Consider the following 115,054-nt stretch of genomic DNA (forward strand, 5'->3'; position numbering starts at 1 on the left):
TACAAAGACACCAAGAAAGAGCGGAACAGGGAACTGTGGAATCGCACCAAGCATATTAGGTGGAAGTTGATGGGGATTGAAGTAGACGAGACAACAGGCGAGATTATTTCGAAGTATCCGCCATTGAAAGACTTAACAGCCATATAAGGAGGAAACAAACAATGAGAGGTCACATTCGCAAAGACGGAAATAAGTACTGTTTCGTAATCGACATCGGACGAGATCCTGAAACGGGAAACCGTAGGCAAGAGTGGTTTTATGGATTTGATTGCAAGAAGGATGCCCAGAAAGAAATGATTTCGATCATTCACCAGATCAATCAAGGAACTTATTCCAACCCTCAAAGAACGACTCTCATCGATTACTTGCAAGTCTGGTTACGGGACTATGCAAAAGTAAACACAGCACCTCTTACCTATGAAGGATACGAGTACATCGTGACGAGCCACATTCTCCCTACTCCTTTAGCTGAGATTCCTCTAAATGATCTAAAGCCACTGGATATACAAGGCTACTACTCTCGAAAGCTGGAGAATGGAAAAAAAGATGGTTCAGGCGGATTATCTGCTAAGTCTGTGTATAGCCATCATCGCTTACTGCATGAAGCACTTGAGCATGCGGTGAGATGGCAAATGATCGATTCCAATCCGATGAAGTCAGTTATTCCACCTAGACCCAAACGAAAACATTTCGATGTACTCACCAGAGAACAAATCCACTTTTTACTCCAAGAAGCGAAAAAGAGCAAGTTTTACTATCCAATCTACTTCGCCATCCATACGGGAATGCGTAGAGGTGAGATACTCGGGCTCAAGTGGCAAGATGTCGACTTAACAAACCAAGTTGTCAGCGTACGCCGATCCGTTCAACGGGTGAACGGGCAAGGGATCATTTTTAAGGATACCACCAAGAATGATGGAAGTCGTAGAACGGTAGCCATATCTAGCTCCGTCATCGAAACCTTACGAACGATTGAAGCGAAACAGAGCCGCCATAAGCAATCTTACGGAATTCACTATCAAGATTATGGGTTGGTTTTCGCCAATGACAATGGATCTCCCTTCGATCCTGACGGGCTTTCTAGGGGGTTTCGACGGCTTGTAAAGAATCTAGAAATCCCCCATATTCGCTTTCATGACCTCCGTCACAGCCACGCTACACTCTTGATCCAGCAAGGAGAACATCCGAAAGTGATTTCAGAGCGTTTAGGACATTCCACTATCACGGTAACAATGGACACTTACTCCCATGTCATGCCACATATGCAGAAAGAAGCCGTACGAAAATGGGATGATTTTCTTTATGGTGGACAGGATGAACCGTATCGCACATCATGATACACCTATGGACACTTTGAAAAATGACAAGCCAAATGAACATAAATGACTTTTTAAAAAATCGCTGAAACCCTTGTGTACCAAGGAGTTCGGCGATTTATTTTTTCCCTAACAAAACCCTAACCAAATTTTCGGCTTTACACCGAAAAAAGACAAAAAAAGAGCCCCTACTAGATAGGAGTCCTTTTTCTAAAACCCTTGATATTACTACGTTTTTTTGGTGCCGAGGGTCGGGCTCGAACCGACACGGTAGTCACCTACCGCAGGATTTTAAGTCCTGTGCGTCTGCCTATTCCGCCACCCCGGCAAGGCAGTATGAAACTCATTTTTAAAAATGGAGCGGAAGACGGGACTCGAACCCGCGACCCTCGCCTTGGCAAGGCGATGCTCTACCACTGAGCCACTTCCGCAAATGGTGGCTCGGGACGGAATCGAACCGCCGACACGAGGATTTTCAGTCCTCTGCTCTACCGACTGAGCTACCGAGCCAAACTTTCTTTCAGTAGGTAAATATAACGTTCGCTACCGACAAGAAAGAGTATAACATGGTATTCTTGCTGAATGCAACATGTTTTTTATTATATTTCTACAGCTCACCTTTCCTTCGATTATGGCCATCAACAAAGTAAGCATTTGTATAATGCTCAATTCGTTCCATAATCCGCTTCGCCTTCATCACATCTTGTACATTTTTTTCACCTAAGCGAAGATGAGCCTCTAACTCCTCTAAGTCTAAGTTAGAAGTATAGATAGTAGGCAAGCCCTCCGCGGCTCGATAATGAAGCAAGGCCCCTAAAATTTCGTCACGTTTCCACACGGTTAAGTACTCTGCCCCGATATCATCTAAAATAAGGACTTGTACTTCTTTAAATGCTTGCAGTTTCTGTTGAAGAGAATGATCTTGAATTGCATCTTGAACTTCTCTTATCAGGTCTGGAACATAAACTAGATAGGAATGAATATTATGCTCCACTAATTTATTTGCAATCGCTCCTGCAATTCGACTTTTGCCTACTCCAAGTGGACCGTGTAAATATAAGCCCTTTGTCGGAATTCCTTCTGAAAAGGACATACAAAAATCCATCGTAGCAGCGATCACTTCACTTCGTTCATCAAACTCCATCGTTTCAAAACTTGAATGCAAAATCTCTTTCGGAATATGAAGAGATCGAATTAGCTTTTGCTTTTCTTTCATTGATTCAAAGGCAGCTAATTTTTGACACTTCTTCATCCGAAACTCAATATATCCACCATATTGATTTAGATATGGATAATGCCCAGAGATCATATTAGGGCACCTTTCTAGACCAGAACATCGACTGCAGTTTTCCCACTCCGACACCATCTGATTCATCTGAGGAAGCGAACGGAGATACTGCTCTGATGGAATATCAGGATGTCGCTCCACAAAACTGCGGACCGCTCGATGTTGCTTCAACAGGTTTACTTGCTTTTCCATCTGCTGTGGTGTAATTCCTGTCCGACGTAACATCGGCCCTACAACTTCTGAAATGGGGTTCACGGCATCTGCTCCTTTTCTCGTCCTCGATCCGCTAATTTTTCATTCATTAGACGAAGTTTGGCTTGTAATCGTATCTTATTTTTCTCTAGTTCTTCTTCACTTAGTGTAGTTGCAGCTTCATTATTTTTTTCCCGCTCCAACTGCTGTGCCACTGCTTTGGGTAGAATCGATTTAGAACGCTTTGATTTCGTCGATCGAGCTGTCGTTCCTACATTGTCCTGCGACTCCCACTGCTCACTCTTGGCTATTTCGATTGCTTGCTCCATTGTTTTTACTTGTGCCCGTACCCAATGTGCCGCAATCTTATCAATCAGACTCCAAGTTAATTTCCGATTGTATTTAATCATCACATAGTCAATCAATACATTTACAACTTGAGGCGACAAATCATACTTTTGTACTAACTTCTCCACAATCTTTAAATCACTATCTGAGACAGGCCCTCCCCCTTGATAACGATGTAACAACTCTACGGGAGATACGGTGGCCAGCAAATGAAAATGTCTCTCTTCGGGTGAAGCATTGGATGCGATCATTTCTTGGCTTTCTCGAACAAGTTGTGTCTGCTTGAAAGATATATCTTCCTGTGACTGTTTTTGATGGTATTGAACCTGTGGCAACCCACCAAAACGAAGTTGATACTCTCCACGGACATAATTCCGGAGACGCTCTAAATTGATTTCCCCTCGTTGCGTAATATACGGATCTTGCAAAACAGCTACCAAATCCCATGTTTCTAATTGATATAAGAAGCAAATCTCTTTTAATTGAGCGATACACTCTGGCGTCCATGTACTTGAGTGAATAATCGACTGCAAGCGTACTTTAATAGAGGTAAAATCATCATCGGACCACATCGGAATCTGACCCTGTTGTAAATCTTCTCGAATCGGATGCTCAGGGGCCGGAAATTCCTGATCAATCTCTCCCATCTGTTGTAGGTCATGAGGAGAAAAGCTACCATATACCTCTTTAAATGGCTTTGTCACATTACGCTTTACTTGTTTCCGCCAGTTATCAGATGGAACAGGTCCTAGTAATCTCTTTCGTAATTCTGGATATATCTCTTTTCCTACCGATTGATACAGAGCTAGATTGAAAACTTCGCTTTGAAAAAATTGGACCGGAGAAAGGGGAGAAATCATTTCATATTCATAGATTAAACCGTCCTGAAGGTTCCCCAGTTCATACGTATTTAGTAATCCTACACCTTCTAGCCGATGACGAGCCTCTAAAAAAGAGTCATAGGGTGTTCCTATCATCTTCATTAGCATGGCATGTGTATGAACTTCCGTCATCCCTGCACGTTCAGTAGGCAATTGATAGGACAGAGTTAAATAGAGACTATAGGCTGTTGCCCCGATCAATGGTTGATACAGTTGAGTTAGCACAATCAAGTCAGTGGGTGCCAACGGACGATGAGAACGACAATACCATCCTAATTCTTTCCAAAGAAACGCCATCTTCTGGTCTTCCTCCACACTTTCCATACTGATTTGTCCATTTTAACATAGGTTCCAATTTTAGAGAAAAGCTCATTTTTATCCAATTAACCCTCATCTTCTTCTGGAGCCTTTTCGGTATGCTCTTGACGAGAACGTTGTAATAAGTCCAATTCTGTGACAAAAACGTGAATATCTTTAAACTGGCGATAGACAGAAGCAAAACGGACGTAAGCCACCTCATCAATGGCCATCAAGCGATCCATTACATACTCCCCAATCTCATTACTGAGAACTTCTGAAGTATTTTGATCACGTAACAGCTTTTCAATCTCGTGGACTAGCTTCTCTAAGCTTTCAACCGAAACGGGGCGCTTTTCACAAGCTCGAATCAAACCACGTAGTAGTTTTTCGTGATTAAACTCTTCTCTACTTCCATCTTTTTTCACCACAATTAACGGTTTTTCCTCTATCATCTCAAAGGTTGTAAATCGCTGTTCGCACTCTTCACATTCTCTGCGCCTACGAATCGCCCTTCCTTCATGAGCAGGTCGTGAATCTAACACACGAGATCCATAATGATTACACTCTGGACATCTCATCCATACGTCCTCCTTCACCATCCAAACAACTTTTCGCTCTAGTGATTTCAAATCTATTTTATTTCATCACACTTGGTATAAACAATGAAAAATCGGAAGTGCCTAAAAACCCGAGCCTACTAGAGCTCGGGTTTTACCCTGTCTGACTACATTATATACTAAGCCGATTGCACTTTTACCTGATCATTCACTTGACTAGTAGAAGAATTCACTAGTTTCACCAAATCGACAATACGACAAGAATAGCCCCATTCATTATCATACCATGCTAGTACTTTTACTTGGCGAGCCCCTATCACCATTGTAGATAATCCATCTACTATAGAAGAGTTTTCGTTACCAATAAAATCTGATGATACCAGTGGCAACTCCGTATAAGCTAAAATCCCTTTCATCGTACCTTCAGCGGCTTGCTTCAAAGCGTGATTTACTTGATCTTTGGTTACATCTATTTTTAGATCCACAACCAAATCGACGATGGATACATTAGGGGTTGGAACACGTAAAGAAAAACCGTTTAACTTTCCTTGTAACTCTGGAATAACGAGTCCTAATGCCTTCGCGGCTCCCGTTTTAGTTGGGATGATCGATTGGCCACATGCGCGAGCCCGACGCAAATCTTTATGTGGATTATCTAAATTTAACTGATCATTTGTATAGCTGTGGATCGTGGTCATAAGACCATGCTCAATCCCAAACGTGTCATGCAATACTTTCGCGACAGGGGCTAAACAGTTTGTCGTGCATGAAGCATTTGAAATCACATGATGGTTTTCAGGTTGATAGATATCTTCATTTACCCCTAGCACAATGGTAGCGTCTTCATTTTTCGCCGGAGCCGTAATCACTACCTTTTTAGCACCAGCTTGTAAATGTAGCCCCGCTCCTTCTCGGTCGACAAACTTCCCTGTTGCTTCTACGACCACATCGATTTGATAATCTGCCCAAGGTAACTCAGCTGGATTTCGGTTAGCAGTTAACCGAACAAATTGTTTATTTACATAAATACCGCCATCTGTAGGGATTACTTCCTCGTCAAAAAAACCATGAATTGTGTCATACTTAATCAAATGTGCTAATGTTTCGGCTGGATAACTAGCATTAATTGCTACTATTTCTATTGTTGGGTCAACTATTGCTTTTCTAAAAAACATTCTACCAATACGGCCAAATCCATTTATCGCGACACGAATGCTCATTATGGATGAATCCCCTTCCGGCTATATAATACACACAATTCCCCTTTAATATTATAATCAGTATAACACATTTTGCAATAAAAAAAGACAAAAAAACCGGTTCTATTTCTATACAGAAAAGAGACCCGATCACCTATAAGCGACCAAGTCTCTTCATCAAGAATCCTTATTCCTCTAATCTTCTACTAGGGATCCATATACTGATTTATACTTTCCATAGTAACCCATTACTTTTTGAACATATTTCCTTGTCTCTGAGTACTCTATGCGATTGGCATTTTGCACTGTGCCATCCCATTTCTTATCCTTCAACCAGCTCTTTACCTTATTCGGCCCTGCATTATAGGCTGCTACAGCCACCGCTTCATTTCCATTAAACTCTTTAATCAAGTAAGCCAGATACCATGTACCTAGCTGGATATTAACCTTAGGGTCACCGATTTGATCACGCACTGCAGGGGAAAAGGGTGCATTTTTTATCACAGTATCGACAGTACCCGGCGTAATTTGCATTAAACCTTGTGCATTAGCGTGTGAAACCCTCGACGGATCAAACTTCGTTTCGACACGTATCACTGCCATCACGAGAAAGGGGCTTATCTTGTACTGTTTGGCGCTATTCAGGATATCTTCTTCGTATTTTAGTGGGTACATCCAGCGGTTAGAGACAGGAATCGCGATAAACATAATGAGCACGATGAGGATAATCCCAGTCAAGATCATTCTTTTAGGAGGCATCGCTCGAAGCGCTGGATCTATCCATTTTTTAAAGCTAGATAATTCCATAGCTGATCTACCTGTCTTTCTGTATGAAGTACGGGTTGACTGTTATCAATCACAAAATCGGCCATCTTCTTTTTCTCTTCAATCGAAAGTTGTGCGCCAAGCCTAGCTTTTGCTTCCCTTTCACTTAGCTGATCTCGCTCCATTAAACGCATAATTTGCAGTGATTCTGGTATATACACAACAATAACCTTTTCCACTAACTGCGTCAAACCGCTCTCAAATAAGAGAGGAACATCCCAAATAATAACCGCTTCCACATTCTCTCTCTGAAATTCAGCTGTCTGTCTTTTCATCTCCGTTCGAATAAGGGGATGTAAAATAGTATTTAATCGCTGGCGAGCGTTAGGATTATGAAAGATGATATCCGCTAACGCTTTCCGATTTAATCGTCCCTGTGAATCGAGCACTCCTTCGCCAAATGCTGCTACCACCTGCTGCAATCCTTCTGTCTCGGGTTCCACGACTAGCCTAGCAATCTGGTCGGCATCGATAATTTTCGCTCCACGTTCTTGGAACATCTTCGAAACCGTGCTTTTACCAGTCGCAATTCCTCCTGTTAAACCAATAATCAAAACAAACACTCCTCTACCAAATCCGAACCAATCCTAGAATAATTAAGAGTATGCTTGGAAGATACAAAACTACATTACGAAATCGATTGTATTGAAAATGGAATCCAATCCACATTCCCAAGCGTAAAAACACTCCACACATCAGGGTAATTAAGCCAAGGACGGCAAACGGAGAATAACCCAATAAAGCAACTCCCAAACCCGCCCCAAGCGAATCGAGTGAAAGCGCAATTCCAAGTAAGATGGCTTCTGTCGCATTAATACTGCCTGAATGATCTATATCAGCAGTGGTCGGCTTCTTGAGAATTTGAATCACCAGACCCCACTTAGGTAGTTCCCAAATCCAGATCTTTGGATCAATAGCTTGCGTAACCGGATCCGCCTCTTCTTGTCCATTATCCTGCTCATTTCGAGTTAGATAATGAAAAAACGTCCAGCATCCCAATAATATAAGGATGGAGGCTCCGATCCATTTTTCCATTTGAGGCGAGAGCCATACACTCATTTGGTCCCCGACTAACATCGTCAGAAAAATACTAAGTCCTGAACATCCTGCAATAATGAGAATCGAGCTAATAGGGATGCGAATTCGTCGTAATCCATATGTAACACCAGCACTAAAGCTATCTAAACTGACCGCAAAAGCTACTCCAATCATCGTCCATATATGCCACATAGTAAAAATCCTCCATATCACTAGGGTGCTATCCTAGCATATGAAGGAGCCCAGGCGTGGGTGCCAATCCGTCACTTTTGGCACTGAGGGCAGATATGTGTCCCTCGTCCGCCTACCACCAAACGTTCAATCGGACTGCCACAGGTATAGCATGGTTCATTCTTCCGTCCGTATACTTGAATCTGTAATTGAAACATTCCCATCTCACCTTGTCCATTTACATAAGAACGAACCGAAGACCCGCCTGCCTCCACTGCCTTGGAAAGTGTTTCAGATATGCTATGGTAGAGCAAATGAATTTCCTCATGTGTTAACTCATTCGCACTACGTTCGGGATGGATTTTTGCGCTATGTAACGCTTCATCCACGTAGATATTCCCTAAGCCAACTAATACCTCTTGATTCAGTAGAAGAGGTTTGATCTTCGTTTTTCTCCTCCGAATCACTGATTCAAACCAATCAAGTCGATATTGATCTGGATCTAACGGCTCTGGGCCTAACTTTTTTAACGGCAGATGACCTTCCTCTTCGCCTTTCGGAAACAAATGCATCGTACCAAATTGTCGTACATCCTTATAACGAAGTTCGGTACCATCTGTAAAGTGGAAAATAACATGGGTATGCTTCTCTAAATCAACACCTTGATCCGCAACTCGATATTTTCCTTCCATCCTCAGATGGGATACAATCACCCATGGATCACAAAAGATCTTTAAAAACTTGCCTCTTCGCCCAATCCCTGTAATCGTAGAGCCTTGTAGCTCTCTACTAAAAATATCAATATCATCTGGGCGCTGAATGATCCGCGGAAGGTGAACCGATACGTCTTGGATCGTTTTTCCCACTACTAATTGTTCTAGCGTTTTGCGGACGGTTTCCACCTCTGGTAATTCTGGCATCTTCTGTCTCTCCCCTAGTTGTGATTCGAACTATTTAGCTTCATACCAACTTTGGCCGATGTTTAGATCAACCTCCAATGGAACCGATAGCTCGATCGCTTGTTCCATCGTCTCGCGCACCAAATCTCCCATGCTTCCTAGCTCCTCCGTCGGAACCTCGAAAATCAGCTCATCATGAACTTGAAGCAGCATTCTACTCTTCATTTTCTTTTCGACCATTAAGCGATCGATGTCAACCATCGCCTTTTTAATGATATCCGCTGCCGTTCCTTGAATAGGTGTATTCATTGCAGTTCGTTCTGCAAAGCTACGACGCGCGAAATCAGTTGCATATAACTCTGGAAGATAACGGCGACGTTGAAGCAAAGTTGTAACATAGCCATCTTGTTTCGCTTGAGCTACAATCTTATCCATATATGTTTTAACGCCTGGATACGTCTCAAAATAGCGCTCAATAAATTGTTTAGCCTCTTTCTGAGGAATATTTAGGTTCTGGGACAAGCCAAACGGACTAATGCCATAAACGATACCAAAGTTAACCGCCTTAGCTTGGCGACGCATGAGAGAGGTAACCTCCCCTTCCTCCACTTGGAAAACATCCATCGCTGTCTGGGTGTGAATATCCTTAGAGTCGCGAAATGCCTTTTGTAAGCTAGGATCTCCTGAGATATGCGCTAACACACGGAGCTCTACTTGCGAATAGTCCGCAGCTAAGATCATCCAATTCTCTTCGGACGGCACGAAAATCTGACGGATTTTCCTGCCCTCTTCCAGCCGAATCGGGATATTTTGCAGATTAGGTTCCACGCTGGATAGCCTTCCTGTAGCGGCAATCGTTTGGTTAAAGTGAGTATGAATTTTTCCATCTGCGCTGATTTCTTTTTTCAGACCCTCTACATAAGTACTCAAAAGCTTTCCTACTTGTCTGTAATGAAGAATTTTGTCCACAATCTCATGCTGTGGGGCTAATTTTTCTAATACATCTGCACTAGTTGAGTAACCAGTCTTCGTCTTTTTCAATACCGGTAGGCCTAATTTATCAAATAAAATCTCACCCAATTGCTTAGGTGAATTAATATTAAAATCGGTACCTGCCGTATCATAAATCTCCACTGTGAGACGTTCAAGGGTCTCTCGGAGAACAGAACCTAACTGTTCTAATCGCTCCCCATCTACTTTTACCCCTCTTTTTTCCATTTTCCCTAGTACACGGGATAGCGGCATTTCCAAATGATAGAGTAGATTCGCTAAATCCGTTCTCTCAATCTCTGGTTTTAATTGTGATTGCAGATCGTAGAGTACATATGCTTTTTGGGCAATATGTTGCGCAAGGGTTTCCTCTGTAGGAAGTTTTCGTTTCGCACCTTTCCCATACACTTCTTCATCAGAGGCTAAGCCAAATTTACTATGCTGCGCAGCTACATCACTTAAGTTCAAACTAGCCTCAGAAGGATTTAGCAGATAGGCGGCCAATAAAATATCGATTTCGATCCCCTCTAACGAAATTCCCAGCTTTGAGAGAGCAATCTCTGATCTTTTCCCATCAAATACAATCTTCTGAGAGTTGCTTGATCCAAGCCAATCACGCAGTTTTTTCCACTTCGTAACGACATTAGCTGGGATATACAGATTAGTAGTCCCATCGGATAAAGATAAACCAATTAACTCCGAACGATGTGGATTCTCTTCACTCGACTCGATATGGAGTGCCAAGGAATCTGATTGTAATAAATCATTCCAATCTCCTGTAGAATCCTCTGATACGATTTGATACTCTATCAATGTTTGATCAGGTCCAGACGCTTGTCCTAACGATTCGCCAAACCCTTTTTGAATACGATCTACCAATGTCTTAAATTCTAGCTTTTTAAATGTCTCGACTACCTCTTCAGTATGAATCGATGTATGCTCTAAATCATCGATGTTAAAGTCCAAAGGCACCTCACAACAAATAGTGGCAAGTCGTTTACTCAGTAAAGCTTGCTCCTGAAATTCGGTCACTTTTTCTTGTAGCTTTTTGCCAGGTAGATCATTAACATGGGCAATAATCTCTTCTACTGAGCCATGTTGGTGTAATAGCTTCAAGCCTGTTTTTTCTCCTACTCCAGGGATACCCGGAATATTGTCAGATGGATCTCCCATTAATCCCTTAAGATCAATAATTTGGGAAGGAGTTAATCCGTAACGCTCTTGAATGCTTTCTGGAGTATATCGATCTGCTTCTGTTACACCTTTACGAGTCATTAACACACTAACCCGATCTGTTACTAATTGGAACAAGTCTTTATCCCCGCTCACGATGAGAGTTTCCATCTCCTCGGCATCCGCCATTTTGGACAGCGTCCCAATAATATCATCTGCTTCATATCCTGGGATGCCATAATATCGGATTTGACACGCATCCAATACCTCTTTAATCAGCGGGAATTGTCCCGTTAGTTCACCAGGGGTTTTATCCCGCTTTCCTTTATATTCTTGATAAAACTCATGGCGGAATGTGTCTTTTCCTTCATCAAATGCAACAAGCATATGGGTTGGCTTTTCTTCTTCTAGTACTTTTAAAAGCATCATGGCAAATCCATAGGCGGCATTGGTATAAAGTCCGGATGAATTTGTTAACAACGGCAAAGCATAAAAGGCACGAAAGGCAATGCTATTTCCATCAATGAGAACTATTTTTTTCTTAGACAATGGGTTCACATCCGTATCTAGATTCTATTATCGAAAAAACATATTGATTATGTGTATCACGCAGACTCCCCGGGGCTGATACATTGCCCCTCTTCCATTTCCAGTTACTAGTTGACTACGAACGTGTTTTTTTTAGCTTTTCTTCAAAATTGTTCTTGTTAAGCCTAGTTATGAGACTCTATCATTGTATCACGCGAACCACATTTTCTTCCAGTTAGATGGTAGTATAAAAGCCGTACTGTGAATTAGCACGGCTAGTAGAATAGCATTTTTAACGAATACAATCGGGAGTTGAGACACATTCGAGTAATCATTCCAACTGTGTTGACAAAACCTTCCTAGCTTTCTGCATATACTCTCGCAGGCTTATTTCCTAGGAAATAGAAGCACCTATTCCTTAGAGAACCGAATCGTAAAGGTAGTCCCCTCCCCCACTTTACTCGTTACATCGATCTCCCCTTCATACTCCTCAACCAAATGCTTCACAATAGCAAGCCCCAGTCCCGTTCCACCCGATTCACGTGATCGCGCTTTGTCTACACGATAAAAGCGCTCAAAAATCCGTCCTAAATCCTCTTCTGGAATCCCCATGCCTGTATCGGATACTACCAGAATCCAATTTCTCTCCTCTTGATCCACTTGCACCCGTATTTCACCGCCAGCAGGCGTATAAGTGATGGCGTTACTCACTAAATTTAAGACAATTTGTTTTAACCGATCTGGGTCCATCCTAATTTGGAAGTCTTCTTTTATTTCTACTTGTAAGGTTTGTTCTTTACTACGAGCTTGTTCACCTAATGTTTTCGTAACGTTTCGTAAGAAACTAGCAATGGAAAGCTGTTCAAAGTTCATTGTCATCTGCTTGGATTCAATTGTTGATAAATCCAATAAGTTTCCTACTAAACGTTGTAAGCGAATACTCTCTTCCAAAATAATCTTTAGGAATTCTCGACAAGTATCTGGATCTTGCATGGCTCCATCTAACAGGGTTTCTGAAAAACCTCTTATGGAAGTAATCGGCGTACGCAATTCATGGGAAACGTTGGCTACAAAATCCTTTCTCATTTGCTCCAGACGTCTGATAGCCGTCAAGTCATGGAAAACAGCCACGACTCCAATCCCGTTTGACTCAACCCACATCGGAGCCAAGTTTGCCTCTAAAATACGCTCAACTGGGTGATGGAGATGAATCTCTTCCCGAATTCGAGTCCCCGTCTGAGCACATCGTGAAATTAATGAACTGAGGTCAAAAGTAGTCTCGATTTCGTCATATGGTACCCCTACAATTTCACTTGGTTTCGCACCAAATTGTTGTTCAAATGATTTATTCGCAATACTTACACGACCTCTAGCATTCACCATTAATAAACCACTTTCCATCGATTCAATTACACTCGTTAACCTGCGCTCACTCTTCCGTATCGTCTCCATTTGAAACTGCAAAGAATGAGCCATCCGATTAATTGCCCGCCCCAAGCGCCCAATTTCATCTTTTCCATCTTCTTTTACCCTTCGATGGAATCGTTTCTGGGCTATATCAACGGCTACCTGTGTCATCTCTTCTAACGGTCGTGTCACACTACTGGCAACCCGGGAACTCGCAAAAGCGGCCAATGCGTAAGCGATGACAAGTCCGCCTGCAAGGGATAGCCATACTTGTGAAAGAGATTGGTTCACCTCATCTAAGGGGGACGAAATCCGAACGACTCCGATCTTTTTTCCGTCTTGAACCACCGGTACCGCAGCGATTAATTCATCCGACTTAGGGATTGTGATCACCTCTAAGCCATTCGATTGAGATCGAATCTGCTCCCACTCTTCACTTAACTCAGAGCTCGATTTACTGTTCATCGAGTCACCAAGTACTTTTCCTTGTACATTATATAAAGTCACATGTGCCTCTAATGTATCCCCAAATGCCTTGATTTCTTGCTGTAGGGAGGCTAAATCACTCTCACCGCCACTCCATTCGATCATTTCAGCAATCATCTTACTTTCTTTCGTGAGCCGACTGCTAAGTGAGTCAATATAAGATGAATGTAATAATAGTGCTAAGAAAAATCCCGTTCCTAGTACTGAGCATCCAATCAAAAACAGAAAAAGTGAGGTAATTCTAGCTCGAAACGTCTTCATAATGGGCTATAACTTCTTTCCCTCAAATTTGTACCCGATCCCACGAACCGTCTTAATATAGTAAGGGTTACGGGAATCGACTTCGATCTTATCGCGTAGATGACTCACATGCACATCAACAATTCGTGAATCCCCTACATAATCATAATTCCAAACCGCATTAAGCAGCTGATCACGAGATAGCACCTTTCCGCGATGGTTCGCCATATAAGCTAGCAATTCAAACTCCTTCGGGGTCAACTCTAATTCCTTTCCAGCTCGAGTCACCTCATAACCATCTGGATTTATCAGGAGTTCACCTATTTTAATCAATGAAGTTTCCGTCTCCTCTTGTTGGCTCTCCTTTAATGCTTCCATTCGACGAAGAATAGCTTTCACCCTCGCAGTTAGTTCCCGTGGGCTAAACGGCTTGGTCATATAATCATCAGCACCTAGCTCTAACCCAAGCACTTTATCAAACTCATCCGCTTTTGCCGTAAGCATGAGAATCGGCACATGAATTTTCTCTTGGCGTAGCCGTCGACATACTTCCAATCCATCAATCTGCGGAAGCATGAGGTCCAATAATAATAAATCAGGAAGCTGATTCTTCAATTTCTCAATCGCCATCAAACCATCCGAAGCACTGTCCACAAGAAAGCCCTCTTTTTCTAAATTAAATTGCACTAATTTCACAATCGAAGACTCATCATCCACCACTAGAATTCGTTTTGACATGACCGTCACCCCACGTATCTCGATGTTACTTCTATCATCTCTGATTTCACTTCCTATTTCCAATGATTCAATCCGTTTTTTACAAATCCTTTACAAGAAGTCCGGTTTAGAAAAATAACAACAGCAAGAAGATCTCTCTACCCTCCTTGCCGTTGTTTGCTTATGGATATCCATCCATTTTCTGCTCTTTATCGTGTGATGTTAAATGGATGTATTTTTTTAATTATGAACTACCTCTCCATCAACTCGTCTGCTTTTTCCTGTGGAATATAGCAAATATCAATCGACTTGCCTGTTAACAATGCCGTAGACCACCTCACTAAGTCATGCTTGCGATAAAGAGGGTTATAAATCAGTTTCTTATACTGGAACGACTTATACGGAACCATTTCTGTAACGCGATTCATCCCTCTCCTCCGATGAATGAGCGCTTTCTGTAATAGTATATAACCTCCATCTCGATATCGAATCCATGAATAACATAATGCTCCCATACTGAGTAAAGTGCCTAGGATAGCAAACCATTGCCAACTTGGCAACCAAAAGTAACAAATTCCTCCTACAACTGCAAAGCTACTAAGAACCTTAATCCAGCTCGTCTTCTTATAGGGAATGGAAGAAAAACGTTCCAGGTTCATTTCTGCTGGGTATGAAAACTCAGGAAGGAACTCTTCTAAAAATTCCTCTACCTTCTCTTTGCGAACAAATGGAAATATGACTGCCTTTTCCTTATTTTCATCATCTTTAGCCGCACACTCAACCATAATACTGACCCAACCCAGCCATTGTCTGAGAGGGGTTTCAATGATTCGTACTGCTTGAATTTTACTTATTTGAATGGAAGTCTGGTAGGTTTCTATAAAACCGCGCTCTATCAAAATACTAGACAACAATCGTGTTACTTGGAATCGATGAAATTTCAAGTATGTATAGATTGCTGATGTTGCCCAAGTAAGCAAGATCACAATCATTGCACCCACGATCACCACAGCCTGACTTAACCAGTCAATTCCGGAAAAGGTAGATTCAATTCGTTCAACAAAGCCATTTAATGCTGAAAACTTTTTCAAATTATCTAGTTCATCTCTTATATTCCATAAAAATACGATTACAGCTACCGTCATCGCTCCGCTAAAAGAACTGAGCGCAAGAAGCTTCAACTCAAATGGTTCGATTTTTTTTACTCGTTCCACTGAAGGAGAATAGATCGGCACTCTCCGCTGGTTATCCATTACACTTGTTTCTATAGAGGCTTTATCATCTAATAGTTTTCTTTTTAATTCTTTTGCCACTTCTTTTCTCAAACCGACTAATACAACCTCAGTCTCTTCTCCACTTGGTGTCTCAATCTTGCAAGTAGCTAGCCCAAATATTTTTTCTGTAACCGATTGAGTGATGTCGACTGTTTGAATTCTAGAATGTGAGATGATCGCTCTTGTTTTCGTAAATACCCCTGTATAGTATTTAAACTCAGTATCTGAAAGTTCATATAACGTAAAATTCCATCTTAGACACTCAGCTACTAAAGTAAATAGGGCGAGTGCTAGTAACAACCCTACCCCCCATATACTTCTATAGGCAAAGACAAACAAACCAATTAACGGGACAATGAGCTCAAAATCGAGTGGCAAAGAACGAAAAAGAATACTTTTTTTACTCAGTTTCTGCATCGAATTCATCCTCATCCACTTTAATCCACTGACGAACTTGTTCACATAGTTGTTCTGCTTCTCCAAGCATAATGTAACCTATTTCAAATGTCCCACTTCCAGCTGTATGTACACGAAGCTCCGCCAAACCATATCTCCTCATAAGCGGACCTGTTTTAATATCCACATGTTGGATTCTAGTCATAGGAACATAAACTAATTTTTGAAAAAAAACACCCTTTTGAATCACAACATCACGTTCATTCACATCATAAAGAAAGTATTTCCATTGGAGACGGTTATACCAAAAAAACTCTGCAAGCCAGCCGATTACTGATATACCTATGATCGCTCCTGAGATCCATATCGGCCATTCCCAATATGGAAATACGAAGATCCCTGCAATCCCCAACATCACTCCAATCACATTTCCAAACACAGCTGTAATCTGCCTAACTTGTAACGACTCCTTGGGAAGAGTTCTCGTCGGTCTAATCACATATCCACCACTTTCTACTTCAAAATTCATTAGAATGTTAACATCTTTCAAAAGAATACCCGTGCGATTTGCATGGTAAACACAGAAAACACACCCTCCAATACATAAAGGGTGTGTCTTTACATTTCATAACTAAGCGTTTAATACTTGCATGACTTTGCGAACGGAATCAGCTGACTTATCGAGCTCTTTCTTCTCTTCGTCTGTTAATTCTAGTTCAATAACTCGCTCAATTCCGCTACCACCTAGGACAGTTGGAACACCCAGATATAGATCGTTATAACCATATTCGCCCTCTAGATAAGCGATGGAAGGCAGGATACGCTTCTTATCTTTTAAAATCGCTTCTGCCATTTGAGTGAGGGCGGCTGCAGGTGCATAGTAAGCGCTACCGTTACCAAGTAGGTTTACGATCTCCCCGCCACCTTTTCGAGTACGTTCTACAATCGCATCCAGGCGGTCTTGTGGAATCAGTTTTTCGAGTGGAATTCCACCTGCATAGGAATAGCGCACGAGTGGCACCATGTCATCGCCATGACCACCTAAAACGAAGCCCGTTACATCTTCTACTGATACATTTAATTCTGCAGCTACGAAGCTACGGAAACGTGCTGTATCTAACACACCCGATTGGCCGATTACTCGTTCTTTCGGGAAGCCAGATGTACGGAATACTTCGTAGCTCATCGCATCCACTGGATTCGTCAGTACAAGAATGATGCAGTTTGGAGAAAATTTTACGATTTGTTCTGTAACCGAGCGCATCACTTTGGCATTGGTATTTACAAGATCGTCGCGGCTCATACCAGGCTTACGAGCAATCCCTGCAGTAATAATCACCAGATCAGAATCTTTGGTATCCTCGTAGCTACTTGTTCCTGTGATCTTTGCATCGAACCCTTGAACTGGGCTTGCCTCAAGCATATCAAGTGCTTTTCCCTTTGTTGGGTTTTCTGCTTGTGGGATGTCAACTAGTACTACATCACCCAATTCTTTTTGTGCCACCATGAGAGCGGTTGTAGCACCTGTAAAGCCGCCACCAATCACAGAAATTTTCTTACGACGAATCATGATGATTTCTCCTCTCGATTTATCTATTTTTTATGCCATGTTTTTAATAACATGATCAGCAAACTCAGAACATTTTACCTCGGTTGCACCATCCATCATACGTGCAAAGTCATAGGTAACCGTTCTATTCAAGATGGACACTTCGATTCCTTTATACACCAGATCTGCAGCTTCTTGCCACCCAATGTATTCAAGCATGAGAACACCAGATAAGATGACCGATCCTGGATTCACCTTATCAAGACCTGCATACTTCGGAGCTGTACCATGAGTTGCCTCAAAAATAGCATGTCCTGTTTCATAGTTGATGTTAGCGCCCGGTGCGATTCCAATCCCACCCACCTGTGCAGCCAACGCATCTGAAACATAGTCACCGTTTAGGTTTAGAGTGGCGATCACATCATACTCTTTCGGACGAGTTAGAATTTGTTGCAAGAAGGCATCCGCAATCACATCTTTTACGATAATCTTGCCTGCTTCTGCTGCCTGCGCTTGTGCTTCGTTTGCCGCCTCTGAGCCTAACTCTTCTTTGATGCGATCATACTGTGCCCAAGTAAACACTTTATCGCCAAACTCTCGCTCTGCCACTTCATAGCCGTAAGACTTAAATAAGCCTTCTGTAAACTTCATAATATTTCCTTTATGTACGAGCGTCACAGACTTACGATTATGCTGAATCGCATATTCAATAGCAGATTTCACAAGGCGAGCAGTACCCTCTTTGGATACAGGTTTAATTCCGATACCAGAGGTTTCTGGAAAACGAACTTTCTTCACTCCTAGTTCGTCTTGCAAGAAAGCAATAACCTTTTTCGCTTGATCTGATTCAGCTTCCCATTCAATGCCAGCATAGATGTCTTCTGAGTTTTCACGGAAGATCACCATATCCACATTTTCAGGGTGCTTCACAGGAGAAGGAACTCCCTCGAAATAACGAACTGGACGGAGGCAGACATAGAGGTCCAATTCTTGACGTAGGGCCACGTTTAATGATCGGATTCCGCCACCTACGGGAGTGGTTAAAGGCCCTTTGATCCCGACTAGATATTCTCTAACGCTATCGAGTGTCTCTTCTGGAAGCCATGTACCTACTGCACTATGTGCCTTCTCTCCAGCAAGCACTTCCATCCACGCGATACGCTTGTCACCTTTGTACGCTTTTTCAACAGCCGCATCTAATACTCGTTTCGCTGCTGCCCAAATATCAGGACCAATTCCGTCCCCTTCAATAAACGGGATCACAGGTACATTGGGAACCTGTAGTTTTCCGTTTTGAATCGTAATCTTTTCCCCAGCAACTGGTGGGACATATTGTGTCATGATGCTACACCCCTTCATTTGTTCGCTGAATATATAAAAAGAAAACCAACGGGACAGCAGCCGCCAGCCACGGCCCCTAATTGGTATTATCGTTGTTCAATTGGTACATATTTTTGATTTACAAGGCCTGTATAATCTGCACGTGGGCGAATCAAGCGATTGTTACTGTATTGTTCTAGAGCATGTGCCGTCCAGCCCGTAACGCGGCTGATCGCAAAGATAGGTGTGAAGATATCGCTTTGGATACCGAGGTAGTTGTATACACTTGCTGAGTAGAAGTCTACATTTGGTAAAATGCCCTTTTGCGCTACAACGATTTCATCCAATTTAATAGACATCTCATACCATTTGGTTTCTCCCATTTGCTCGCCTAGCTGGCGGGACATCTCTCTTAAATGCTTTGCTCGTGGGTCTCCATCCTTATATACACGATGTCCGAAGCCCATGATTTTTTCTTTGTTATCAAATTTTGTTTGTAGATAGGTTTCCACACGATCCAAACTTTCAATCTCTTTTAGCATCTCCATCACTTGCTCGTTTGCCCCCCCGTGAAGAGGTCCTTTAAGTGCACCGATTGCGCTGGTGATGTCTGAGTAAATATCTGTTAAGGTAGCCGCTGTCACACGTGCCGCAAATGTGGAAGCATTTAATTCATGATCAGCATGAAGCACTAGAGCTTTATCAAATGCTTTGGCTGCAACATCGGATGGCACTTCTCCATTTAACATATAGAGGAAATTTGCTGCAAAGCTTAAACCAGGCTTAGGAGCTACTGGTTCATTTCCAGCACGAAGGCGAGCAAATGCTGCTACAATGACAGGTAGTTGAGCGGTTAATCGAACGGATTTACGATAGTTTGCATAATGACTATTGTCTTCTGTCTCTTTATCGTATAAGGATAAGGCAGAAACTGCCGTACGTAGGAAATTCATTGGATGTCCATCTAGAGGCCATGACTTGTACTGTTTAAGTAGCTCTTCTGGCAAAGTAGCATATGCTTCCAATTCTTGCTTCAATTGCTCTAATTCAGACTTCGAAGGTAAACGACCATTCCACAGAAGGTACGCAACCTCCTCAAAAGTAGCATGCTCTGCTAAATCATCAATGTCATATCCACGGTAAGTAAGCACTCCATCCACAATGGAACTGATTTCAGAAGTAAGTGCTACAACACCTTCTAATCCTTTTGCAACCATGATATATCGCTCCTTTATTCAGTCTAACACGCATATAGGCACCGATGCATTCTATATTCACAAGTGAAGGCGATGTCCATTCGATTATTGAAAATAGCAAAATATAGGAAGGCCAATCATTACTTTATATAATTGTTGCCTTATACATAAAGAGGAAAGCCTACCTACAGATGCGAAATATTTTATTAATCTAAAAAACTCGGTGTATGGTGCCTCTATGTGCATGACGATTCATTTACGATATTAGTGTAACATAAACACCCTCATTTCGCACCTTGTGAGAAAGCTGTCAATGTACTCATTTGAAATGGTATAATCTACCCTATAGATCTCTTCATTCTAGGAGGTGGGACTTCTGACACTACGACCATGGATGCAGGTGGGACTACGTAGCCTCGTTGTTCTACTCATTTTAATCGGAGTATATTTAACACTTACCTATTCTCTACCTTTGGTATATCCCTTTCTCATTGCCTGGTTGATTGCCATCTTCTTAGAACCTTCGATAAGGTGGCTGGAACGTAGAATTCGTCTCCCTCGCTGGGCTGGGGTTCTGATTATGCTCATATTCTTGCTCTCGATTGTGATTTCTACCATTATCTTCTTGGTTGCCGAACTGGTTCAAGAGCTTGCTAAGCTATCCGATTTCCTACCTAAAATACTAAATCAGTTTGGACAGCAATTACTCGATCCCTTTTCGAGAGATGGGTCAAGTATGAACAAGATTGTGGAAACCATTCAAACCTATCTGGCTAAAAATCCGACCCATCAAAAAGGAATCGAAGACAGTATACGGGAGAATTTAGGCGTGGTTACAGTGAAGATCACCCAAACGATCACCGACATCTTATCTGGAATCGGCACATTTCTAAGCAACCTTCCCTTCCTGCTAACCGTACTCGTCTTTGTTACCTTGGCTACTTTTTTTATCAGCTTGGATCTACATAAGATAAAGAATCGCTCAACCAAGTTTATACCTGTGAAAGTCCGAAGTGCAGGTGGCCTTGTATTTGAAGACATTCGAAAAGCTTTATTTGGATTTGTCCGCGCTCAAGTAACGTTAATCACCATCTCGGGACTTATCATGCTTATAGGACTGTTAATTCTAGGGGTAAAGTATCCCTTTACCTTAGCTGTCGTCATCACGATTGTAGACCTGCTTCCGTATTTAGGAGTAGGCGCTGTGGTGATACCTTGGATTATTTATCTGTTTCTGATTGGCGATGTGGAAATTGCCATTGGACTCTGCGTAGTTTACGCGATTATCGTGATTACGCGTCAGATATTAGAGCCTAAGCTAGTAGCGAGTAATGTAGGACTGGATCCGTTGTTAACTTTAATTGCTTTGTTTGTAGGACTACAATTATTTGGCTTTACTGGGCTTATTATTGGTCCAGTGGTAACAGTGATTATGTTGGCACTCTATCGGGCCAGGGTGTTTCAGGATGTGTACCATTATATCGTGGCACCTTTAAACCGAACCCATAAACAATCCGCTCCATAGTAGGTTGTAAATGATGGACGAATAAGGCTCTCCTGTAATAGGGAGCCTATTTGCTATTTACATTCAGATTATTTATGGAAGTAGATTCTCCTATATTTTTCTCCAATAACACAAACCATTTACATGTTGTGAATATATACTAATATACATGCTTCAATAAAAATGATGATGAAACAAGATCACTTCTGTCAGGAAAAGAGAGAGCGGCAGGAGGAAAATAGCGATGCAGATCCTTGGCATTTACTTCACGATTTTATTTGCGGTCGTTTTTATCGTTGCGGATATATTGCGAGAACTTTCTTCACGATGGGTTAATAGTGGGGAAACAGAGGCTCAAGATCCACTTACTGGTGATCAGATCCAAAAAGATTCTTCATGGTATGAAAAAATGTATATCACGCTTATTACATCGTTGACAATCCTTTTTGTCCTATTCCTTTTTTCTCTTCCCTTTCTGCTTTTCTTTCAAATTCTGTCTTGGATTCAATATTCAGGACTCCATTTCGTCAACTTTGAGATAATGATTATGGCTTCTTTCTCAATCGCTATCGGAATCATATGTTCCAGTATTCTATTATTCCTCCCCTTTCGTGTTATCCTACAAGCATTCCTTTACAACCTTCATATTTGGCTCCTATTTCCCATCACCATCACCATCGACTGGCTCATTATCCATTCGATTCTCGCGGTTAGTCCGGGTGTAGAGATTACCTCAGGAAAAGTATCTTTTTTATTGGCTTTATATGCAAATCTACTAAATTACCTCTTTAATCGAGCTGATCCCGACGAAAGCCCATAAAATCCGCTGACGAACCACATACGGAATCAAATGTACCGGGGCAATGTATCCGATCAGTAGGCTCACTAACCTCGCCGTGATCAGATACATTTGCTCCTCGTTCCGTCCTGTTTACCTTCGCTTTGGCCCCCACACTACCATTCTCTTTGCGATACGAGTCTTAAACGTGTATTTTACCAATAGACGCATCATCCCTCGTGTATAGGGAATCATCATTAAAATTCCAATTATATCGGACAAAAAACCTGGAATAATTAACAAAATCCCACCTACAAGGATGAGCAACCCATCAATTACTTCATCACCTGGAACTTCCTGATTAGATAGTCGTAGTCGAATCACCCGCAGGATCTGGAGTCCTTGTCTACGAGCATAATGCCAACCTAGAAAAGCAGACGCGAGAATCAGCAAGACCGTAGGAATAGGACCAATCCAGTTACCCACGAAGGCAATTCCCCATATTTCTAATATCCCCAATAAAATAAAGGGAAGGAAGAGTCGTTTTATCATTCGATCACGTCCTTTTTTGAGTAGCTGAAGCGGCTAGCTTAGCAAATAGATCAGGAAACTTTTCTTTCATGTTTACGCGTTTCATCTCTTTATTTACCCAGACATGAACACTATGTCCCGTCGTAAGCAATACTTGGTCTCTTTTTCGTTTGATTTCATATTCAAATATGAGCCGACTTCCGGAAGCTTCTGTACAAGTAGTATATACGATCACTTCATCATCATATCGCGCAGGTGCACGATAATTTGCTTTCACTTCAATAAGCGGGAGCATAACCCCAAGCTTCTCAAGTTCCCGATAACTATACCCTAAGTCATGGGTATAATCAGTACGTCCAATCTCAAACCAAACCAGATAATTCGAATGATACACAACCCCCATCTGATCCGTCTCTTGATAACGTACCCGAATCGAGGACTGTGATACATAGTTAGATGCATTCATTTTAGCGAATACCTCCCGTTGCTTGTCTTCATAGCTTGCATCGTTTGTTGCTATTATAACTCTAAAAAACCTCTTGCCAACCTCACTCAAATGTGAAAAGATAATGCCGACACATATTTATTCGGCCGGACTCACATAATGAGTATAAGCGAAAAGAAAAAAATCCTGCTTCGTGTACAGAAAAAATAGATAAACAGAAGGAAAGGAGTTAAGACACCATGTTTCGTAAACGCAAATTAAAAAGAAAGCTTCGTTGGTGGGTCTTCCCACGCCTTGGTCTTTTCTAAGAAAAAAACATTTAGAGCACTGGTAACAAGTCCAGTGCTCTTATTTTATGTTTTTGGAATGATATCTGCTTGTCCGGAGTAAATCGAACCACGTGAAGGGTCAACGGTAATAATCGTCTCACTCTTTAATTGATTCACTGCATTCTCCACACCCACTACCACAGGGATTCCCAAACTAACCCCTACAACTGCGGCATGAGAGGTAAGTCCACCTTCTTCCGTAATGACGGCAGCTGCACGTTCAAAAGATGGGATCATCTCTTTCTCCGTACCACGAGTGACGATAATCGCTCCATCTACCATTTTGCGATTGATTTCATCCGCTGTGTTCCCCACCACGACTGGCCCAGAAACCACTTTCTTACCAATTCCTTGTCCTTGGAGGAGAACACCACCTGCTACATAGATCTTCATCAGGTTGGTTGTTCCTGATTTCCCTACTGGTACACCGGCTGTAATGATAACCAAGTTGCCTTCTTTGATAAAGCCTGAGGCAAGAGAAGATTGTACGGCAGATTGGAACATTTCATCGGTATTTCCACAGATATTGCCACATACCGGATAAACACCGTGAATGAGCTGTAATTTTCTTTGTACATCTTTATGAGGGGTTACCGCAATAATCGGCACACTTGGACGATACTTGGAAATCATACGTGCAGTGTAGCCACGTTCAGTTGCTGTGATAATTGCAGAGCAATCCAATGAGTGCGAAGTGTAAACGACTGCTTGCCCGATTGAATCGGTGATGCTGAGGTCGGTGTCTCGTTGCATCTTCTTCAATAACTCTTTATACGGGAGTGTCGATTCTGCTTTTTTCGCAATCGTAGCCATGGTGCGTACTGCTTCTACTGGATAACGACCTGCCGCTGTTTCGCCAGATAACATGATCGCGTCTGTTCCATCAAAGATCGCATTTGCTACATCGCTTGCCTCTGCCCGCGTAGGACGTGGGTTGCGTTGCATCGAATCTAACATCTGGGTAGCAGTAATAACGGGTTTTCCGAGTAGATTACATTTACGGATCAGTTCTTTTTGTGCAATCGGCACTTCTTCCGTCGGGATCTCTACCCCAAGATCTCCGCGAGCTACCATCAAGCCATCAGATACCTTTAAAATTCCATCAATGTTATCTAATCCTTCTTGGTTCTCAATCTTAGAGATGATTTGAATATCGGATTGATGCTTCTCTAAGATTTTCCGTATGTCCAAGACATCTTCTGGCTTTCGGATGAATGATGCTGCGATAAAGTCGACACCCTGCTCTATGCCGAATTGAATGTCTGCCGCATCTTTCTCTGTGATACCCGGAAGATTGATTTTGATTCCTGGGATATTAACCCCTTTTTTGTTCTTTAGAATACCACCATTCGTAACACTACAGATGATATCAGTACCCGTTACTTCTTTTACCTCAAGGCCAATCAAACCATCATCAATCAGAATTGTCGTACCTGGTTTTACATCGTTTGGTAACTGATCATACGTAACAGCCACTTTTTTCTCGTCACCTAAGATATCTTCTGTAGTTAAGACAAACGTTTCTTCCGCCTTCAATTCCACTTCTGGAGCCAACAGATCCTTTGTGCGAATCTCCGGACCCTTGGTATCAAGTAAGATGGCAACGGTTTGTCCTTCTTCCGCAGCAGCTTGACGGATATTCCGAATCCTACCTCCGTGCTCCTCGTGGGAACCGTGGGAAAAGTTTAAACGGGCCACATTCATCCCTTGCTTAATTAACTGACGAAGCATCGAGACCTCTTCACTTGCTGGGCCGATCGTACATACTATTTTTGTTTTGCGCATAGGTAAGTTTCTTCCTTCCCTGTCGTCATTATATCGATAAAATACTTGCCAAATGATGATTCGATAAATCAAGATGATGATTCTGACTGCTTGCCTCATCAAAATCAATTCCGAGCACTTCATTATTTCGAATCGCAACCATCATATCTTTCTGCCCGCTTAATAAAAGATCAACCGCTTTTGCTCCCATACGGCTAGCTAACACGCGATCGAAAGCGGTCGGAGTACCCCCACGCTGTACATGACCTAATACCGTAATACGTGTTTCAAAACCAGTCGCTTTTTGGACTTGGCGGCCGATATCAACAGCACTGCCCACACCTTCTGCGACGATGATGATACTGTGCTTTTTCCCACGATCTGCACCGTGCTTCAGACGAGCAATGATTTCATCTAAGCTTGAGTCTACTTCCGGAATCAAGATGGATTCTGCACCGCCGGCTAGCCCAGCTAACAGAGCAATATCACCTGCATCCCGCCCCATCACTTCCACTATATATGTCCGTTCGTGCGAAGTAGCAGTATCACGAATACGGTCGATTGCATCGATCACTGTATTAACCGCTGTATCAAATCCAATCGTATAATCAGTACCATTTATATCATTGTCAATTGTACCTGGAACACCAATGGTTGGAAAACCGAGTTCAGTTAGCTTCTTAGCCCCTTGGAACGTTCCATCTCCACCGATCGTAATAAGTCCATCAATCTCATGTTTACGTAATTGCTCTACAGCCTTTTGTCGTCCCTCTTCTGTACGAAATTCATCACAACGAGCACTATATAAAATGGTTCCGCCTCGTTGAATCACATCCCCTACCGAACCAACCGAGAGCTCCTTAAAATCACCTTGAATGAGTCCGGTGTAGCCTCGATATACACCAAACACATGTAGGCCATGATAGATCCCATTCCGTACAACTGCACGAATAGCAGCGTTCATCCCGGGAGCATCTCCGCCACTTGTTAAAACCGCAATCCGTTTCATTCTTTTTCACTCCTCATTGAAAGCATTTCCCATCCCACAGGGACAAATTACGTCCATATATCATAAAAAGAGAAACCGTTACCGGCTCCCCTCAAATACAGCAGCAGATGAAAACTGCCCTATTTTCGAGAACTTTTGGTAACGGTCTTCCACTAATTCCGACTGGCTAAGTGGTAAGAGTTCATTTAAGTGCTTACATAATGTATGTTGGATCGTTTCAGCCATTAACTGAGAATTACGATGTGCCCCGCCTTTCGGCTCTAAAATAATCTCATCGACAATTCCGAGTTCCTGGAGATCTTGTGCTGTAATTTTAAGTGCCTCTGCTGCTTCTTGCGCTTTGCTAGCATCTCGCCACAATATAGCCGCAGCCCCTTCTGGAGAAATAACCGAGTAATAAGCATGCTCTAGCATCAGGAGGCGATTACCTACGCCGATTCCGAGTGCCCCACCGCTACCGCCTTCACCCGTGACCACACAGATGATGGGAACTTCAAAACCTGCCATCTCCCGCAAGTTTCGAGCAATGGCCTCACTCTGCCCGCGTTCCTCTGCTTCAATACCTGGATGGGCACCTTGAGTATCAATAAACGTAATGATAGGACGACCGAATTTATTCGCTTGTTGCATAAGACGCAGTGCTTTTCGGTATCCTTCTGGATGGGGTAGGCCAAAGTTTCGGGCAATCTTATCCTTAGTATCTCTGCCCCGCTCTTGCGCGATCACGGTTACAGGAATCCCATTTAGCTTCCCGATTCCTCCTACGATCGCGGAATCATCACCGTGGTGGCGATCCCCGTGCAGCTCGATAAAATCTTGGAAAATCTCTTGGATATAATGCACACTCGTTGGGCGTGATGCATGACGAGCAATTTGTACTTTCTGCCAAGTGGTCAGATTTCCGTAGATCTTTGTTTCGAGATGTCTTGCTTTCGATTCAAGTGTATCAATCTCTGAGCTAAAATCAATGTCTTTTTCTTTTGTAAATGCTTTCAATTCATCAATTTTTTGCCTGAGCTCTAAAATCGGCTTCTCAAATGGTAGATAATTACCCATCATAGTCACCCCCTAGTAGTATGAAGTTCAAGGATTTTCACAAGCGTATCACGTAATTCAAGCCTTGGGACGACTAAATCCAGTTGTCCATGCTTTAATAAAAACTCCGATGTCTGAAAATCATCTGGAAGTTTTTGGCGTACAGTCTGTTCGATCACACGTCGCCCAGCAAACCCGATTAAGGCTCCTGGCTCCGCAATGTTAATATCCCCTAAAGAAGAAAAGCTGGCCGATACCCCACCCGTAGTTGGATTTGTTAAGACGGAGACAAACAGAACCTGATTCTGATTCATCTTTTGAAGAGCCGCACTCGTTTTCGCCATCTGCATAAGCGAAAGTGCTCCCTCCTGCATTCGAGCTCCTCCAGAAGCAGAGAAGAGGATAAAGGGAAATTTCTTTTGAACGGCGCGCTCTGCTGCACGAGCGATCTTCTCCCCTACCACAGAACCCATGCTTCCCATCCGAAACCGAGGGTCCATTACACCGAGAATGACAGGATAGCCATCCATCGTTCCTTCACCTGTGATAATCGCTTCTTTCAGATCGGTTTTGTCCATATCCTGCTTAATTTTCTTCTGATAATCTGGGAATTGTAGTGGATCAACTGAAATCAAATCAGAATCATACTCAAAAAATCGTCCATCATCTACTAAAGATTGAATTCGCTCTGGTGCCGTCATCGTAAAGTGATAGCCACATACTTTACACACCTTTTCGTTTTTCTCTACTTCTTTTGAAAGAAGAATCGTTCCGCAAGTAGGGCACTTCTGCATGATCCCTTCTGGGACCTGATTTTTAGTAGCCTCTGTAGGAATAGTAGCGTATTTTTTTTGTTTGCGAAATAGATCCTTAAGCAAGTGGGATCACCTCATTCGATAAATTCATCTATACTGGATTGCTCTGTGGTTCAACCGCTTGAAACATGGATGGACTGAAATGTTCTTTCATCAATGATAGAGACTGGGCCATATCACGATCACGAATCGCCGTAAGTAACCTCTTATGCTCGTCCCACAATGTTTGCGCACCCGTTACCTTTGATAAAGATAAAACAGCAGGCTGAGTATGTAAAAACTGCATGATCTCCTGCCAGATACGAATTAATAAATGATTTCGGGATAAATAAACAAGGCGCTTATGAAAAATGGAATCAAGTTGTACAACCTGCTCGAGCTTCTCTACTTGCAAAAGTTGATCGTTCACCTCACGTAATTCGGCTAAATCCTCTTCTTTCATGCGATCGCATAATAGCCAAACAGCCCCCATCTCTAACAGAACGCGCGTCTCTAATAAATTCTCCAGTACCTGATGTCCCTGCAAAATATATTTGGCTAATAACTCTACAATCTGATTCGACTGAGATGACTCCAAGAACGTTCCTTCACCACGTCTAGTCGAAATAATCCCTAATAGCTCAAGAGAACGCAATGCTTCTCGAACCGTAGAACGCCCAACTTGTAGTCGCTCAGACAACTCTCGTTCAGAAGGAAGGCGATCACCTGTAGATAGACCATCCGCTTTGATTAATTGATGGATACTATTTAAGATGCTATGGAATTTATTCGAGCTTACATCCTTCATCCTATATGCTCTCCTAACAAACAAAGATGTCTTGATCACTATTGTAGCCTATTTTCGCTCGGTAAGCTGTAGTGTTCGTTCGTAAATTACATCCGGACTTAGTTCTACCCGTGCCACACCTGTTTCAATCGCAGCTCTGGCAACCTCAGCCGCCACTTTAGCTGAAACTCTCGGGTCGAGTGCATCTGGAATCACTTTTTCTGCCGATCGCTCTTCTGGAGAGACAAGATCCGATATCGCATATGCCGCGGCTATTTTCATCGCTTCATTAATCCGTTTTGCTCGTACATCAAGCGCACCTCGAAAAATACCTGGGAACGCTAATACATTATTAACCTGATTTGGATAATCAGAACGTCCTGTCCCCACTACTCTCGCACCAGCTTGATAGGCTTCTTCTGGCATGATTTCAGGTGTTGGGTTCGCCATCGCAAAGATAATCGGATCGCGATTCATCGAGCGCACCATCCCCTGTGTCACCATTTTGGCTACAGAAATACCGATAAAGACATCCGCACCTTTCATCGCAGCAGCTAGATCCCCAGTCAATCCAGAGCGGTTCGTTACCTTAGCAATCTCTTCCTTCATCGAATTCATCCCATGAGGACGCCCTTCATAAATAATTCCCTTACTATCACACATAATGACATCTTGTACACCCAAGCTAATCAATAATTTAATAATCGCGATCCCAGCAGCTCCTGCACCACTTGTCACCACTCGAATCTCGGAAAGTTTCTTATTTACCACTTTACAAGCATTAATTAATCCCGCCAATGTAACAATGGCTGTCCCATGTTGGTCGTCATGAAACACAGGAATCTCCACTTCTTCTTGCAAACGTTCTTCAATTTGGAAGCAATTCGGTGCTGCGATATCCTCTAGATTTACACCACCAAAAGTGGGAGCCAGCATCTTTACTGTTTTTACAATTTCTTCTACATCTGTTGTATCGAGACAAAGCGGAAAAGCATCCACCCCTGCAAACGATTTAAAAAGGAGTGCCTTTCCCTCCATAACGGGCAACGCCGCTTCCGGGCCAATGTTTCCTAAGCCAAGTACAGCCGTCCCATCTGATACAACTGCTACTAAGTTGCCTTTCATCGTGTAGTCGTATACCTTATCTGGATCTACATGTATCTCACGACAAGGCTCAGCTACCCCTGGAGAATAAGCCAGGCTTAAATCATAGGAAGTTTCAACCGGAACTTTAGACTGTACCTCTAACTTCCCTTGATGTTTTCGATGCATCTTGAGTGACGCTTCTTTTAAACTGGACAAACCTGATCTCTCCTCTATCTCTACGCTTATCTATCTCTCTTACCAGTGGTCTGACCACCAATAAGAGACATTATACCAAAATTGCGTTATGGGGTAAAAGAGAACATACCATTTATTCCTCTAATTATATACACTGATCCGAACGGAGCCGGGTCCCAGTAATGTTTCCACTTCCTGTTGAAAACGAAGAGTTGTATTTACTCCATACTGCTCTACAGGGAGAGAATGACCCTTTTTCGTCCGTTCATACACTAATTGGACAGGTGTTTTCCCAACGTTTTCTTTTAAGATCAACTTTAATGCATACAAAATTTCGGATGTCTCTTTGTGAGTGCGGATAAAAATTTGTACTTGCTGATCCGCACTAGAACCAGCCAATTGTTTCGATTCGTCTAATCGGATGATTTGATTCGCAATACACTTTCCACTTTCATCATTACCTTGATATACACCTTTAATGAGTAGCGGTTGCTCTTCTCGGAGAAAAGACCGCACCCGCTTGTACGTGTTCGGGAAAACAACCACTTCCACCGTGCCTGATTGGTCTTCTAACTCAACAAAAGCCATCGGATCCCCTTTTTTCGTGAGAATCGATTTGATATGAGTCACAATCCCTGCCAATACAATCGACGCTCCGTCCGTTACCTCCTCCAATTGATGAATTCGATGCGTCATTTTCCCTTCATATCGCGACTGATACTCATCTAAAGGATGCCCCGAAAGGAACAAACCTAAATATTCTTTCTCTAACTGAATCCTCTCTCTAGATGAATATGGAGCAATCTCTTCTTCATAATTGCGGGTTAATGGTTCTTCAGAAAAGAGTTCTTCATCATCTTCAAATAGATCGATTTGATCTTCTAAGCCCCACTTTTGAGCCATGGATATCTTCCCTAATACCTCTTCTAACATCTCTTTTTGGCTCGCTCGATGTCCAGGCAACGATTCGGTAGCTCCGCATAAAATCAAAGACTCCAATACACGTCTATTGCAAATCCGTAAATCAATCCGACGACAAAAATCGCGAAGATCTACAAAAGGCCCTTTCTCCCTTGCCTCTAGAATCACATCAATCGCCTGTGTTCCGATGTTTTTAATCGCGGCTAGCCCAAAGCGAATCTGATTTCCTTCAATCGTAAAATGATGACGGCTATGTAGAATATCAGGTGGAAGGATCGAAACACCCATCCGTTTCGCTTCCTCCATGTATTCGGCTACTTTCCCCTGATTCCCCATCATCGTTGATAACTGGGCCGCTAAATATGCTTGCGGGTAATTCGCTTTCAAGTACGCCGTTTGGTAAGCTAAGACAGCATATGCCACCGCATGGCTTCGATTAAATCCATAATCAGCAAAACGAACGATAAGATCGTAAATCTGATGGCCTACCTCTTCTTCAAAGCCATTTTCGACACACCCTTGGGTAAATGCCTTCCTCTGTTCATCCAGCAGATCTTTCTTCTTCTTCGATACCGCACGACGCAAAATATCCGCTTGCCCCAAAGAAAAGCCAGCCATCGTCGCCGCTATCTGCATAATTTGCTCTTGGTATACCATAATCCCATAAGTGGGACGCAATATTTCTCGCAATGCCGGGTGAGGATACGAAACCGGTTCTATTCCATGCTTAGCCCGAATATACCGTGGGATTTGCTCCATCGGTCCCGGTCTATACAGAGCAAGAACCGCTACAATATCCTCGAAGTGACTCGGTCTTAGCTCACGAAGAACCTTGCGAATCCCACTGGACTCTAATTGAAAGACACCTGTCGTTTCGCCTTTTGCCAATAGTCGATAGGTAGCCTCATCTCGATAATCACAATCCTCAAAAGATACCTGCACCCCTTGATCACGCTGGATCATCTCAATTGCTTTTTCAATGACACTTAGATTGCGCAGTCCAAGAAAATCCATCTTAAGTAGCCCAATCTGCTCCAACGCCTCCATCGCATACTGTGTTAGCGATACTCCATCTGCCCCCTCTTGCAGAGGAACCCAATCCGTCAACGGCGTTTTCGACATAACCACCCCGGCCGCATGTGTAGAAGTATGCCTTGGAATCCCTTCGATTCGTCTCGCGTAATCTACTAACTGTGCCATTTGCGAATTTGATTGATAGATCTCTTCTAATTTAGGCTCTAGCTGAAAAGCACGTTTTAACGTCATACCTGGGTTTCCGGGAATCAACTTCGCCATTCGATCTACTTCTTGGTACGGGAAGTTTAAAACCCTACCCAAATCACGAATCGCCGCACGGGGAGCCATCGTCCCGAAGGTGATAATCTGCGCTACTCGATCGTTTCCATACTTCTCCGTCACATACTGGATCACTTCTTCTCGCCGTTCATAGCAAATATCAATATCAATATCCGGCATACTGATCCGTTCCGGATTTAAGAAGCGTTCGAAAAGTAATTGGTACTTAATCGGGTCTACATCCGTAATCTCAAGTACATACGAAACCAAACTACCTGCCGCAGATCCCCGACCCGGGCCAATCGCAATTTGATTTCGATGGGCAAAGGAAATCAAATCCCATACCACTAAGAAATAATCAGCAAAGCCCATCTGATCTATCACATCAAGCTCATAATGAAGTCGCTGCTTGATCTCATCTGTCAGCTCTCCATATCTTTTCTGTGCGCCTTTTTCACAAATGGCCCGTAAATACTCACTACTACTCACCCCTTGTGGAAGAGGAAACTCAGGAAGCAACCGCTCCCCAAATGGAATCTCCACATCACATCGCTCAGCGATCTTCACCGTATTCGCGATCGCCTCTGGTACATGGCTAAATTGCTGAACCATCTCTTCCGCACTCTTAAAATAAAACTGATCGTTCGCAAATCGTAATCGATTCTCATCCCCCACTTTTTTACCAGTCCCGATACAAAGCAAACAGTCGTGTACTTGATCATCATCCTGATGAACATAATGTACATCATTGGTCGCAATCAGCCCTAGATCGTACTCTTTCGCCCATGAAATCAGCCTCTGATTCACCTTCTGTTGCTCCCAAATTTGATGATCCTGTAATTCTAAGAAAAAATGCTCTCGCCCAAAGATATCCACATATTCTTCTAACAAGCGTTTCGCCTTCTCATCATCATCTTGCAAAATGGCTTGTGGGATTTCCCCACCTAAACAAGAACTAGTCCCGATTAGTCCTTGCCGATACTTGCGAAGTAACGATCGGTCAATTCTGGGTTTATAATGAAATCCACGAAGATGCGCTTCCGTCGTAAGCCGAATAAGGTTATGATAGCCTTCCGTTGACTCTGCCAACAGAAGTTGATGGCAGATTTTCTGCTCTTTTAACATCGGTTTCTCTAGAATATTCTCGCTCATATACATCTCACAACCAATAATCGGCTTAATCCCCGCTTCTAAACAGGCCCGGTAAAAAGGGATCACTCCATACATCGCCCCATGATCTGTAATCGCTAGCGCCTTCATCCCATTTGCCTTGGCTGCCTGTATGAGTTGTTCGATCTTGCCTGCTCCGTCCAACAAACTATACTCACTATGTACATGCAGATGCACAAATTCATCTTTCATCCTTCACCCCTCCGTTCGCCTTCTTTTATGATTTATTATACCATTCAATCGAAACAGGAGAACAAATCTTCCCTTCACTCTATCTAGTTGTGTCAATTTTCCTTCCATAGTCGAAAAATCAACAAAAATAAGGTATGATTGTGAGTATAACGAAAAAAAGGGGGAGCATCCATGATTATTAGTCGCAGGGCATTAGCTAGGGCTAAACTGGAAAAGTTAAAACAAGGTTTCTCCGTATATACCGAAATCGAAGAAATTGCACAGTCTATTGAAAAGAAGCTGGATACCGTTGATTTTCCAGTCCACATTGATCGTACAGACCTTGGATGTTGGTTCATCCCCGACACAAACACATCAGATCATAAGGTTGAATAATACAAGTGAAAAACACACCCGATCCTCTGAGATCGAGGGTGTTTTTCGTACTTTTTTGTAGGGGGCTTCTCTCTTGGGTGTACTGATTTTCACACTAGGTATGATCTCATTTTGCGCGGTTGTCGTTTTCTCTTTCGCCTACAGACGTAGCCAAGGAAACACACGCATGAAGAATCAAGGATTTATGAACATCTCCATGGGAGCTTTATTCCTCAGTCTAGCTGGCTTAGAATACGCTACCCTTACCTTTACATCTCCATTAGGATATATCCTGCTCGCTCTCATCGCACTTATTGGGATTGTTTGTTTCTATTACGGATACAAACGGGTCCAGCTTAGCCGGCAGAAATCATAGATGAAAGAATGTACATCACCTATGGATGATGAAAAACATCGTGAAGACGGCTCCCAAAAAACATGGAAAGAGTCGTCTTTATTCACAAAAAAAGCCCCTTTATGACTATTCTTGACTGAACAGTCCGTAAAATGGTAAGGTAACGTGAAAAAGGAGGCGATACCTATGGCCCGAAACAAGGAATTCGATACAACGCTTGTGTTACGTAAAGCTACAGAGATATTCGGTCATTACGGATATGAAGGCACGTCTATGAAAAACTTACTTAGCGGACTAGGCATAGCCCGCCAAAGTCTCTACGACACCTACGGTACCAAAAGAGAACTGTTCATTTTAGCGATGAAACATTATTTGAATGAGAAATCATTAGCCTCTGCCGAATATCTTGAACGACCCGGTTCGGGAAAAGCGGCCATTGCTGATATTTTTTATCAAATTGCGACCGTTTTAAAAGATGAACTGCGCCGTAATGAATGTTTTATTATATGTAGTGCTATCGATCAAATTCCTCACAATCCCGAAATCGCCGCATATTTCGAAAAAGACAAATCTCGATTAGAACAAGCCTTTTATGATGCGTTATTACGAGCTAAAAAACAAGGCGAATTAAGTGATCGGCAGGAGGACTTGCTTGCCCTCTCCAGATACCTATACCATGCCCGCTATTCCCTTACTCAGGCGGCCAAGATCACTTCGGACCCGAAAGTATTAGATAACATCGTAGCCGTCATCTTATCGACTTTAGACTAATCATGGAGTATTTCGACTGCTCCATGATCATCCATTCACTGACTGATTACTCGTTACCTTACATCTTGGAAAGTGAACCCCTAACCCAAAAAATTTTTATCTTTTTTATTGACCAAATGATCTAGAAAGAGTATGATGATGTTGTGAGAGGTATTCGATGTAAGAATTTGAACCAAATACTTATCTAACAACATCAAGGAGGTGTTAGATTTCAAATCAATTGATATTCTGGACTGATTGTTCTATAAAGGGTTATTGCTTATTTTTTAATCATTCTAGACTGTTAGGTCTATAAAATGAAAAAGCATTCTCATCAAACTATAAAACTATATCCTCAGGAGGAATAACCATGACTATCCAAATGACAAGAGAACAAATTCGCGAAAGAGCAGAAGGCGTATTTAAAAACCACCTGAAATACTTATCCTCTGGCGAGATTGCCGCATGGACCGATCTTTTCCATCAAGAGGGAGTGTTAGACTTCCCTTATGGGATTGGAAACTTCCCTAAGAAGGTAGAAGGAAAAAAAGCTCTTTACGATTATATGATCAACTTTCCAAAACATTTCAGTGTCAAGTTTTACGACCTGAAGTTTTATCCTACTGAAGACCCAGAACTCGTAATCGCCGAATTCAAATCTACCGGGAAACATCTCGAAACTGGGAATCCATATGAACAAACTTATATCAGTGTCGTTCAAACAAAGGATGGCTTCATCCAAGTGTATCGTGATTTCTGGAACCCAATGGTAGCAATCGAATCGATCGGTGGGAAGTTAGAGGATTTTGTAGGATAACGATTTAAATAAAAAGTTCGTTTACCATTTTAGGACCCCACTATTCTGATCACCAGCAGTTTTCTGAAAGAACGGTTTCTTCCATGAAGGAAGAAACCGTTCAAACTGGAGTAAATAAAATCACTTAACTAATCCGTGCTATTCTTAAGGAAGCAGAAGGAGTATTAGAAGATGGTACTATTATCCTAAATTCTCCTGCAGGGCCGACGCCATTTGCATTTATTAATTCCACAACAGCATTACTAGTCACTTGAATAATTGCTCCACCAACTAGCACCGATCCAGGAGGTGCTGTGGCGATGTCTGCTCCTCCTCTACTTGCATTGACCTCCGCACCGTTTACCCTCAATCCCATGACAGCTTCATCTGCACCAGTAGGAGTCGCTAGTACAGTAGTATTAAATTCTACCGAATAAGCTCCTGCATTCTGTAGAACTATCGTGCCGCTAGCCCCGTTATACGTTGCATCTTGTGCTACTATGGGCGGGGCATTGAAGAGAACAGGACCTTTACCCAGTATCAGTTGGTCTGTAGTTCTTGTCAAGAATATAAAACCTGCTCCAAATGGTCCGGTAGGCCCTGTAACTCCTGTAACTCCAGCTACACCAGTAGCCCCGGTGGCTCCAATTGCTCCATCTGTGCCTGTAGGTCCTGTTGGGCCCGTGGCTCCGTCCGCCCCTGCGCCCGTAGGCCCTTGGGGTCCTGTGTTTCCATCGGCTCCGTCTGCTCCTTGTGGTCCTGTATCCCCTTGGGGTCCTGTTGTTCCATCGGCTCCGTCTGCTCCTTGCGGTCCTGTATCCCCTTGGGGTCCTGTTGTTCCATCTGCCCCGTTTGCTCCTTGCGGCCCTGTATCCCCTTGGGGTCCCGTGGCTCCATCGGCTCCGTCTGCTCCTTGCGGCCCTGTATTCCCTTGGGGTCCCGTGGCCCCATCTGCTCCGTCTGCTCCTTGCGGTCCTGTATTCCCTTGGGGTCCCGTGGCTCCATCGGCTCCGTCTGCTCCTTGCGGTCCTGTATCCCCTTGCGGTCCTGTTGTTCCATCGGCTCCGTCTGCTCCTTGCGGCCCTGTATTCCCTTGGGGTCCCGTGGCTCCGTCTGCTCCGGTTGGACCGTTTGCTCCTGTCGCAACTTCTAATCTCACATTAGCGGAGCCAGGGGTTACATTAATCTCCAGTGTATCGGATAGAAAGTTTAGCGTATCTCCGAAAGTGAGTGGAACCGTTCCATTTGCTCCAGAGTTCCCTTGAACCAAAAATAAGAAATCACCTGTAACAAAAGCTCCCGTCGGGCCTTGAGGTCCTGTAAGTCCTTGAGGTCCCGTGCCTCCTGTGGCTCCAATCGCCCCCGCTGGTCCTGATGGTCCCTGAGGCCCCGTAGCCCCCGCTGGCCCTGGAGGACCTCCTGATGCCCCTGTAGATCCCGCTGGTCCTTGGGGGCCTGTTGGTCCCCTCGTAACGTCTGTTCCTAATACATTTTCCAATTTCTCATTTAGAATCCATTCTTTTTTCCCTATTACATTAATAGTATCACGAACACTTGCATTGATCGTAAGTAAGTCCGTAATCGTGGGTTGAAAAGAGGTTGATACTCCGGGGAGAGTACCTAGAACATATTGAAGCTTTTCGCCTTCCGCATTAATAATATGGCTAAGGCCTAACTCTTCTAATGCAATAGATGATAGCAATAGATTTACTGCATCCTCCCGAGTAATCGATATATTCGGTGAGATGTTAGGGATATTCGCTTGGGACATTGATTATCTCTCCTCGTATATTTATTTTAAAGTCCTCTTAAAACACAATTTCCAGTTAAAAACGCTCCTTGAAAACAAAATATTTTAGTGTCTCCAAAGGGGTGGACTTTTCAGGATGTCCCTAGATAATGATCTTAGGATCATTTAGGGAAATTCTCATCTCTCCTGTAGCTTTGACTACTTACTAAGTCTGTTTCCCTAGTTCTTGCTTGTGCTTCTAACCCGCAGGCTGTTCCCTTTTGGTAACCCATGCTGGATATAGCAGTTCCAGGCAGCCCATGGACCGGAGTGAGTTCTCATAGGCGAGGGTGATTGATCAGCAAGTACACTAGGGATGTCCTGAAGAGTCCACTTTCCCTGATCCCATATGAAAGGAGGATTCCCTTTGAAACTCTATGTCGGAATCGATGTAAGCTCAAAAGATATGAAAGCCTGCTTGATGAATCAAGATGGAGCGTCGCTCCATCAACTTTCAGTAGATAATAACTTCCACGGAGCATCCTACCTTCGAGATCAGATTGTCACTGTGTATGACAACGGAGATTTCCAATCCATTCAAATTGGTTTGGAGGCCACTTCCTTCTACAGCTGGCATCCCGCCATGTTCTTTCACGAAGATCAAGCTCTACAAGCTAGGAGCACAAAGGTCTTTACGATTAATCCGAAACTCATTCGTAAGTTCAAAGAGGCTTACGTAGACTTGGATAAGAACGATCAGGTAGATGCCTGGTTAATCGCAGATCGGTTACGCTTTGGCAGATTACCAGTAACGGTAGTATTACAAGAACAATACGTTGCCTTGCAACGGTTGACCCGTATGAGATATCATCTGGTGAAAACTCTGGTTCGTGAGAAGCAAATCTTTCTCCAACATCTGTCTTACAAATGCAGTTCATTTACTACAGAAGTAGAAACTTCCTCAGTATATGGCGTCGCCATATTGGACTTGCTACTGGAGAAACTCACCCTCGAAGAAATCAGCTCTATGGAGCTAGAAATGCTAGCTAATTTCCTCAGGGAGAAAAGCAAAAACCGTTATCCTGACCCAGAATGTGTAGCAAAGTCGATTCAAAGAGCAGCACGCTCTTCTTACCGTCTTGCGAAGTGTGTAGAGGACTCTATCGATCTCTTACTACATACTTCGATTGAATCGATTCGTAGTATTAAAACTCAGATTAAGCAATTGGATAAAGCAATCAAAAAGCTATTGGATGTGATACCCAACACACTTCAAACGATCCCGGGGATTGGTCCTGTATTTTGCGCTGGAATCCTTGCTGAAATTGGCGATATCAGTCGCTTTGAAAATCAAGCTTCGCTTGCTAAATATGCAGGGCTTTCATGGAAAAAGCATCAATCTGGTTCCTTCCAAGCGGAGGAAACGAACTTGATACGCACAGGGAATCGTTATTTGCGTTATTACCTTGTTGAGGCTGCTAACTCGGTACAGCGTAATGAATCTGAATACCGTGCGTACTACCAGAAAAAATACCAAGAAGTCCCGAAACATAAACACAAAAGAGCACTCGTCCTAACGGCAAGAAAATTAGTGCGTTTGGTTGATGCGCTGCTACGCAACAACCAGATTTACATGCCAGGAAGGATGGTGAATAGATGAGAGTCTAAACTCATCTAAATCCTTCTTATTAATTCCAGTAAATGGAAATTAAATTACTGGATCTCTTTAGTGATGTCTTCTTTAGAGAAAATAGGTTTAGTAATTTCCAATTCTCTAGTTTTACTGGCTTGACATATTACCGCAGGACTTATTCCTCCTAAAAAAATCTTGATTAGTCAGATTTATTGAAAAAAATAAAAAATCATGAACCTCAACATATTTAGGAGTCCATGTAATCGCATACGAATCATTTCTCCTAGAGTAATTTATGATGGTGAAAAAGGAAATAAACCTATTACTCCATAAAAAGAGGATACATATGTAGAAATCCCTCATATGCATCCTCTCCCTAATTTAGATATTCCTATGTAGAATCATTACAACAGGTGCAAATATATATTCGCGATAGAACAAACCACTATTGGCGGTTCATCTAACTAGATTGTCCCTCATCCACTACTTCTCAATCATCTGAGCCGTAATCAGCGCCTTCCCCACCACCTGATGGTCCGTCAACACCTCTACATCTAACTTCGCCTGATTCCTACCTAACTCTAAAATCTTCGGCACAATCTCAATCATCGTTTCCAATTGAACCGGCTTTAACGTATATAAAGTAAAGTTTTGGATCACTAAATCCTCTCGATGATATTTTCGAAGCAGACGTAGACAAGTTTCGGTCATCAGGGTCGTTAAAACACCTGTGCTTAAGATACCGAGCGAATCGGTCATCTGGGGACTAATCTTACCACGTAAGACGGGTGTCCCTTCTTTCGTGACTTCTTGGAATCCCCGTGTCGATAGCTCATGAACCGTTTCACCTATTTGAGGCTGTTTTTGCATGGTTTGTAGGGATTCGATCACATCTTGTCTACTGACGATTCCGAGTAGCCGTTTCTGTTCATCGACCACCGGTAACAGTTCAATCCCTTCCCAAACCATCTCATGAGCAGCGGCGGCTAATGAGGTATGCGGATGGACATAGACTGGATTACGCGTCATAGCCTTTTCGATTCGATCGGAGGCAGAGAGACCGATTACATCTTTAGCTGTAACCATTCCGACAATTCTACCTGTTTCCTCTACCACCGGGAATTTACTATGTGAGGTTTCTCTCACCAGTTGATGAAATGTATCCACCGAATCTATCGGCCCTAATGTAATAGGCTCTTCGTGAGTCGCTAGGAGATCCTCTACTAGTAAAATCTCTTTTTTAATTAATCGGTCATAGATTGCACGATTAATCAAGCTCGCTACGGTAAACGTATCATAACTACTTGAGATGACTGGCAATTGGTAAAAATCCGCCATCTGCTTTACTTCCTCTGTCGCATCAAACCCCCCCGTAATCAGTACAGCCGCACCGTATTCCAACGAAACTTGGTGAACACGATCACGGTTTCCTACAATTAATAGATTCCCTGGACCTACATAGCGAAGAAGTGCTTCTAGTTTCATCGCTCCAATCACAAATTTCGTTAACGTCTTATGAAGCCCCTCTTTCCCGCCAAGAACCGCTCCATCTACGATATTTACCACTTCAGCAAATGTAATCTTCTCAATCTCGGAACGTTGCTTTTTCTCGATCCTCACCGTTCCTACACGCTCAATCGTATTCACAATTCCTCTCGTTTCAGCATCTTTAATCGCCCGATAGGCAGTCCCATCACTTACTCCGAGATTCTTTGCGATTTGGCGCACCGAAATCTTATGGCCAATCTCCAATTGCTCTATGTACGCTATAATTTGTTCATGTTTGGTAGTCAACCCAAACCCTTCTTTCTCCGCATCTATTATCTTTATTATACACGACAAAAACGGAGATTCCTAAATTTGTATGCGCAAAGAAAAAAACGCCAACCGAATCGATTAGCGTCTATCATGTGTAAAGAAGGTTCCTTATATCTACTTACAACGTAATATTTACAAGATGGGTCCCTGTTTTTTTATAAAACATTGGTGTGAAATGAGTAGGAATTCGATCTTTAGGAAATGGGTTGAAATAATGACCGGCTGTGGCTGCATCCAGACCAGAATGAAATAAATCACAAAATGTGGCTTCGTGTTTGCTCAAAATCCACAACTCTTGAGCTATATAAGGATGCGTTGGACATACAGAAGGAATATCAGTCGTTAATTCTTTTATATAATGGCTATGAACCCACCAAAAATTCCCTGCAAAGGCCACTGCTCTTGGTGTGTATTGAAGACTACAGACATCTACTTTTTCCAGACATTCTAGGGCCAAGGGATGATGATCGATTAAGAGAGTTTCTAACAGATTTCGCCAATCCGCCACATTTGATTCTGTTACTTGACCGTGGTGTCTTACACCCTTTGTATGAATATATAAAACTCGTACGTCCTGTTTATTTACAGTACTATATTCGTGCAACCACAGTAGAGTCGATTTCTCGTATTCATCCGAGTCCGGTTTAATGACATATTGAAGGGTATCGTCATATTGGTCTATTCCTAACCATGTTAGTTCCGCTTCAATTCGGCTAGTATCATGAATCTGATTCGTAACGATGTTTAAGAAAATAGCATCAAGCTTTTGATATAGACCGGAAGAGTTTAGCCGTTTAAGCTGACTGTCCACTATTTGTGCCCAATTATTCACGGTCCATGCGTGTATAAAGCAAACAGTAGAATGTTTAGGAAAGTCTACTAATCTATTAGATAGCCTTATAGACAATCCTATCACCCTCTTTTATTTTATTCCCCTGCTCTCTATATCTATGTTTGCTAGTTTCATAATGTTCTAGATTTGAAATAAAAAGGCACCATTCATTCTGTTACGTGATCTCATTACTCTATTTTTCATATTTTCTATCTTTTATAGACAGCCGTTGTAACGGGCATGCATTAAAATGAATTAATATAAAGAGTATTCATTGTTCTCTACCACCATTCTATTCGAAAGGAAGTTGAGATAATTGAATATTCCAATCGAGATTCAACATATCCCAACCGCTTGGAGAGGACACGAATCCTTTGCTATATGGCTAGTACAACGACTACAAGCTAAGATTACGGTAGATTTAGGCGTTGATTCCGGATTTTCTACATTCTCGTTCGCAACCCCCCACATAGGGACTGTTTATGGTATTGATCACTTTCAAGGAGATGGGCATGCAGGTTATCGAAACACCTATGATTTCGTAATGGGCACCAAAGATATTTTGAAGAAAAAATATGGCCTAGATAATATCCAATTCATACAAGGAGATTTCACAGAGGTCTCGAAAACATGGACCCAACCAATCGATATACTTCACATAGATGGCTTTCATTCATATGATAGTACTAAAGTAGACTTCCTAAATTGGTTGCCTCACCTACAAGAAAACGGGGTCTTGTTGATGCACGATGTAACTTCTTTCCCATCCGTTAAGCAAGTCTATGATGAATCCAACTTGTATCGTTGCTACTTTTCGCATTCGGCTGGATTAGGAATCTTATCTAGGAATAAAGCAATCATTGAAGAAATTGCAAGTTTATATCATTTGACATTTGAAAGTGCTTAAACCATATAAACAAAAAGTAACTTGACCTTTTCATATAAAAAACTGTAGGCCGTGTCTTTTCCAAGACGAGTCTACAGTTTTTTATAGATATGTATATATAAACAGAAGCCATTGCTAGATTAGCGTCCATCATAAAAAGATCTTTGCATTCTCTTCTGCTCATGATAATATTCCTGTTCTTTATTCATCCATTCTAACCTTTTTCTGTATTCCTTTTCGATCTCCATTTTCTTACGAAAACCCTTCCATTCCTGCTTATATGCCATCAGAACTAACAAAGCCAAAGCACCCCACATCCCCAAGAAACATAACTGTTTCAGTTCAGACGCCTGTTTGGACATATTGGCTATAAAGACTATGCACATCGTCAAAGTAACCGATATTTTGATTCCAACCCAACGCATCGTCATATAAACCCCTCCTCTGCTTCTTCTTTATACTATATGTCCAAGCTTCTAGATCATGACATAACAAAGAGAGATGGATTTAGCCCATCTCGTAGCTAACACTTTTTCAACTAGAACATATTTATCCATCAGATAACACCCGTTAGTAAGATAGATGTCCAGTAGTATACCTGTATGGTGCACTCCTAGCCTTTTTCTCAACAACCAAAGTAGAATCGTAATAAGTAAGGGAGCCGACAGAAGTAGTTAAATAATCTACATTTGATGGCTTCTGATGCCATCCATTTAAGGAATCGATTATATTTTTAGAATACTCTATAAAACTATTACTGTTACGTAAACCGCCACCCGCTTCACTCCAGTAACTTGTATGAAGATCTTCTACAAGATACACACCGTTCTCTGCAAGGATAGGAAACAATTCCTCAAACGTTACCTTCTGTTGGTGCACATAATGACCACCGTCATCGATTATAATATCGAATTGAGGAAGTCCAGGAATGGTTCGTTTCCAAAATTCCCTATCACCTTGATCACCAATAATGATTTTGATTTGCTCTTCTTCAATACATTTACATTTAGGATTAATATCTAATCCATATATGGTTGCTTGTGGGCCGAAATAATCTTTCCACATTTGAAGTGAACCACCATGAAACACACCAATCTCTAAAACATTTACCTTCTGATTAACAAAGCGCCCAAAATGGTTCTCATATATATCGAAATAATGAACCCACTTATCAATTAAACGTTTGTCATTTGAATCAAAGTACTCTCTTAATCGCCCCATATTGTCCCCTCCAATAGCGATAATATCGATCTTCATTAGTCTATGAAAATAAAATAAAAAGATTCGCCAAGATTTCTTCGTTCCAATACATCTTGCCTTTGAACAAAATGATGATCGCAGCGATGTTAGGAGCACAAAAAACAGTTAAACCCTGCTCTAGAAGAAAGGTTCTAACTGTTTTGATCTTACAAATTCATCGATTCTTGAGGCTCTAAGACAACTCCTGATAAGCCTTTTTCCTGTAAGTCTCTCACAAACTTTTTCCCATCCTGCTTGATCGGCGGAAACGTATTATAATGAATCGGAATATATTGATCCGCCCTGATCCACTCAGCTGCAAGCAGAGCTTCTTCTGGACCCATGGTAAAATTCCCCCCGATTGGGAGGAGAGCGAGATCTATTTTTTGTCCTATCCCAATCAGTTTCATATCCGAGAATAAGGAAGTATCTCCAGCATGATAGATGGTCCGATCACCTAACGTAAGTAGAATACCACCCGGCTGGCCCATATAGATCATTTGATTTGTCTCTGGATCTACAAAACTACTCCCGTGGATGGCATTTGTATACATAACTCTTCCAAACGGAAAATCATATGCCCCCCCAATCCCCATTCCATGAGTCTGGGCAACGCCTTTTCCCTCTAGATAGAGAGCTAGTTCATAGGGGGCAATTACCAAAGCATTATATTTCTGTGCTAATGCGATTGTATCTCCTACATGGTCATTATGGCCGTGTGTGAGTAAAATCACGTCCGCTTTTTGATCCTCAGCCTGCACCGTAGCGGCCGGATTCCCAGTAAGAAACGGATCAATCCAAAAGTGGAGTCCTTGGTGGACGATTTCAACCGCCGCATGTCCGTGAAATGTGATTTTCAATGCTCTCACTCCCCCTTGTGGACTACCCTAAGAAAAATTCATGATCTCTTGGACTGGCTCCGCCATAATCTTCTGGATATCACTCAGCAAGATGCTAAACCGTTCTTCCTCTTTTAAATATTGCATAAGAACAGGAATTTCTTGGATAGCTGTAGTGGTTTTCTCTGCCCTCTCTTTCAATTCGTCCGTTACCTCCATTCCTTGCATACGAACCCTCTGCAAGTCGATATGTAATCGGTGATAGCCCTCCAACATCTCTTTATAGCTTTCATTCGCCTCAATTTCGCCTTTTAGCTTTTTCATCTCTAGAAATACCTCTGATTCCTTTAGCGAACGAACCAGTTCATGTGCCAAATCGTATGGATTGCTCATCTTCATCTTCCTTTCATTTTCAAAAAACTTCCATAGTTATTTTATCACCTGAAAGCTGTAGATAGAAGTATTATAAATGATCTCTTTAAGAAAAAGCACCTACTCATGGGGTTAGTCAAGCCCTTTTTCCGCACCCTCTTATACTTGCCCACATAGATTGCAGTAGTGATTTTTCTGGCGGAAGGGGATTGTCATGAGGCAAGCAAAAATCCAAATCCAAGTTCTACATGAACGCCACTTTCCCGCTCATATAAACATGGTACTGAGTCAGACGCTTGCCGAAAAATTAGGAATCCAAGGTTCACCCTTTCGGATTTCATTCGGCTCAGCATCAGAAACGGGATACGCATCGATTCGGCAAAGCAACAACCCTGTCCTACGAATCAGCTCCAGACTTGCGACACATTTACGAATTGAAAATGAAACCACCATTTCCGCCTATTTTGATAACATAACACGACGATTAAAGATTGGCCCTCTCCTTGGTATCTTAATTAACTCCCATCCAAAGGAAGGGACAGATTCCCCGTTTGGAGAGATTACCAAATTTCTCGACGAATGTGTGCAAGCAGGCGACAACCATGGGTTACGAATTGCAGTCATTTCTCCTGATTTAATCCATCTAGAGAGTCGGAGTATCGAGGGCTATGTGAAAGACCAGAGCAAATGGAAACGCGTTTCACTTCCCTTACCCGATGTAATCTATAATCGAATCACCTCAAGGCGTATCGAAAGAACAGCATCCGTACAAAAAATGGTGGAACATCTAAAAAACTCTTGTTCTATTCCCTTTTTCAACGATCGGTTTCTAAATAAGATGCAAGTCCATCAACTACTGATTCAAGATGAAAGTGCCGCCGAAATGCTCCCTGAAACCTATTATCTAAACACAGAAACACTAAAGAGTATGACGAAAAAATATCCCATCCTTTATCTAAAACCAACTAACGGAAGTCTGGGTGATGGAATTATTCGCGTCACTCGAAAAGACGATAAGTGGATTGCTCAATCGTCTGTACAAAATGGTACAACTACCAGTCATACAGCACAAACATTTACCGAACTAAACCATATCCTAAGAAATAAGGTTAAAAAGCGCGCCTATCTCATCCAACAAGGCCTGCAACTGGTACGCTTTCAAAATCGCGCGCTTGACTTCCGTATCCTCGTACAAAAAAATAAAACCGGCGAATGGGCTGTTACCTCATCCATAGCCAGAGTAGCGGGTGATCAGCAAATCGTCTCCAACGTAGCGAAAGGTGGGACTCTACGCCGGGTAAAGGATATTTTATCTGAATTAGGAGATTTACGTAACAAATTAACAAGTGCAGATATTCGAAGTGTCGCAAAATCAATTGCTACATCATTTGAAAATCAAGTAGACGGACACTTTGCCGAACTAGGAATTGATCTTGCATTAGATCAAACTGGACGTCTTTGGTTAATCGAGATAAACTCTAAGCCCTCGAAAACCGATGACACAGTTCACAATCCAACATTATCTGCTCGGCCTTCTGTGGTCCGCCTTATGGAATACACTATTCACCTTACTAGCGAACACAAACGTAACAGACACTCACATCCTCCACACCAAGGCTATTTACAATCTATATCAAAAAGGAGGAAACCGAGATGAGAGATGCTATTCTACGCAAATCAATTGCTAACCATCATGTACTAGGCATATTAATATGTGGAGGAAAAAATGAGAGAAAGCGCCCATTTGGCGAATGTGGATATTTTCGTCTCCTAGCTGAAGCTGGGAAGCCATTGGGAATTAATATCTTCGTATTTAATCCGAAGAAGATGAATTGGCAGCGGCGAGTTGCCACAGGTTATATCCCGGCCGCAGAAAGAGATTCTTGGGAATTAGTAACCAAACCCATACCGAATCTAATCTATGATCGCTGTTTTTACAACTCAAGCAACCACTATCTTAGCTATCGACCTTTTCTCTCTCTCCTAAATCAAGATCCATCTATCAAAATTTTAGGACGTCCGCTTAGCGGCAAAATCCAAACCTATTCCATCCTTCGAGCTCATAAGGAAATCACACCCTACCTTCCTGAAACAGTACCTTATCAATCTACAGCCCAAGTATTTGATTTCATAGATCGCTATACCCATATCGTGATCAAACCAAATGGCGGAAGTCATGGAGTCGGGGTTGTGGCGATCTTCCAACTCTTAAAAAGAAAGGGATTTTATATAAAAGGTCGTGATCGAAAGAATCATGCCTTCCAGACGATCCTGGAAACCAAAACGCAATTGCGAAACTGGATTCAACAACACATCGGCACAACCCGTTTTGTCATTCAACCATATCTCAGCCTTTCCACTCCAGACGGTCAGCCATTCGACTTACGCATCCTCATCCAGAAGAATAAAGAGCAGGAATGGGAAACCACTGGTATGGCCATACGAGCCGGAAAGCCAAATAGCATCACTTCCAATCTACATGGCGGTGGTAATGCTCATCGACTTTTACCTTTTATTAAACAGCATTTCACACCCGAACAAGTCGAGAAAATCAACGAGGATATCAAAAAACTAGCATCGATGGTCCCAGGCTTTATTGAAGAAAATCATGGTACTCTCCTTGAGCTTGGCCTTGATGTTGGAATCGATCGTAATGGGAGAGTATGGATTCTAGAGATCAATTCCAAACCTGGACGCATGATATTTCTGCGCACAGGTGAACATGAAACACGAAAACGTTCTATTCAGTTACCTATGCAGTATGCGCAATCTCTTTTAATGAACTAGTAGGAGGGTTTTTATGAATCCGATCATTTGCCAAGTATCAATTACCTCTCATTTACAATCACCTCTCATCGCCCTTTCTCGTAGCTTAATGGAACAATTTCGAATCTCGAAAGGTCAAACCATAAAAGTAGGGTTTGGGAAGAAAAGTGTTGAAACACGAGTCATTCCCAATAAATCTCCAGATGGTAAAATCAATGTTTCCCGCTCTCTTGCCCAAAGCCTCTCTCTACCTTTTAGCGGGAAACTTCTAGTCACATTTCAAGATCGTCGTCTCCGAATTGGTCCCGTAATCGGGATTCTCACCACTGGATTTACCGGTAATGATAGTAAACCTTTTGGAACACGATCTAGACTCTTTAGCTACTTTACTTCAGCTGGCTCTGCCTTATATCCCTGTATGTATGTATTTACTCCTAACATGATTGATTGGCAACGAAAAGTGATACAGGGATGGCATTACCAAAATAGTAGCTGGAGCAAGAAGACATTTCCTTTCCCAGATGTCATACATGAACGGTCTCCAAATCGAAAAGCAGAGACCTTGTATTCCATAGGGTCAACTGTGAATCGGCTACGAAAGGCGGCTCAAATCCCCATTTTTAACCAAGGTTTCTTCAACAAATGGACCATTCACCAACATCTGAGTTCTCATCCTAAAGCTAATCCATACATTCCCGAAACAGTCTTAGCTCCCTCATTATCCACTCTACAACGGATGATGGACCAATACTCTATGGTATATCTAAAACCCGCTAGAGGGAGTTTAGGCTTAGGAATCTTTAAGGTGACACGCCATCCACAAAAAGGGTATAACTGCCGGTTTAATCAAGGAAAAAAAAGCTTCGTCCACCGTTTCCCTTCCCTCTCCAAATTAATTACTCATTTCTTCGGAAGAGGCGGAGGACGCTTTCAAGGATATCTCGCTCAGCAAGGGATCCATTTGATTAAAGTAAAAGATAATCCAGTCGATTTTAGAGTCCATTTGCATAAAGACTACACAGGGAAGTGGAAAGTGGTGGCCGTAGGGTCAAAAGCGGCAGGTAGCGGTAGTGTTACCACTCATATGCGCACAGGTGGCTCTGTTATCCCTACTGAAGATCTCTTCCGTGTCACCTTTGGTGATGACTCACAACGAATCAAAAATCAATTAGAAAAAGCTTCGATCACGATTGCCGAATCACTCGAAAAACAACTTCAAGAGCCCCTTGGAGAATTAGGATTGGATATGGGAATTGATCAGAATCGGAAAATATGGATGTTTGAATCGAATTCTAAACCAGGTAGACACATTTTCCTCCATCCAAGCCTCAAAGATGCTGGTCGAAAATCAGCACGGTGTATTACAGAGTATAGTCTGAAGCTAGCGGAATTTATTTAAGGAGTGGATTCATAGATGGATCATTTACCTACTGGCTGGCTTTCCCTCGCCAACGGAAAGCCTCATACATTTTTCCCTCACCCATCATTTCATAACTCCCTGCAAGAGCGAAAAACGCTGCCGATCTCATTGGATGGAGAATCAGAAGTAGATCTTCCGATCAACCTTAATCCACCTCATAACTTACATCAGGTTGTTCCGACTCGATTACGTAAAAAAGAAGACGGAAAAATAGTAACAGGACCGTTTATTGCAATCCTCAGTTCCGATAATCGATATCCATTCTCTGGGAATCACTATAACTTCCGCGATATTATTAAAATGGGAAAAAAAATGGGGGTCACTGTCTATGTAACCACCCCCAAATACCTCTCACAATCAGGAGATGTTGTAAAAGGGTATCTACTCGATAGTAAATCAAAGCGAATCAAGTGGATCCCGTCTCTACTCCCACGACCAAATGTGATCTACAACCGCATTCCAAGCCGAAAAGCAGAAAAACAAATGAGTGTTCAAGCTGTTTTACAGAAGATTAAACATTCATCCACTCCTATTTTTAATCCTCACTACTTCGATAAATGGACTCTACACAAACAGCTCTCCTCAGATGAAAACTGTGCCAAATTCCTTCCCATTACGATGCGAATGGATCAAGAATCTGTCTTACAAACACTCCTAACCTCTCACCATTCCATCATGCTAAAACCCATTGAAGGCAAAGCTGGCATCGGAATGATGAAAATTACAAATAAACCAGCTGGATATGAATGTATCATCCAAACTCTACGAGAGAAAAAACGTTACAATCTAGCTACTATATCGGACGTATGGCGTATGATTTCTCCATATACACAGCGTCGTGCTTACATCGCCCAACAGTATATCCCTCTGGCTCAATATGGAAATTGTCCATTTGATGTTCGGATGCTATTCCAAAAAAACATGACTGGAGAATGGGGACTTACGGGAATTGGAGTTCGGGTAGCAGGAGCGAAAGCGATCACTACACATGTTCCGATGGGCGGCCGAATTGAAAGTGCCGTAAAAGTGTTCACATCCATATTTGGCGATCAAGAAGCAAAAAAACTTCGTGATAAACTAGAAAGAATCGGTATCACGATTGCCAAAACCATTGAAAAGAAACAAGGATATCCATTAGGTGAGATGTCAATGGATATCGGACTCGAAAAAAGTGGTCGTCCGTGGTTTTTCGAAGCGAATGCGAAACCTATGAAGTTTGATGAGCCCAATATTCGCGAGAAATCTCTGCGTAGATTGATTCAATATAGTCTCTATCTAAGTGAGAAAGCAAAAAAGAATCAGGAGATAAAAGTATGAGAATAAGAACGCTTTCATCCGAAGAAGTAGAGCGCGCTAAAGGTCCTCTCATCACTTTTTTAAAAAAATATAGCGATGGCCGGATCACGGCAAAGGGAATTAGGTGGTTTCGGCAATTATCACTTAACGAAGTAGAAGATGGGAACTGGGTGACAGTTACATGGAAAGAAAACAAGATAGTAGGCACGATGATTATCGGAGATTATGGACGAAAAGAAGCGATGGTTGTCGTACATCCAGAGTTCCGAAAACATGGAGTTGCAGAAACCATGCTCAACCAAGCATTACAACAATTGGGCAAGGTTTATACGAGAGTAGCATGTGACAATATTCCGAGTTTAAAACTTTGCTTTTCATGTGGATTAAAAGCATTTCATCTCGTTAAAGGTCCTACAGGAAAGCCCACTTTATGGCTAGGCGGGGGAAACTTTGTAAAAGAAGAAATCGTACAATCAGAACCAGTCGGTTAAACAAAAAGAAAACCATTTATCCTAAATCCAATCGGATCAGTCGGATAAATGGTTTTACTATGCCAACCTTTTTATAACATTAACTCACTATTACTTAATCATTCTCTTCGCAAATAGGTATGTGCTCATCCAGTTGCTTAGTTTGTCATAACGCACTCCACCTGGACCATAAGTATGAAGAATCTTACCATCTCCAGCATACATTGCTACGTGTGCAATTTGACCATTTGAAGACTTTGTCTTAAAGAAGATCAAGTCGCCTTTACGAAGTTGGTCTTTGGATACAGAAGTTCCTTGGGTAGCTTGTTGACGAGAACTACGCAGAAGCTTAATCCCATTTTGACCAAAGATGTATTGTTGGAACGAAGAGCAGTCAAAGGTTCTAGTTTGACCAGATTTTGCTCCAAATTGATAAGGTGTCCCTAAGTACTTATTACCTGTTGCAATAATTTTATCTGCAAGTTGAGATCCTTGTGAAGATTCGTTATTTGTAGAACCTGTATTACCGCCATTTGATGGCTTATTTGTATCCGTTGATGGTTTCGTTTCGTTCGTTGTAGGGTTACTCTTAAGTACACGTTTTGCACCGATATATGAGGCTGCCAACCATTTGGTGCTTAGACTATCATAACGAACTCCGCCCTGACCGTATGTGTGAAGAATTTTATTGTTACCTGCATAAATTCCAACGTGACCTACTCTACCCTTTCCAGACTTACTCGATGAGAAGAATAGAAGATCTCCTACTTGCAAGTTTGACTTCGAAACAGGCGTTCCGACTGATGCGTATTGACTTGCAGAAGTTCTTGGAAGCTTAATCCCGTATTGTCCAAACACGTACTGTGTAAACGTTGAACAATCAAATACTTTCGTCTGGCCAGATGGTGCTCCATATTTGTAAGGAGTCCCCAGGTATTTTTCCCCGGTAGCAATAATCTTGTCAGCGAGAGTCACTGTAGATTGTCCACTCGTTACGGATGTACCTTTTTTGGCATCCGAGCTTGTACTCGCGAGAGCACTCGTTGTGTGGGTTGGGAACAGTGTAGCTAAACCTAAAGCAGAAACAGCAGTAGCAGTAACGGCAACTTTCTTGAAAGCTTTTACGTTAAGCATCAAATCCTCCTCAGGATATAAAATTTTATTCTTCGGTAAGGTTGTCCCCTCCGAAGTGATACCATCGTAACATAAATCAAATCTTGATTAAGATGTAAAATTTACCACAATAAGTAAAATGACTTAATATGTACACAAAAAAACTTCTTTCTCACAAAAATAAACCTCTTTTTTTAGTTCTTTTTGATACATTTGTGACGAATCTGGGCACAAGTGAATATACCTAGAAACATAAGTGTTTTTATGGATGGAAAGGAGCCTTGCCTAATGAAAAATCGTAAGCGTAAATCGGGTTCTGTCAAGCGTACTCTATTCCCAAATATTGCCTTTGACGGAAACGAGCCTATCATTGAACCCCACTACCCACCACCATCAGAAGAGCAAAGATTAGTTACCCTAGATTTATCGAATAAAAAATCTTCTAATTGGCGGCCGCTAAAAGAAAAAAAACATACAAATAATGAACCTTCCTCCGAAGAAAAACCAGACCTAAGTGACTATGACCTTTCACAAGAACTCTCTCTCCCTACTGGTCAATCTAAATCAGAAGATTTACCTAAACCAATTCATACCTGCAAATCAGAAGAATTACCTAAACCAATTCATACCCGCAAGCCTAAGATCATTCCATCTCCTCCAGGAACCACCAGATTATCTATAAAAGATCAAATTCAAATCCATAGCTCTAAAGAACCTTACTTATACACAAACGATCTAACCGATGGGATTATCACAACAGAAAAAATCGCCAACCAAGCTGTAAACGCATCCAAAATCAGAAGAGGTGCCATCCACAGAGAACATCTCATCAATGAGTTAATCGATGAATTTAAAATTGCCTCTGAGGCTATTACATCGTCTAAAATTGCTCCTAAATCCATTCGCCAAGAGCATTTAGCAGAAGAAATGATCACAGGAGACCATATTAAAAAAGAAACCATTACCACCAAACATGTGCAACCACGTTCCATTCAGTCAAACTTATTAGCAGATCGCTCTATTGACTCGTCCAAAATTCAAGAGTATGCCATTCTCGCACAACATATCGCACCTGGACATATTGAGGGAGAGCATATTTCGGAGCAAGCCATCTCGTCAGAACAAATTAAAAATGGCTCTATCTCAACCGTTCATCTAACCAATCAAGCGGTCAATCATGCCAAGCTTGCCCATTCCTCCGTATCCGCTGAAAAGATCCAATCCAATGCCGTCCACAATTCCCATATCCAAGAAGGTGCCATCACGGGAAATAAAATATCGGATCATTCCATATCTACAAATCACTTAACCCATCAACTCATCCATGAACAACATCTACACAATCAAGCGGTCACAGCAGAAAAAATCGCGGATCTATCCATTCAACCAGAACATCTCGTGGATCACAGCATTCAAACACGCCATCTCTCCTATCAAGCTATCCACACTCCACATATTGCAAATCAGGCCATTACCCATGATTTGATCGCTCCAGAATCGATTGATGAAGGCATGATTCAAGACAAATGTATTCAACATTACCATCTCTCTCCGAACATCATCCACGAAGAGCACCTTACATCGGAGATTATTGGAAAAAATCATATCCAGCCACAATCCATCATGGAACAACACATCCGCAATCAATCCATCTCTGGAGCCAAATTAATTGACCTTTCCATTACAGCCTCAAAATTATCTCCTGAGTCCATATCCACTTCTAAGCTAATCAATTTATCCGTCACAACAGAAAAAATTGCCGATAAGGCGATTAATGGGGAGAAAATCGTTGACAAATCAATTCGCGGAGAACATATCATTCCTTCCTCCATTCAATCCTCACATATTCATGAATCAGCGGTTAACGCAAAATCAATCGCACATAAAGCTATTCAAGCAGAACATATCGATCACGCGGCCATCCGTGAAGATCATATCGCTCCTCACACCATTGGCATCAAACATATGCAAGAAAACTCGATTACAGAAAAGATCATCGCCCCTAAGTCCATTGGCACAGATCACATACAAGAGAAAACCATCTCCGAAGAACTCATTGCTCCCGATTCGATCCACACGTATCATATTCAAGATGAAGCCATCACAGATAAACTAATCGCTCCCGACTCTGTTGGCACAAGTCATATGAAAAAAGAGGCTATTACGGAAGAGCTAATCGCTCCTAAAACCGTGGGCACAAGTCACATACAAAAAGGAGCCATTACGGAAGAGCTCATTGCTCCTAATTCTATCTACACCCATCACATTCAGATGGAATCCATCTCCGAAGAACTGATCGCTCCAGAATCGATTCGCACAAATCATATGAAAGACGAAGCTATCACAGAAAAGCTGATCGCTCCTGATTCCATCAGCACTCGTCATATTCAAGAAGAGGCTATTACAGATAAGCTAATCGCTCCTTATGCCATTCACACAGAACACATGCAAGAAGAGACCATCACAGATAAACTGATTGCTCCTGACTCCATCGACACTAAACATATGAAAAAAGAGTCCATTACCGAAGAGCTGATTGCTCCTGATTCCATCGGCACCTATCATATTCAACACGGAGCGATTACCGAAAGCCATATCGCCCAACACTCCATCCAATCTTCGCATCTAGCTGAAGAATCGATCACAGAGGATTCCCTTTCTAATAGAAGCATCTCATCTAGACACGTCCAACCAGACTCCATTCAATCCTCACATATCACAAACTACTCGATTATAACCGAAAAAATCGCACCTCATGCCATTCAATCCTTACATCTCAAAGACTTCTCCATCAATGAAAATCACGTTCAACCCGGAGCCATTCAATATAGCCATCTCTCTCCACAATTAAAAGAACAAATCGAGCCTTCTGTTTTCTCAGGAATCTGTCCGTTCACACTAGATAAAAACCAAAAGAGCATCCAAATTCACATTCCATTTTCGGTAGCAGATGATTACATTGTGGTAGCCATGACTGATCAGCCATCTTGTTTTGCAAGTTTGGATCAAAAAAGTTCACACACATTCACACTCAGGGTGCAACACGTAGGAACCAAATCGTCCACATCTATCTCCGGTTATATTTCATGGATCGCTACTGTTCCCACCCACGCATCTACTCATGATGCTACTGAGGATTTATTAAGAGAAGTAGTGGAAATATCCTCCACATCCCATATCCAAGAAAATAAACCTAAATCAGGGAAAAATTCTACCAACACAAAAAAATCTCCTAAATCTCAAAAAGTAGATCCCTCTGATAAAGTTACTACAGAAAAGATTGCCCCTTCTAATAAAAAAGATATCTCGCAGGAAGCAGACCCCTCTGATGAAATCATGACAGCAGAAATCACTTCTTCTAATAAAGGAGATACCTCGCAGGAAACAGACTCCTCTGATGAAATCATGACAGCAGAAATCACTTCTTCTAATAAAGGAGATACCTCGCAGGAAGCAGGCTCCTCTGATGAAATCATGACAGCAGAAATCACTTCTTCTAATAAAAAAGATCGTTCAACCAAGTCGAAGTGGGATTAGATCTACCATTTTAAAGACCAAAGCAGTTTCGTAATGATCGAAACTACTTCGGTCTTTTTCTCATCAAAGAGACAGGGCCATGTAGAGTATATCCTGCATGGCCCTGTCTTTTTATCACACATATCGCCGAATCACTTTTTTCCCATTAAAACTAAAAATCACATTCCGCTTCTCTACAATCGTCTCCATATGAACCGCCTTACCCCAAATCGCATAGACATGAGGTAATGTTTTTTCTAGATACTTTACATCTAATTCTACTCCCTCAAATCGATGAGCGAGTAATAACTCCCCACTACTCTGATAATCCCCATCTTTCACTAAAATAACAGGACTCCCTCCATTAATCCGGCTTGCAACTAGCTGTTCACGCACGTTTTCCCACGCAGTATCCGTAACAATCCATTCGTTCCCTTTCTTCTCGTATACATATAAGTCCAAGTCCTCCACTAATTTCTTCGTTAGATAGTTCCGGATAAAAGAAAGATCTGAATCAAATTCTCTCACTTCAAAGATTTTCTTACGTCCACTCCCTGGAACTCTTCTATATAAATCTTGCTCTTCTCTCGTCGGATAATCCCATCTCTGTTCAATATCCTCAAACATCTTCAGTCCCAAATAGTACGGATTCAGCGAAGTCGAAGAAGGCTGAATCACGGAGGCATTTAGCTTCGCAAATTCGATCGTCTCTGCCTCATTCAGATCTAACTCTCTCATAATCCGGATATGCCAGTAGGAAGCCCATCCTTCGTTCATCACTTTGGTTTCAATCTGTGGCCAGAAGTACAGCATCTCTTCCCGCATGATGGTTAAGATATCCTGCTGCCACTCCGTCAGGCCCGGACTATGACTCATAAGGAATAATAGAAGATCTTTTTGTGGATGCTCAGGAAATGTCTTTTTCAATGGTTCATTGGTGGAAGGTTTTGCTGGTAACTTAGGAGAGTCTAAATTCCATAAATCATCATAAGGAGTCGTCTTACTAGTAGGTGGATTTGCTTTAGAAGGGGATGGCTTTCGTTCCGATTTCCATAACGCGGGGTCAATATGCTCTTGAATCGCTAAGACATGATCGATAAAAGTCTCCACTTCCTCTTTGCCATACCGCAACTCATACTCACGAATTCGATCGGAGCTAGCAGACATCCGCTCCATCATATCTCTCGATGTATTACCAAAGCGAGCGTTATTCTTGAAAAAGTCACTATGCGCGAGGACATGCGCTACAATCAGTTTATTTTGAAGCAAGCTGTTTCCTTTTAATAAGAAGGCATAGCATGGATTTGTATTAATCACCAATTCATAGATCTTACTTAGATTAAAGTCATACTGCATCTTCATCTTGTGATACATCTTGCCGAAGCTCCAGTGAGAAAAACGGGTCGGCATCCCATACGCCCCAAATGTATATAGAATGTCAGCCGGACAAATCTCATATCTCATCGGAAAGAAATCAAGTCCAAATCCTTCTGCGATTTCCGTTATCTCCGCAATTGCCTTTTCAAGAGCTTTTTTTTCATGAGTCATCAGCAATCGATCCCTTTCCATGTAGGTTTTATACCGCTCATATCAGGTCCATCGATCCTATCAACACACATCACTATCTTTCTAAATATTATAACAAAAATAGAACAGTCTTGACATACAGTGCTAATCTCTTTCTTACCAAAAAGTTAACATTGACATCGAAATAGACGAGGAGTATAATTTCCGTGTCGTATAGACAATTTTATATTTTGTCTCTATTAGGTGAGGCTCCTATACGGAGAGACGCTACTGCCCAGCAATGTCGAGAGACGCCAATGGGTCAACAGGAAAGATCGGAGAGAAGGTCTTTCTTAATGTAGCTGGTCATGAAGACCTATGCCGTATAGTGCCAAAGCTCAAATGAGGGGGACAACTAGGGATTCGTTCTATTTGCTATTGCTATTTTCACAGCATTTTTAGGACCCATCTCTCTTAAAAACCCTCATCAAATGGATTGAGAGTTTTTTTTATTCTATGCCTTTTGTGAGGAGGGGAACTATATGGACTACAACTTCATACAAAATCGAATTCAAACCGTACTTGACACTAGCCCGAATTCAACTGAGTTATTAGAGATAATCCAACCACTACAGCCATACGATATCTCGCAAGTTATCAGTCATCTAGAGGGGCCAGAGCAACTGAAACTGATTCCAAGCCTACCTATACCGATGGCCGCAGAATCAATCGAATACCTAGAACCCGAGGTGCAGTACAACATTCTTCAGCATCTCGACAACTCCATTTCTTCCTTATTATTGAAACAAATGTCTAGTGATGCAGTCGTAGATACATTGCTTGCAATCCATCCGTACCAAGCGGAACGCCTCTTACGCCTGTTATCAGAAGAATACCGTCTACAAATTAATAAACTGATGTCTTACCCAGAATATACAGCCGGAAGTCTCATGACCGTTGACTATATCTCCGCTAGGGCATACTGGAGCTGTGATCGCACCCTAGAGCATATTCGAAAGGTAGGACATGAAGCGGAAATCGTTTCTTATATCTATGTGACCAATGTTCGGGGTGAATTAGTAGGAGTCGCCTCCTTAAAAGAAATCATTTTAGCTAGCCGAGACACTACCATCGGAGCCATCGCAACAGCTGAGCTCATTTCTGCACCCGCTGAGATGGAGCAAGAAGAAGTAGCGAAAATCTTATCCCGCTATGATTTATATGCACTACCCGTCGTGGATACCCAAAAACGTCTCGTTGGCATTATCACACACGATGATGTAGTAGATGTATTAGAAGAAGAAGCGACAGAAGACTTCCAAAAACTCGGAGGTAGTCAGCCACTAGAAGAGCCTTATTTCAAAGCAACTGTCTGGAATCTCTATAGCAAACGGATTATATGGCTACTCATTTTATTTGCAGGAGGAGCCTACACATCAACTGTGATCGAATCCTACCAATCCGCTCTAAATCAAGTCGTAGCTCTCTCCTTCTTTATCCCGCTCCTCACAGGGACAGGTGGGAACACAGGCTCACAGATCGTCACGACTCTCGTCCGAGCGCTCGGAGTAGGAGAAGTCCACTTTTCAGATGTGTTTCGCGTGATTCGGAAAGAGTTAATCACAGGATCCCTCATAGGAGTCTCTCTTGGAATCATCGCATTAGCCCGATCATGGATGATGGGCGTAGATATCAATGTGACCTATGTCGTTGCAGTCTCTGCCTTATGTATCGTACTTTGGTCATCACTGGTATCCTCATTTTTACCACTCATGCTTCATCGTCTCAAAATCGATCCCGCCGTCGTATCAGGTCCACTCATCACGACACTAGTAGATGGAACAGGACTTATCATCTACTTCACAATGGCTCAGATCATTTTGCATATCTAACTCCCACTAATTATTTTTAAAAACGCATAGGAGTGATCTTATGGACAGTTCCAGTCCTAGGTTGCGATCTAAAATGGATACCAGAAAACAAATGGAGAACTAACTAGTTGAGAATCATCTCATTCTAAACTGGTGGTTCTCCATTTGTATTTATAAAAAGCGATATTTATTAATTATAATTTTTTAAATTAATTTATTTTTTCACCTAATAAAAATTGGTGGTGAATTCCCAACCTTTTGCGTGTATGATATAGCTATAGTTACAACATTAAAGAGGAGGCTTACCTTTTGAAACGTAATTTTCTTACTATTCTCACTGTGTTTGGACTTGTTACCACCACTGCTGTCGGCTGTAATACCGACGCTGGAGGTAATAACACCATCAAAATCGCAACACAAAGCCCGCTTTCCGGAAGTAGCTCCACCTTAGGGGAAGCGATTAAATTGGGAGCTCAGCTAGCACTGGAAGAAAACCAGGAAAAGTTCAAGAAACTGGGCTTTACTCTGCAGCTTGTTCCTTTTGATGATCAAGGAGATCCAAAAGTAGGTGTATCCAACGCACAAAAGTTAGCAGCTGACCAAAATATCCTCGGGATTGTAGGACACTTAAACTCAGGCGTGGCCATCCCTGCCTCATCCACTTATGAAAACAATTCCATTGCGATGGTTTCACCAGCTAACACAGCTGTTGAATTAACTGAACAAGGGAAAAAGTCAGTAAACAGAATCGTGGCACGTGATGATTTCCAAGGGCCTGCCGCTTTTGGATTTGCAACAGACAATCTCAAAGCAAAAAATATTTTCATTATTCAAGATAAATCAGCCTATGGACAAGGCCTTGCTGAAAACTTCAAAAAAGTAGCCGAGCAGAAACAGGCAAAAATCGTCGCTTATGAAGGAATTACATTAGGCGAGCAGGACTTTAGCGGTGTTTTGAACCAAGTAGTAGCTAAAAAACCAGATCTCATCTACTTCGGTGGACTTTATGGAGAAGGCGGATTACTTGTTAAACAAGCCCGTGAAAAAGGGCTTAATATCCCCGTCATGGGTGGGGACGGTTTCGATAGTTCTGATATGGTCAAAATTGCTGGCAAAGGGGTAAAAAATACCTTTTACACCTCGGTAGCAGCTGACATCTCCAATACCCCAGAGGGACAAAATTTCGTAAAAAAATACCAAGCAAAATTTGGTGACAAGAAATCGGTTCAATCTTTCTCCTACTATGGATATGACAGTATGGGCGTGATCCTCAAGGGCCTCGAAGACTGCATCACGAAAAATGGAAACAAAAAACCAACTCGTGAGCAGGTTAGAGATGCGATCCGCGCAGTCCAAGACTATCAAGGAATCGCAACCAAAGTAGGCTTTGATGCGAAAGGCGATAACAAATACGCAAAAGTATTCGTCTTCCAATTTGAAGACAAATATCCAGGAAAACAGGTTGGAGCTATAGAGAAACAGTAGTCCTTTTTTCGATGAGGTGAAGGATCACACCTTCATCTCTTTTTTACAAAAAAACTTATAAAACTATACGTTCTAGAAAGGAATTGACCCTTATGCAAGAGATCCTCTCCACACTACCTCAGGTACTCTTGGACGGTCTGACCCTCGGTGCCATTTATGCAGTTGTTGCTCTTGGATATACCATGGTATATGGAATCTTGGAACTCATCAACTTTGCACACGGTGAGATTTTTATGGCGGGAGCCTTCATCGGAACTGCCCTCTTATTTGGCTTTGTAGACATTGGTCTTGCTCTGAACTGGGTAACCTTAATACTTGTTCTCATTTTTGCTTCTTTCTTAACCGGTGTAATCGGTGTCGGGATTGAACGCGTCGCTTATCGACCCCTTCGAACAGCTCCCAAACTCATTCCTTTGATCTCAGCTGTCGGAATCTCCTTTATCCTTCAAGATATCGTCCGATTCATCGCAGAGTACAAAACAGGGAACTACATTGTGACAGGACAAACCATCTTTGAAAACAAAATTGCGATCCCTGCATTTTCGGTAGGTGGATATGAAGTTCATGCATCCGCTGTCAAATCAAACACCTTGATTGTAATCGGAATTGCAGTTCTCATCATGATTGTACTTGATATCTTCGTAAACCGTACCAAGTGGGGAATCGCCATGCGTGCCGTCGCTCAAGATCGCGCTACAGCAGCCCTAATGGGAATCAATGTAAATAAAGTGATCTCACTCACCTTTTTTATTGGCTCGGCGATCGGTGGAGCAACAGGCGTTCTCTATGCTCAGCAGTATGCTACCATTAACCCTTTTATCGGCTTCATCCTAGGATTAAAAGCGTTTACCGCTGCTGTTTTAGGAGGAATTGGGAATATCCGTGGAGCCATGTTTGGTGGACTTTTAATTGGATTATTAGAAGTGTTTGCGGCCGCTAACTTAGGAATTCTGACTGGTGGAGCCCTAGGCGCTGAGTATAAGGACGTATTTGCATTTATCATTCTCATACTAGTCCTCATTTTTAAACCTGCAGGCCTCTTTGGTCAAGCAGTAAAAGAGAAAGTGTAGGTGAAAATCATGAAAAAATTAACTTCTCTCTTCTTAAACAGCCGTACTTTTCAGTCGGTTCTCATTCTTCTCATTGTCATGTGTACCAGTACCAGTCTCTATCTGATGGATAAATCAGTCACATCCTTTTTACTCTTACTTTTCTCTTTCTTACTTTTGTACTACACCACCTTTTCCAACTGGATTAAATGGGGCGCTGGTGCCCTAATCGCCTTTGCCGTTATCCCCGTTGCCGCTTCTGGAGGGCCTTCCCAGCAAGTTTATATGGAAGTCGCCGTCATGGCTGGAATCTATATTGCTATGGCACTGGGGTTAAATATCGTAGTTGGCTTTGCGGGTTTACTCGATTTAGGATTTGTTGCCTTTTTCGCACTCGGTGCTTATGTGTACGGAATTTTCGCCTCACCACAAGCACAAGCACTCTTTTCAGGCTCCACCATCTTTCCATTAGGAGGCGAATCGTTCTGGCTTTTTATTATCGTAGGAGCACTGGTGGCGGCGTTATTTGGAATTATCTTAGGTGTTCCCGTTTTGCGGGTAAAAGGAGATTATCTGGCCATTGTTACCTTAGGGTTTGGTGAGATCATCCGCATTGTATTTAATAACTTGGATAAGCCCGTCAATATTACCAACGGAGCACTCGGAATTTCCGGTATCCCCCAACCCAAACTATTTGGCTTCACGTTTACACAAGCCTCTCACATCTACTTCTTGGTTTTGATTGTCTTAGGATTCGTCATCTACGCCGTTCGACGTTTTGAAGACTCTAAGTTAGGACGATCGTGGAAAGCCATACGCGAAGACGAGATTGCTTCCCAAGCGATGGGTATTCCCCTCGTAAAAACCAAGTTATGGGCCTTTGCTCTCGGTGCTTCTTTTTCCGGCATGATGGGTGTTCTCTTTGCCGCAAAAAATCAATTCGTCGATCCTACCAGTTTCACCCTATTAGAGTCTATCACTATCTTAGTGATGGTCATCTTAGGCGGAATGGGAAGCGTACCTGGCGTCATCTTAGGTGCCGCGATCATCTCCATTCTCAATCTGCAAATTTTAACTGAGATCACCCTATTTCTCACCCAAAACCTGCACGTACCTGAGGTATTCTCTCCAGCTAAGATGCAACGTCTATTATTCGGGCTCGTCCTCGTCGGGATCGCCATCTTCCGACCCCAAGGTCTCATCCCTGCCAAAAACAAAACATACAAAATCGCCGATCTCAAAGCAAAGCTCACACAGAAAAAAGGGAAATCCAAGGAAACTACTACTTCCATCTAAATACTTGGAGGAATCAATCATGTCGATGTTAACAGCCACTAGTATTACCAAACGCTTCGGCGGTCTCACTGCTGTCAAAGATGTATCCATCAACTTTGAAAAAGGATCGATCACGGCCGTCATTGGACCCAACGGAGCAGGTAAAACGACATTTTTTAATATGATCACAGGAATCTATTCCCCAGACGACGGAGAGATCCATCTCGATCAAAAATCGATCACGGGCCTCAAGCCTAACCTCATTGCTGAAAAAGGGATTGCACGCACATTTCAAAACATCCGTTTATTTAAAGAGATGAGTGTCCTCGAAAACGTAATGGTCGGCATGCATATCCACCTAAAAGCCCGCTTCCTTGGTACACTATTTTCAACCCCTAAAGTTCGTGCCGAGGAAGAACAAGCCCGCTATGAAGCATATTCTCTTCTCGAATACGTCGGACTAGCCGATTGGGTAAACTATCAAGCAAAAAATCTACCCTACGGAGCACAACGCAAATTAGAAATTGCTCGAGCATTAGCTACCCATCCCAAAGTCCTGCTTCTTGATGAACCTGCCGCTGGAATGAACCCAAAGGAAACCAATGAATTAACAGATCTCATTTTACAAATCAGAGATGATAAACAAATCACGATCATCCTCATCGAACATGATATGAAACTCGTAATGAGAATCTCGGAGCACATCTATGTGCTAGATCACGGTCAACTCATCGCACAAGGTTTACCCGAAGAGATCCGAAACAACCCTAACGTAATCGAAGCTTACCTTGGGAAAAGTGCACTTTCAGTATAGAAAAAACAGAAAGGAGACCCTTATGAGTCTACTTCAACTACAATCCATTCGTTCCTTTTATGGACAAATAGAGGCATTACACGATATATCCCTCCATGTACTACAAGGAGAAATTGTCACCCTGATTGGCTCTAATGGTGCTGGTAAATCAACTACCCTTAAAGCAATCTGTGGACAAGTCAAAACAACCGGAACTATTTTATTTGAAGGAAATGAAATCCAAAGCCTACCACCCCACAACATCGCCGAACTAGGAATCGCTCATGTTCCCGAAGGACGACGAATCTTTCCCGGGCTCACGGTAAAGGAAAACTTAGAGATGGGAGCCTTCCAAGTAAAAGATAAAAAGAAAATAACAGAGCGGATGGAACGAGTTTTCCAATACTTCCCGAAGATAAAAGAACGGCTCGCTCAAAAAGGCGGAACGATGAGTGGGGGCGAACAACAAATGCTTGCTATCGGACGAGGACTCATGATGAACCCTAAAATCCTCCTACTCGATGAACCCTCCATGGGCCTTGCTCCTGTCGTCGTCGAACAAATTTTTGAGATCATCCAAAAACTAAATCAAACTGGGATGACCATCCTCCTAGTCGAACAAAATGCCTACCAAGCCCTACAAATCGCCGATCGCGGCTACGTCATTCAAACAGGCTCCATCGCCCTACAAGACCATGCTGATGCGCTACTCGGAAATGAACAAATCCGAGAGGCATACCTCGCTTAAAAACACTCAACGTAAAAACTAGACTCTACATAGGGTCTAGTTTTTACGTTGAGTGTTACATCCTTCTTCATATACTGAGATAGTCTTACTTTGGTTTGATTTGAATCATATACTCGGATTGCTTTGGATCAGGAGTAATTTTAAGGATACGAGTGTGCTCATCCCAATCTATACTAGAATGTTTACTCGTATCGTTCTCAACAAGCTCCCAGCCTCGGGGATAATCCTCAAGTGGTATAAAAACATCTGTTGATCCTGTGACCCGTTCTTTTTTCTTCCATTTAACGCTTAAGACCCGTTTTGTCATATCGTAGTGCCAGTTGATCGGTTCCCCGGCGATCGCACGAGGATATGGTCTAGACAGGTGAGAAGCCAGTTCATTTAGGTTCCCATCCTCATCATAAGGCCCCCAACTACCGGGATCGCTTGACCAGTAAGCCCAGCTTCCACCCAGTTGATCAATCATGGCCAAGACATCATCCACATAATCCATCGCACCTGGGCTTGTGATATTTAAACCAAACTCTCCCACCACGAAAGGAGTACGGAACTTAGCTATTTCGTCCTGACGAGAGTTTTTCCAATTATTCACGGCAAATCGTACTAACTCCTTCGTAACCCCACTATATCCTCCCCCTATTTCTAGTGAAAGCGGGTACAGATGTGGGGCATAAACCAACCTTGATTCTCCTCCTCTAGGATCTTGAAGAGACGGTAGCGTTGTAGTCAGACCTTGGTTGGGACCAAATGCTTGCGGTTCAAAGAAGATCCACCGCTTCTTATCTATCTGACGAATCCCATTGATTACTCTTTCGTACATCGGCTTTAACTCAAGAGGCTCAAAAAAGGGCCATATCACTCTTCCGCCATAAGGTTCGTTCATGAGATCATATCCAATGACAGCAGGATGATCTTTAAAACGATTTGCTACATGCTTCCATGCTTTTACATAATGATCTTCTAATTCTGGATGTTTGTTCGTAACATTCCAAAAATGATCAAAAGCACGAATCACACCTGGCTGTAGATAAGTTAAAGCCCAAGGCGTTTGATATTCCACAGGTAATCCATCTGTATAAGTAGCCCAGGCAGGAGCTCCGTTCCCAGAGGTGGCTGGTCCATACAAATCCTGGTGCATATCTAATAATACAAACATACCTTGATCTTGATACCATTTCACTCGCTCGGCAACACGATCTAGGTATTGTTCATTATATACACCCGGTTTCGGCTCAATATGGCTCCAAAAAATTAAGAAACGAACAAAGTTAAAACCTAGCACTTTCGCTTCTCGTTCTACATCCTTTTGCTTCACCCAAGGCATGCCATCGACTGCATCTTTTGAACTACTAGCTGTATTTAAACCATGAAGGATTAAGGCTCTCCCTTGCTCATCTGTGATATAACGCATTTGATTCGATTGTGCTAGGACAGGATCAACTTGGATAAAAAACACCGCTACTACCAACACCCAAATACTTAGGTAAACAGAAATCCTTTTTAACCTCAGTCTACCCTTTTTTGACTTCATCTTTTAAACACCACTCTTTCTTCCATTATCTAATTTTTCAACATATTACAACATCTATCATTCTATTTATAGATATCTTTCTTATTCTCCTCCCACCCACGTACATTTCGATCATTATTTGGTGTTTCTTTTAGGTATAACGGAATCTAGTAGTTAAAAAACAATAGTTTTTATTTACTTTCATTATGTAAGTGACTTATGATTAAAGTTGTAACACTATATTCTATTTTATTAGGAGGTTGACCTTTTGGAAGGGGTCATAAGTAACTCACTGTATTTGTTATTCGCTTTATTCCTCGTTTTCCTCAACGGATTCTTCGTTGCTGCTGAATTTGCTATTGTGAAAGTTCGAAGCACTCGAATTGCTCAAGTAGGCCATCGACGAGGTAGACTTGCACAAAAGGTGCTTGCTAACCTAGATGCATATTTATCCGCAACACAACTAGGCATTACCCTCGCTTCACTTGGGCTTGGTTGGGTAGCCGAGCCAGCCATTGCTAGGCTTCTGAAGCCCATACTCGTACTTTTCCAAACACCCGAATGGCTCATTCACACGATCTCTGTGGCGATCGGTTTCCTAATCGTGACCTTCTTACACATTGTAGTAGGTGAGATGGCACCGAAGACATTAGCGATTCGTCAAGCTGAAAAAGTTACCCTATGGATCGCTCCGCCGCTACACTTGTTTTACTCTATCTTTCGGCCGTTTATTTTTGTCCTCAACGGTTCCGCCAACTGGCTCTTACGCGCATGCGGTATCGAGATGAATGATCATCACTCTGCCCACACGGAAGAAGAGATTCGCTTGGTTCTTCAGCAGAGCCATAAAAGCGGTTATATCGATAAAACAGAGATGCAACTTTTTGATAATGTATTTGATTTTACCGAGCGGATTGCTCGTGAAGTGATGATCTCCCGAACCCAGATGACTTGTATCTACTCGGAAGATGATTTCGCTACAAATTTAGATATTATTGTCAACTCGACACATACTCGATTTCCGATCTGTGCACAAGACAAAGACCAGATTATCGGGGTTATCCATATACGAGATGTATTTGAAGCACTAGCTAAAGGGAAACAACCCACGTTAAAAGATTTATCTAGGCCCGTCTCATTTGTCCCAGAGACAATGGAAATTAAAGATGTTATGTTTACCTTACAAAAAAACCGCGTTGGGATGGCCATCGTTGTCGATGAATTTGGGGGTACATCAGGGATTATCACATTAGAGGACATCATGGAAGAGATTTTTGGCGAGATTCAAGATGAATTTGACCAAGAGTTACCCCTATTCCGTAGTACGGGTTCGCATACATCCATTGATGCGCGCTTGCTATTAGAGGATGTAAATAGGCATTTTAAACTAACATTAGTAGACGAAGATAATGATACAATCGGCGGATGGCTTTTCTCTCAACTACAAGCCATTCCGAACACAGGAGATTCGTATGATGCCTTCGGATATACATTTGAAGTAGAAGCGATTGAAAATCGTAGAATCTCGCGTATTGTGGTAAAAAAGTCACCTGCTAGCACATAATCGTTAATTTGAATCATGCATAGAAGCCCTTCAGCTACTCTCTGGGGGGCTTTTTATATGAATAAGGACTGAATATACCCAGCCCTTATTTTCCGCTCAGCATAGCCGCTCCTAGGATCGCACCTCTCTCCAGTAATAGAGCCGGAACAATTTCAAACGTACCTTTATAAACAAGCATTGTTTCTTTCTCTACTTGTTGGCGTAGCAAGTTAAAAAATCGTGCACCTGCTTTCGAGACACCCCCACCGACTACAATGCGCTCCGGATTGAAGATATGGATGTAGTTCGCAAAGCCAATTCCTAAATAGCGAATTACTTTTTCTATAATCTCATCTGCGGTGGAATCCCCCGATTCCCAAGCTTGAAATACATCTTCAGAGCGTACCTCTCGATTTTGCTCATTGGCATACTGGAAGAAAAGAGCTTGCGGATTCGCCTCTTTAGCCCAGCGAGCGATAGCTGTTCCCGAAGCGACGGCCTCTAGGCAACCTGTTCGCCCGCATCCACATGCAAAGCCTTCAGGATCAACAACCATATGACCCAGCTCACCAGCAAAGCCCTGCTTGCCCTGGATCGTCTGTCCATTTAGAACGATCCCACCACCTATGCCCGTACTGATGGTAACGAAGATGAGTGAGTCAGCACCCTTACCTGATCCAAAATGATACTCTCCCCAAGTAGCCGCATTGGCATCGTTGTCGGCTTGGACTGAAACTCCAAACTCTTTCGCCAATCTTTCGGCAAGCGGAAATCCATCCAGACTCGGAATATTAGACAAGGTTAAGATCGTTCCAGTGTGGGGATCTGTTAGTCCAGGGACAGCTACCCCAATCCCATGAATAGGCTCCCCACCACCTGCACGCATAATCACTTGCTTAATCCGCCCATACACACTTTCAGCCCCTTCTCGGGAACGGGTTTCCATACGAGTCTCATTTGTAATATGTCCACTCTCATCAACACACGCCGCAGCTATCTTAGTCCCACCTAAATCCACACCAATATAGCGTTTCATCCATCATCACCCAAATTCTATATATTGATAAGAAAAAACCAGCATCCACAAATGTAAGTGCTGGTTTCCTCTATGTACTCCAAATTAAGCGTTAACTTCGTCTTTTAACTGCTTACCTGGTTTAAATGCTGGTACTTTTGTAGCTGGAATTTCGATTTCTTCTCCAGTTTGCGGATTGCGGCCTTTACGAGCTGCACGATCGCGCACTTCAAAGTTACCAAAGCCAATCAGTTGAACCTTCTCACCCGTCGCTAGAGCTTCTGTAATCGCATTCAATGTAGCATCTACAGCAAGACCTGCATCTTTTTTCGTCAGCTGAGCAACTTCAGCAACTTTATTGATCAATTCGGTTTTGTTCAAACTTAACCCTCCTAACAATCAAGGACAGCCTTAACTTATAAGGCATTTCTCCTATCATACCTATATTAGCTAGATTTGTTCAGCCATTCAAGATTTATTTTTAAATAAATATAGGAGAAAGACGCCAAGCATTACAAATATCGCTAATGCAACAAACGTTAACTTCAGTAACTTCCCGATCACGAGGAAGAAGAAGATCGCCAGTCCGACTACATACCATCTACGTTTTCCCATATGATCCTCCACCATAAAAAAGTGATTTCAACCGGTTTAGCGTGTCCTTTCTGTTAACAAGGATGAAAAAAACTTGTAACACGATGGTTTTTTCGGAATAATAGATATGTACCTTCCCCTTTAACGATGCTAATTTTATTATAAGATAGATGATAAGCCATCCGATTTCAGAAAAAGGTGATGCCGATGGAAGGAAGGCTACTAGCTGGGCGATATCAAATACATCATATCCTCGGCACTGGTGGGATGGCAACTGTATACAAAGCCTATGACAAGGTTCAAGATCGCCCTGTTGCGATCAAGATTATGAATCAACGTCTTATTTATGATCACGAGTATGTCAGACGCTTTGTATGGGAAGCACAAGCCACTGGCCGATTGTCCCATCCAAACATTGTAAATTTGTATGATGCCGGGCAAGAAGGTCCTCTCTACTACATGGTGATGGAATATGTAGAAGGACAAGCACTACGGCAACTAATCCAGTCCAAGAAACGATTAAGCGCAAAAGAAGCTATGCAAATCGCGATTCAAATTTGTAGCGGCCTTCAACATGCACACAACCATGGCATCATTCACCGCGATATCAAGCCACATAATATCATGTGCTCACCCGGAGGACGATATAAAGTGGCTGACTTTGGAATTGCGCGCCTACTACGCAACACGAATAATCTCACCAAGACCGGAACGATCATGGGCTCTATCCACTATTTCTCTCCTGAACAGGCACGAGGTCATGTAATCGGATTCCCTTCTGATCTATATTCACTTGGTATTGTTATGTATGAGATGGTCACAGGTAAGGTCCCGTTCCACGCTGAGGAGGATATTGCAATTGTGTTAAAGCATATCCAAACCCCCGTACCAGACCCCCGCAAGATCAATCCAGACATTCCAGCTGAGTTTACTCAAGTGCTGCGCAAATCGATGGAAAAAGATCCTAAAAAGCGTTTTCAAACAGCTGAAGAAATGAAGAAAGCACTTCAATCAGCTCTGCACGCTACATCCAAAGAGAAAAAACCGACTAGCAGAAGATCAGAGAGCCTTACCAAGACAAGGTCAAACTCAAAAGCCTTCTCAACCTCAAATGTAGATCGATCTCGCTCCCATGCTCAGGCTCAGCAGAGAACGAAATTAGAACTGAGAAGAAAACGAACAGATGAAGCGACTAAGAAAAAATGGATCTATCTCATCAGTGCCATTGCTATCATGATCCTATTTGGGATCCTATTGCATTCATGCCTAAATAGTAATAGCCAAGAAAGCAACCAATCAATCGAACAAACAAAAACAAACTCCGTTCACTAGAGTTTGTTTTTGTTTCTGTACGATGTCCTAAGCCAACAAAAAACAGAAACGAAGTTTTCTCGTTTCTGTAGGTAGTCCATCTTTTTTCTTTGTTCTACTGTTTCTTAGCACTCAATGAGAATACTATTTTTAAAACTAAGCCAATGGCTGCACAGATAAAAAACCAATTAGAATACGGTTGTAATCCTGTAATTACGTATTTAGATAGTAAATACGACACAAACGAAAGTACTAAAATAACCTCCGCTACACGGGTCATTTTTTTCATTTTAACCACTCCTCTTCCCATTCATTGATTTCATTTCAACATTCCATCGGTACACTCTTAGATAAGCCCATAAAAGGGCAATCCCCATAAGTAGGAACTTCACATAAATGAGGTTGAACCAAATTAACCAAGGAATCTCAATCGATAAACAAGTCAATATACAAAAGAAGCTCGTTTTCATTTTTTGCCCTATCTTCAACTTGCCCTTAGGTACCTTTACCGTTAACGTGGCGATATATAGACAAGTTAAGAGTAAAATCGGATCCAGTAACTGACTCGGGTTTAACATCCCTGAGAGAATTTCTACTGCAAAAAATAGTAACCCCAACAGGAAGACGAAAAAACCGTGTATGATACTTAAACCTAAGCGATCTAATCGATTTGAGATGGGATAATCATATAAGTTGTTCTTCTCTTCCAACTGATAATCCACACGTAGATTATTAAATGAAAAATATACAATCATAAAAGAAGGATACAACAAATCAAAATGATCCTTCGAACCAGACTTACCTAAAAATAGGTAAGAAACAGATTTAACAAAAAATAAAATGATTCCAATACCTAGCATCTTACTAAGATACTCTTCACTTCGTAAGAGACGAAGCAAGTGAATTTTCAAAGCAGGACCTAGCAGGCTTTTACGTGGGAATAGCGAGGAACATAACTCTACTACTCTTGCTGGAACTTTTAGCCTAGAACTACTTGTATGAGCGCTGTCTACAAGGCATCGTTTTACCATATAAGGATAAAACACCAACATGAGTACACTCAGAAAAACAAGGATCATGTCTACAAATAACATGACACTATCCATCGATAAACTCACATGAAATCGATTCCATACATTATAAATGATAATAAGAAAGGCAAAAAAGATCGATTTAAAAATGAGTGGGGAGAGATTTGTGTCCTTTCGAAACATATTATAAATGCTAAGAGAGGACCATACGAAATTCATTAATTGAATCCGTACAAGTAGCATCACGACCTGCATGAAGTCTGCATCAAAATAAAGTAAGACGGAAGCCGCAAGAAGGGAGTCGATAATGATAAAGACGAAGGAATTGCTATTACACGAGACATAATACCAAAAAAAGCGATGTACCGAAACCGGCATCGACTTGGCAAAGCTAATGGTTGTAGATGTACTCTCATAAACATGCGTTGTTACAAAGTAATAGGACAACTGTAAAAAAAACAAACTAAAAAAATAGATGATAATAGCACTTTTCGTTCCAAAAAAATGAACCAAACAAGTTAATCCGATCGCTACAATAAAACAGAAGATGATTTGTTCAATCCATACCTGAGCTTTACTTCTTTCTTCTGTTTCATTCGCCTTATCCCATATCGCTCTATAAATTGATAAAGTTACCATTTCCTACGCCCAATCCCCTCATGCTGTTATGCTCATAGCAGGAATTATTTCTCCATTCTCCAAAGAGAATATCTCATCTACAAAATCAGCGTGGTGCATAATATGAGTGGTGAACAAGGTAGTAAGACCTAAATCTTTTCGTTCTTGAAAGGATTTTTGAACGTATTTTACTGTATCCGCATCAAGTCCTTCAAAAATCTCATCACATACCAATACGGTTGGTTGATATAACAAGCAACCGATTAGTTGAATCTTCTTCTTCGTTCCAAACGATAATTCTTTAATTAGATGATTCAGCTCATGCGTTACTAGTAATTGCTCAGCAAGCTCTGTTATCCTTGCTTGCGGGACACTCAACTGATAGACATCGATAATAAAACGAAAATATTCATTTGGTGTTAAAATGTCCATAAATTCATGTCGATCTGATGAGATAAACCCTGTGTTCTTACGTAAAAAAACGCGATCCTTAATACTCTTACCTAAAATCATAACTTCTCCTTGCTCTACACTTTGATAACCCAATAGACAACTAAGAAAAACAGTTTTCCCTATACCATTGCTTCCTTTTATTACTGCAGTCGTTCCTTTTTTCAAGGTAAAGTTGATATCCTTTAATACCTTTTTTTCACCAAATGACTTGGACAATCCATGTACATCAACCGCAAGTTCAACATTTGACATACTGACAATTCACCTCTAGAGTGTTTAGGGATAAAGATAAAGGGTATTTATTTTTTTATAGTATCATAAAAAGGGAGCTCAGTTTCTACACTAAGTCGAGGGGTGTAAAATTGAGTTTTCTTTCTTTATTAGAGTAGTCCTGCTCTTTGTAGTGCATCATAAATGAGCCCTAGAGTACTTGTATGCTCGACTAGCCACCAAACAAATGACCAGAATCCTTTATCCCAAGCAGCTTTTGCTGATTTATAAACGCTTCCAGCGCCTTTCTTAATTGCGTCCCAAGCTTTAGGACCATGTTTTTTAATTGCATTTGCAATCGCCTTTGCTTTTGATAACCAACCCATTATATATCTGCCTCCATATGTTCATATCCCTCTATCTTTATCCCATATATAAATTATAGATTACATAGTATACGGACTCAATTTCGTCTTTCCGAAGAAACTGATAATTATATATTAATGTATTTTGTTTTTACCTTTTAGCTTGCCATTCCACTCCTAAATGCGCCAGCCACTATACCAACTTTGGTAGAAACCCCCATCTTTTTTGCAATACCCTGAATACGATACTCAACCATTCGCTGTGAGCAATGTAACTCTACTGCTATCTCCTTGTTAGGCATTTCCTGTATGATCATATGGATAATCTTACACTCTACCTCGCTAAAATCCATCGACTTAACATCAGATAACATTTGTTCACCTCGTAATAAACTTTTCTAAATCATGTAATAATATTAAAAAATATAAAAATACCTGTCAACAGCTATTATGAATCATTGTTCAAATATAGACAAGTCCCTTCCAAACAAATTATTCAGAAGGGACTTGTCTTTAATTAGATGAAGTTTCTTTCTTCTTTTTCCCTTGATACCAAAATAATGGAAGTCCCACTAAAGTAAGTAGAATCGACATTAAGCTATCCATCGGCTTTTCCCACAGTGTGCTAAGCACGACAAACAAAGAACCCAGTATCGACACTAACGGAATCACCGGATACCAAGGTACACGATATTCGCCAGGTTTCATTTCACTTCCCTTGCGTAAACGGAATACCGCCATCAAGGCAAAAATATAAAAAACAAAAATCGAGAACGTGGCTATATCACTTAAGCGATTTGAATCTAGGACACACATAAAAATAATCCCAATCCCAGTAATGAGAAAAATAGAGTTCACTGGAGTCCCAAAGCGCTTAGAAACATATGCAAATACAGAAGAAAACGGTAATTGTCTACGAATCGCCATCGCATAAGGTACACGTGGCATACTTAAAATTTTACCATTTAAGCTACCAAAGATAGATACCAAAATCCCAATACTTAATAACTTCCCACCAAAATCTCCAAACAAGATTGTGGATGCTGTTCCAGCGGCATTTTCCCCGAGAGCTACCACTTGGCCAGCAGGTAGTACATGTAGAATCGCGATGTTAATTAACATATAAGCCGCCATAATGAGTAAGAGTCCTGCTGTAATAGCCTTAGGTAATACTTTAGAAGGATTCTTCACTTCTCCTGCTACAGAACCAACTAAAATCCAACCGTCATATGCAAACAGTGTAGCAAGTACAGCAGAAGAGAAGCTAAATTCTTGACTTGATTTAAATAAAACGCCTAAAACTTGAGAGTCTCCATACCATAATCCAAAAACTGTAATCAAGAAAACGGGGACCAACTTGCCAAAAGTAGTAAGAGTTTGGATCCATCCACCGAAGCGAGCACCTAATAAGTTCATCCCTGTTAGAAATAGCACAGTTATAATTCCGATTACTGTCTGCCAACCCTCAGGCCATGAGAAGAAGTGAGCTAACAGAGAGCCAAAGTACAACCCTAAGGCTCCAATAAGTGCTGGTGCATAAATAACCGTTTGCATCCATCCACTTAGGAATCCTAGAGTCGACCCATATACTTCTTCAATATACGTATATAGTCCACCCGTTTTCGGGATTTTCACGGCCAATTCAGCAATTGTAAGACCTGATGCAATGGTAATAATTCCACCAAATAGCCATGCTAACAATGCAATCGTTGAATCTCCTGTATATCCTAAAACCACACCTGGTTTTAGAAATACACCAGAACCAATTACGCAGCCTACTACAATCGAAAAAGCATGAACGAATCCTAAATCCCTCCGCAACCCATTCTGTTGCTGCATCTCGTTCTCATCCCCTTCTATTTTTGGTATTTTATCGTACTAAAGCAATTAGGAATAAATGTACCAGCGATAGAAGATTTAGTCAATAGTTGTTAAATAGTAGGATTATTTATACAAATAAAAACAACCACTAAGTGATTGTTTTTATTTGTATAAATAATTAAAGGACTTTTACAACAAAAGGTACGGTAAATACCTTTCCATCGCGTTGGAACTGTCCCCATATTTTATAGATACCTGATTTTGGAAACTTCGTGTGGAATTTCGCCTCTGGCCCTGTACTTTTTTCATCCATCGGATGGACATGTAAGTATTCTTCTGTATCCTCACTTAGGATAACCACATGCCCCACAGCTCCTAGATAAGGTTGTAGATCTGTAATTCCTTGTTTATTTGTCGCATCTTTGATTTGAAAAGTAAGCATGGTTTGCTGATTCACTTGAGGTTCTGGAGAGATCTGCAAACTTATCTCTTTTCCGTCTACTACTTTTACCAGTTTCGGATCTGGCTGTATAGCTTCTTTGTTCACATCGCCTTGGGCCGTAAACGTATAGGTTTGAGTCGTCTGTGCTCCATCCTTCGGAATATAATCGGCAATGAGTTTATACTTACCCGCTTTAGGAACCTGCGTCTGAATGGTAAACTCACCACTTCCCTTATACTCTGGATGGACGTGATCAAAGTAAGATAAATCTTCACTCACGATAATTAAATGCAGCAATTTTTCATGATTCACCTTAAATTCAGGTACGGCCTTCCCAGAATGTTCCTTGACTTTTATATTAATTTCTCCGGATGATTTTGGTTTATGAATTGTCGTAGACCATTCAACATGCGTCTGCGATTCAGCTTTCTTTTCTTCTGTTTTATGATCCGCATGAGGGTCAGCAGGCTTAGAAGATGAGTTATTTGTTGTATTTCCACAAGCTACTAAAGCTACAGCTAAAACTAAGCAACTTATTCGTATGAGCCACTTTTTCATCATGATTGCTCCTTCTTGAATGAAATTCGTTGTAGGCGTAATGCATTTAACACAACTGAAACCGAACTAAAAGCCATCGCAGCCCCTGCTAACCACGGAGCTAACAAACCTAGAGCCGCAACAGGAATCCCCAGCGTGTTATAGGCAAGTGCCCAAAACAAGTTTTGTTTGATATTTAACATCGTTTTTCGGCTCATCATCACCGCATCGGCAACACCACCCAAATCACCCCGAATTAAGGTAATATCAGCCGCTTCCATCGCAACATCCGTACCCGTCCCAATAGCCATACCTACTTCTGCTGTTACCAGTGCAGGAGCATCGTTAATCCCATCCCCCACCATCGCGACTTTACGGCCATCTTCTTGGAGCCCCTTAACTACATCAGCTTTACCTTCTGGGAGCACTTCCGCCATCACGCGATCCACTCCAACTTGATCCGCGATCGCCTGTGCCGTACGCTTATTATCACCTGTTACCATAATCACTTCTAAATGAAGCCCTTTTAAACGTCGAATCGCTTCGAGAGAAGTAGGCTTAACCGTATCTGCTACTGCAATTAACCCTGCATACTTGCTTTCAATGGCAACGATCATCACCGTTTTGCCCAAGCTTTCCAAATCAGACATCGTCGTCTCTTCTGCTTCTTGAAACGAAATATGATGTTGATTCATCCATCTTCTGGTTCCAACAAGGACTTCCTTCCCTTGGACAAACGCACGAATCCCATACCCTGGTATCGTTTCAAATTCCTCTGGTCTCCCTAATGTGTAGCCCTTCTTCTCCACACCTTCTACAATCGCTTCTGCCAAAGGATGCTCCGAATTCCTCTCAGCAGTACCAACTAGCAGTAGAAACGAGGCTTCATCCCATTCATGTGTATAGAGGACATCCGTGAGAACTGGTTTTCCATTTGTAATCGTGCCCGTTTTATCCAACACAACTGTATCAATGGATTGAGTAGACTCTAGATATTCCCCACCTTTAAACAAAACCCCCATCTCTGCTGCTCGGCCCGAACCAGCCATGATGGAAGTGGGAGTAGCTAATCCTAATGCACATGGACAAGCAATAACTAGAACAGCGATTGCTTTTTCCAAAGCACCTGCAAATTGATATGGCTCTACCAGAACATACCAAGTCAAGAATGTGATGATAGCAATTCCCACTACAATGGGGACAAACACACCCGATATTCGATCTGCTATCCGTTGAATCGGTGCTTTCGACCCTTGTGCCTCTTCGACAACTTTAATAATTTGGGCTAAAGCTGTACCCTTCCCAACCTTGGTCGCTTGTATGATCAGTAAACCATTTTTATTTAAGGTGGCTCCAATCACTGTGTCGCCCACTCTTTTATCTATCGGAATACTTTCACCCGTTAACATCGATTCGTCCACTGCTGAAGTTCCTTCTATCACTTCTCCATCAACCGGAATTTTCTCACCAGGCTTTACAATAACTTGATCTCCAACCACCACTTGCTCCGTAGAAATGAGTATTTCCTGCCCATCTCGAATCACACGGGCCGATTTCGCTCGCAGTCCCATCAGTTTCTGAATCGCTTCGGAAGACCGCCCCTTCGCTCTCGCTTCCAGCCATTTCCCTAAGATGATTAGCGTGATTAATACAGAGCTAGTCTCGTAATACAATTCTACATAATGCCCTATTTGGGAAGAGCCTGTAAAAGTCAGATATACACTATAAAAATAGGCGGCGGAAGTCCCTAGAGAAACAAGAACATCCATATTGGCACTTTTATGCCTTAGTGCTTTTACAGCACCGATGTAGAAATTCCATCCTAGGATAAATTGGACCGGTGTAGCGAATGCAAACTGAAACCACGGATTCATAAAAATATCAGGTATCCATATCCACGAAGTAAAGGAAAAATGACTCACCATCGCCCAAAAGAGTGGAAAAGATAATATAGCAGCCCAAATAAATCGACTTCTCTGCTTATCAGTCTCTTGTGGTCGATCTCCCTTTTTCTCGTTTATCCTCGCTTGAAAGCCGATTTGTTCTATCTTTTTCATAATGTCATTTAGAGACAGAACGCTTGGAGAATACTCGACTTTGGCTGTTTCTAAGGCAAAGTTAACCGTTACACCCTCCACGCCCTCCAATCGATTTAATACCTTCTCGATTCGATTGGCACATGCGGCACATGTCATCCCCGTCACTTGAAAAGAGATTGTTTCCTTAGACACCCTCACACCCCCATTCCTATCTATCTTCTATCCAAACAGATATACTCCCTCTTGAAGTCCAGCCTAAACCACATCAAATCCTTGATTTTCGATTACCCCTTTAATTTGCGCGAGAGTTACTTTCCCTTCATGAAACTCCACTGTGACCGATTTCCCCGCCAAATCAACGCTCGACTTTACCTCGATCTTCTCCAATGCCTCTTCAATCGTCTTCACACAATGATTGCAAGACATACCCTCTACTTGTAAAATTTGAATCATATCAATTATCCCCTTTTTTCTTTAGATACTATCGATATACCCTAACAGGGTATATTATGATCTTATTATACCCCAATAGGGTATGTAAAGTGAAAAATTTCACATAAGAAGGCCCCACAATGAATAGTGGGAGTCTTTTTTGCCTAGTTCAAATTATTAACGAATCAAATTCTAGGAAGCTTTTTCACCCATTCCTTATCATAAACACTATCCAGATATCTCTCTCCACGATCTGGTAGTACCGTAACCACTCTAGACTGACTAGGCAAATGAGGTACTAGCTTTTGAAGTGCCGCCACAATCGAACCAGATGATCCCCCAGCAAAAATCCGCTCTCTCTCTAGCAGTCGATAACAACCCTCGACAGACTCGCGATCATTTACATGAATCACTTGATCAATCTCATCAGGTGTAAATAACTCAGGGACACGGCTGGCACCAATTCCCGGAAGCTCTCTCGGGAGAGAAGGTGTACCGAAGATCACAGATCCAACCGCATCAACCGCAATCACTTTCACATCAGGAAAAGCTTCTCTTACTCTGCGAGAAATTCCTAGTATACTCCCTGTTGTACTCACCGCACATACTAAATAATCAATGGAGCCATCGATTTGTTTTACAATCTCACTCCCTGTACCGTAATAATGAGCCAGCCAGTTTAGTGGATTTGCATACTGGTTTACCCACGAAGAATTAGGGATTTCTTCTAATAGCTCCCCAACCCTGCGTATCCGCGTCTGTAAGTAACCACCGTGCTCGTCAGGTTCTTGAACCATGTCGATCTGAGCACCCAAACAACCTAGCATGTGCAAGTTTGTTTTTGTAATTTTAGGATCCACCACACACGTAAATGACAACCCATAAAACTGGGCTACCAGTGCAAGACCAATCCCTAAATTCCCTGACGTACTTTCAATAAGATGTGTATCCGGTTGAAAAGTACCATCACGAAGTCCTTGCTCAATGATGTATCTTGCTGGACGATCCTTCATACTTCCTCCTGGATTTAACATCTCCAACTTTGCATATAAAGAAATATCGGTCTCTTGAAACAAAGAACCTAATCTCACAAGCGGAGTATGACCAATCCCATCGATATAAGAACCTATAATAGGAGGTACCCAATCATCTCCTGATAAGGATTTCATATTATTCACCTCAACAACGCCCTCCTATTATCAAGAGTTTTTTATATGTTAAAAGATCATCAAAATATGTATATGCAAAAAAATAAAACATAGTTGCATGAATACAACTATGCTTTATCCGATTCCCAACCTTACTATGCCCCACGCTTCAACGTCTTGAAAGTACTTGTACCCGCGATTCGTTGATCCGCAACGAAAACTTCCCTTTGTCGACTTTGTTTCACTAATAATGTAAGTACCATTAAACCTTCCACTACTAGAACCGCACCTACTATATCTAAAACCACATGTTGTCTAATGAATACAGTTGAAGCAATAATCAAAACTGCCATCACTGCTGTCCAGGATTTCATCAAGCGAGATACGTTCGTTGTTTTCAAAACAGCTCTCATTACCACATAAGTAGTCAGAACATGGATGCTTGGGAAACAATTATAAGGTGCATCACTTTGGTAAATCCACTGCACCATTTGACTTAAGAAGTCATTTCCCTCTATACCAGGACGCGGTACATGCGTTTGATAAATGATATAAATACTATAGCAAATTAATAGTCCTAGATTATATTGCAATAACGTTTCGTAGTAAACCTTGCGATTTTTAAACATTAAGTAAATCAACGTAATAAATACAAAGGCATACCAAAACATATAGGGTATAACAAATATTTTTAGTAAGGGGGTCTGTTGATCGAAACTCGTTACTAGGCTATATACTTTTTCCTGCGGACGATTTAGATATTGATAGAAAAGTCCTAGCAATGGGATCGACAAAATGGAAGCAAGCGCTATTAGATTAGACTTTGTAAATAGTGTTTTCATCATAAATTTGTCCCCCCCTCATTGTTGATAAGCAAATAAACTTCGGTTTCTACCACTCTATAGTAAAGGGAATCTCTACTAAAAACCATAGGATAACCTTACGCTTAACTTACTATTTTGTAAGATACCGTAAGGAACATCCTACTTTCATAAAGTTAATATACTACTATCATACATCAACCACAAATCTAGTATTGTATACCCACAAATCGACAACAAAAAAACATCCATTCCTCAAAAAGAGAAATGAATGTTTTTTTTGTAAAAAATAGCGGTTTTACACTTCTCCGTCGCCGCCAAAGAAATCATCAAATCCGCCTGCCACATCATCTGCACCATCAAGGACCTCATCCATAACCTCAGCTGCGAGCATACCCGCCGCAAAACCCCCGATAGCCCCCATCGCCGTTTTACCCATTCCACCAGAGGAATGACTACGATGATGTCCATGGCTATAACGATGATTACGATGTCCGTGTTGTCCGTGTTGAAAATATCCCGAATATCCTTGAGAGTACATACTTGGATCATTCACGATCTCAGTAATCACTTGATTCAGATATTGGACTAGCTCTGAAGTTTGATTTAGCATTTCATTCGTAAGCCAGATTTCGCGCTTAATTTCCCTTTCTCCAAAGAAAGAGTATAAATCAACTTCTAGCAATAACCGAACTCCGCCTTCTTCAATCGCGGCTTTAAATTCTACTTCTTGCACTTTATCTCGGAAATAGTTCGTAGGTGCGAACTCAAACTCTTGCATATATCCGTCAAACGAACGTGAATCATACTTTTCATGGAAGCCCAGTTGTTGGAAAGCATGGATGACTTGTTGAAGACGGGCGGGAGGATCAATGTGAACAAAGTCACGATCTGAAGAATCCACTCCATCTGCGATGTCTAAACGGGTCTTAAAGAAATAGGCAACCGAAGTACCTGATACAAGTAGATTATTTGGCATCGTGTACGAAAATGGAAAAGTACGTCTCTCTGCAGGTTGAATATGAAATGTATGATGAAAAGGAAACGTTTGGATCACTTGTTTATACTCATGCCCATCTTTTCGAATACTTACCACGAAATCAATATCAATGCGATTAATCTTCTGCTCTACCTCTCCACCTTGGATCATCAGGCTCCCACTAACGGACTCCCCCAGTGTAAAGGATTGTTTATCCAACACTAAGTCCACCTTCGCAGAACCATGACCAAATTTAGCAAGCAAATTTTTAAACATATCATTACCTCCGTTTATACCAGTACCTTTATTCTATCAGAAAAGTGAAACCCAGTTATGTACGGATTTTGTTAAAATTGAGTGCAATTTCACAGTCTATTTCCCTTTTGCACAAACTTTTAACAATAAACCACTTTTATTGTACATACCACAGTGGTGATTCTTTAAAACATAGTAAAACATCCTCAATTCGTTTATTTTCTATGACCTTGCTACTCCTTTCGTTTGAAACTAGATTCTGAATAGACAACAAGCCCCACACCTCTCTATTAATCGAGAAATGGGGGCTTGTTTTAAAGCTTATATTCTTTCTAAGAACTCTATCCTATTACCAAACGGATCATGGACATAGAAACGATTCGCACCTTCTAACGGCTCATCGTCTATCACGACAATATCATTTTGAATGAGTTGTTCACGCAATCCTTCTAAGTTTTTAACCTGAAAGGCAGGGTGTGCTTTTTTAGCTGGAGAAAAGTCTTTTTGAATCCCGATATGTAGTTGCTGTGCCCCTACACTGAACCAAACTCCTCCGCGCTTCTTCAGATTATCTGGTTTAGGGATTTCATTCATCCCGAGGATATCACTGAAAAAAGTACGTGCTGTCTCTTCACTATCTGCTGGTGCTGCTAACTGGATATGATCCAGCCCTTCTAATTGAAACGCCACATAATCACCTTCTCGTTCATATTCATTACCTTATCATCTACTAGATAATGGTTTTTGCAACAAGAAATCCTATTCCTAAGCCAAATGCAAAATAGATGATTGCTTTGACGTAAGCCTTTATTCTCATCATTGACTCGTAACCTCTAGGAAGCGGTCTTCCAATGATTTTGCTTTACTTTGAATGCCGTATAAACGAACCCCATTATGAAGGAGAAAACTACTTACCTCTGAAATTTCCTCTCTATCAATAGCGAGGACTAATTCATTATCTTTTATGACCACCTGGCTATTCGGGAATTGCTCTCTCACATGGCGCTCTGCGAGATCAAGAGGCTCTACTTGGAACGTAACTTGCGTCTCTTGATTATCTCCATGTATAAACTCATTCATATCTTCTACTTTTACCAGCTTACCTTGTTCCACAATCCCGATTCGGTCGCACATTAGTTCCATTTCACTTAGCAAATGGCTCGAAACAATCACAGCGATATCCTCTTCACTAGCTAATTTCCGGAGATAATCACGTAATTCGCGAATACCTGCTGGATCAAGTCCATTAGTAGGCTCATCTAAAATAAGGACAGATGGACGATGAAGAAGTGCCTGCGCCAATCCCAGACGTTGCCTCATACCAAGAGAGTACGTCTTTACCTTATTATGAATCGCATTCTCCAAACCAACTAATTTCACGATTTCTTCGATACGGCTATCTGTAGCATTCACCATACGAGCATACTGCTTTAAATTTTGATATCCCGACAAAAACTTATACATATCTGGATTTTCTACAATAGCCCCTACCTTAGCAACAGCCTTCTCGAAGTTCTTCTGAATGCTGTTACCATCAATGATTACATCTCCAGCTGAAACAGAGGTGAGACCTACCATCATTCGAATGGTTGTTGTCTTTCCGGCTCCATTTGGTCCTAGAAAACCAAAGACTTCGCCTGGGTAGATATCAAATGTTAACCCTTTAATGATTTCCTTACCTCTTATTACCTTTTTTAAGTCTTTTATCTGTACAATTGCTTTTTTCATATGATTCATTCCCCTTTCTCTCTAAATGGCGACATCCCTTTTCTTGAAAGTAATCATAGCAATGGTCAAGAAGAGGAGGAAATAGACACTTAGTACGATCGAAGAGAAGGAAGTTGTCATTCCCTTAATAAGCGCGTCTCCTGAAGACAAGTACTCCATATGGATAAATGGCGTAAATGTAACCCACTTATACTTCAGCAGGAATAGGGTTGCAATATTACCCCCAAAATAAGCAGCCATTGAGAGACCGATTGCTAATCCATTATTGCGGAAAACCGTTGAAATCATAAAAGTAAAGGTAATGACGAAAAAGGGTAGAATAAGCGATAACAAAAAACTTTTACTCCAAGTATAAAGGAAGGTTTCCTTCACTAGATGGTCCCCTTGCATCACAGCATGCGATGCAGTAATTCCCTCGAACCCAAGCAATATTCCGCCTGCAATTAAGAATAAAAGAATACCTAATAGTAATAAGCTAGCTGTAGAAAAGAGCGCAGAAACGTATTTTGAAAGTAATATTTTAAACCGATGAATGGGTCTAATTAACAATAATTTAATGGTTCCTGTTGAGAATTCACTTGCTACACTATTAGCAGCAATGATGATCCCAAAGAACGCACCAAAGAAAACAATCACCCCTTGTCCATTATCTAAATATGTATGGATTGTATATGTTTTGATATGATTGGCCAAAAGGTATTCACTCTTTGCCATTTCCTTTTGTGCCATTTCCTTTTCATACTCGTCTGCATCTTTATCGTTTAGTATTGCCTTATTCTTCTCGATGCCCTTCTGTAAATCCGCCTGCCCGTCTGCGGGCTGTTTATACCCCCCAAAAAATGTGGTGAGAAGTACAGCCACTACTAAGAATCCCATCATAATCCATGTAGATAAGCGATAAGACGTTTTAATATTTTCGTTGTGAATCAACTTAAAAAACATAACTCACTTCCTCCTAATCTAAAAATTTATAGTTATTTATAAATACAACCTTAACACATATACCCCTCCATTCTCCGCATTCAAACTCGATTTCCTCTGTTTTCCGAAAAATCACTCGCAATGAATAGGAATCCTGTAAATTTTGCCTCTGCATCCCTAAAAAAGGGAATAAAGCAACATAAAAAACTTTACTCTGTGTATATGCACATAGGTAAAGTCTTTCATTTCATTCTTTTTTAGGTTGGCCTACAAATAGAAGACGATGACCGCCACGACAAAACGATATATGGCAAACGGAGTTAAACTAATTCTCTCCATTAAATTTAAGAAGAATTTGATTGCAAAAAGAGCTACTAAGAATGCCGTGACAAAACCCGTCACAAAAAGGGGTAAATCACTAAACTGTAAAATCCCCCAGCTCTTATACAATTCAAGGCCACTAGCACCAAACATCATCGGAACAGCAACAATAAAAGAAAACTCTGCTGCAGTTTTATGATTTGCACCCATCAAAAGTCCACCCGAAATAGTGGCGCCGGAACGGGAAAAGCCAGGCCATAAAGCAAAACATTGAAATACACCAATCATAAAAGCTTGTTTATATGTAATCTCATCTAAGCTGGTAGTTACGACAGGGCGATTCCACTTTTCCGCGATGATCATTAAAATACCGCCCAAAATAAGGGGATAAACCACGGTTTCAGGATTGAATAATTCTTTAATAGAGTCTCGTAGCAATAGCCCTACCAGAACAGCCGGAATCATCGCGACAATTACGTGTAGAATCGTAAGATGACCTTGTCCCTTGTTATCATCCTTTGATTTTTGAGAAATATGAATTCCAATAAGGCTTAATAAGCGTTTCCAAAAAACAACCACCACAGCCAAGATAGAGCCCAACTGGATAACCACTTCAAAAGTAGACGCCTTAACCCCCCTGAATCCTAATAACAACTCTCCAACCAAAATCATGTGACCTGTAGACGAAACAGGGATAAACTCTGTCATCCCCTCTACAAAGCCCAAAACAACTCCAACAAAAACGTCCCACCACATCATAGATCTCTCCGTCTTTTTACATTTTGTCATTCTAACATGATTCTACTTACAGTATTAGCCATAAAGCTGTTTCATAATATGGGCTTTCTCGTATATAAACATCTGATCAATTATTTATGACACGGGTATTTATATCATTTCACTTCTTCTATCATAATTCCTTTACAAACAAAACACGATCTTGCCCTCGACCATCATAATTCTTTTGAACAGACACGCCTTCTACGGTAGCGTTTCCCTCTACTATCGAAAAGCCCATTCTTTGATGAAAAGCAATCGATCCTTGATTGATAGGAGATGTTACACAGCGGATGGTACGACAATTCCTCTCTCGAGTGACCATAAATATTTCAACCATCATACGCGAAAAAGCTACCTTTTTTAAGAGATAGCTTCAAACGGAAGATAGATTCACATACCACCCATCTATATCATTTCTTATGTAATATCCTTCATCATCTTCAACATTACTTGATAAACCTCTGATTCAAGTTCAAGTAACAAATGATTCGCACCGTCAACCTCAATATATTCTGCCCCCGGAACCTGTTTCTGTATTTCTTTACTGTAGTAGTTCGGAAACATCAAATCGTATTGACCGTGTATCAAATACATCGGTTTATTTTTGAGAGTGGAGAGATAGCCTGTAACTTGAATATGTAGCAAAGCATTGATCAAGACTACTAACTGTTCCTTCGTAAAAAAGTCGAGGCGTTCCTGTATAGAGTCTTCTCTAAATTGCGACCAACTCTCTGATTTAGGCCCAAGCAATAGGCTACTATTTAGATCCCAAAATCGCCTTATCTCCCCCTGCTCCACCAATTGAAGAAAGTTAGTCCAAAGGGCTCTAAGGGGGTCTCCAATATAGAAGAACGGGGATATGAGGATCAGACCATCTACATTCGTAGGGTTTTGTATGGCATACTGGGCCACGATCCCAGCTCCCTGGCTATGACCGACGAGAATGATCTTTTTAAAACACTCACTTTCTTTTAAATAGCTGACCAGTTCATCTAATTGCTGGACATACTCTTGAAATGAAGCATTCCCCCATAAATGCGCATTATTTCCATGTCCTACACAATCATATGTTACAACATTAGCATGATCTTTGATCGAAATGATCATATCACTCCAGCATACTGCTGATTCAGAGAAGCCGTGAACCAATACAAAGCAACATCTCTGATTTTCGTGGCGGTGAATATTTGCAACTGAATATTGACTTGAAAATAACACTATACCACCCCTAATCTTAAGAGAAGGACTCGAAATTCCCATCATGAATCGTTACTGAATAATCCAGACCACCCTTAAACGAAAAGTTCATTTTCATATCCACTCTTTACATAAACCACATCATTTTTAATCTCAAGTTTATCCTCCAAGAATAAATGTACCGCCCTTGCCAATGCTAATTTTTCCACATCGATAATAGCTTCTCTCAAATCTGACTCTGTATAATACGGTTTTACCTCAACGGCGGCTTGCGTAATAATAGGGCCTTGGTCCACTTCATTATTGATAAAATGAACTGTAGCCCCTGTAATTCTGACTCCCTTCTGAATAGCCTTTAGCTGTGCCTTATCTCCTACGAAAGCTGGGAGTAGTGACGGATGCGTGTTAATGGTTTTATGGCCGTATCGCTCCACAAATTCAGTACTGAAAATCCGGCGGTATCCCCCAAGTACAATCAAGTCAATTTGATATCGATCGATCAACGATGCGATTTCATGTTCGTGATCCCTTCTGCTCGTATACTGTTTATGATCAATGCAGGTAAAATAGCAACCTTCTGATATAGGGAGTTGAGAAAAATCAACTTTAGGGTTGTTCGTAATAACTAAAACAAGTTCACTCGATAACTCATTTAAGCCGTCCTGCACCGCTCCCAATAACGACCCACGTCCAGAGAATAAAAATGCCACTCTTTTTTTCATATGATCTCTACCTTCCCCATTTTTTGTTTTGTAAAAAATGATCCCTCACTAGATTAAAATCACAGTGAAGAAAACTCTCATTTAAAATAACAAATTCCCCGTTCACCATTACATGAATCGGACTATGGCTTAGAATCATATCTAAAAACAGTAAGCTCGGATCCTGTGATTCGACTACCACATCAGCTCGCTTAAAAAAACATAAATCAGCGAACATTCCTTCTTTCACACTCCCTACATGATCTAGCCCTAATGCCGATGCTCCTGTTTTCGTTAACGAATCAACCAAGTCTGTAACATCCACTTTTTCCTCTAAGTTTGATTCACCATGAAAATAAAGTGAGAAGGCAGCATCAAATGCTAATTTATGAAACGGGTTTACCATCGCAGCATCTGTACCTAATCCAATTTTGTGATGGATTAAAGCCTGAAACGGGAATCTTCCAGCCCCTGTAAAACTATTACTGACTGGACAGTGTATAAAGTTCAATTTTTTATCAGATAGAACACAAATATCTTCATCTGACAATGTGGAAGCATGAACCAATAGAGTAGATGAGTCTAGTAAATGAAGCTTGTCGAGTACCTGAATTCCAGTCTCCCCGTAATGAGAGACACATTGCTGGACTTGGCTTCTGCCTTCACAAATATGCATGACAAACTTTTTATTTTCTTGACGAGCTATTTCATGAAGCTTTTTCATCAGTTCTGGAGTTGCCGAAAGCTCAGATGCGGTAGCTGGATGAACTTTTATCAAATCCGATTCATACTTATGTACACAATCAAAATAGCGTTTGATGACAGCCTCAAGTGTGGAGGAGCTTGGCTTCGATTCTTTCCCCAACCATTGATCATTTTGTGAAAAATGGATCGCGGCTCGGGCACCCGCTTTTATAGCTTGCTCCGCATCTATCTCAGCTCGGCTCGTGAAGATGCCTAGGGTGGTTATACCTTGACGTAGCGAATGTAATATCGAGTATAAAGAAGATAATCCTTGCAGTTCCTCTGTTTCGAGATGATTATTTCGATGAACCGTATCCAAAACCTCACTTATGCTACTAAAAGCTTTTATTCCTCCATATAACTCTTTACTTGGATGCAAATGTCCATTAATTAATCCCGGTAAAACGATAAGACTTTCCGCATCGATTACATTGCTACTACTCTGGGAATTTGGCTGGCATATTTTTTCAATTTTATTCCCATAAATCACAATGTCAGCAAGGCGAAAATCGTGTTGATCTGTGTAATAGGTTGCATTTTTTAACGTTACCCGATCCGTTCCTCTATTTGGTTCCATACTAATTCCCATTGGAGCACCTCTTCCACTATATGTTCTTGTTGAATATGGAGGGTCTTCATCCCTATATTCTTAGCCGGCATGATGTCATTTGTGAGCGAGTCTCCAATAAACAAAATATCCTTTGGCTCTACCGCAAGTTCATCCACTAAACTATGAAAAAAATGTAGATGAGGTTTACAGAATGGGTAACAACTTCCGAACTGAAAATAAGAAAAGTATTGATCGATTTTATGATATTTCAGCTTTCCCATCTGAATTTGCTCCATCCCATTGCTACACACAGCAAGTGAAAAGGTCTTACTTAATTTACTTAGTAATGGTCTGGCTCCCTCGTATGGTACACAATTTTTAATGTACGCTGACTGGTAAACACTGGACACCTCCTCTAGCTTTTTCTCCATTCCATAAAAATCACAAAGCAACTTAAATCGATTTGTTAAAGTAGCTTCTACATCATGTATCCCCTTCTCAAAATTCTCCCAGGAAACTTTATTAAACTTAGCAAAAGCCTCATGGAACCCTTCAAAAGAAAGGCCTAGATCATAAAAATAAGCCTTAAACACTTCTCTTAGGCTATCCTGCTCGCCCCGGGTATGATTACATAATGTTTCGTCTAAATCAAAAACAATCACCTTCATATTTTCACACTCTCATTTCTAGTTGCGATAGTGGGTAGGACTAAACCAATAATAACGAAAGATGCTGCTACTATTTTTACATTTGAAATCGGTTCGTTATATACGAAGACCGAAAATAACATGGTAAAAATAGGGATAGAGTTAGAAAACAATGACGGAATAATAATATTAGTTTTCTTAACACCAAAGTTATAAGCCATATCAGCTACTAGATTGGCAAATAAAATGGCAAACAGCAGATAGAGTAAAGAGGTATGATCCAGATTCTGATACGCAGTCAAATCACCCCAAATGAATGCCGGAATAAAAAGCAATCCACTGCCAAATATAAAGCACCATGTAGAATAGTGGATTGGATTAATCGAATTCATAATGCTTTTTCCAAGTGAAATGTAGATAACAAATGAAATGACAGCTACAAATAAAATGAGACTACCGTATAAATGATCCACATCAAACTGGACCGAACCAAATTCACCATTGGTAACTAATAAAATAACTCCCGTAATAGATAATAAAGTTCCAAATAAATTTATCGCTTGCAACCGATTCTTTAACCAAATCACATCTAAAATATTACTTACCAAAGGAACGAGTGCGATAATCAAAGCCGCATCAACGGAAGAAGTTTTCTTCATCCCTAAATTCACAAGTAGATTGAATAAAAAAATCCCAAAAAAGCTAGCAAAAAAAATCTTGATTAAGATTTTTTTATCGTAGCTAAATAATCCCCTCCAAAAAATAAGAACCGAAACCATCGCTGCCCCAAAAATAGCATAAAAAGCTAATACAAAGGGACTTAGTACAACTAATAGAAGTTTTGTCACAATAAAGTTATAGCCCCACAGAATGACGGCTAATAATAACGTCATAACAGGAATAATCGATATCTTTTTCATACCATTCTCCTTAAGTAGAAAGGACATTTAGTAGAATATACAAATTAACATATAAGTTTAACTATATAATATAATTATGAAAAGAACAAGCCGAAAAACCGTCCTACACTCCTGAATTATTTATAAGAGCATCTGATATTATTGGAAAAATGGCCTTCTCAAAAAATGATTTGAGAAGGCCATTTTTCACAACTAAATCGTACTATCCCATATTACACGGTCTTCAAACCACATTGCTAACTCATAGATACGGTTCTGAACCTGTACCTCCGACTCTCCCTTAATAAGCACTTTAGCTATATAGTCACCACTACTTGAAATTTCATTAAATGTCTGGCCACAATGTGCGGTGACCTTATATTGAGTTACCCATTCTGGCAGAGAATCTGCAGGCATCTCTTTTAGAACTCCTTTTTTAGCTGGTACTAAAAGATAACCTCCCAGCGTCTCAAGTTTTGGAACATTTGACAATGGGGCAGCAACCTGTTCCACTAATCCACATTGTGCCTGTACAGAAAGCTTAACTAAATCAATTCCAAAGCCTTGTATTATTTTCTCACGAATGAATCCCCCTCCTGTACGACTAGCAATTTCACACAGGACTAATTCATCATGTGGGGTATGGAACACTTCGGCATGAAATGAAGTGTTTTTAGGGGTAGGAAGTGCTTTTAATAAGTTTTGAGTAAACTCTACGAGTCGGGGTAGCAATGGATTTTCTGATTCTAGAAGATAACCTCCATTAAATAACTCATCTTGAAAGGCAAGACATCCATTTATATACTTAGATGGCCAACAAAGTACCATTTCACCGTTTATGACTAAACCATCTACCGTATACATGTCCCCTTCAATGAATTTCTCCACCTCAAGATGAACAGCTAATCCCTTGCTCAAGAAAGTCATTAAATCATCTCGATCTTTTATAATGACTGTATGACACGAACCTACCCCATCTATTGGTTTCACAATAACGGGATATCCATGTTTTTGGATAAATTTATACAAATCCAACGGGGACTCTAATGGTGAGAATTCTGGGACATTTAAACCCTTTTCTCTTGCAAGCTTCTTCATAACCGTTTTATCCCTGAAAGCGATCGCACTTTCCAAAGATTGACCCTCTATGCCTAACTGTTCTCTTAATCTAGCTGCTCGTATAAGGTCATATTCAGATGTTACAATAATGGCATGAAACTTATGAGTCTCATACAACTCTAAAGCACGTATCTCCATTTCACCATTGGTTCGATAGTTTTCAAAACCTTCAACTAAATGGTAATTCACTGCTCCTCGGGCCTTTTCCGAAGTAGTCAGTAGCAACAAATCTTCATTCAAATCTTTTAACCAATCGTCATACGGATACCCCGTTTTATTCATAATGAGAATACTCATATTCCACTGCCCCTCCTATCTATAATTCCTATTCCAAACCCATTAGGTAATGTAATCAAACCATTGTTTACTCTAATTCCTGTAAAGCGATCTGATCGGAGATTCAAATGGCCATCAAGATCAATGTAATCTGCAAGCCCAGCTAAATGCGCAATCGCAGTAATCCCTAAGGAGCTTTCTGTTTTACACCCCAACATTACCTTCATCCCAACATTTCGAGCTAACTGGATTATTTCCTTTGCTCGTCGAAGCCCACCACACTTCAGAAGTTTGATGTTAACTACGCCTACACTCCCACTCAAACTTAGTAGGTCTTGAATACAATGAAAATCTTCATCCGCAACGATAGGAATAGGAGAATGATCTTGAACCCATTTCAACTGTTCATGTGATCCTGCAGGAATCGGTTGCTCTAAAAGCTCTACACCATATTGATGAAGTTTCTTGGCCGCCACAATGGCATCTTCACAATTCCAAGTTCCATTCCCATCAATCCAAATACGTCCTTGGTATACTTCTCTTAGCCTTCCGATCAACTCTAGATCACTTGTCAAAGTCATTTTCAATTTTAAAATAGGCCATTGTGAAAGCATCTTGGCCTGCTTCAATAAATCGTTTTGATCCATGACACCTAGGGAAATGCTCGTGGGTGGAATGGATAGTCCTTCAAGTCCCCATAGCCGATGAATGGGAAGACTAGTCATTTGCCCTAGGATATCATGAAGTGCCATGTCGATTGCTGCTATCACAGTTGGCTGATTCGGTATCATCGCCTCGAGATCGTTTAATAGCTTTTCGATTTCAAAAGGGGTATGCTCCTTCACTATGTCTGAGCACAGATTGAATGCATTTACAACAGTCTCAGCTGTCATGCCGTATTCTTTGGCGAATACAGCAGTGCCATACCCTCTCCATTCTTTCCATTTCAGTCTGATTATTATCTGATGAGCAGATGTAAACGTTCCTTTATTACTTTGAAAAGGCTGCTTTAACTTTAAAATTAAATCTTCATATTCGATTTCCATTGTGTGTACTCCTTACATCTTTCTCTCATCAAATTACCTGCTAAATGTTCTCTATTTACTCCCAGAGTGTGCTCGAAAGGAAGGGCGCTCTAGGCCCAGATGATCTCGTAGTGTTTGGCCTTCATACTCTGTTCGAAATAACCCACGTCGTTGGAGCTCGGGAACCACAAGCTCAACGAAATCTGTTAGCCCGTCTGGTAATTGTGGTGGCATAATATTAAATCCATCAGCAGCTTCACTCACAAACCACTCTTCTAGTTGATCTGCAATTTCTTGGGGAGTACCTAAGATCATTCTGTGTCCACGCGGACCTGCAATAGAACGATAAAGCTCACGAATCGTTAACCCTTGGGTTTTCGCTTCCTCATACAACAGCTTCTGACGACTCGTACTTCCTTGTGTCTCTGGAAGTTCTGGCAAGGGGCCGTCCACTGGATATTTTGAAATATCGATATTTCCCAGTTGGGTGGAAAGTAAGCCAAGACCTACGACTGGATCAATTAAATTTTGCAATGTTTCATATTTTTGTTCTGCTTCATCTCTAGTCCTTCCTACCACTGGAAAAATACCAGGCATCACCTTCACTTGATCAGGAGATCGACCATATTTGGCGACTTGCTCCTTTATACCTCGATAAAACGCTTTTGCCTGTTCCAAATTCTTATGTGCTGTAAAGATAACTTCTGCCCATTGAGCAGCAAAATCTTGTCCATCTGCGGAAGAGCCTGCCTGTACAATAACTGGATAACCTTGAGGGGGACGAGCTACATTTAGGGGGCCTCGTACTGAAAAAAATTCCTTCTTGTGATTCAATATATGAAGTTTTTCAGGATCAAAGAAACGACCCGATTCCTTATCAAACAAAAAGGCATCGTCTTCCCAACTATCCCACAATCCAGTTGCTACCTCCATGAACTCCCTAGCTCTAAGATATCTTGTCCCGTGGTCGGGTTGCTTGTCCAGATTAAAATTTTGGGCTTCCACGTCGGTTGTTGAAGTAACGACATTCCAACCAGAACGACCGTTACTCAAAAAATCTAAAGAAGCAAATTTTCTGGCAATGTGAAAAGGTTCGTTATAAGTAGTGGAACATGTTGCAGTTAACCCAATACGTTCCGTTACCACTGACAGTGCCGATAGTAATGTTAAGGGCTCAAAATGAACCATCCGTCCCCAGCGACTAAGTTCATCCGAGTCTTTATAATGTGTACGCACTCCCACACCATCCGATAAAAAAATCATATCGAATTTACCGCGTTCTGCTGTCTTAACTATCGAACTATAATAATGAAAATCAAGTACACCTGCTGGATATGCATTCGGGTGTCTCCAAGCAGAAATATGGTGTCCTGGAGCAGGTAAAAAAGCACCCAGTTTTATCATTGAACGACTCATATTTAGCACCTCATTCTTTTTTTGTGATGACATAGCTTCCGAATTAATGATGATTCACTTCACTTTGAACCTTTTTCGGTGACCTTTTAGACTGCTTTTCTTTCACTATGAGTACACTCAGAACCACTGCTGTAGCTAGATAAAAAAGGAAAAAGCTAAAACCGACCCTTTCTAAGCTTAACTTATCTAAGAAAAAGCCAAAAACAAATGGACCTAATCCAAATCCTATATTAAATGTTGCATTTAGGATCCCAAATGCTAGCCCCCTCTTTGTTGCAGGAGTAAACTGATTCACTTTTGATTTTAAATTAGCTACATGGGTTAATTCTCCGATTGTAAATACAACGATGAGAAGTACGCATATATAGATATTGGGAATCCTCTCAAGGGTTCCGAGTAACAAATGGAATAAAGAAAACAAGGTAGCCGTAAATAACATTTGACTGATAAAACTCCATCTGCTTACTATTTTTAATGCTTGGAGTTGTAATATGACAATCAGGAATGAATTCAACGCAAACAACAAACCAATAACGAATGGAGATAGTTCTACGAAATCATGAAGAATGGCTCCTAATAAATCATTAAATACACCGTATGTAGAAACTAAAATAACATTGAGCAAGAAAATGCTAATCAATATATATTTATGACTAGACTTACCTTGATAGGACTGTTCCGCTTCAACTGGTTCTTCTACCTTTATTTCGGATCTACTTTGATTTTTTAATAAAGGATGGAACATCGTTATAATAGAAAAACAAAGCAATAATAAACCAGTAGAGATATAAATAAAGCTAGAACCTACTGCTAGGATAACCCCCCCTAGAAGCGCTCCTATACCAACAGAAATATTTTGATTGATATAAAACATCGCAAATGGGATAGTAGGATCTTTTTTATCCACTGTATCTCCAATTAAGGCAGAAAAAACAGAACGGAAAAATGAATGTGCAAATCCTAATACAATATAGACTGTTGTGAATTCTAAGACACTACTTACAAAAGGGAGGAATAGATAGGAAGCACTTGTTACAAACAAGCCCATCAATATAAGTGGTCTACGTCCGTATCGATCTGATAGAGCGCCACCGATCACTCCACCAAATGTACGCGCAATGAAATAAATGAAAACACTTCCAGCTATAGTAGTATAACTAGCACTTAAACGCATCATCATGTCCGTAACCAAAAAGGGAATAATAATTCCCCGAGATAGACCAAAGATAAAATCAAGAAGTAAAATGAGTCGATGAATGGCTTTCAATTTTATAAACTGTTTAATTACCATAAAGCACTCCTCTCACTCTTTTATTCATATAGCTGATTGATGATTGTTTCATTTAATATTTTCTCCGACATTTCCATGTCCTGCGATGATGAAGAGTTGATACTATAAACAATGTATAGATGTCTTGTTAAAGAATCCCTCACTGGTAAGGCTTTTTGATTAGGCGGGACCAATATACCTAATTCATATACAGTTAAACCTAGACCTTTATCAATAAGAACACCTTCTCTGTTTCGTACCAACCCTTGAGAGTCTGGATTTGCGGGCCAATGAACGGGTAGGTCATGATGACTCATTTTACTTTTTAAAATGGTATCTTCTTCTAAAACATAATATTTTTGGAAAACTTGCTTACTGGAATGACTGGGTAAGTACTCTTTAACTTGTTCCTTTAACACAATCGAAAGAAGCAAATCGTACGGATTCACTTCACCTGCGTATAGATACAAATCCATAATGCGATCACCTGGATTGCGTACACACCACTCCATCACTTTCGGTGTGCCACTTTCATCGATCTTAAACTCAAGATGAACAATGGCACTCTGAATTTTTGACATTGTAATGACGAAATGATTCATTTCATTAATTTGTTGAATCGTTTCCTCCGATAATTCATGGTAGTGAACTTGATGGCCGATTTCTACCGGGAATTCAATACCTTCCGATTTTAAAGTTTGCTTCTTAGTAATAGAAGAATACAGGACTCTCCCATCTCTAACCCAACTCTCAATCGAATACTCTTGCCCCACAATTCTTTCTTCAAGTAGATATAATTGCTCTTTAGACTTCTGCACTTTCAATAAATCAAGCACCGATTTCTTTTGACTCTCATCAGACCATATCATTACGTCCATAGAACCGTACTTATTAATAGGTTTTATAACTCCGCTATCTGGCAAAATAGTGGTCATTAGTTCCTCTAACGTCACTTTTTGTGAGCGGACCTTCCACGGAGTGTTTTGGATAAGCTGTCTCTGCTTTTCTTTATTTCGAGAAATAACAGCTGCCTCAAGCCCTCCATTAGGCAATCCTAGATATCCCGCTAAGATGGCTGTTTCTACTACCAATCTTTCATCTATAGGAATGATCCCTACTATTTGATCATGCTCTAAAATATTATTCACAACCAAAAAAAACGATTCCATCGAATATTCTTCCATGCAGATGATTTCATCCACGAGATTAATAAAATGATGAGGATTGCACCGCTTATATCTGTATAATTGATCCAGCTTATTTTTTCTGCTATCTACAATAATGGCTTTTAGACCTCTTTTTCGAATACATCTTACATATTCTTCTGTAATCTCAGAAAAACCCCCGAGGATTAGCACCGCTTTTTCCATTCAAAACACCCCATTATTTCTCATTAGGATAAATAAGGGTTTCTTATTGTACTCGCTCATTTGGTTGCTAGACAATACGAAACCCTATTTGTACAGGTAAATCATTTCAAATTCTTATACGAGTGTTCGAATCGGTGAACCATTTACAAATGCAATTATGTCTTCCACAGCTTCCTTGTAATAAGTGTGGTAATTTCTCTGTGTCACATATCCTAAATGTGGCGTGGCGAGTAGATTAGGTAGGGTCCGTAACGGATCGAACTCCGGTAAAGGCTCGATTTCAAATACATCCACGCCTGCTCCTGCAATTTGTTTATTTTCAAGAGCTTTCATGAGAGCCACTTGGTCCACGATGGCTGCACGTGATGTATTAATTAAAAAAGATGATGGTCGCATTAGCTGTAACTCTTCTTCACCGATTAAGCCCCTCGTTCGATCGCTAAGTACTAGATGGATGGAAACAAAATCACTGTTTTTAAGTAGTTCTTCCTTTGAAGCAGCCAGTGCTACACCTGTATTTTCTGTTTGTTCACGTGTCAAGTTCTGGCTCCAGGCAACCACATTCATCCCAAATGCTTTACCGATTCGTGCCATCCTACCTCCAATTTTCCCCAAACCAAGCAAGCCAAGTGTTTTTCCGTATAAATCTGTACCCACGGTTTGTTGCCATGGACCATTTTGTTTCAATGCATTATTTTCTACAACAATATTTCGAGCTAAACCTAAAATTAAAGCCCAAGCAAGCTCTGTGGGAGGCTCAGAACTACTTGCTGTACCGCAGACGGTAACGCCATTGGAAGCGGCAGCCTGTAGATCTATGGATGCATTTCGCATTCCAGATGTAATCAACAGCTTCAACTTCTCCAAGCGCTTAAATAGTCTCGCAGGAAAAGGGGTACGTTCACGCATAATGACTACAATCTCATAATCTTGAATGGTATTTACAAGTTCATCTTCATTCGCAATGTAATGGTGAATCGAAGTGACTTCTACTTTATCTGCTATAGCAGACCAATCCGTTATCTTCAAAGCTACGTTCTGATAATCATCCAATATGACACATTTCCATTTCATTCTCTACACCCCGTTACCATTTTTTAGTTTTCAACCCATGAGTGATCCAACAATCATACACGACTGTTGAAAGGATAACTCTCTAAATCCTTCCGGCTCCACCGAGCGGCTAAAGTCATGTGATTTTTGATTATTCAAGATTCCACACTTAGGGATAAAGCGATCGAGAAAATATTGGGAGAGGTTGGATTTCTGCTCCCCTAGCCATTGCAATGTTATGCGCTCCACCTCTACTGCCATCTGACCTGGACATTCTGCGAGATGATCTGTTCCCTTCCTAACTCTGAGGAATAACTCAGTTAAAAGCTCATTGTCTCTAGGATGCTGATCAGTCGGACATAAAGAAAACACGACTGCAGGGATCACTACAAATAAAATCGGATCCACTTCTGGGTATCTATCTATAATAAGATTACAAATCCTCCTGTAACTCCTAACCTTGGACTTCGTAGCAATATATCCGCTCCGTTTGGGTGGATAACCTGCCATGTCTCTAGCTCCCCAGTGAAAGTGTGGGTTAAATGGTTGAGTCATTGTAGAACGAATGACATTTCTATCTGGATAATGCGAACTTACTACAGCAGAGAAAATACGCATGGCCACATTCGAAACGAGTGGCATATGTGTAGGCATTTGATCGATTTGTTGAAAGAACTGATCTGGTTGATCCACGGCTCGAAATGGTATCATGGCTGCTTCAACTAGTTCACTCGCACTTGAATAAAAAACCTCTCCCATCCGGAAACTTCTATCTTCACAAATCAGGTCAGATCTATACATTCTTCCATCCAGAGTCACTTGATGACTGATTAAATCTTGGAAAATGGCTCTCGAATTCTCACGTTGTGAAGCATCTTCTATCAAATCACATAGAATCCTTTTTATTAAAGACTCCTGCTCATACACAATAGAAGGTTCAAAACGAAATTCAAATTTTTGATACTGAAGCCGATTTTTATGAACTTGTATTAATGGAATGAACTCTCCTCTATATTCAGTTTTTACAAAAGGAGTAAAGTACGAATGTTCACGCCCTCTTCTAACAAACCCCGATCCATCCCATGTAAACAAGGGCAGCTCCATTCTACTATCCTGTTCAACGATCGAACCAGGCACATACACAATATCACCATTTTGCATGTCTTGTGTTTCTGTTTGAGTAAAACAGTAAAGTAGCGGGTATCCGTATCCTTTAGAACAAATCGCATTATTAAAATCCATCATTCCCGCTCTGCCTTGCATAATTTGCTCCCAATTCCCAATATGTCCAGTTCGTGGTGGTAACAACTCAGGCGAGGATTGGATAAGAGAAAGAAGCTTTCCGATCTTAACATCTGTAGTTCCCATGTGGATCCAATTAAAGGAACACTCCCTCTTTTCGAATGCATCTAGTGCGGAATCTTTCTTCCATCTTAATTTATCAAGTACACCGAGTTCAGTAAGAAGCTCGATTGGACTTTTCATTACTTCTGTTCCCATGCTAAATCCTCCTGTTGCTTCCTTCACTAGAAAAGTGACTCATTGAAAGTTGCATATTCTTTATCACAAGGGGTAGAATTCCTCCGCTTTGGTAATATTTCAGCTCATCATCCGACTCGATACAAGCCCGCACCATAAACTGAACCAGATCACCATTCTCCTTCTGGGCCTTCACACTTAATTTCATTCCTACTTGAAGCTGTTCAATTCCACTAATTTCATAGATTTCACTTCCATCTAATCCAAGAAAGCCCGAATTTTCACCTAGTTGAAATGCCAAAGGAAGTATGCCCATGCAAATCAGATTGGAACGGTGGATTCGCTCAAAACTCTCCGAAATCACTGCTTTGACTCCCAAGAGTTTAGGACCTTTGGCTGCCCAATCCCGTGACGAACCCGTTCCATACTCTTTACCTGAAATAATCACCAGAGGAATATCCTCTGCTGTGTATCTCATAGCAGCATCATAGATAGTCATCATCTGGTTGGATGGATAATGCATTGTGAACCCTCCCTCAACTCCCGGCAGCATCTTATTTTTCAAACGAATATTGGCTAGTGTGGCTCTCATTAAAACCTCATGATTACCGCGTCGAGAACCATAGGTATTGAATGCTTCCCGTTCTACTCCATTCTCTTTAAGATAGAGGCCAGCAGGGTTATTGGAATCGACCACTCCACCTGGAGAGATATGATCGGTCGTAATACTATCCCCTAACAAAGCAAGCACGCGTCCTCCGATAATCGACTTCGGTGCAGTCACCTTATCAAAATAAGGTGGTTTTTTTATATAGGTGGAATTTTCCTCCCAATGATACAATTCGCTCTTAACCATAGGAATTGCCTGCCAACGTTCATCGGCCTTTTGGTCATAGCGTTTGATATACATGTCTTTAGAAATAAACGTTCTCATCATGAAAGCAATCTCTTCATCAGAAGGCCAAATATCATGTAGGTAAACGGGAGTATCTTTGTCATAACCGATCGGTTCATGTTCCAGATCGATACAAACTGTGCCAGCAATGGCGTATGCGATAACCAAGGGTGGTGATGCTAGATAATTAGCCTGAACAGATGGATGAATACGCCCTTCAAAATTACGGTTCCCACTAAGTACAGAACTTGTAACGATACCCTGCTCCTTCACCGCAAGCGCAATTCGCGGATCGATTGGACCACTGCTACCTGAGCAAGTCATACAACCATATCCTGTTACATGAAATCCTAGCGCCTCCAAAGGTATCATCAAACCAGAAGATGCTAGATAATCTGAAACCACCTGCGATCCAGGAGATAAGCTGGTTTTCACGTATGCAGGCACACACAAATTACGCTCCACAGCATTTCGTGCCAACAAACCTGCAGCGATCATAACAGCGGGATTGGAAGTATTGGTACACGAAGTAATAGCTGCAAGTAATATGGATCCGTGGGTAAGGGTGATCGTCTGATCATCAAGCTGTACTCTTACTTCAGGTCCGTTTCTTCCGTTCTGTGAAAACTCCTGGGAACCTAAGGTAGTTTCGAGAGATGCCTTGAAAGACGTTTTTAAATCCTTCAATACAATACGATCTTGTGGGCGTACTGGACCAGCAACACTTGGTTCTACCTCATCCAACCTAAACTCAATCCGTTTATTGAACATAGGCATCTGATCATTTTCAGTCCAATACAATCCCTGAAGTTTATAATAGTTCTCCACTAATTTTACTTGTGCTTCCGAACGCCCTGTCATGCGCAGATAACACAGTGCCTCGTCATCTACAGGAAAATAGGCACAGGTAGCTCCATACTCTGGCGCCATATTTGCAATGGTGGCCCGTTCCGCTAAACTAAGAAATCTCATTCCTTCACCAGTAAATTCAACAAACTGATCCACTACTCCCTCACGGCGCAACTTGTCCGTAATCGTCAGCACTAAGTCCGTCGTAGTAACCCCGGGTCTAAGTCTCCCCTTCAATTCCACACCCACCACAGAAGGGCTTACAAGCATGAGTGGATGGCCCAACATAACTGCTTCTGCTTCAAGCCCTCCAACACCCCAACCTAACACGCCGAGCCCATTAATCATGGTTGTATGGCTATCTGTTCCACAAACACTGTCTGGAAATATAACTTGGGCACCGCCCCACTCTTTCACTTGAATTACACTTGCCAAATATTCCAAATTTATCTGGTGACAGATCCCCATTCCAGGCGGGAACACCCGAAGGTTTTGGAATGTTTGTTCTCCCCAACGCAACAGTTTATACCGCTCTTGATTTCGCTGAAATTCAAGTTTCGTATTTCGTTCAAAAGCATCCGATGAATTCGAATAGTCTACTATTATGGAATGATCAACCACTACATCCGTTTGGATAACAGGATTAACTTGTGTGGGATCTCCACCAAGTTCCTTGACTGATTCTCGCATAGCAGCTAAATCCACTAATACAGGAACACCCGTGAAATCCTGCATAAGTACACGACTTGGTAAATAGGGAATGACAGTCTTTTCCTTCCCGTTAACTAGAGCGTGAATCTTCGAATCTACTGTATCCATATCAACATGCCCCATACTCACTGAGCGCAAAAGAGATTCAAGCAATAACCTAATTGAATAAGGAATACGCGATAAATTCAGATCTAATCGTTCCGCTAATTTCGTTAATGACCAAACTGTATAGACCTGCTGTTCAAACTCAAGAGGAATACAAACCCCTAAGGGATCTTTTAAAGAGTTTATCATTTAGTACTCCCCTTTCATCTCCTCAGACTCAAGACGTTTCATAAGAGCTTTTCTATCCATTTTCCCATTCGAATTCAAAGGCATCTCTTCAAGCACATGAACAGTATGGGGGACCATATAAGTGGGCAACTCTTTTCGAACTCCTATAAGTATCGTATTAGAATCTAGATTGGCACCCACAACAAAAGCAGTAATTCCTTTAATAGTACCAGTTTCAATCGGCCATCCCACTGCTACTGCAGACACCACATTGGGTTGTCGCAAGAGCGTTGCTTCTACTTCACTTAACTCCACTCGATAACCTTGTACCTTCACTTGATGATCCAAGCGACCTAAATAAGTCAGATCTCCACTCGGTAGATAGCGAACCCGGTCCCCAGTTCGATAAAAAACCTTAGTCTGGCCAGAGTCATCCTTATACTCAATCAAAGATGTATGGGTTTGCTCGAAATTGCCCCAATAGCCTAAAAATGTCTGTGGACCCGATATACATAGCTCTCCTTCATTTCCATATGGAACTGGCTCCAAGTTTTCATCCAAGATGAGAGACTCCATTTCTGGATACAATTTACCTATAGGAACTGATTCATTTACGCACTCCATAGGTGATTTTATTGGATCCCAGCGGTAAGCCGTGCAAGCAATAGTAAGTTCCGTGGGACCGTAGAGATTTTCAATAATCGAATTGGGCGCAGCCAACTGCCAAGCCTCAGCCGTTGTTTTCAGAAGTACCTCTCCACAAAAGAAACTCCAGCGCAAACTTGGCATGCTATTTTGCTTCAAAAAGTTTTGCTTACACAAAAGTACAGCAACAGACGGTACAGAAAACCAAACCGTAATCCCCTTTTCCCGAATAAAGCTAAATGGAGATAAGAGATGTATGGGATCCATCGAACAGACAGCAGCTCCACGCCCCCACGCCATAAATAGATCAAATATAGACAGATCAAAGGTCTGATCAAAGGTTTGGGTGAATCGATCCTGATCAGTGATTTGATACCTTTGTTGATTCACCTCTATAAAATGAGTAACATTTTTATGGGTAATCGGTACACCTTTTGATATTCCAGTACTTCCTGATGTAAATAGAAGATACGCAACAGAATTAGTAGAAATAAAAGGGAATTTTACTAATGGAGGTGCACACTCTAAGTCAGTTTGATCACGAACTTCAGCTCTGATATGAACTAGGTCTTTTTTACTAGACTCGGGTAAAAGTACACACTTAGGAATCTGTTTTAAATTTTTTATTATTTCGCAAAACTGAGGCAAAGAACCCTTATCAACCAAAACAGCATCGAGGTCAGCTAACTCCATCATCATACGTGTTCGTTGTATAGGAAAATTACGATTAAACGGCACAAATGTCGCCCCAGAAAATAAACTCGCCAAAACACCTACATAGGAAGTCAAACTACGATAGGCGAAAATTCCTACCCTTTTGGGTGTAGTATCAGAGGCCCCTAAAAGAACAGATGCCCAACGACAAGCCTTATCATTTAGTTCGGTATAGGTCCATTCATTTTGCTTAATAGATAACGCTAAATTATCTGGGAAGCGTTTAACACTAGACAGAAAACCAGAGTGTAATAATGGACCCTGATTTTCCACTTGGAGAATAGCGGGTTGCAAAGTCATGACAAACCTCCGAAATGATTACAAATTTTAAGATTTTTTATCTCTTTGATTTATCGGAATATAGGCGAGATCAGTATCACCCACATACTCTAGTAAAGGTCGAATGAGGATATTATTCTCACACTGTTCTTGTATCTGAGCAATCCATCCGGGAATACGGCCAACTACAAAAGAAGATATGAATAAATCAGAAGAAATTCCAAGCAAGTGATACACTACACTTGCATAGAGATCCACGTTTATACCCACTCCTTTTTCCATGTAAGGACGCATAGCATCAACCACTGCCTCTAAAATGTCATAGCACTTGGAATCGCCCAATGTACTACTAAGCTCAAACGCAACTTTACGCAAATGCCTGGCGCGAGGATCTTCTGTTTTATAGACTCGATGCCCAAAACCCATAACGGGTCTATTTTGACTCTGGATCCGCATCACATATTCAGCTGCATACCGGGACTCACTTATCTCTTGAATCATCGACATAACATTTTCAATTGCCCCACCATGGAGAGGACCAGCAAAAGCGGAAATAGCTGCAGTCAATGACGCAAAGATATCTGCGCCTGTCCCAGACACCACTCGTGCAGTGAACGCCGAAGCATTAGATCCATGATCGGTATGAAGAATCAATACTTTATCTACCACTCGAACAGCAGATTCAGTTGGCATCTTTCCATTCAACATATAGAGAAAGTTAGCTGCATGGGAAATCGAAGGATCTGGTGGGATAGGCTCTTTACCTTGTCGTATTGCTTGGTGAGCCGCCACTAGGATAGGGACTTGTGAAATCAACCTAATTGCTCTTCTTTGAAATGCCTCCATAGACACATCATCTTTTTCTGGATCGAATACAGACAACAAAGACATGGCAGTCCGGAGCACCTCTATGGGATGCGCCTTACTCATGGTCCGAATCATATCAAACATTGGAGTAGGGATATCGCGCGCAGCTTTCAGCCTTTCATTGAATTGGCTCAGTTCCTCTGTAGTGGGTAACATCCCGTATAAAAAGAGAAAAGCAGTCTCTTCAAACGTCGAAAATTCCACAAGGTCGTGAATGGAATATCCCTTATACTGTAATTTTCCCTTATGACCATCAATGAAAGTTGTACGTGTTCGATCAAACACAACTCCAGAGAGCCCTCGATGAACGGGCTTCTTATGAATGGAATCCTCAGACTCATCTCCATTTCGTCCACTCATTTCCATTAACTCGTTTCCCGATATTCTATTATGCTTTTCAATATGGTCTATGATAGCAGCAACAGAGTTCAGTTTGACTATCAAATCTGAATCGATTTGTATACAATACTTCTGTTCAAGGGCAAGCATTAAATTCACATGACCTAAGGAGTCCCATTCATTGATAGATAGATACTCTAGATCATCAACAACTGAATCAAGTTCAATTTTAAATGTATTTGAGATTAAAGTCTTGATTTCCATTCGTTTCTTATTTCCCATTTCTAAAATAGGAAGGTTATTATTTTGCATTTTGCTTCGTCACTCCGACTACTAAATAGTTTAATTTATTAGATTATACACTAAAGTCAAATGATAAATAAACATATAAATTATAATAATATTTTTAATAAGAAAGATTGATTTTTATATTCTTACATTTATATAAAGAAAAACCGCCTCCTCAAGTCCTCCTCGAGAAGGCGATCTATCACTCTACTTCCCATCCTCTTTTTTCGCAAAAAAGTGCTTTAATGCTTGGTACACTTGTCCTTTTTCTTTAATAACGTAGTGCAAGAACTTCTCATCTTTCACATGGCGATAGGCATTCATGAGGGTGCTGTGGCGGTTGTATTGGTTGACCTCGCCATAGCCGAAGATGTTGGAGCGTTTCATGAGCTCTTGGACGAGGCCGATGCATTTTTGGTTGTCGCTGGTAAGGTTGTCACCGTCGGAGAAGTGGAAGGAATATATATTGAATTGGGATGGAGGATAGCGAGTATCGATGATTTCTAGAGCTTTGCGATAGGCAGAGGAGCAAATGGTGCCTCCGCTTTCTCCTTTGGTGAAGAAATGTTCTTCGCTGACTTCCTTGGCCTCAGTATGATGGGCAATAAAGACGATTTCTACTTTTTCGTATTTGGTTCGTAGAAAACGGACCATCCAGAAGAAGAAGCTCCGGGCTACGTATTTTTCAAACATGCCCATCGAACCGGAAGTATCCATCATAGCCATCACAACAGCATTGGAATGTGGGATAGTGATTTCTTCCCATGTCTTATATCGTAGATCGTCAATCGAGATTTTCAGCTTTCCTTTGTTACCTAGTCTACCGTTTCTACGAATGGCTTCTAATAGAGTTCGCTTCTTCGCAATGTTTCCAGATAGGCCGGTTTTACGAATATCGTTGAATCGTGTGTCTTCTACGGTGATGGAGTCCATTTCTTTCTGCACGAGATAAGGAAGTTCCATCTCTGCAAAGAGAATATTTTCTAGTTCTTCCATCGATATTTCTGCTTCATAATAATCTTCGCCTGCTTGTTCTCCAGCTCCCTGCCCCTTGCCTGATCCTTTCTGTGGCTCACCCTCTTTGGCTACGACGTCCCCTACTTGTGTGTCACCTTGTCCTTGCCCCATCTGTTTACTCTTATTGTGATTGAAACGAAAGCGGTATTCCTCCATGGAGCGAATCGGAACTTTCACGACTTGTTTTCCATCGGATAGAATGATGCTTTCTTCGCTTACGAGGTCAGGTAAATTTTTCTTGATCGCTTCTTTTACTTTCTCTTGATGCCGAAGCTGGTCTTGATCCCCTTTGCGATGCAGGGACCAATCCTCCTCAGATACAAGCATAAATTCACCTCCCACTATTCCGTTGGCTGCTGGCTAACGATTTAACAGACTGCCAACATATCGTAGGAGCCCGTTGGCACTAGCAGGAGTATACCCGTAATCTTCGACTAGACGAGCAATCACTTCATTCATCCGTTTCAATTGCCCTTCATCTGGAGTTTTCGCAGATGTGGTGATTTTGACGATATCTTTTAGATCGATAAATAATTTCTTTTGAATCGCTTCTCTGAGACGTTCGTGGCTGTTGTAATCAAAACGCTTTCCTTTACGAGCATAGGCAGATAAGCGGATTAAAATTTCTTCACGGAATGCTTTTTTTGCATTTTCGGATATCCCAATTTGTTCTTCTATGGAACGCATCAGCTTTTCATCCGGCTCCATCTCTTCACCTGTAAGGGGGTCCTTGATTTTATGCCAATTGCAGTACGCTTCGACATTGTCGAGATAGTTATCCATCAGTGATTTTGCTGACTCTTCATAGGAATAGACAAATGCTTTTTGTACCTCTTTTTTCGCGATATCATCATATTCTTTTCGCGCTAGGGCGATGAAGTTGAGATAGCGTTCGCGTTGCTCAGCGGTAATGGATGGATGCTGATCTAAGCCATCTTTTAGAGAACGAAGGATATCTAATGCGTTGATATAATCGGCATCAGTCCGAATGAGAGCACTTGAAATACGGTTGATGACATAACGGGGGTCAATTCCGTTCAATCCTTCGTCGTAGAATTCGCTTTTTAGCTCCTCTACATCAATATCTTTAATGCCTTCTAAGGCTTCACCATCATAGAGGCGCATTTTTTGGATGAGATCCATACCTTGCCTTTTGGAATCTTTTAATCTAGTTAGGATGGAAAATACAGCAGCAGTGCGAAGGGAGTGGGGTGCGATGTGTATATGAGATAAGTCGGATTGTTTGATCAGTTTTTCGTAGATTTTTTCTTCTTCAGAGACTTGTAGATTATACGGAATCGGCATCACGATAATCCTTGAGTGGAGCGCTTCATTTCGCTTGTTGGCAATAAAGTTGCGATATTCTGTTTCATTCGTGTGGGCAATGATTAATTCATCTGCGGAGATGAGTGCAAAACGCCCCGCTTTAAAGTTACCTTCTTGAGTAAGGGATAGTAAGTTCCATAAGAATTTCTCATCACACTTAAGCATCTCTTGGAATTCCATCAGTCCACGGTTCGCTTTATTCAATTCTCCATCGAAGCGGTAAGCGCGTGGGTCTGATTCGGAACCGTACTCTGTAATCGTCGCAAAATCAATCGACCCTGTTAAGTCGGCAATATCCTGCGATTTCGGGTCAGATGGACTAAATGTTCCAATCCCGACCCGCTCATCTTCTGATAAGAAGACTCTTTCTACTACCATATCTTCAATCCGTCCATTGTACTCATCTCGTAGGCGTTGACGACAAGACGGACATACATTTCCTTCTATTCGAATCCCTAACTCTTTTTCAAAATCTGAACGTACTTCTTTGGGTATCAGGTTTAATGGCTCTTCATGCATCGGACATCCTTTGATTGCATAGATTGCACCTTCATCGGTTCGCGAATACTCTTCTAGTCCTTTTTTGACCATAGCTACTAGAGTTGATTTCCCTCCGCTGACAGGACCCATTAAAAGCAAGATTCGTTTCCGAACATCAAGCCGACGAGCGGCAGAGTGAAAATACTCTTCAACAAGGCGCTCAATTGCGTAGTCCAGTCCAAAAATCTCCCGACTAAAAAATAGATATTTTTTATTGCCGTTGGAGTCTGTTTCAACACCAGCCCTACGAATCATGTCATAGACACGTGAGTGAGCCGTTTGGGTAACTTGAGGATTTTGCTTTACAATCTCCAGATATTCCGTAAATGTCCCTTCCCACAACAACTTCTTTTCTTGTTCTCGGTGATCTGCGAGACGCTTTAAAATATCCATAGAGGTCCCCTCTCCCTATCCAGCTTCACTCAAACCAATCGGTCTGAGTATCTAACATTTATTTGTCTCATGACATCATACGCATCATAACTCTAGCAAAATCCATAAAAAAGAATGAGAGTTCTAGTATATGCTAGTAGGAGATACAAGTTGCGTACGCACATTCGAATCAGAACAAATTGGGGGTTCACATCACTCGTAATAAAGGGTGGATAAATGGACAGGAAAAGATAATACGTATTCATATTATACAATAATAAAAACATTAAAACAATTTAAAGGGTAAGAAAACACGCCTCCATATAGAAAAAAGACTTGATTTCATGCGTGATCAAGTCAGTCCAGTGTTCAAACAGGAAACTGCCCTAGTTTCTCCTACGTATATTGCAAGTTGATTGTCATCAATATATTTAAACACATCGTTGCTGCTGAGAAAGTAAATAGAATTGTGCGGTAAGATTCACCTTCTTTTCTTCCTTCTCGAACTTCTCAGTCATATCTCCTGACCTATCTTCAGTTGACACTAACATTTTCTTTTTTATACTTCTTTAACAGTGGCTTTAGAGCACCATACATAGAGATTGCTGTTATCCCTGAATAAATCAGTAGTATCACACCGCCTATGATTGGTAACACCGTCCATTCGAATACAGAGTGCCCGAGTGTTGTTTGGACAAAAATGAGCATGATGGAAATTGTCCAAGCAATACTTCCTATATGAATAAGTTGTCTCGCTTTCTTCTGAGTGATTTGCATCCACTCTGTCATCCAACCAAGTAGCGGTAGGGTCTGCAAGGCGTGAAAGCTAAGTCCATGAAGAACGATTAGGTTACCAGCACTACCGGTAAAGCGGCTTTGCACGATACTCATCCAAGCACCCGCAGCAAAGGCAAATAGGAGCGAAATGAATGCATAACGGATGCCTAGTACAACGAGCGGTCGTTCATGAGATTTCTTTTGGCGAAAATATGGGATAGCCAGAAGTAAGGACACCACGATCATCAATACCGCATCAATTCCGAACAGATAACCAACGATCATATCAAACGTTTCATTCACTTGTGAAAATCGAGGATTAATGCCCCGAAGGTGCTGAATGGTTTCCGCTCCATAGATGTAGAGGAGAGCGATGATAAAGAACCAACGAACCGCCTTCCGCTTCCCAGGGCTAAGTCCAGAAAGCGGTAGGATAGCTGCGAGAGACAAGGTAAACATACCAATTGCTGCATCAAATGAGAAGGCACTCCATGCATTTCCTTCTGGTAAGACGACGGCCCCATTGATGGCGATGTAGATAACGATTCCAAAGGAAAGCAAGAACCCAAGCAGACCGACCATTACTAAAATCTTTTCCCCTTCGAACAATTTACTCTCTTGTACATGATCTATTTTATGACTTCTCATAATCCATCATCCCTTTTTATTTATTTATTGATTGATCAATTACAAATGCAGAAAGTTATTTTATCTGTTGCAATGCATGGATGGTTTCCCAAATTCCCTCTTGAAAAGACGTTGCACGTACAGGGCCGACCATCTTCTCATATTTCTCTCCACTCAAAACAAGCGGTTCTTCTGTTAAATATAACATTTCCACGATTTCTTTCATGACTGGCACAACTAATCCGAGTACAGACAATCCCCATCGACCGAGCGGAATGACGGATTTAGAGTTTCCACTGGCCTGCTGTGCGATTCGTACGATTTCCTTACCTGAAATCAGACCTCCACCTGGTATATTCCAGTTCTCCTTACCGTATGCTTCTTCTTTAGAGGCAAGTTCTACGATCATAAACGCTGCATCTGGCAAGTAAACGTATTCTCTTGGGACATGCATGTTACCTATAAAGAATGTCATGCTTTTGCCGTCTGCGATATCTTTAATGGTGGAGCCTAGGTACGATGCCTCGTTTGCTGTTGGGCCGTAGTAATCAGGGAGTCGGACGATCATGACTTGGGTGTTGCTCCATTTGTTGTCAAAAAGCATCTGTTCGAAAGCAAGTCTTGTCTTCCCTTTTCGGGTATGTGGTTGTTTCGGATGGTCTTCTGAAATTCGATCCATCTGTCTTTTTCCATATGGGTAAATCCCATCGACTGCAACTACCTTTATACCTAATTGATTAGCCGCTTCCATCACAGATTCCCCTAACGGAATCAACTTCGTCTCCATTTCGTGATAAGGTACATTTGCACAATGGAACAAAACATCTGCACCTTCTGCCGCTTTTACGATGTCAGCTGGATTAAAAGCATCGCCTGTTGCAAGCGCGATCTTCTCCGAGTGACTGATACCATCCTTCAGTTGCTTTAGCTTTGGAAGAGATCTTCCGAAGGCTACCGTTTCAATTCCTCTTTTTGCTAGTTCTTCCGTAATAACTGCTCCAGTACCACCAGTTGCTCCTACCACAATTGCTTTTTTCATCATATTCACCTGTCCTTTGTTTTTTGTAATTGATCAATCACTAACTATTGTTCATAATATATCATGTTGTTATTGATTGGTCAATAACAACCTTTAAAAAATCTCATTATCTTTATTTCCCCATCAATTCCGGCATGTTGAGCGCTGATGAAATGTTACACAGCATCCCCCGTGCTAGAAACAACATCGCCCGTTCCTGAGGATTTGGAATGCCAGCATTATCAAAGGCATCTAACACAATACGATGAACTTCACCAAAACCTTTTCGCATTGCTTCCCGAATCGAGTCTTCCTGAATCGTCTGTGCCTGCATTTGAAGCAGGGTTTCATTCCGATATGAGTCTAATATGTCTTCATATGCTCGAATAAGGTCGGATTCCAGTTGTTCAGACAATCCGGATTCCAACACTTTGTGAAAAGAATCGATTACCCGTGTCCAGGATACTTCCAATGCTGCTAGTAGTAAGGCTTCTTTGGTAGAAAAGAAACGAAAGATATATGGTTGTGAAATTTTAGCTCTTTGTGCGACTTGTGCCGTCGTTGCTCGATAATATCCGACCTCTGCGAATACCTCAATAGCCGCGGAGATGATTTCCTCTTTTCGATTTACTGAAGCTGTATCTGATTTTCCCATTGATTTACTCCCTCTTTTTCTTGTTAGTGATTCATCAATTACTTACAGTATATACGAATTCATTCATCAATGATACAGTGTGATGGTAATTTTTTGCCGGAAGATGCTAGGGGCGGTAATTCTGCCCCTTTCTCTTACTTCATCTCTGGAAATCCAATCTGACGAAAAGCCTCATACGTTACAATCGCCACAGAGTTGGACAAGTTTAACGAGCGCCTCACAGGCAACATAGGGATCCGAATCAGTGTATCTCGATTCGCCTCTAAAATTTCGCTATCCAACCCCTTTGTCTCTTTACCAAAGACAAAAAAATCGCCTTCACGATATGTAAAGTCTGTATACCAACTAGAACCTTTGGTAGTCGAACAAAAGAAGCGAGCATCTGGATATTTCCGCTTGAGATCGGCAAAGGAATCATGATATTCGACCCCTAAGTCGTCCCAATAATCTAATCCAGCACGTTTTAATTTCGCGTTATCAATCTCAAAACCAAGAGGCTTCACTAAATGGAGCTTGGCCCCCGTAACCGCACAAGTGCGAGCAATATTCCCTGTATTTTGCGGGATTTCAGGTTCAACGAGTACAATATGAAATGACATGTAGGCATCCCTTCCATCTGAAAACAATTCTTCCCTATTGTACGAAAGGAATGCCTAATCCACAAGTTAATAGATGATATGAAAAAATTCATACCTCGTTTTAGGAGTCCAGCCTGGTGAATCCAGATATCGCCATGGCCTAAAGGCACTTGGATATGTTTGTGCATGTACAAGTGGTTCTCCATTTTCATCGAAGCCGGTCACGATCGTATTATGGTTCCATTTCCCATCGCCTTCCCAATCGTAGCAAATGACGTCCCCTAACTGGAGCTGCCCTGCCCCTTTCCTCACTTGAACGCGTTTATTCTCTTTTAGGTACCAATATAAACTGTGAGCTACTGCCCAACTATCACTCCAACGATCATTTTTCCCCCCTTTATGCATGTACCACCAACCTTTTAGTGGATCTCCCTGACCCTCCATCGGAAAATGACCTGCATACAAACACTGCGAGATAAAATTGGTACAGTTATCCGAAAACACTAGGTATGCAGGATTATTATGATTCCAATGTTGTTTCGCATAGGCTACTGCTTGTTCACGTACATACGTCGACACTTCCATTGGCATAAAAAACTCCCCTCTCTCAGAAACAGAGTATGAGGGGAGAAAAGAAAAAAGCACGCTTCTATATTGATTTTCAAAAGATTAATCTTTATATTCGCTAAATCCTTCTAATTGTAACAGGTTTTTTTTGATTTCCAAGCCTCCACCGTAGCCAACAAGAGATCCGTTAGCACCAATAACTCGATGGCAAGGCACAACAATGGAAATCGGGTTTTTATTATTTGCTCCACCTACTGCCCGAACTGCTTTCGGAACTCCAATCGCCTCTGCAACTTGTTTGTAAGAAGCGACAGTCCCGTATGGAATTCGGCATAACTGCCGATATACGAGCTGTTGAAAGGGAGTACCTGTGAAATCTAGGGGCAAATCAAATTCTTTACGTTTCCGATCAAAATACTCTAGCAATTGGGTCAGGGCTGGCGCACATGCTTGTTCATTTTGTTCGAAATGAGTAGAACGAGCTTGCTTACTCGCCCAAATCCGCAAACCGAAAATAGGATCCTCTTTCTTCGGAAAGTCAAGATAACAAAGCCCCTGCTGAGACACCGCCACAGTCATAACACCCACTTGAGATTTCAATGTACTCCAAGCGATAATGGGCTGGCACTGGTTCACAAGTAGATCCTCCTTTTGATCATACCAATACAATTCATACTACGATCATACCTCTTTCTGCACAGTAGGTGAGCATGTAATGATTGTCAATTTTTATAACGAATAGTCATGGTAATCTTCTTTGGTTTTTGGGGAGGTAGCTGATTTCTGAATTTGCTCTAAGCCGAAACGAATCTCACGGAGAACCTCTTCATCCTGTTCTTCATGAAATGCTTGATTTAATATCTCTTCTGCCCCCGTACCACTGATTTTGCTCAAAGCCCATGCACTCATCCCACGGATAACAGGACGGGGGTCTTGTCTTAATAGATTTTTCAATAATGGAACAGCTGATTGGTCTTTAAAATGAGCAAGTGCAATAATCGCATTTCGTTGGATCGGCTTTTTTCCCCGCCATGAGCCAGACATATATCCATATTTCTCTTTAAACTCACGATTGCTCATGGTAAGAAGTGGTTGCAACAGAGGCTTCACCAACTCAGGATCAGGCTCAAATTCAGCGTGATGAGTAAAATTACGTTTTCGATTCTTAGGACAAACCGTTTGACACGTATCACATCCGTAGAGCCTGTTTCCTATCTTCTCACGATAAAACTCATCTATAAATCCTTTCGTTTGTGTGAGAAACGCAATACACTTGGTCGAGTCTAGTTGCCCTGGTTCTACTAGGGCCCCAGTAGGACAAACATCTAGACATAACGTACAATCACCACAACCATCTAAAACCGATTCATCCGGAGGAAGATATAAGTCTGTGATCATCTCTCCCAGATAGATCCATGAACCAAATTCTTCGGTTAGAATCGAAGTATTTTTCGCACTCCAACCAATCCCAGCACGTTCTGCTACAGCCCGATCCGATAGAGCACCCGTATCTACCATCGATTGGATTCGAGCTGTAGGGACTAATTCGAGGAGATATGCCTCTAGTTGGGCCAGTTTATCCCGCAAGACATCATGATAATCTTGACCCCATGACGCCCTAGCAAAAATCCCCCGATACGCTCCTGGCTCAGAACGAGGGGGATTGCTCATCTTGGAGGGGTAGGCGATCGCAATGGCAATGATGGATTTTGCTTCTGGTAGTGTGAGTGTAGGAATCGTACGCAGATTCAGATCCGGTTCTTCAAAGCCAGATTCGTAACCTGATTCTCGATGTTGAACCAATTTTTGTTTCAGTTCAACAAAGGGATCTGCTGTCGTAAAGCCGATTTTGTCGATTCCGATCTCGTTTGCTTTTTCGATCAGTTTTTGTTTTAATTCCATTGCATTCACCTAATCCACCTCCCTCTATAAATAACGAATATCTCACTTAATCTCTCTTTTTCTCAGTTTTTCAAAATGAAACAGATAGGCGGATAGAACTAAAAACACCAACTTTGTATATTTAAGGAATACATAAAGGCACATGAACAAGGATGTTA

Annotated in this window: 102 protein-coding genes, 3 tRNA genes and 1 riboswitch; of the genes, 23 read left to right on the top strand and 82 right to left on the bottom strand. The window is 41.5% G+C overall.

Annotated elements, in window-relative coordinates; all coding sequences use genetic code 11:
* The first annotated feature begins 161 nt into the window (after positions 1–161).
* A complete protein-coding gene (locus BLU58_RS11850; RefSeq protein ID WP_093292428.1) occupies positions 162–1,337 on the top strand; it encodes a site-specific integrase in 1,176 nt (391 codons plus the stop codon).
* Positions 1,338–1,555: 218 nt separating this feature from the next.
* On the opposite strand, the gene BLU58_RS11855 is transcribed toward BLU58_RS11850, so the two are convergent.
* The 19 genes from BLU58_RS11855 to citZ form a co-directional block, all read right to left on the bottom strand.
* Positions 1,556–1,644 (bottom strand) — tRNA-Leu (locus BLU58_RS11855).
* 28 nt (positions 1,645–1,672) lie between these two features.
* Positions 1,673–1,747: transfer RNA gene (locus tag BLU58_RS11860), tRNA-Gly, on the bottom strand.
* A 3-nt stretch (positions 1,748–1,750) separates the two neighbouring features.
* Positions 1,751–1,826, bottom strand: a tRNA-Phe gene (locus BLU58_RS11865).
* Between the two features lie 97 nt (positions 1,827–1,923).
* Entirely contained in the window at positions 1,924–2,859 is a 936-nt protein-coding gene (gene dnaI / locus BLU58_RS11870; RefSeq protein ID WP_093292429.1) for a primosomal protein DnaI, read from the bottom strand.
* On the bottom strand, positions 2,856–4,322 hold the full coding sequence (locus BLU58_RS11875) for a DnaD domain protein (protein WP_176786645.1): 1,467 nt from the start codon (positions 4,320–4,322) through the stop codon (positions 2,856–2,858). The genes dnaI and BLU58_RS11875 overlap by 4 nt, the downstream gene beginning before the upstream one ends.
* Positions 4,323–4,408: 86 nt before the next feature.
* Entirely contained in the window at positions 4,409–4,903 is a 495-nt protein-coding gene (gene nrdR / locus BLU58_RS11880; protein WP_093292431.1) for a transcriptional regulator NrdR, read from the bottom strand.
* A 158-nt stretch (positions 4,904–5,061) separates the two neighbouring features.
* Positions 5,062–6,102, bottom strand: coding sequence for a glyceraldehyde-3-phosphate dehydrogenase (locus BLU58_RS11885; protein ID WP_093292432.1), 1,041 nt, complete (start codon positions 6,100–6,102; stop codon positions 5,062–5,064).
* 174 nt (positions 6,103–6,276) lie between these two features.
* A complete protein-coding gene (locus BLU58_RS11890; protein WP_093292433.1) occupies positions 6,277–6,888 on the bottom strand; it encodes a lytic transglycosylase domain-containing protein in 612 nt (203 codons plus the stop codon).
* A complete protein-coding gene (gene coaE, locus BLU58_RS11895; protein WP_369813761.1) occupies positions 6,858–7,469 on the bottom strand; it encodes a dephospho-CoA kinase in 612 nt (203 codons plus the stop codon). The genes BLU58_RS11890 and coaE overlap by 31 nt, the downstream gene beginning before the upstream one ends.
* 4 nt (positions 7,470–7,473) lie before the next feature.
* Positions 7,474–8,136, bottom strand: coding sequence for a sporulation membrane protein YtaF (gene ytaF / locus BLU58_RS11900; RefSeq protein WP_093292435.1), 663 nt, complete (start codon positions 8,134–8,136; stop codon positions 7,474–7,476).
* Positions 8,137–8,207: 71 nt separating this feature from the next.
* Positions 8,208–9,035: a DNA-formamidopyrimidine glycosylase gene (gene mutM, locus BLU58_RS11905; protein WP_093292436.1), complete on the bottom strand. Its 828-nt coding sequence runs from the start codon at positions 9,033–9,035 to the stop codon at positions 8,208–8,210.
* A gap of 30 nt (positions 9,036–9,065) precedes the next feature.
* Entirely contained in the window at positions 9,066–11,726 is a 2,661-nt protein-coding gene (gene polA / locus BLU58_RS11910) for a DNA polymerase I (protein WP_093292437.1), read from the bottom strand.
* Positions 11,727–12,116: 390 nt separating this feature from the next.
* Complete coding sequence (pnpS, locus tag BLU58_RS11915; protein WP_093292438.1) at positions 12,117–13,859, bottom strand: two-component system histidine kinase PnpS; 1,743 nt, start codon at positions 13,857–13,859, stop codon at positions 12,117–12,119.
* 6 nt (positions 13,860–13,865) lie between these two features.
* Positions 13,866–14,576, bottom strand: coding sequence for a response regulator transcription factor (locus BLU58_RS11920; protein ID WP_093292439.1), 711 nt, complete (start codon positions 14,574–14,576; stop codon positions 13,866–13,868).
* A gap of 230 nt (positions 14,577–14,806) precedes the next feature.
* Positions 14,807–16,246 carry a PH domain-containing protein gene (locus BLU58_RS11925; RefSeq protein ID WP_176786646.1) on the bottom strand — a complete coding sequence of 480 codons (1,440 nt, stop codon included), beginning with the start codon at positions 16,244–16,246 and terminating at the stop codon, positions 14,807–14,809.
* Complete coding sequence (locus tag BLU58_RS11930) at positions 16,230–16,754, bottom strand: PH domain-containing protein (RefSeq protein ID WP_093292441.1); 525 nt, start codon at positions 16,752–16,754, stop codon at positions 16,230–16,232. Before BLU58_RS11930 ends, BLU58_RS11925 begins: the two co-directional genes overlap by 17 nt.
* 102 nt (positions 16,755–16,856) lie before the next feature.
* Positions 16,857–17,798 (bottom strand): malate dehydrogenase, encoded by a 942-nt coding sequence (mdh, locus tag BLU58_RS11935; RefSeq protein ID WP_093292442.1) that lies wholly within the window; start codon positions 17,796–17,798, stop codon positions 16,857–16,859.
* A gap of 27 nt (positions 17,799–17,825) precedes the next feature.
* Complete coding sequence (gene icd, locus BLU58_RS11940; RefSeq protein WP_093292443.1) at positions 17,826–19,115, bottom strand: NADP-dependent isocitrate dehydrogenase; 1,290 nt, start codon at positions 19,113–19,115, stop codon at positions 17,826–17,828.
* An 86-nt stretch (positions 19,116–19,201) separates the two neighbouring features.
* Entirely contained in the window at positions 19,202–20,314 is a 1,113-nt protein-coding gene (citZ, locus tag BLU58_RS11945) for a citrate synthase (RefSeq protein ID WP_093292444.1), read from the bottom strand.
* A 376-nt stretch (positions 20,315–20,690) separates the two neighbouring features.
* On the opposite strand from citZ, the gene ytvI reads away from it, so the two are divergent.
* Entirely contained in the window at positions 20,691–21,815 is a 1,125-nt protein-coding gene (gene ytvI, locus BLU58_RS11950; protein WP_176786647.1) for a sporulation integral membrane protein YtvI, read from the top strand.
* Positions 21,816–22,038: 223 nt separating this feature from the next.
* Positions 22,039–22,614, top strand: coding sequence for a hypothetical protein (locus BLU58_RS11955; RefSeq protein ID WP_093292446.1), 576 nt, complete (start codon positions 22,039–22,041; stop codon positions 22,612–22,614).
* 111 nt (positions 22,615–22,725) lie between these two features.
* Here the strand turns inward: BLU58_RS11955 and BLU58_RS11960 are convergent, their stop codons facing one another.
* The 9 genes from BLU58_RS11960 to BLU58_RS12000 form a co-directional block, all read right to left on the bottom strand.
* Complete coding sequence (locus BLU58_RS11960; RefSeq protein WP_093292447.1) at positions 22,726–23,124, bottom strand: FxsA family protein; 399 nt, start codon at positions 23,122–23,124, stop codon at positions 22,726–22,728.
* A gap of 4 nt (positions 23,125–23,128) precedes the next feature.
* Positions 23,129–23,569 carry an acyl-CoA thioesterase gene (locus BLU58_RS11965; RefSeq protein ID WP_093292448.1) on the bottom strand — a complete coding sequence of 147 codons (441 nt, stop codon included), beginning with the start codon at positions 23,567–23,569 and terminating at the stop codon, positions 23,129–23,131.
* A gap of 332 nt (positions 23,570–23,901) precedes the next feature.
* Positions 23,902–25,662 carry a pyruvate kinase gene (gene pyk, locus BLU58_RS11970; RefSeq protein ID WP_093292449.1) on the bottom strand — a complete coding sequence of 587 codons (1,761 nt, stop codon included), beginning with the start codon at positions 25,660–25,662 and terminating at the stop codon, positions 23,902–23,904.
* A gap of 28 nt (positions 25,663–25,690) precedes the next feature.
* On the bottom strand, positions 25,691–26,650 hold the full coding sequence (gene pfkA, locus BLU58_RS11975; RefSeq protein ID WP_093292450.1) for a 6-phosphofructokinase: 960 nt from the start codon (positions 26,648–26,650) through the stop codon (positions 25,691–25,693).
* A gap of 78 nt (positions 26,651–26,728) precedes the next feature.
* A complete protein-coding gene (locus BLU58_RS11980; RefSeq protein ID WP_093292518.1) occupies positions 26,729–27,706 on the bottom strand; it encodes an acetyl-CoA carboxylase carboxyltransferase subunit alpha in 978 nt (325 codons plus the stop codon).
* A 5-nt stretch (positions 27,707–27,711) separates the two neighbouring features.
* Positions 27,712–28,563, bottom strand: coding sequence for an acetyl-CoA carboxylase, carboxyltransferase subunit beta (accD, locus tag BLU58_RS11985; protein WP_093292451.1), 852 nt, complete (start codon positions 28,561–28,563; stop codon positions 27,712–27,714).
* Positions 28,564–28,591: 28 nt separating this feature from the next.
* Positions 28,592–29,287 carry a FadR/GntR family transcriptional regulator gene (locus BLU58_RS11990; RefSeq protein WP_093292452.1) on the bottom strand — a complete coding sequence of 232 codons (696 nt, stop codon included), beginning with the start codon at positions 29,285–29,287 and terminating at the stop codon, positions 28,592–28,594.
* 48 nt (positions 29,288–29,335) lie between these two features.
* Positions 29,336–30,568, bottom strand: a complete 1,233-nt coding sequence (locus BLU58_RS11995) for an NAD(P)-dependent malic enzyme (protein WP_093292453.1) — start codon at positions 30,566–30,568, stop codon at positions 29,336–29,338.
* Positions 30,569–30,688: 120 nt separating this feature from the next.
* The gene (locus BLU58_RS12000) at positions 30,689–34,126 is read right to left on the bottom strand and encodes a DNA polymerase III subunit alpha (RefSeq protein WP_093292454.1); all 3,438 of its coding nucleotides are present in this window, start codon (positions 34,124–34,126) and stop codon (positions 30,689–30,691) included.
* Between the two features lie 171 nt (positions 34,127–34,297).
* Between BLU58_RS12000 and BLU58_RS12005 the strand changes: the two genes are divergently transcribed.
* The 4 genes from BLU58_RS12005 to BLU58_RS12020 all read left to right on the top strand — a co-directional run bounded on the left by BLU58_RS12005 (position 34,298) and on the right by BLU58_RS12020 (position 36,402).
* A complete protein-coding gene (locus BLU58_RS12005; protein ID WP_093292455.1) occupies positions 34,298–34,501 on the top strand; it encodes a hypothetical protein in 204 nt (67 codons plus the stop codon).
* A 73-nt stretch (positions 34,502–34,574) separates the two neighbouring features.
* On the top strand, positions 34,575–34,856 hold the full coding sequence (locus BLU58_RS12010; RefSeq protein WP_093292456.1) for a YtpI family protein: 282 nt from the start codon (positions 34,575–34,577) through the stop codon (positions 34,854–34,856).
* A 165-nt stretch (positions 34,857–35,021) separates the two neighbouring features.
* Positions 35,022–35,606, top strand: a complete 585-nt coding sequence (locus tag BLU58_RS12015) for a TetR/AcrR family transcriptional regulator (RefSeq protein ID WP_093292457.1) — start codon at positions 35,022–35,024, stop codon at positions 35,604–35,606.
* A gap of 349 nt (positions 35,607–35,955) precedes the next feature.
* A complete protein-coding gene (locus BLU58_RS12020; RefSeq protein WP_093292458.1) occupies positions 35,956–36,402 on the top strand; it encodes a nuclear transport factor 2 family protein in 447 nt (148 codons plus the stop codon).
* A 124-nt stretch (positions 36,403–36,526) separates the two neighbouring features.
* Here BLU58_RS12020 and BLU58_RS12025 read toward each other — a convergent pair whose 3' ends face one another.
* On the bottom strand, positions 36,527–38,152 hold the full coding sequence (locus tag BLU58_RS12025; RefSeq protein ID WP_093292459.1) for an alpha-helical endospore appendage domain-containing protein: 1,626 nt from the start codon (positions 38,150–38,152) through the stop codon (positions 36,527–36,529).
* A gap of 385 nt (positions 38,153–38,537) precedes the next feature.
* On the opposite strand from BLU58_RS12025, the gene BLU58_RS12030 reads away from it, so the two are divergent.
* Positions 38,538–39,770, top strand: coding sequence for an IS110 family RNA-guided transposase (locus tag BLU58_RS12030; RefSeq protein ID WP_093292460.1), 1,233 nt, complete (start codon positions 38,538–38,540; stop codon positions 39,768–39,770).
* A 456-nt stretch (positions 39,771–40,226) separates the two neighbouring features.
* Here the strand turns inward: BLU58_RS12030 and BLU58_RS12035 are convergent, their stop codons facing one another.
* Together BLU58_RS12035 and BLU58_RS12040 are read right to left on the bottom strand one after the other, a co-directional pair.
* The gene (locus BLU58_RS12035; protein ID WP_093292461.1) at positions 40,227–41,537 is read right to left on the bottom strand and encodes a DRTGG domain-containing protein; all 1,311 of its coding nucleotides are present in this window, start codon (positions 41,535–41,537) and stop codon (positions 40,227–40,229) included.
* Between the two features lie 142 nt (positions 41,538–41,679).
* Positions 41,680–42,468, bottom strand: coding sequence for a hypothetical protein (locus BLU58_RS12040; protein ID WP_093292462.1), 789 nt, complete (start codon positions 42,466–42,468; stop codon positions 41,680–41,682).
* Between the two features lie 241 nt (positions 42,469–42,709).
* Here BLU58_RS12040 and BLU58_RS12045 point away from each other — a divergent pair, with 241 nt between their 5' ends.
* Positions 42,710–43,300, top strand: coding sequence for a class I SAM-dependent methyltransferase (locus BLU58_RS12045; protein WP_093292463.1), 591 nt, complete (start codon positions 42,710–42,712; stop codon positions 43,298–43,300).
* A 119-nt stretch (positions 43,301–43,419) separates the two neighbouring features.
* Here the strand turns inward: BLU58_RS12045 and BLU58_RS12050 are convergent, their stop codons facing one another.
* From BLU58_RS12050 to BLU58_RS12065, 4 genes are all read right to left on the bottom strand, one after another.
* The gene (locus tag BLU58_RS12050) at positions 43,420–43,710 is read right to left on the bottom strand and encodes a hypothetical protein (protein ID WP_093292464.1); all 291 of its coding nucleotides are present in this window, start codon (positions 43,708–43,710) and stop codon (positions 43,420–43,422) included.
* A gap of 139 nt (positions 43,711–43,849) precedes the next feature.
* Positions 43,850–44,500, bottom strand: a complete 651-nt coding sequence (locus BLU58_RS12055) for a class I SAM-dependent methyltransferase (RefSeq protein WP_093292465.1) — start codon at positions 44,498–44,500, stop codon at positions 43,850–43,852.
* Between the two features lie 185 nt (positions 44,501–44,685).
* Positions 44,686–45,378 carry a metal-dependent hydrolase gene (locus BLU58_RS12060; protein WP_093292466.1) on the bottom strand — a complete coding sequence of 231 codons (693 nt, stop codon included), beginning with the start codon at positions 45,376–45,378 and terminating at the stop codon, positions 44,686–44,688.
* Between the two features lie 27 nt (positions 45,379–45,405).
* Positions 45,406–45,750, bottom strand: a complete 345-nt coding sequence (locus BLU58_RS12065; protein WP_176786648.1) for a YlbF family regulator — start codon at positions 45,748–45,750, stop codon at positions 45,406–45,408.
* A 193-nt stretch (positions 45,751–45,943) separates the two neighbouring features.
* Here BLU58_RS12065 and BLU58_RS12070 point away from each other — a divergent pair, with 193 nt between their 5' ends.
* Genes BLU58_RS12070 through BLU58_RS12090 form a run of 5 tightly spaced genes read left to right on the top strand, consistent with a single transcriptional unit; the run spans position 45,944 to position 51,702 of the window.
* Positions 45,944–47,386 carry a YheC/YheD family endospore coat-associated protein gene (locus tag BLU58_RS12070; RefSeq protein ID WP_093292468.1) on the top strand — a complete coding sequence of 481 codons (1,443 nt, stop codon included), beginning with the start codon at positions 45,944–45,946 and terminating at the stop codon, positions 47,384–47,386.
* Positions 47,383–48,516 (top strand): YheC/YheD family endospore coat-associated protein, encoded by a 1,134-nt coding sequence (locus BLU58_RS12075; protein ID WP_093292469.1) that lies wholly within the window; start codon positions 47,383–47,385, stop codon positions 48,514–48,516. The genes BLU58_RS12070 and BLU58_RS12075 overlap by 4 nt, the downstream gene beginning before the upstream one ends.
* 13 nt (positions 48,517–48,529) lie before the next feature.
* Positions 48,530–49,894 carry a YheC/YheD family endospore coat-associated protein gene (locus tag BLU58_RS12080; protein ID WP_093292470.1) on the top strand — a complete coding sequence of 455 codons (1,365 nt, stop codon included), beginning with the start codon at positions 48,530–48,532 and terminating at the stop codon, positions 49,892–49,894.
* A gap of 15 nt (positions 49,895–49,909) precedes the next feature.
* The gene (locus tag BLU58_RS12085; RefSeq protein WP_093292471.1) at positions 49,910–51,232 is read left to right on the top strand and encodes a YheC/YheD family endospore coat-associated protein; all 1,323 of its coding nucleotides are present in this window, start codon (positions 49,910–49,912) and stop codon (positions 51,230–51,232) included.
* Positions 51,229–51,702, top strand: coding sequence for a GNAT family N-acetyltransferase (locus BLU58_RS12090; protein WP_093292472.1), 474 nt, complete (start codon positions 51,229–51,231; stop codon positions 51,700–51,702). Before BLU58_RS12085 ends, BLU58_RS12090 begins: the two co-directional genes overlap by 4 nt.
* A gap of 90 nt (positions 51,703–51,792) precedes the next feature.
* Here BLU58_RS12090 and BLU58_RS16945 read toward each other — a convergent pair whose 3' ends face one another.
* Positions 51,793–52,815, bottom strand: a complete 1,023-nt coding sequence (locus BLU58_RS16945; RefSeq protein WP_093292473.1) for a C40 family peptidase — start codon at positions 52,813–52,815, stop codon at positions 51,793–51,795.
* Positions 52,816–53,082: 267 nt separating this feature from the next.
* Between BLU58_RS16945 and BLU58_RS12100 the strand changes: the two genes are divergently transcribed.
* Positions 53,083–56,331 (top strand): WIAG-tail domain, encoded by a 3,249-nt coding sequence (locus tag BLU58_RS12100; RefSeq protein ID WP_176786649.1) that lies wholly within the window; start codon positions 53,083–53,085, stop codon positions 56,329–56,331.
* A gap of 114 nt (positions 56,332–56,445) precedes the next feature.
* Here BLU58_RS12100 and BLU58_RS12105 read toward each other — a convergent pair whose 3' ends face one another.
* Positions 56,446–57,861, bottom strand: a complete 1,416-nt coding sequence (locus tag BLU58_RS12105) for a SpoVR family protein (RefSeq protein WP_093292519.1) — start codon at positions 57,859–57,861, stop codon at positions 56,446–56,448.
* Positions 57,862–58,065: 204 nt separating this feature from the next.
* A riboswitch (M-box (ykoK) riboswitch) is annotated at positions 58,066–58,233 on the top strand.
* Positions 58,234–58,358: 125 nt separating this feature from the next.
* Between BLU58_RS12105 and mgtE the strand changes: the two genes are divergently transcribed.
* The 6 genes from mgtE to BLU58_RS12135 all read left to right on the top strand — a co-directional run bounded on the left by mgtE (position 58,359) and on the right by BLU58_RS12135 (position 65,037).
* Entirely contained in the window at positions 58,359–59,708 is a 1,350-nt protein-coding gene (gene mgtE / locus BLU58_RS12110) for a magnesium transporter (RefSeq protein WP_093292475.1), read from the top strand.
* Positions 59,709–59,996: 288 nt separating this feature from the next.
* Positions 59,997–61,172: a branched-chain amino acid ABC transporter substrate-binding protein gene (locus tag BLU58_RS12115; protein ID WP_255404696.1), complete on the top strand. Its 1,176-nt coding sequence runs from the start codon at positions 59,997–59,999 to the stop codon at positions 61,170–61,172.
* Between the two features lie 92 nt (positions 61,173–61,264).
* Positions 61,265–62,242, top strand: a complete 978-nt coding sequence (locus BLU58_RS12120; RefSeq protein ID WP_093292477.1) for a branched-chain amino acid ABC transporter permease — start codon at positions 61,265–61,267, stop codon at positions 62,240–62,242.
* Between the two features lie 9 nt (positions 62,243–62,251).
* Positions 62,252–63,517, top strand: a complete 1,266-nt coding sequence (locus BLU58_RS12125) for a branched-chain amino acid ABC transporter permease (protein ID WP_093292520.1) — start codon at positions 62,252–62,254, stop codon at positions 63,515–63,517.
* A gap of 19 nt (positions 63,518–63,536) precedes the next feature.
* Complete coding sequence (locus tag BLU58_RS12130; RefSeq protein WP_093292478.1) at positions 63,537–64,310, top strand: ABC transporter ATP-binding protein; 774 nt, start codon at positions 63,537–63,539, stop codon at positions 64,308–64,310.
* A 22-nt stretch (positions 64,311–64,332) separates the two neighbouring features.
* Entirely contained in the window at positions 64,333–65,037 is a 705-nt protein-coding gene (locus BLU58_RS12135) for an ABC transporter ATP-binding protein (protein ID WP_093292479.1), read from the top strand.
* 85 nt (positions 65,038–65,122) lie between these two features.
* Here the strand turns inward: BLU58_RS12135 and BLU58_RS12140 are convergent, their stop codons facing one another.
* The gene (locus BLU58_RS12140; RefSeq protein WP_093292480.1) at positions 65,123–66,568 is read right to left on the bottom strand and encodes a cellulase family glycosylhydrolase; all 1,446 of its coding nucleotides are present in this window, start codon (positions 66,566–66,568) and stop codon (positions 65,123–65,125) included.
* A 247-nt stretch (positions 66,569–66,815) separates the two neighbouring features.
* On the opposite strand from BLU58_RS12140, the gene BLU58_RS12145 reads away from it, so the two are divergent.
* Positions 66,816–68,111: a hemolysin family protein gene (locus BLU58_RS12145; protein WP_255404697.1), complete on the top strand. Its 1,296-nt coding sequence runs from the start codon at positions 66,816–66,818 to the stop codon at positions 68,109–68,111.
* 85 nt (positions 68,112–68,196) lie between these two features.
* Here the strand turns inward: BLU58_RS12145 and BLU58_RS12150 are convergent, their stop codons facing one another.
* The 3 genes from BLU58_RS12150 to BLU58_RS16500 all read right to left on the bottom strand — a co-directional run bounded on the left by BLU58_RS12150 (position 68,197) and on the right by BLU58_RS16500 (position 69,720).
* Positions 68,197–69,126: an ROK family protein gene (locus BLU58_RS12150; protein WP_093292481.1), complete on the bottom strand. Its 930-nt coding sequence runs from the start codon at positions 69,124–69,126 to the stop codon at positions 68,197–68,199.
* Between the two features lie 84 nt (positions 69,127–69,210).
* Positions 69,211–69,486, bottom strand: coding sequence for an HU family DNA-binding protein (locus BLU58_RS12155; RefSeq protein ID WP_093292482.1), 276 nt, complete (start codon positions 69,484–69,486; stop codon positions 69,211–69,213).
* An 87-nt stretch (positions 69,487–69,573) separates the two neighbouring features.
* Positions 69,574–69,720, bottom strand: a complete 147-nt coding sequence (locus BLU58_RS16500; RefSeq protein WP_176786651.1) for a hypothetical protein — start codon at positions 69,718–69,720, stop codon at positions 69,574–69,576.
* Positions 69,721–69,906: 186 nt separating this feature from the next.
* Between BLU58_RS16500 and BLU58_RS12160 the strand changes: the two genes are divergently transcribed.
* A complete protein-coding gene (locus tag BLU58_RS12160; RefSeq protein WP_176786652.1) occupies positions 69,907–71,031 on the top strand; it encodes a protein kinase domain-containing protein in 1,125 nt (374 codons plus the stop codon).
* A 94-nt stretch (positions 71,032–71,125) separates the two neighbouring features.
* On the opposite strand, the gene BLU58_RS16505 is transcribed toward BLU58_RS12160, so the two are convergent.
* From BLU58_RS16505 to queG, 41 genes are all read right to left on the bottom strand, one after another.
* Positions 71,126–71,299 carry a hypothetical protein gene (locus BLU58_RS16505; RefSeq protein WP_176786653.1) on the bottom strand — a complete coding sequence of 58 codons (174 nt, stop codon included), beginning with the start codon at positions 71,297–71,299 and terminating at the stop codon, positions 71,126–71,128.
* Position 71,300: 1 nt separating this feature from the next.
* Complete coding sequence (locus BLU58_RS12165) at positions 71,301–72,680, bottom strand: hypothetical protein (protein WP_093292484.1); 1,380 nt, start codon at positions 72,678–72,680, stop codon at positions 71,301–71,303.
* An 18-nt stretch (positions 72,681–72,698) separates the two neighbouring features.
* The gene (locus tag BLU58_RS12170; protein WP_093292485.1) at positions 72,699–73,364 is read right to left on the bottom strand and encodes an ATP-binding cassette domain-containing protein; all 666 of its coding nucleotides are present in this window, start codon (positions 73,362–73,364) and stop codon (positions 72,699–72,701) included.
* 128 nt (positions 73,365–73,492) lie between these two features.
* A complete protein-coding gene (locus BLU58_RS12175) occupies positions 73,493–73,708 on the bottom strand; it encodes a hypothetical protein (RefSeq protein WP_093292486.1) in 216 nt (71 codons plus the stop codon).
* Positions 73,709–73,845: 137 nt separating this feature from the next.
* Complete coding sequence (locus tag BLU58_RS12180; RefSeq protein WP_093292487.1) at positions 73,846–74,061, bottom strand: helix-turn-helix transcriptional regulator; 216 nt, start codon at positions 74,059–74,061, stop codon at positions 73,846–73,848.
* 139 nt (positions 74,062–74,200) lie between these two features.
* Positions 74,201–75,526 carry an APC family permease gene (locus BLU58_RS12185; protein ID WP_093292488.1) on the bottom strand — a complete coding sequence of 442 codons (1,326 nt, stop codon included), beginning with the start codon at positions 75,524–75,526 and terminating at the stop codon, positions 74,201–74,203.
* 160 nt (positions 75,527–75,686) lie between these two features.
* Positions 75,687–76,508 (bottom strand): hypothetical protein, encoded by an 822-nt coding sequence (locus BLU58_RS12190; RefSeq protein WP_093292489.1) that lies wholly within the window; start codon positions 76,506–76,508, stop codon positions 75,687–75,689.
* Entirely contained in the window at positions 76,508–78,682 is a 2,175-nt protein-coding gene (locus BLU58_RS12195) for a heavy metal translocating P-type ATPase (RefSeq protein ID WP_369813772.1), read from the bottom strand. The genes BLU58_RS12190 and BLU58_RS12195 overlap by 1 nt, the downstream gene beginning before the upstream one ends.
* Before the next feature lie 99 nt (positions 78,683–78,781).
* Positions 78,782–78,979: a cation transporter gene (locus BLU58_RS16950; RefSeq protein ID WP_255404699.1), complete on the bottom strand. Its 198-nt coding sequence runs from the start codon at positions 78,977–78,979 to the stop codon at positions 78,782–78,784.
* 164 nt (positions 78,980–79,143) lie between these two features.
* On the bottom strand, positions 79,144–80,127 hold the full coding sequence (gene sbnA / locus BLU58_RS12200; protein ID WP_093292522.1) for a 2,3-diaminopropionate biosynthesis protein SbnA: 984 nt from the start codon (positions 80,125–80,127) through the stop codon (positions 79,144–79,146).
* A gap of 134 nt (positions 80,128–80,261) precedes the next feature.
* A complete protein-coding gene (locus BLU58_RS12205) occupies positions 80,262–80,951 on the bottom strand; it encodes a phosphatase PAP2 family protein (protein ID WP_093292490.1) in 690 nt (229 codons plus the stop codon).
* 274 nt (positions 80,952–81,225) lie between these two features.
* Complete coding sequence (locus BLU58_RS12210) at positions 81,226–82,182, bottom strand: sporulation protein (RefSeq protein WP_093292491.1); 957 nt, start codon at positions 82,180–82,182, stop codon at positions 81,226–81,228.
* A 300-nt stretch (positions 82,183–82,482) separates the two neighbouring features.
* Positions 82,483–82,851 (bottom strand): VOC family protein, encoded by a 369-nt coding sequence (locus tag BLU58_RS12215; RefSeq protein ID WP_093292492.1) that lies wholly within the window; start codon positions 82,849–82,851, stop codon positions 82,483–82,485.
* Positions 82,852–82,977: 126 nt separating this feature from the next.
* Positions 82,978–83,898 carry an ABC transporter ATP-binding protein gene (locus BLU58_RS12220; protein ID WP_093292493.1) on the bottom strand — a complete coding sequence of 307 codons (921 nt, stop codon included), beginning with the start codon at positions 83,896–83,898 and terminating at the stop codon, positions 82,978–82,980.
* A 12-nt stretch (positions 83,899–83,910) separates the two neighbouring features.
* Complete coding sequence (locus BLU58_RS12225) at positions 83,911–84,831, bottom strand: ABC transporter permease (protein WP_093292494.1); 921 nt, start codon at positions 84,829–84,831, stop codon at positions 83,911–83,913.
* 246 nt (positions 84,832–85,077) lie between these two features.
* Entirely contained in the window at positions 85,078–85,887 is an 810-nt protein-coding gene (gene bacA / locus BLU58_RS12230) for an undecaprenyl-diphosphate phosphatase (protein WP_143123780.1), read from the bottom strand.
* 154 nt (positions 85,888–86,041) lie between these two features.
* Positions 86,042–86,251, bottom strand: coding sequence for a GNAT family N-acetyltransferase (locus tag BLU58_RS12235; RefSeq protein ID WP_093292496.1), 210 nt, complete (start codon positions 86,249–86,251; stop codon positions 86,042–86,044).
* A 77-nt stretch (positions 86,252–86,328) separates the two neighbouring features.
* The gene (locus BLU58_RS12240) at positions 86,329–87,129 is read right to left on the bottom strand and encodes an alpha/beta fold hydrolase (RefSeq protein WP_176786654.1); all 801 of its coding nucleotides are present in this window, start codon (positions 87,127–87,129) and stop codon (positions 86,329–86,331) included.
* A gap of 74 nt (positions 87,130–87,203) precedes the next feature.
* Positions 87,204–87,830 (bottom strand): phosphoribosylglycinamide formyltransferase, encoded by a 627-nt coding sequence (gene purN / locus BLU58_RS12245; RefSeq protein WP_093292498.1) that lies wholly within the window; start codon positions 87,828–87,830, stop codon positions 87,204–87,206.
* 7 nt (positions 87,831–87,837) lie between these two features.
* Entirely contained in the window at positions 87,838–89,142 is a 1,305-nt protein-coding gene (locus BLU58_RS12250) for an amidohydrolase family protein (RefSeq protein ID WP_093292499.1), read from the bottom strand.
* Positions 89,100–89,771 (bottom strand): HAD family hydrolase, encoded by a 672-nt coding sequence (locus BLU58_RS12255; protein WP_093292500.1) that lies wholly within the window; start codon positions 89,769–89,771, stop codon positions 89,100–89,102. Before BLU58_RS12255 ends, BLU58_RS12250 begins: the two co-directional genes overlap by 43 nt.
* The gene (locus tag BLU58_RS12260) at positions 89,768–90,670 is read right to left on the bottom strand and encodes a DMT family transporter (protein WP_176786655.1); all 903 of its coding nucleotides are present in this window, start codon (positions 90,668–90,670) and stop codon (positions 89,768–89,770) included. The genes BLU58_RS12255 and BLU58_RS12260 overlap by 4 nt, the downstream gene beginning before the upstream one ends.
* Positions 90,671–90,862: 192 nt before the next feature.
* Positions 90,863–92,065, bottom strand: a complete 1,203-nt coding sequence (locus BLU58_RS12265) for an ATP-grasp domain-containing protein (RefSeq protein ID WP_093292502.1) — start codon at positions 92,063–92,065, stop codon at positions 90,863–90,865.
* Positions 92,062–93,090 (bottom strand): dipeptide epimerase, encoded by a 1,029-nt coding sequence (locus BLU58_RS12270; protein ID WP_093292503.1) that lies wholly within the window; start codon positions 93,088–93,090, stop codon positions 92,062–92,064. The genes BLU58_RS12265 and BLU58_RS12270 overlap by 4 nt, the downstream gene beginning before the upstream one ends.
* A 51-nt stretch (positions 93,091–93,141) precedes the next feature.
* Positions 93,142–94,485, bottom strand: a complete 1,344-nt coding sequence (locus tag BLU58_RS12275; RefSeq protein ID WP_176786656.1) for an LLM class flavin-dependent oxidoreductase — start codon at positions 94,483–94,485, stop codon at positions 93,142–93,144.
* A gap of 43 nt (positions 94,486–94,528) precedes the next feature.
* On the bottom strand, positions 94,529–95,776 hold the full coding sequence (locus BLU58_RS12280; RefSeq protein WP_093292504.1) for an MFS transporter: 1,248 nt from the start codon (positions 95,774–95,776) through the stop codon (positions 94,529–94,531).
* Between the two features lie 20 nt (positions 95,777–95,796).
* Positions 95,797–97,125, bottom strand: a complete 1,329-nt coding sequence (locus BLU58_RS12285; RefSeq protein WP_093292505.1) for an ATP-grasp domain-containing protein — start codon at positions 97,123–97,125, stop codon at positions 95,797–95,799.
* Between the two features lie 114 nt (positions 97,126–97,239).
* Positions 97,240–98,199 carry a D-2-hydroxyacid dehydrogenase family protein gene (locus BLU58_RS12290; RefSeq protein WP_093292506.1) on the bottom strand — a complete coding sequence of 320 codons (960 nt, stop codon included), beginning with the start codon at positions 98,197–98,199 and terminating at the stop codon, positions 97,240–97,242.
* Between the two features lie 30 nt (positions 98,200–98,229).
* A complete protein-coding gene (locus BLU58_RS12295; protein WP_093292507.1) occupies positions 98,230–99,678 on the bottom strand; it encodes a DUF6025 family protein in 1,449 nt (482 codons plus the stop codon).
* 1 nt (position 99,679) lies between these two features.
* A complete protein-coding gene (gene acnA, locus BLU58_RS12300) occupies positions 99,680–102,406 on the bottom strand; it encodes an aconitate hydratase AcnA (RefSeq protein WP_093292508.1) in 2,727 nt (908 codons plus the stop codon).
* Positions 102,407–104,044 carry an amino acid adenylation domain-containing protein gene (locus BLU58_RS12305; RefSeq protein ID WP_093292509.1) on the bottom strand — a complete coding sequence of 546 codons (1,638 nt, stop codon included), beginning with the start codon at positions 104,042–104,044 and terminating at the stop codon, positions 102,407–102,409. It lies immediately after the preceding gene.
* A gap of 27 nt (positions 104,045–104,071) precedes the next feature.
* Entirely contained in the window at positions 104,072–105,541 is a 1,470-nt protein-coding gene (locus BLU58_RS12310; RefSeq protein ID WP_218122197.1) for a citrate/2-methylcitrate synthase, read from the bottom strand.
* Positions 105,542–105,724: 183 nt separating this feature from the next.
* On the bottom strand, positions 105,725–106,861 hold the full coding sequence (gene yhbH, locus BLU58_RS12315; protein ID WP_093292510.1) for a sporulation protein YhbH: 1,137 nt from the start codon (positions 106,859–106,861) through the stop codon (positions 105,725–105,727).
* A 33-nt stretch (positions 106,862–106,894) separates the two neighbouring features.
* Complete coding sequence (locus tag BLU58_RS12320) at positions 106,895–108,793, bottom strand: PrkA family serine protein kinase (protein ID WP_093292511.1); 1,899 nt, start codon at positions 108,791–108,793, stop codon at positions 106,895–106,897.
* 513 nt (positions 108,794–109,306) lie between these two features.
* Positions 109,307–110,197: a hypothetical protein gene (locus BLU58_RS12325; RefSeq protein ID WP_093292512.1), complete on the bottom strand. Its 891-nt coding sequence runs from the start codon at positions 110,195–110,197 to the stop codon at positions 109,307–109,309.
* A 55-nt stretch (positions 110,198–110,252) separates the two neighbouring features.
* Positions 110,253–111,215 carry an NAD-dependent epimerase/dehydratase family protein gene (locus tag BLU58_RS12330; protein ID WP_093292513.1) on the bottom strand — a complete coding sequence of 321 codons (963 nt, stop codon included), beginning with the start codon at positions 111,213–111,215 and terminating at the stop codon, positions 110,253–110,255.
* A gap of 112 nt (positions 111,216–111,327) precedes the next feature.
* Positions 111,328–111,849, bottom strand: a complete 522-nt coding sequence (locus tag BLU58_RS12335; RefSeq protein WP_093292514.1) for a TetR/AcrR family transcriptional regulator — start codon at positions 111,847–111,849, stop codon at positions 111,328–111,330.
* A gap of 134 nt (positions 111,850–111,983) precedes the next feature.
* Positions 111,984–112,448, bottom strand: coding sequence for a tRNA (cytidine(34)-2'-O)-methyltransferase (locus BLU58_RS12340; RefSeq protein ID WP_093292515.1), 465 nt, complete (start codon positions 112,446–112,448; stop codon positions 111,984–111,986).
* Between the two features lie 66 nt (positions 112,449–112,514).
* Positions 112,515–113,018, bottom strand: coding sequence for an amidase domain-containing protein (locus tag BLU58_RS12345; protein ID WP_093292516.1), 504 nt, complete (start codon positions 113,016–113,018; stop codon positions 112,515–112,517).
* A gap of 78 nt (positions 113,019–113,096) precedes the next feature.
* Positions 113,097–113,630 (bottom strand): methylated-DNA--[protein]-cysteine S-methyltransferase, encoded by a 534-nt coding sequence (locus tag BLU58_RS12350; protein WP_255404701.1) that lies wholly within the window; start codon positions 113,628–113,630, stop codon positions 113,097–113,099.
* 93 nt (positions 113,631–113,723) lie between these two features.
* Positions 113,724–114,896: a tRNA epoxyqueuosine(34) reductase QueG gene (gene queG, locus BLU58_RS12355; protein ID WP_369813774.1), complete on the bottom strand. Its 1,173-nt coding sequence runs from the start codon at positions 114,894–114,896 to the stop codon at positions 113,724–113,726.
* Positions 114,897–115,054 lie beyond the last annotated feature (158 nt).

Origin of the sequence: Thermoactinomyces sp. DSM 45892 (assembly GCF_900107305.1) — a bacterium.
Lineage (GTDB): Bacteria > Bacillota > Bacilli > Thermoactinomycetales > Thermoactinomycetaceae > Baia.

Excerpts from the sequence above, each read along its gene's own strand:
- BLU58_RS12345 (WP_093292516.1), bottom strand. The coding sequence starts at position 113,018 with ATGCCAATGGAAGTGTCGACGTATGTACGTGAACAAGCAGTAGCCTAT.
- mgtE (WP_093292475.1), top strand. The coding sequence starts at position 58,359 with ATGGACTACAACTTCATACAAAATCGAATTCAAACCGTACTTGACACT.
- BLU58_RS11955 (WP_093292446.1), top strand. The coding sequence starts at position 22,039 with ATGCAGATCCTTGGCATTTACTTCACGATTTTATTTGCGGTCGTTTTT.
- BLU58_RS12270 (WP_093292503.1), bottom strand. The coding sequence starts at position 93,090 with ATGGAAATCGAATATGAAGATTTAATTTTAAAGTTAAAGCAGCCTTTT.
- BLU58_RS12140 (WP_093292480.1), bottom strand. The coding sequence starts at position 66,568 with ATGAAGTCAAAAAAGGGTAGACTGAGGTTAAAAAGGATTTCTGTTTAC.
- BLU58_RS11875 (WP_176786645.1), bottom strand. The coding sequence starts at position 4,322 with ATGGCGTTTCTTTGGAAAGAATTAGGATGGTATTGTCGTTCTCATCGT.
- BLU58_RS12055 (WP_093292465.1), bottom strand. The coding sequence starts at position 44,500 with ATGGGGCGATTAAGAGAGTACTTTGATTCAAATGACAAACGTTTAATT.
- BLU58_RS12065 (WP_176786648.1), bottom strand. The coding sequence starts at position 45,750 with ATGAGCAATCCATACGATTTGGCACATGAACTGGTTCGTTCGCTAAAG.
- BLU58_RS16500 (WP_176786651.1), bottom strand. The coding sequence starts at position 69,720 with ATGGGAAAACGTAGATGGTATGTAGTCGGACTGGCGATCTTCTTCTTC.
- BLU58_RS12125 (WP_093292520.1), top strand. The coding sequence starts at position 62,252 with ATGAAAAAATTAACTTCTCTCTTCTTAAACAGCCGTACTTTTCAGTCG.
- mutM (WP_093292436.1), bottom strand. The coding sequence starts at position 9,035 with ATGCCAGAATTACCAGAGGTGGAAACCGTCCGCAAAACGCTAGAACAA.
- BLU58_RS12235 (WP_093292496.1), bottom strand. The coding sequence starts at position 86,251 with ATGATGGTTGAAATATTTATGGTCACTCGAGAGAGGAATTGTCGTACC.
- BLU58_RS12075 (WP_093292469.1), top strand. The coding sequence starts at position 47,383 with ATGAGAGATGCTATTCTACGCAAATCAATTGCTAACCATCATGTACTA.
- BLU58_RS11850 (WP_093292428.1), top strand. The coding sequence starts at position 162 with ATGAGAGGTCACATTCGCAAAGACGGAAATAAGTACTGTTTCGTAATC.
- BLU58_RS12160 (WP_176786652.1), top strand. The coding sequence starts at position 69,907 with ATGGAAGGAAGGCTACTAGCTGGGCGATATCAAATACATCATATCCTC.
- sbnA (WP_093292522.1), bottom strand. The coding sequence starts at position 80,127 with ATGAAATCCTTATCAGGAGATGATTGGGTACCTCCTATTATAGGTTCT.
- BLU58_RS12170 (WP_093292485.1), bottom strand. The coding sequence starts at position 73,364 with ATGTCAAATGTTGAACTTGCGGTTGATGTACATGGATTGTCCAAGTCA.
- BLU58_RS12305 (WP_093292509.1), bottom strand. The coding sequence starts at position 104,044 with ATGACTTTGCAACCCGCTATTCTCCAAGTGGAAAATCAGGGTCCATTA.
- BLU58_RS12135 (WP_093292479.1), top strand. The coding sequence starts at position 64,333 with ATGAGTCTACTTCAACTACAATCCATTCGTTCCTTTTATGGACAAATA.
- BLU58_RS11990 (WP_093292452.1), bottom strand. The coding sequence starts at position 29,287 with ATGAAGGATGTAAGCTCGAATAAATTCCATAGCATCTTAAATAGTATC.
- pfkA (WP_093292450.1), bottom strand. The coding sequence starts at position 26,650 with ATGAAACGGATTGCGGTTTTAACAAGTGGCGGAGATGCTCCCGGGATG.
- BLU58_RS12080 (WP_093292470.1), top strand. The coding sequence starts at position 48,530 with ATGAATCCGATCATTTGCCAAGTATCAATTACCTCTCATTTACAATCA.
- BLU58_RS12190 (WP_093292489.1), bottom strand. The coding sequence starts at position 76,508 with ATGAAAAAGTGGCTCATACGAATAAGTTGCTTAGTTTTAGCTGTAGCT.
- BLU58_RS12255 (WP_093292500.1), bottom strand. The coding sequence starts at position 89,771 with ATGAAGGTGATTGTTTTTGATTTAGACGAAACATTATGTAATCATACC.
- BLU58_RS12220 (WP_093292493.1), bottom strand. The coding sequence starts at position 83,898 with ATGAATCATATGAAAAAAGCAATTGTACAGATAAAAGACTTAAAAAAG.
- BLU58_RS12275 (WP_176786656.1), bottom strand. The coding sequence starts at position 94,485 with ATGAGTCGTTCAATGATAAAACTGGGTGCTTTTTTACCTGCTCCAGGA.
- BLU58_RS12210 (WP_093292491.1), bottom strand. The coding sequence starts at position 82,182 with ATGTTTAAAAATTTGCTTGCTAAATTTGGTCATGGTTCTGCGAAGGTG.
- BLU58_RS12330 (WP_093292513.1), bottom strand. The coding sequence starts at position 111,215 with ATGAAAAAAGCAATTGTGGTAGGAGCAACTGGTGGTACTGGAGCAGTT.
- BLU58_RS12195 (WP_369813772.1), bottom strand. The coding sequence starts at position 78,682 with ATGACATGTGCCGCATGTGCCAATCGAATCGAGAAGGTATTAAATCGA.
- BLU58_RS11960 (WP_093292447.1), bottom strand. The coding sequence starts at position 23,124 with ATGATAAAACGACTCTTCCTTCCCTTTATTTTATTGGGGATATTAGAA.
- BLU58_RS11930 (WP_093292441.1), bottom strand. The coding sequence starts at position 16,754 with ATGAATTTTGAAGTAGAAAGTGGTGGATATGTGATTAGACCGACGAGA.
- BLU58_RS12100 (WP_176786649.1), top strand. The coding sequence starts at position 53,083 with ATGAAAAATCGTAAGCGTAAATCGGGTTCTGTCAAGCGTACTCTATTC.
- BLU58_RS12335 (WP_093292514.1), bottom strand. The coding sequence starts at position 111,849 with ATGGGAAAATCAGATACAGCTTCAGTAAATCGAAAAGAGGAAATCATC.
- acnA (WP_093292508.1), bottom strand. The coding sequence starts at position 102,406 with ATGATAAACTCTTTAAAAGATCCCTTAGGGGTTTGTATTCCTCTTGAG.
- BLU58_RS12025 (WP_093292459.1), bottom strand. The coding sequence starts at position 38,152 with ATGTCCCAAGCGAATATCCCTAACATCTCACCGAATATATCGATTACT.
- BLU58_RS12185 (WP_093292488.1), bottom strand. The coding sequence starts at position 75,526 with ATGCAGCAACAGAATGGGTTGCGGAGGGATTTAGGATTCGTTCATGCT.
- purN (WP_093292498.1), bottom strand. The coding sequence starts at position 87,830 with ATGAAAAAAAGAGTGGCATTTTTATTCTCTGGACGTGGGTCGTTATTG.
- BLU58_RS12325 (WP_093292512.1), bottom strand. The coding sequence starts at position 110,197 with ATGAGAAGTCATAAAATAGATCATGTACAAGAGAGTAAATTGTTCGAA.
- BLU58_RS11965 (WP_093292448.1), bottom strand. The coding sequence starts at position 23,569 with ATGAATGCATCTAACTATGTATCACAGTCCTCGATTCGGGTACGTTAT.
- bacA (WP_143123780.1), bottom strand. The coding sequence starts at position 85,887 with ATGTGGTGGGACGTTTTTGTTGGAGTTGTTTTGGGCTTTGTAGAGGGG.
- BLU58_RS12120 (WP_093292477.1), top strand. The coding sequence starts at position 61,265 with ATGCAAGAGATCCTCTCCACACTACCTCAGGTACTCTTGGACGGTCTG.
- BLU58_RS11890 (WP_093292433.1), bottom strand. The coding sequence starts at position 6,888 with ATGGAATTATCTAGCTTTAAAAAATGGATAGATCCAGCGCTTCGAGCG.
- pnpS (WP_093292438.1), bottom strand. The coding sequence starts at position 13,859 with ATGAAGACGTTTCGAGCTAGAATTACCTCACTTTTTCTGTTTTTGATT.
- BLU58_RS12000 (WP_093292454.1), bottom strand. The coding sequence starts at position 34,126 with ATGAAAGATGAATTTGTGCATCTGCATGTACATAGTGAGTATAGTTTG.
- nrdR (WP_093292431.1), bottom strand. The coding sequence starts at position 4,903 with ATGAGATGTCCAGAGTGTAATCATTATGGATCTCGTGTGTTAGATTCA.
- BLU58_RS12070 (WP_093292468.1), top strand. The coding sequence starts at position 45,944 with ATGAGGCAAGCAAAAATCCAAATCCAAGTTCTACATGAACGCCACTTT.
- BLU58_RS11885 (WP_093292432.1), bottom strand. The coding sequence starts at position 6,102 with ATGAGCATTCGTGTCGCGATAAATGGATTTGGCCGTATTGGTAGAATG.
- BLU58_RS12310 (WP_218122197.1), bottom strand. The coding sequence starts at position 105,541 with ATGCAAAATAATAACCTTCCTATTTTAGAAATGGGAAATAAGAAACGA.
- BLU58_RS12320 (WP_093292511.1), bottom strand. The coding sequence starts at position 108,793 with ATGGATATTTTAAAGCGTCTCGCAGATCACCGAGAACAAGAAAAGAAG.
- BLU58_RS16945 (WP_093292473.1), bottom strand. The coding sequence starts at position 52,815 with ATGCTTAACGTAAAAGCTTTCAAGAAAGTTGCCGTTACTGCTACTGCT.
- BLU58_RS11980 (WP_093292518.1), bottom strand. The coding sequence starts at position 27,706 with ATGGGTAATTATCTACCATTTGAGAAGCCGATTTTAGAGCTCAGGCAA.
- queG (WP_369813774.1), bottom strand. The coding sequence starts at position 114,896 with ATGGAATTAAAACAAAAACTGATCGAAAAAGCAAACGAGATCGGAATC.
- BLU58_RS16505 (WP_176786653.1), bottom strand. The coding sequence starts at position 71,299 with ATGAAAAAAATGACCCGTGTAGCGGAGGTTATTTTAGTACTTTCGTTT.
- BLU58_RS12020 (WP_093292458.1), top strand. The coding sequence starts at position 35,956 with ATGACTATCCAAATGACAAGAGAACAAATTCGCGAAAGAGCAGAAGGC.
- icd (WP_093292443.1), bottom strand. The coding sequence starts at position 19,115 with ATGACACAATATGTCCCACCAGTTGCTGGGGAAAAGATTACGATTCAA.
- BLU58_RS12165 (WP_093292484.1), bottom strand. The coding sequence starts at position 72,680 with ATGGTAACTTTATCAATTTATAGAGCGATATGGGATAAGGCGAATGAA.
- BLU58_RS12090 (WP_093292472.1), top strand. The coding sequence starts at position 51,229 with ATGAGAATAAGAACGCTTTCATCCGAAGAAGTAGAGCGCGCTAAAGGT.
- BLU58_RS12015 (WP_093292457.1), top strand. The coding sequence starts at position 35,022 with ATGGCCCGAAACAAGGAATTCGATACAACGCTTGTGTTACGTAAAGCT.
- BLU58_RS12205 (WP_093292490.1), bottom strand. The coding sequence starts at position 80,951 with ATGATGAAAACACTATTTACAAAGTCTAATCTAATAGCGCTTGCTTCC.
- BLU58_RS12340 (WP_093292515.1), bottom strand. The coding sequence starts at position 112,448 with ATGTCATTTCATATTGTACTCGTTGAACCTGAAATCCCGCAAAATACA.
- BLU58_RS12280 (WP_093292504.1), bottom strand. The coding sequence starts at position 95,776 with ATGGTAATTAAACAGTTTATAAAATTGAAAGCCATTCATCGACTCATT.
- BLU58_RS12175 (WP_093292486.1), bottom strand. The coding sequence starts at position 73,708 with ATGGGTTGGTTATCAAAAGCAAAGGCGATTGCAAATGCAATTAAAAAA.
- BLU58_RS12260 (WP_176786655.1), bottom strand. The coding sequence starts at position 90,670 with ATGAAAAAGATATCGATTATTCCTGTTATGACGTTATTATTAGCCGTC.
- BLU58_RS12150 (WP_093292481.1), bottom strand. The coding sequence starts at position 69,126 with ATGAAACGCTATATTGGTGTGGATTTAGGTGGGACTAAGATAGCTGCG.
- BLU58_RS11920 (WP_093292439.1), bottom strand. The coding sequence starts at position 14,576 with ATGTCAAAACGAATTCTAGTGGTGGATGATGAGTCTTCGATTGTGAAA.
- BLU58_RS16950 (WP_255404699.1), bottom strand. The coding sequence starts at position 78,979 with ATGATTCAAATTTTACAAGTAGAGGGTATGTCTTGCAATCATTGTGTG.
- BLU58_RS12295 (WP_093292507.1), bottom strand. The coding sequence starts at position 99,678 with ATGGGAACAGAAGTAATGAAAAGTCCAATCGAGCTTCTTACTGAACTC.
- BLU58_RS12265 (WP_093292502.1), bottom strand. The coding sequence starts at position 92,065 with ATGAGTATTCTCATTATGAATAAAACGGGGTATCCGTATGACGATTGG.
- pyk (WP_093292449.1), bottom strand. The coding sequence starts at position 25,662 with ATGCGCAAAACAAAAATAGTATGTACGATCGGCCCAGCAAGTGAAGAG.
- BLU58_RS12130 (WP_093292478.1), top strand. The coding sequence starts at position 63,537 with ATGTCGATGTTAACAGCCACTAGTATTACCAAACGCTTCGGCGGTCTC.
- BLU58_RS12085 (WP_093292471.1), top strand. The coding sequence starts at position 49,910 with ATGGATCATTTACCTACTGGCTGGCTTTCCCTCGCCAACGGAAAGCCT.
- BLU58_RS12050 (WP_093292464.1), bottom strand. The coding sequence starts at position 43,710 with ATGACGATGCGTTGGGTTGGAATCAAAATATCGGTTACTTTGACGATG.
- yhbH (WP_093292510.1), bottom strand. The coding sequence starts at position 106,861 with ATGCTTGTATCTGAGGAGGATTGGTCCCTGCATCGCAAAGGGGATCAA.
- BLU58_RS12005 (WP_093292455.1), top strand. The coding sequence starts at position 34,298 with ATGATTATTAGTCGCAGGGCATTAGCTAGGGCTAAACTGGAAAAGTTA.
- ytaF (WP_093292435.1), bottom strand. The coding sequence starts at position 8,136 with ATGTGGCATATATGGACGATGATTGGAGTAGCTTTTGCGGTCAGTTTA.
- BLU58_RS12250 (WP_093292499.1), bottom strand. The coding sequence starts at position 89,142 with ATGGGAATTAGTATGGAACCAAATAGAGGAACGGATCGGGTAACGTTA.
- BLU58_RS12225 (WP_093292494.1), bottom strand. The coding sequence starts at position 84,831 with ATGTTTTTTAAGTTGATTCACAACGAAAATATTAAAACGTCTTATCGC.
- BLU58_RS12285 (WP_093292505.1), bottom strand. The coding sequence starts at position 97,125 with ATGGAAAAAGCGGTGCTAATCCTCGGGGGTTTTTCTGAGATTACAGAA.
- BLU58_RS12180 (WP_093292487.1), bottom strand. The coding sequence starts at position 74,061 with ATGTTATCTGATGTTAAGTCGATGGATTTTAGCGAGGTAGAGTGTAAG.
- BLU58_RS11925 (WP_176786646.1), bottom strand. The coding sequence starts at position 16,246 with ATGCAGAAACTGAGTAAAAAAAGTATTCTTTTTCGTTCTTTGCCACTC.
- BLU58_RS12290 (WP_093292506.1), bottom strand. The coding sequence starts at position 98,199 with ATGAAATGGAAATGTGTCATATTGGATGATTATCAGAACGTAGCTTTG.